The sequence below is a fragment of the Actinokineospora guangxiensis genome (assembly GCF_042657845.1).
Taxonomy (GTDB): domain Bacteria; phylum Actinomycetota; class Actinomycetes; order Mycobacteriales; family Pseudonocardiaceae; genus Actinokineospora; species Actinokineospora guangxiensis.
In genome coordinates this window covers 114,414-226,704 of the sequence record NZ_JBHSKF010000002.1, presented here as the reverse complement: position 1 = coordinate 226,704, position 112,291 = coordinate 114,414, and the positions used below count along the sequence as shown (strand labels likewise).

At 72.6% G+C, this 112,291-nt stretch carries 110 protein-coding genes (2 of these 110 only partly in view); 59 read left to right on the top strand and 51 right to left on the bottom strand.

The features are described from left to right. Together araB and ACFPM7_RS04895 are read right to left on the bottom strand one after the other, a co-directional pair. Positions 1-55, bottom strand: the beginning of a protein-coding gene (gene araB / locus ACFPM7_RS04900; protein WP_378244261.1) for a ribulokinase. Its footprint begins 1,622 nt before the window's first position; the window shows 55 of its 1,677 coding nt (coding positions 1-55); its start codon is at positions 53-55; its stop codon lies off the left edge, out of view. A 173-nt stretch (positions 56-228) separates the two neighbouring features. Next, positions 229-1,224, bottom strand: a complete 996-nt coding sequence (locus ACFPM7_RS04895) for a LacI family DNA-binding transcriptional regulator (RefSeq protein WP_378244259.1) — start codon at positions 1,222-1,224, stop codon at positions 229-231. A gap of 363 nt (positions 1,225-1,587) precedes the next feature. On the opposite strand from ACFPM7_RS04895, the gene ACFPM7_RS04890 reads away from it, so the two are divergent. The 7 genes from ACFPM7_RS04890 (at position 1,588) to ACFPM7_RS04860 (ending at position 10,484) form a co-directional block, all read left to right on the top strand. Continuing rightward, positions 1,588-2,577 carry an ABC transporter substrate-binding protein gene (locus ACFPM7_RS04890; protein ID WP_378244257.1) on the top strand — a complete coding sequence of 330 codons (990 nt, stop codon included), beginning with the start codon at positions 1,588-1,590 and terminating at the stop codon, positions 2,575-2,577. Positions 2,578-2,646: 69 nt separating this feature from the next. Further along, positions 2,647-4,218 carry a sugar ABC transporter ATP-binding protein gene (locus ACFPM7_RS04885; RefSeq protein ID WP_378244255.1) on the top strand — a complete coding sequence of 524 codons (1,572 nt, stop codon included), beginning with the start codon at positions 2,647-2,649 and terminating at the stop codon, positions 4,216-4,218. 38 nt (positions 4,219-4,256) lie between these two features. After that, positions 4,257-5,273 (top strand): ABC transporter permease, encoded by a 1,017-nt coding sequence (locus ACFPM7_RS04880; protein ID WP_378245013.1) that lies wholly within the window; start codon positions 4,257-4,259, stop codon positions 5,271-5,273. Then, a complete protein-coding gene (yjfF, locus tag ACFPM7_RS04875; protein ID WP_465251831.1) occupies positions 5,270-6,256 on the top strand; it encodes a galactofuranose ABC transporter, permease protein YjfF in 987 nt (328 codons plus the stop codon). Before ACFPM7_RS04880 ends, yjfF begins: the two co-directional genes overlap by 4 nt. Before the next feature lie 206 nt (positions 6,257-6,462). Further along, positions 6,463-7,878: a cellulase family glycosylhydrolase gene (locus tag ACFPM7_RS04870; protein WP_378244253.1), complete on the top strand. Its 1,416-nt coding sequence runs from the start codon at positions 6,463-6,465 to the stop codon at positions 7,876-7,878. Between the two features lie 57 nt (positions 7,879-7,935). Beyond that, complete coding sequence (locus tag ACFPM7_RS04865) at positions 7,936-8,985, top strand: LacI family DNA-binding transcriptional regulator (RefSeq protein ID WP_378244251.1); 1,050 nt, start codon at positions 7,936-7,938, stop codon at positions 8,983-8,985. A gap of 62 nt (positions 8,986-9,047) precedes the next feature. After that, the gene (locus ACFPM7_RS04860) at positions 9,048-10,484 is read left to right on the top strand and encodes a glycoside hydrolase family 43 protein (RefSeq protein ID WP_378244249.1); all 1,437 of its coding nucleotides are present in this window, start codon (positions 9,048-9,050) and stop codon (positions 10,482-10,484) included. Between the two features lie 54 nt (positions 10,485-10,538). Here ACFPM7_RS04860 and ACFPM7_RS04855 read toward each other — a convergent pair whose 3' ends face one another. From ACFPM7_RS04855 to ACFPM7_RS04840, 4 genes are all read right to left on the bottom strand, one after another. Continuing rightward, the gene (locus ACFPM7_RS04855) at positions 10,539-11,357 is read right to left on the bottom strand and encodes an SAM-dependent methyltransferase (RefSeq protein ID WP_378244247.1); all 819 of its coding nucleotides are present in this window, start codon (positions 11,355-11,357) and stop codon (positions 10,539-10,541) included. 111 nt (positions 11,358-11,468) lie between these two features. Next, positions 11,469-12,872, bottom strand: coding sequence for a pyridoxal phosphate-dependent decarboxylase family protein (locus ACFPM7_RS04850; RefSeq protein WP_378245009.1), 1,404 nt, complete (start codon positions 12,870-12,872; stop codon positions 11,469-11,471). Positions 12,873-12,877: 5 nt separating this feature from the next. Continuing rightward, complete coding sequence (locus tag ACFPM7_RS04845) at positions 12,878-14,176, bottom strand: MFS transporter (protein ID WP_378244245.1); 1,299 nt, start codon at positions 14,174-14,176, stop codon at positions 12,878-12,880. A 79-nt stretch (positions 14,177-14,255) separates the two neighbouring features. Continuing rightward, entirely contained in the window at positions 14,256-18,323 is a 4,068-nt protein-coding gene (locus tag ACFPM7_RS04840; protein WP_378244243.1) for a SpoIIE family protein phosphatase, read from the bottom strand. Between the two features lie 129 nt (positions 18,324-18,452). Between ACFPM7_RS04840 and ACFPM7_RS04835 the strand changes: the two genes are divergently transcribed. Continuing rightward, positions 18,453-18,812 (top strand): STAS domain-containing protein, encoded by a 360-nt coding sequence (locus tag ACFPM7_RS04835; RefSeq protein ID WP_378244241.1) that lies wholly within the window; start codon positions 18,453-18,455, stop codon positions 18,810-18,812. A 22-nt stretch (positions 18,813-18,834) separates the two neighbouring features. Here ACFPM7_RS04835 and ssuE read toward each other — a convergent pair whose 3' ends face one another. The 3 genes from ssuE to sfnG are packed head-to-tail and all read right to left on the bottom strand — an operon-like array spanning position 18,835 to position 21,728. Then, a complete protein-coding gene (gene ssuE / locus ACFPM7_RS04830) occupies positions 18,835-19,383 on the bottom strand; it encodes an NADPH-dependent FMN reductase (protein ID WP_378244238.1) in 549 nt (182 codons plus the stop codon). A gap of 19 nt (positions 19,384-19,402) precedes the next feature. Continuing rightward, entirely contained in the window at positions 19,403-20,617 is a 1,215-nt protein-coding gene (locus tag ACFPM7_RS04825) for an acyl-CoA dehydrogenase family protein (protein WP_378244236.1), read from the bottom strand. Position 20,618: 1 nt separating this feature from the next. Then, positions 20,619-21,728, bottom strand: a complete 1,110-nt coding sequence (gene sfnG / locus ACFPM7_RS04820; RefSeq protein WP_378244234.1) for a dimethylsulfone monooxygenase SfnG — start codon at positions 21,726-21,728, stop codon at positions 20,619-20,621. A gap of 247 nt (positions 21,729-21,975) precedes the next feature. Here sfnG and ACFPM7_RS04815 point away from each other — a divergent pair, with 247 nt between their 5' ends. Both ACFPM7_RS04815 and ACFPM7_RS04810 read left to right on the top strand, forming a co-directional pair. Further along, positions 21,976-22,467: a DinB family protein gene (locus ACFPM7_RS04815; RefSeq protein WP_378244232.1), complete on the top strand. Its 492-nt coding sequence runs from the start codon at positions 21,976-21,978 to the stop codon at positions 22,465-22,467. Beyond that, complete coding sequence (locus ACFPM7_RS04810) at positions 22,464-23,027, top strand: mycothiol transferase (RefSeq protein WP_378244230.1); 564 nt, start codon at positions 22,464-22,466, stop codon at positions 23,025-23,027. The genes ACFPM7_RS04815 and ACFPM7_RS04810 overlap by 4 nt, the downstream gene beginning before the upstream one ends. A gap of 3 nt (positions 23,028-23,030) precedes the next feature. Here the strand turns inward: ACFPM7_RS04810 and ACFPM7_RS04805 are convergent, their stop codons facing one another. From ACFPM7_RS04805 to ACFPM7_RS04785, 5 genes are all read right to left on the bottom strand, one after another. Further along, a complete protein-coding gene (locus ACFPM7_RS04805) occupies positions 23,031-24,494 on the bottom strand; it encodes an alpha/beta hydrolase (RefSeq protein WP_378244228.1) in 1,464 nt (487 codons plus the stop codon). A 145-nt stretch (positions 24,495-24,639) separates the two neighbouring features. Next, complete coding sequence (locus ACFPM7_RS04800) at positions 24,640-26,127, bottom strand: ricin-type beta-trefoil lectin domain protein (RefSeq protein WP_378244226.1); 1,488 nt, start codon at positions 26,125-26,127, stop codon at positions 24,640-24,642. A gap of 154 nt (positions 26,128-26,281) precedes the next feature. Then, positions 26,282-26,827 (bottom strand): carboxymuconolactone decarboxylase family protein, encoded by a 546-nt coding sequence (locus ACFPM7_RS04795; protein WP_378244224.1) that lies wholly within the window; start codon positions 26,825-26,827, stop codon positions 26,282-26,284. 94 nt (positions 26,828-26,921) lie between these two features. Continuing rightward, positions 26,922-27,953 (bottom strand): pyridoxal-phosphate dependent enzyme, encoded by a 1,032-nt coding sequence (locus ACFPM7_RS04790; protein ID WP_378244222.1) that lies wholly within the window; start codon positions 27,951-27,953, stop codon positions 26,922-26,924. Between the two features lie 26 nt (positions 27,954-27,979). Continuing rightward, positions 27,980-28,798, bottom strand: coding sequence for a Rossmann-like domain-containing protein (locus ACFPM7_RS04785; RefSeq protein WP_378244220.1), 819 nt, complete (start codon positions 28,796-28,798; stop codon positions 27,980-27,982). A gap of 144 nt (positions 28,799-28,942) precedes the next feature. Here ACFPM7_RS04785 and ACFPM7_RS04780 point away from each other — a divergent pair, with 144 nt between their 5' ends. The 4 genes from ACFPM7_RS04780 to ACFPM7_RS04765 are packed head-to-tail and all read left to right on the top strand — an operon-like array spanning position 28,943 to position 32,994. Continuing rightward, a complete protein-coding gene (locus ACFPM7_RS04780) occupies positions 28,943-30,172 on the top strand; it encodes an MFS transporter (protein ID WP_378244218.1) in 1,230 nt (409 codons plus the stop codon). 16 nt (positions 30,173-30,188) lie between these two features. Continuing rightward, positions 30,189-31,160, top strand: coding sequence for an ABC transporter substrate-binding protein (locus ACFPM7_RS04775; protein ID WP_378244216.1), 972 nt, complete (start codon positions 30,189-30,191; stop codon positions 31,158-31,160). Continuing rightward, on the top strand, positions 31,157-32,215 hold the full coding sequence (locus ACFPM7_RS04770; protein ID WP_378244214.1) for a FecCD family ABC transporter permease: 1,059 nt from the start codon (positions 31,157-31,159) through the stop codon (positions 32,213-32,215). Before ACFPM7_RS04775 ends, ACFPM7_RS04770 begins: the two co-directional genes overlap by 4 nt. Before the next feature lie 14 nt (positions 32,216-32,229). Further along, complete coding sequence (locus ACFPM7_RS04765; protein ID WP_378244212.1) at positions 32,230-32,994, top strand: ABC transporter ATP-binding protein; 765 nt, start codon at positions 32,230-32,232, stop codon at positions 32,992-32,994. Here the strand turns inward: ACFPM7_RS04765 and ACFPM7_RS04760 are convergent. From ACFPM7_RS04760 to ACFPM7_RS04745, 4 genes are all read right to left on the bottom strand, one after another. After that, positions 32,981-33,286, bottom strand: a complete 306-nt coding sequence (locus tag ACFPM7_RS04760; RefSeq protein WP_378245007.1) for an STAS domain-containing protein — start codon at positions 33,284-33,286, stop codon at positions 32,981-32,983. The two genes, ACFPM7_RS04765 and ACFPM7_RS04760, sit on opposite strands and share 14 nt — an antisense overlap. A gap of 91 nt (positions 33,287-33,377) precedes the next feature. Then, on the bottom strand, positions 33,378-33,701 hold the full coding sequence (locus ACFPM7_RS04755; RefSeq protein WP_378244210.1) for an STAS domain-containing protein: 324 nt from the start codon (positions 33,699-33,701) through the stop codon (positions 33,378-33,380). After that, the gene (locus ACFPM7_RS04750; protein ID WP_378244208.1) at positions 33,698-34,738 is read right to left on the bottom strand and encodes a cobalamin B12-binding domain-containing protein; all 1,041 of its coding nucleotides are present in this window, start codon (positions 34,736-34,738) and stop codon (positions 33,698-33,700) included. Before ACFPM7_RS04750 ends, ACFPM7_RS04755 begins: the two co-directional genes overlap by 4 nt. After that, entirely contained in the window at positions 34,735-36,336 is a 1,602-nt protein-coding gene (locus tag ACFPM7_RS04745) for a PP2C family protein-serine/threonine phosphatase (RefSeq protein ID WP_378244206.1), read from the bottom strand. The genes ACFPM7_RS04750 and ACFPM7_RS04745 overlap by 4 nt, the downstream gene beginning before the upstream one ends. Before the next feature lie 140 nt (positions 36,337-36,476). Between ACFPM7_RS04745 and ACFPM7_RS04740 the strand changes: the two genes are divergently transcribed. Further along, complete coding sequence (locus ACFPM7_RS04740; RefSeq protein WP_378244204.1) at positions 36,477-36,929, top strand: hypothetical protein; 453 nt, start codon at positions 36,477-36,479, stop codon at positions 36,927-36,929. Here the strand turns inward: ACFPM7_RS04740 and ACFPM7_RS04735 are convergent. Continuing rightward, positions 36,918-37,952 (bottom strand): DUF2330 domain-containing protein, encoded by a 1,035-nt coding sequence (locus ACFPM7_RS04735; RefSeq protein WP_378244202.1) that lies wholly within the window; start codon positions 37,950-37,952, stop codon positions 36,918-36,920. The two genes, ACFPM7_RS04740 and ACFPM7_RS04735, sit on opposite strands and share 12 nt — an antisense overlap. Before the next feature lie 116 nt (positions 37,953-38,068). Here ACFPM7_RS04735 and pstS point away from each other — a divergent pair, with 116 nt between their 5' ends. After that, positions 38,069-39,196, top strand: coding sequence for a phosphate ABC transporter substrate-binding protein PstS (gene pstS, locus ACFPM7_RS04730; protein WP_378244200.1), 1,128 nt, complete (start codon positions 38,069-38,071; stop codon positions 39,194-39,196). A gap of 4 nt (positions 39,197-39,200) precedes the next feature. Here pstS and ACFPM7_RS04725 read toward each other — a convergent pair whose 3' ends face one another. Continuing rightward, positions 39,201-40,148 (bottom strand): helix-turn-helix transcriptional regulator, encoded by a 948-nt coding sequence (locus ACFPM7_RS04725; RefSeq protein WP_378244198.1) that lies wholly within the window; start codon positions 40,146-40,148, stop codon positions 39,201-39,203. 60 nt (positions 40,149-40,208) lie between these two features. On the opposite strand from ACFPM7_RS04725, the gene ACFPM7_RS04720 reads away from it, so the two are divergent. Then, entirely contained in the window at positions 40,209-41,405 is a 1,197-nt protein-coding gene (locus tag ACFPM7_RS04720; protein WP_378244196.1) for an epoxide hydrolase family protein, read from the top strand. 51 nt (positions 41,406-41,456) lie between these two features. On the opposite strand, the gene ACFPM7_RS04715 is transcribed toward ACFPM7_RS04720, so the two are convergent. Both ACFPM7_RS04715 and ACFPM7_RS04710 read right to left on the bottom strand, forming a co-directional pair. Continuing rightward, complete coding sequence (locus ACFPM7_RS04715; protein ID WP_378244194.1) at positions 41,457-42,260, bottom strand: SDR family NAD(P)-dependent oxidoreductase; 804 nt, start codon at positions 42,258-42,260, stop codon at positions 41,457-41,459. 140 nt (positions 42,261-42,400) lie between these two features. Continuing rightward, complete coding sequence (locus ACFPM7_RS04710; protein ID WP_378244192.1) at positions 42,401-42,724, bottom strand: glycoside hydrolase family 95-like protein; 324 nt, start codon at positions 42,722-42,724, stop codon at positions 42,401-42,403. A gap of 129 nt (positions 42,725-42,853) precedes the next feature. On the opposite strand from ACFPM7_RS04710, the gene ACFPM7_RS04705 reads away from it, so the two are divergent. Continuing rightward, positions 42,854-43,543 (top strand): FadR/GntR family transcriptional regulator, encoded by a 690-nt coding sequence (locus ACFPM7_RS04705; protein WP_378244190.1) that lies wholly within the window; start codon positions 42,854-42,856, stop codon positions 43,541-43,543. Positions 43,544-43,613: 70 nt separating this feature from the next. On the opposite strand, the gene ACFPM7_RS04700 is transcribed toward ACFPM7_RS04705, so the two are convergent. The 8 genes from ACFPM7_RS04700 to ACFPM7_RS04665 all read right to left on the bottom strand — a co-directional run bounded on the left by ACFPM7_RS04700 (position 43,614) and on the right by ACFPM7_RS04665 (position 49,183). Continuing rightward, on the bottom strand, positions 43,614-44,957 hold the full coding sequence (locus tag ACFPM7_RS04700) for a DUF2867 domain-containing protein (RefSeq protein WP_378244188.1): 1,344 nt from the start codon (positions 44,955-44,957) through the stop codon (positions 43,614-43,616). A gap of 42 nt (positions 44,958-44,999) precedes the next feature. Further along, positions 45,000-45,554, bottom strand: a complete 555-nt coding sequence (locus ACFPM7_RS04695) for a carboxymuconolactone decarboxylase family protein (protein ID WP_378244186.1) — start codon at positions 45,552-45,554, stop codon at positions 45,000-45,002. Positions 45,555-45,574: 20 nt separating this feature from the next. Next, complete coding sequence (locus tag ACFPM7_RS04690) at positions 45,575-46,012, bottom strand: DUF6187 family protein (RefSeq protein WP_378244184.1); 438 nt, start codon at positions 46,010-46,012, stop codon at positions 45,575-45,577. Further along, on the bottom strand, positions 46,009-47,265 hold the full coding sequence (locus tag ACFPM7_RS04685) for an NAD(P)-binding protein (protein ID WP_378244182.1): 1,257 nt from the start codon (positions 47,263-47,265) through the stop codon (positions 46,009-46,011). The genes ACFPM7_RS04690 and ACFPM7_RS04685 overlap by 4 nt, the downstream gene beginning before the upstream one ends. 77 nt (positions 47,266-47,342) lie before the next feature. After that, entirely contained in the window at positions 47,343-47,891 is a 549-nt protein-coding gene (locus ACFPM7_RS04680) for a DUF6423 family protein (RefSeq protein WP_378244180.1), read from the bottom strand. 133 nt (positions 47,892-48,024) lie between these two features. Further along, positions 48,025-48,324 (bottom strand): DUF6235 family protein, encoded by a 300-nt coding sequence (locus ACFPM7_RS04675; protein ID WP_378244178.1) that lies wholly within the window; start codon positions 48,322-48,324, stop codon positions 48,025-48,027. Further along, complete coding sequence (locus tag ACFPM7_RS04670) at positions 48,308-48,637, bottom strand: hypothetical protein (RefSeq protein ID WP_378244176.1); 330 nt, start codon at positions 48,635-48,637, stop codon at positions 48,308-48,310. Before ACFPM7_RS04670 ends, ACFPM7_RS04675 begins: the two co-directional genes overlap by 17 nt. Before the next feature lie 129 nt (positions 48,638-48,766). Then, positions 48,767-49,183: a hypothetical protein gene (locus ACFPM7_RS04665; protein WP_378244174.1), complete on the bottom strand. Its 417-nt coding sequence runs from the start codon at positions 49,181-49,183 to the stop codon at positions 48,767-48,769. A gap of 87 nt (positions 49,184-49,270) precedes the next feature. On the opposite strand from ACFPM7_RS04665, the gene ACFPM7_RS04660 reads away from it, so the two are divergent. From ACFPM7_RS04660 to prmC, 5 genes are all read left to right on the top strand, one after another. Then, positions 49,271-49,651: a hypothetical protein gene (locus ACFPM7_RS04660; protein ID WP_378244172.1), complete on the top strand. Its 381-nt coding sequence runs from the start codon at positions 49,271-49,273 to the stop codon at positions 49,649-49,651. A 247-nt stretch (positions 49,652-49,898) separates the two neighbouring features. Continuing rightward, positions 49,899-50,630: an HAD family hydrolase gene (locus ACFPM7_RS04655; protein WP_378244170.1), complete on the top strand. Its 732-nt coding sequence runs from the start codon at positions 49,899-49,901 to the stop codon at positions 50,628-50,630. Further along, positions 50,627-53,110 carry a glycoside hydrolase family 65 protein gene (locus tag ACFPM7_RS04650; protein WP_378244168.1) on the top strand — a complete coding sequence of 828 codons (2,484 nt, stop codon included), beginning with the start codon at positions 50,627-50,629 and terminating at the stop codon, positions 53,108-53,110. Before ACFPM7_RS04655 ends, ACFPM7_RS04650 begins: the two co-directional genes overlap by 4 nt. Then, complete coding sequence (prfA, locus tag ACFPM7_RS04645) at positions 53,011-54,063, top strand: peptide chain release factor 1 (RefSeq protein WP_378245005.1); 1,053 nt, start codon at positions 53,011-53,013, stop codon at positions 54,061-54,063. Before ACFPM7_RS04650 ends, prfA begins: the two co-directional genes overlap by 100 nt. A gap of 145 nt (positions 54,064-54,208) precedes the next feature. After that, entirely contained in the window at positions 54,209-55,075 is an 867-nt protein-coding gene (prmC, locus tag ACFPM7_RS04640) for a peptide chain release factor N(5)-glutamine methyltransferase (protein ID WP_378244166.1), read from the top strand. 3 nt (positions 55,076-55,078) lie between these two features. On the opposite strand, the gene ACFPM7_RS04635 is transcribed toward prmC, so the two are convergent. Then, positions 55,079-55,624, bottom strand: coding sequence for a TetR/AcrR family transcriptional regulator (locus tag ACFPM7_RS04635; protein WP_378244164.1), 546 nt, complete (start codon positions 55,622-55,624; stop codon positions 55,079-55,081). Positions 55,625-55,770: 146 nt separating this feature from the next. Next, on the bottom strand, positions 55,771-56,394 hold the full coding sequence (locus tag ACFPM7_RS04630) for a superantigen-like protein SSL4 (protein ID WP_378244162.1): 624 nt from the start codon (positions 56,392-56,394) through the stop codon (positions 55,771-55,773). A gap of 143 nt (positions 56,395-56,537) precedes the next feature. Between ACFPM7_RS04630 and ACFPM7_RS04625 the strand changes: the two genes are divergently transcribed. The 14 genes from ACFPM7_RS04625 to murA all read left to right on the top strand — a co-directional run bounded on the left by ACFPM7_RS04625 (position 56,538) and on the right by murA (position 69,389). Next, positions 56,538-57,335 (top strand): hypothetical protein, encoded by a 798-nt coding sequence (locus ACFPM7_RS04625; RefSeq protein ID WP_378244160.1) that lies wholly within the window; start codon positions 56,538-56,540, stop codon positions 57,333-57,335. A 131-nt stretch (positions 57,336-57,466) separates the two neighbouring features. Continuing rightward, entirely contained in the window at positions 57,467-58,117 is a 651-nt protein-coding gene (locus ACFPM7_RS04620) for an L-threonylcarbamoyladenylate synthase (RefSeq protein ID WP_378244158.1), read from the top strand. 18 nt (positions 58,118-58,135) lie between these two features. Then, complete coding sequence (locus ACFPM7_RS04615; protein WP_378244155.1) at positions 58,136-59,290, top strand: glycosyltransferase family 4 protein; 1,155 nt, start codon at positions 58,136-58,138, stop codon at positions 59,288-59,290. A 17-nt stretch (positions 59,291-59,307) separates the two neighbouring features. Then, complete coding sequence (locus ACFPM7_RS04610) at positions 59,308-59,763, top strand: hypothetical protein (RefSeq protein WP_378244154.1); 456 nt, start codon at positions 59,308-59,310, stop codon at positions 59,761-59,763. Positions 59,764-59,974: 211 nt separating this feature from the next. Then, positions 59,975-60,757 carry a F0F1 ATP synthase subunit A gene (gene atpB / locus ACFPM7_RS04605; protein WP_378244152.1) on the top strand — a complete coding sequence of 261 codons (783 nt, stop codon included), beginning with the start codon at positions 59,975-59,977 and terminating at the stop codon, positions 60,755-60,757. A gap of 85 nt (positions 60,758-60,842) precedes the next feature. Continuing rightward, positions 60,843-61,088 (top strand): ATP synthase subunit c family protein, encoded by a 246-nt coding sequence (locus tag ACFPM7_RS04600; protein ID WP_378244150.1) that lies wholly within the window; start codon positions 60,843-60,845, stop codon positions 61,086-61,088. A 49-nt stretch (positions 61,089-61,137) separates the two neighbouring features. Then, positions 61,138-61,683, top strand: a complete 546-nt coding sequence (locus tag ACFPM7_RS04595) for a F0F1 ATP synthase subunit B (protein WP_378245003.1) — start codon at positions 61,138-61,140, stop codon at positions 61,681-61,683. A gap of 15 nt (positions 61,684-61,698) precedes the next feature. Next, entirely contained in the window at positions 61,699-62,514 is an 816-nt protein-coding gene (locus ACFPM7_RS04590) for a F0F1 ATP synthase subunit delta (RefSeq protein WP_378244148.1), read from the top strand. Positions 62,515-62,556: 42 nt separating this feature from the next. Continuing rightward, positions 62,557-64,203 carry a F0F1 ATP synthase subunit alpha gene (gene atpA, locus ACFPM7_RS04585; protein WP_378244146.1) on the top strand — a complete coding sequence of 549 codons (1,647 nt, stop codon included), beginning with the start codon at positions 62,557-62,559 and terminating at the stop codon, positions 64,201-64,203. 6 nt (positions 64,204-64,209) lie between these two features. Next, on the top strand, positions 64,210-65,160 hold the full coding sequence (locus ACFPM7_RS04580) for a F0F1 ATP synthase subunit gamma (protein WP_378244144.1): 951 nt from the start codon (positions 64,210-64,212) through the stop codon (positions 65,158-65,160). A 3-nt stretch (positions 65,161-65,163) separates the two neighbouring features. Then, entirely contained in the window at positions 65,164-66,600 is a 1,437-nt protein-coding gene (atpD, locus tag ACFPM7_RS04575; RefSeq protein WP_378244142.1) for a F0F1 ATP synthase subunit beta, read from the top strand. Positions 66,601-67,235: 635 nt separating this feature from the next. After that, positions 67,236-67,598, top strand: a complete 363-nt coding sequence (locus tag ACFPM7_RS04570; protein WP_378244140.1) for a F0F1 ATP synthase subunit epsilon — start codon at positions 67,236-67,238, stop codon at positions 67,596-67,598. A 31-nt stretch (positions 67,599-67,629) separates the two neighbouring features. Next, a complete protein-coding gene (locus tag ACFPM7_RS04565; RefSeq protein WP_378244138.1) occupies positions 67,630-68,061 on the top strand; it encodes a DUF2550 domain-containing protein in 432 nt (143 codons plus the stop codon). A 56-nt stretch (positions 68,062-68,117) separates the two neighbouring features. Continuing rightward, positions 68,118-69,389: a UDP-N-acetylglucosamine 1-carboxyvinyltransferase gene (gene murA, locus ACFPM7_RS04560; protein WP_378244136.1), complete on the top strand. Its 1,272-nt coding sequence runs from the start codon at positions 68,118-68,120 to the stop codon at positions 69,387-69,389. Here murA and ACFPM7_RS04555 read toward each other — a convergent pair. Both ACFPM7_RS04555 and ACFPM7_RS04550 read right to left on the bottom strand, forming a co-directional pair. Beyond that, entirely contained in the window at positions 69,386-70,030 is a 645-nt protein-coding gene (locus tag ACFPM7_RS04555; protein WP_378244134.1) for a response regulator, read from the bottom strand. The genes murA and ACFPM7_RS04555 overlap by 4 nt on opposite strands. Positions 70,031-70,257: 227 nt before the next feature. Then, positions 70,258-71,532 carry a sensor histidine kinase gene (locus ACFPM7_RS04550; RefSeq protein WP_378244132.1) on the bottom strand — a complete coding sequence of 425 codons (1,275 nt, stop codon included), beginning with the start codon at positions 71,530-71,532 and terminating at the stop codon, positions 70,258-70,260. Positions 71,533-71,661: 129 nt separating this feature from the next. On the opposite strand from ACFPM7_RS04550, the gene ACFPM7_RS04545 reads away from it, so the two are divergent. Next, positions 71,662-72,486, top strand: a complete 825-nt coding sequence (locus ACFPM7_RS04545; RefSeq protein ID WP_378244130.1) for a hypothetical protein — start codon at positions 71,662-71,664, stop codon at positions 72,484-72,486. Positions 72,487-72,544: 58 nt separating this feature from the next. After that, complete coding sequence (locus tag ACFPM7_RS04540) at positions 72,545-74,032, top strand: chitinase (RefSeq protein WP_378244128.1); 1,488 nt, start codon at positions 72,545-72,547, stop codon at positions 74,030-74,032. 53 nt (positions 74,033-74,085) lie between these two features. Here ACFPM7_RS04540 and ACFPM7_RS04535 read toward each other — a convergent pair whose 3' ends face one another. Beyond that, positions 74,086-74,853: an enoyl-CoA hydratase-related protein gene (locus ACFPM7_RS04535; RefSeq protein ID WP_378244126.1), complete on the bottom strand. Its 768-nt coding sequence runs from the start codon at positions 74,851-74,853 to the stop codon at positions 74,086-74,088. A 76-nt stretch (positions 74,854-74,929) separates the two neighbouring features. Here ACFPM7_RS04535 and ACFPM7_RS04530 point away from each other — a divergent pair, with 76 nt between their 5' ends. From ACFPM7_RS04530 to ACFPM7_RS04520, 3 genes are read left to right on the top strand one after another with little or no spacing between them, the layout of a single operon-like run. Further along, positions 74,930-75,772 (top strand): hypothetical protein, encoded by an 843-nt coding sequence (locus tag ACFPM7_RS04530; RefSeq protein WP_378244124.1) that lies wholly within the window; start codon positions 74,930-74,932, stop codon positions 75,770-75,772. Positions 75,773-75,794: 22 nt separating this feature from the next. Further along, positions 75,795-76,370 carry a cob(I)yrinic acid a,c-diamide adenosyltransferase gene (locus ACFPM7_RS04525; protein ID WP_378244122.1) on the top strand — a complete coding sequence of 192 codons (576 nt, stop codon included), beginning with the start codon at positions 75,795-75,797 and terminating at the stop codon, positions 76,368-76,370. Then, positions 76,370-76,492, top strand: a complete 123-nt coding sequence (locus ACFPM7_RS04520) for a hypothetical protein (RefSeq protein ID WP_378244120.1) — start codon at positions 76,370-76,372, stop codon at positions 76,490-76,492. The genes ACFPM7_RS04525 and ACFPM7_RS04520 overlap by 1 nt, the downstream gene beginning before the upstream one ends. On the opposite strand, the gene ACFPM7_RS04515 is transcribed toward ACFPM7_RS04520, so the two are convergent. The 6 genes from ACFPM7_RS04515 to ACFPM7_RS04490 all read right to left on the bottom strand — a co-directional run bounded on the left by ACFPM7_RS04515 (position 76,479) and on the right by ACFPM7_RS04490 (position 82,899). Then, positions 76,479-77,675 carry a lipase family protein gene (locus ACFPM7_RS04515; protein ID WP_378244118.1) on the bottom strand — a complete coding sequence of 399 codons (1,197 nt, stop codon included), beginning with the start codon at positions 77,673-77,675 and terminating at the stop codon, positions 76,479-76,481. The two genes, ACFPM7_RS04520 and ACFPM7_RS04515, sit on opposite strands and share 14 nt — an antisense overlap. Positions 77,676-77,793: 118 nt before the next feature. Continuing rightward, entirely contained in the window at positions 77,794-78,558 is a 765-nt protein-coding gene (gene ehuA, locus ACFPM7_RS04510) for an ectoine/hydroxyectoine ABC transporter ATP-binding protein EhuA (protein WP_378244116.1), read from the bottom strand. A 4-nt stretch (positions 78,559-78,562) separates the two neighbouring features. Then, positions 78,563-79,213 carry an ectoine/hydroxyectoine ABC transporter permease subunit EhuD gene (gene ehuD / locus ACFPM7_RS04505; protein ID WP_378244114.1) on the bottom strand — a complete coding sequence of 217 codons (651 nt, stop codon included), beginning with the start codon at positions 79,211-79,213 and terminating at the stop codon, positions 78,563-78,565. Next, on the bottom strand, positions 79,210-79,893 hold the full coding sequence (gene ehuC / locus ACFPM7_RS04500; protein ID WP_378244112.1) for an ectoine/hydroxyectoine ABC transporter permease subunit EhuC: 684 nt from the start codon (positions 79,891-79,893) through the stop codon (positions 79,210-79,212). Before ehuC ends, ehuD begins: the two co-directional genes overlap by 4 nt. Before the next feature lie 4 nt (positions 79,894-79,897). Continuing rightward, entirely contained in the window at positions 79,898-80,779 is an 882-nt protein-coding gene (ehuB, locus tag ACFPM7_RS04495) for an ectoine/hydroxyectoine ABC transporter substrate-binding protein EhuB (RefSeq protein ID WP_378244110.1), read from the bottom strand. 95 nt (positions 80,780-80,874) lie between these two features. After that, positions 80,875-82,899 (bottom strand): protein meaA, encoded by a 2,025-nt coding sequence (locus ACFPM7_RS04490; RefSeq protein ID WP_378244108.1) that lies wholly within the window; start codon positions 82,897-82,899, stop codon positions 80,875-80,877. A gap of 157 nt (positions 82,900-83,056) precedes the next feature. Here ACFPM7_RS04490 and ACFPM7_RS04485 point away from each other — a divergent pair, with 157 nt between their 5' ends. Then, positions 83,057-83,350 (top strand): hypothetical protein, encoded by a 294-nt coding sequence (locus ACFPM7_RS04485; protein ID WP_378244107.1) that lies wholly within the window; start codon positions 83,057-83,059, stop codon positions 83,348-83,350. A gap of 1,045 nt (positions 83,351-84,395) precedes the next feature. On the opposite strand, the gene ggt is transcribed toward ACFPM7_RS04485, so the two are convergent. Continuing rightward, positions 84,396-86,180 carry a gamma-glutamyltransferase gene (ggt, locus tag ACFPM7_RS04480; protein ID WP_378244105.1) on the bottom strand — a complete coding sequence of 595 codons (1,785 nt, stop codon included), beginning with the start codon at positions 86,178-86,180 and terminating at the stop codon, positions 84,396-84,398. A gap of 158 nt (positions 86,181-86,338) precedes the next feature. On the opposite strand from ggt, the gene ACFPM7_RS04475 reads away from it, so the two are divergent. From ACFPM7_RS04475 to ACFPM7_RS04455, 5 genes are read left to right on the top strand one after another with little or no spacing between them, the layout of a single operon-like run. Then, positions 86,339-89,923, top strand: coding sequence for a DUF4132 domain-containing protein (locus ACFPM7_RS04475; protein WP_378244103.1), 3,585 nt, complete (start codon positions 86,339-86,341; stop codon positions 89,921-89,923). Next, the gene (locus tag ACFPM7_RS04470; protein WP_378244101.1) at positions 89,920-90,993 is read left to right on the top strand and encodes an ATP-binding protein; all 1,074 of its coding nucleotides are present in this window, start codon (positions 89,920-89,922) and stop codon (positions 90,991-90,993) included. Before ACFPM7_RS04475 ends, ACFPM7_RS04470 begins: the two co-directional genes overlap by 4 nt. Then, positions 90,990-93,224: a DUF5682 family protein gene (locus tag ACFPM7_RS04465; protein ID WP_378244099.1), complete on the top strand. Its 2,235-nt coding sequence runs from the start codon at positions 90,990-90,992 to the stop codon at positions 93,222-93,224. The genes ACFPM7_RS04470 and ACFPM7_RS04465 overlap by 4 nt, the downstream gene beginning before the upstream one ends. Continuing rightward, the gene (locus ACFPM7_RS04460) at positions 93,221-94,327 is read left to right on the top strand and encodes a VWA domain-containing protein (RefSeq protein ID WP_378244097.1); all 1,107 of its coding nucleotides are present in this window, start codon (positions 93,221-93,223) and stop codon (positions 94,325-94,327) included. The genes ACFPM7_RS04465 and ACFPM7_RS04460 overlap by 4 nt, the downstream gene beginning before the upstream one ends. Continuing rightward, positions 94,324-96,159 (top strand): hypothetical protein, encoded by a 1,836-nt coding sequence (locus ACFPM7_RS04455; RefSeq protein WP_378244096.1) that lies wholly within the window; start codon positions 94,324-94,326, stop codon positions 96,157-96,159. The genes ACFPM7_RS04460 and ACFPM7_RS04455 overlap by 4 nt, the downstream gene beginning before the upstream one ends. On the opposite strand, the gene ACFPM7_RS04450 is transcribed toward ACFPM7_RS04455, so the two are convergent. After that, the gene (locus tag ACFPM7_RS04450) at positions 96,160-96,663 is read right to left on the bottom strand and encodes an NUDIX domain-containing protein (RefSeq protein ID WP_378245001.1); all 504 of its coding nucleotides are present in this window, start codon (positions 96,661-96,663) and stop codon (positions 96,160-96,162) included. A gap of 80 nt (positions 96,664-96,743) precedes the next feature. Here ACFPM7_RS04450 and nucS point away from each other — a divergent pair, with 80 nt between their 5' ends. The 6 genes from nucS (at position 96,744) to dhaM (ending at position 101,901) form a co-directional block, all read left to right on the top strand. Then, positions 96,744-97,403 carry an endonuclease NucS gene (nucS, locus tag ACFPM7_RS04445; protein ID WP_378244094.1) on the top strand — a complete coding sequence of 220 codons (660 nt, stop codon included), beginning with the start codon at positions 96,744-96,746 and terminating at the stop codon, positions 97,401-97,403. A 171-nt stretch (positions 97,404-97,574) separates the two neighbouring features. Next, a complete protein-coding gene (locus ACFPM7_RS04440) occupies positions 97,575-99,266 on the top strand; it encodes a sodium:solute symporter family protein (protein ID WP_378244093.1) in 1,692 nt (563 codons plus the stop codon). Positions 99,267-99,276: 10 nt separating this feature from the next. Further along, on the top strand, positions 99,277-99,549 hold the full coding sequence (locus ACFPM7_RS04435; RefSeq protein WP_378244092.1) for a hypothetical protein: 273 nt from the start codon (positions 99,277-99,279) through the stop codon (positions 99,547-99,549). A 77-nt stretch (positions 99,550-99,626) separates the two neighbouring features. Beyond that, positions 99,627-100,628 (top strand): dihydroxyacetone kinase subunit DhaK, encoded by a 1,002-nt coding sequence (gene dhaK, locus ACFPM7_RS04430; RefSeq protein WP_378244090.1) that lies wholly within the window; start codon positions 99,627-99,629, stop codon positions 100,626-100,628. Further along, positions 100,628-101,230 (top strand): dihydroxyacetone kinase subunit DhaL, encoded by a 603-nt coding sequence (dhaL, locus tag ACFPM7_RS04425; RefSeq protein WP_378244088.1) that lies wholly within the window; start codon positions 100,628-100,630, stop codon positions 101,228-101,230. Before dhaK ends, dhaL begins: the two co-directional genes overlap by 1 nt. After that, complete coding sequence (gene dhaM, locus ACFPM7_RS04420) at positions 101,227-101,901, top strand: dihydroxyacetone kinase phosphoryl donor subunit DhaM (protein ID WP_378244086.1); 675 nt, start codon at positions 101,227-101,229, stop codon at positions 101,899-101,901. Before dhaL ends, dhaM begins: the two co-directional genes overlap by 4 nt. Position 101,902: 1 nt before the next feature. Here the strand turns inward: dhaM and ACFPM7_RS04415 are convergent, their stop codons facing one another. The 3 genes from ACFPM7_RS04415 to ACFPM7_RS04405 form a co-directional block, all read right to left on the bottom strand. Then, a complete protein-coding gene (locus ACFPM7_RS04415) occupies positions 101,903-102,460 on the bottom strand; it encodes a DUF1062 domain-containing protein (RefSeq protein WP_378244084.1) in 558 nt (185 codons plus the stop codon). Between the two features lie 175 nt (positions 102,461-102,635). Then, complete coding sequence (locus tag ACFPM7_RS04410) at positions 102,636-104,414, bottom strand: 3-hydroxyacyl-CoA dehydrogenase family protein (protein ID WP_378244082.1); 1,779 nt, start codon at positions 104,412-104,414, stop codon at positions 102,636-102,638. A 718-nt stretch (positions 104,415-105,132) separates the two neighbouring features. Then, positions 105,133-105,339: an FmdB family zinc ribbon protein gene (locus ACFPM7_RS04405; RefSeq protein ID WP_378244080.1), complete on the bottom strand. Its 207-nt coding sequence runs from the start codon at positions 105,337-105,339 to the stop codon at positions 105,133-105,135. A 35-nt stretch (positions 105,340-105,374) separates the two neighbouring features. On the opposite strand from ACFPM7_RS04405, the gene ACFPM7_RS04400 reads away from it, so the two are divergent. The 4 genes from ACFPM7_RS04400 to ACFPM7_RS04385 are packed head-to-tail and all read left to right on the top strand — an operon-like array spanning position 105,375 to position 107,849. After that, positions 105,375-105,653 carry a hypothetical protein gene (locus ACFPM7_RS04400; RefSeq protein ID WP_378244078.1) on the top strand — a complete coding sequence of 93 codons (279 nt, stop codon included), beginning with the start codon at positions 105,375-105,377 and terminating at the stop codon, positions 105,651-105,653. Positions 105,654-105,671: 18 nt separating this feature from the next. Continuing rightward, on the top strand, positions 105,672-106,355 hold the full coding sequence (locus ACFPM7_RS04395; protein ID WP_378244076.1) for a hypothetical protein: 684 nt from the start codon (positions 105,672-105,674) through the stop codon (positions 106,353-106,355). A gap of 37 nt (positions 106,356-106,392) precedes the next feature. After that, positions 106,393-107,079: an alpha/beta fold hydrolase gene (locus ACFPM7_RS04390; RefSeq protein WP_378244074.1), complete on the top strand. Its 687-nt coding sequence runs from the start codon at positions 106,393-106,395 to the stop codon at positions 107,077-107,079. Then, positions 107,076-107,849, top strand: coding sequence for a class I SAM-dependent methyltransferase (locus ACFPM7_RS04385; RefSeq protein ID WP_378244072.1), 774 nt, complete (start codon positions 107,076-107,078; stop codon positions 107,847-107,849). Before ACFPM7_RS04390 ends, ACFPM7_RS04385 begins: the two co-directional genes overlap by 4 nt. Here ACFPM7_RS04385 and ACFPM7_RS04380 read toward each other — a convergent pair. Both ACFPM7_RS04380 and ACFPM7_RS04375 read right to left on the bottom strand, forming a co-directional pair. Next, entirely contained in the window at positions 107,846-108,841 is a 996-nt protein-coding gene (locus ACFPM7_RS04380) for an adenylate/guanylate cyclase domain-containing protein (RefSeq protein ID WP_378244070.1), read from the bottom strand. The genes ACFPM7_RS04385 and ACFPM7_RS04380 overlap by 4 nt on opposite strands. Beyond that, positions 108,838-109,290 (bottom strand): universal stress protein, encoded by a 453-nt coding sequence (locus ACFPM7_RS04375; protein ID WP_378244068.1) that lies wholly within the window; start codon positions 109,288-109,290, stop codon positions 108,838-108,840. The genes ACFPM7_RS04380 and ACFPM7_RS04375 overlap by 4 nt, the downstream gene beginning before the upstream one ends. A gap of 86 nt (positions 109,291-109,376) precedes the next feature. Between ACFPM7_RS04375 and ACFPM7_RS04370 the strand changes: the two genes are divergently transcribed. Further along, a complete protein-coding gene (locus tag ACFPM7_RS04370) occupies positions 109,377-109,814 on the top strand; it encodes a nucleoside deaminase (protein WP_378244066.1) in 438 nt (145 codons plus the stop codon). A 119-nt stretch (positions 109,815-109,933) separates the two neighbouring features. Here the strand turns inward: ACFPM7_RS04370 and ACFPM7_RS04365 are convergent, their stop codons facing one another. The 3 genes in view from ACFPM7_RS04365 to ccrA are tightly spaced (at most 40 nt apart) and all read right to left on the bottom strand, a layout consistent with a single transcriptional unit that may run on beyond the window. Beyond that, positions 109,934-110,452, bottom strand: a complete 519-nt coding sequence (locus ACFPM7_RS04365; RefSeq protein WP_378244064.1) for an NADAR family protein — start codon at positions 110,450-110,452, stop codon at positions 109,934-109,936. 40 nt (positions 110,453-110,492) lie between these two features. Beyond that, positions 110,493-111,647, bottom strand: a complete 1,155-nt coding sequence (locus ACFPM7_RS04360; RefSeq protein ID WP_378244062.1) for a chromosome segregation protein — start codon at positions 111,645-111,647, stop codon at positions 110,493-110,495. A 38-nt stretch (positions 111,648-111,685) separates the two neighbouring features. Next, positions 111,686-112,291, bottom strand: partial view of a crotonyl-CoA carboxylase/reductase gene (gene ccrA / locus ACFPM7_RS04355; RefSeq protein WP_378244999.1) — the end only. 702 nt of this gene lie beyond the right edge of the window; only the last 606 of its 1,308 coding nucleotides appear in the window; its start codon lies beyond the right edge, outside the window; it ends in the stop codon at positions 111,686-111,688.

The following is a 112,291-nucleotide window of genomic DNA, read 5'->3' as shown; positions in this document are numbered from 1 at the left end:
CGGACAGGGTGCCGAAATCGACGCCGACCACGAGGGCGTCGGGTTCATGGGGCATGGCGGCCACCTTCACGAGGCGCGGACGGGCACGACGCCCTGAGTGTTATCGCTAACATTCGGCACGTCAAGAGGCGGTCACCGCAGCGGGGGAACTGCCGGTGAGCGCGTACACCGGCCGCCGCGGACATGCCGACAACCCGGCCGTCGCCGGCCGGGTGCGAGCGGAGTGGGTCAGGCGCGCGGCGGGGCGACGCTCGCGCGCTCGACCAGGGTCGGGCTGATGGTGCGCCGCAGGACCTCGCCACCGGGGTGCCCGCCGTCGGAGATCTGGGCCAGCAGCAGCGCCAGGGTCTCGGTGGCGACGGCGTCGAAGTCGGGGCGGACCGTCGTCAGCGGCGGGATGAAGTAGGCGGCCTCGGGCACGTCGTCAAAGCCGACGACGCTGACCTCGCCGGGCACGGACCTGCCGCGCTCGCTCATCGCCCGCAGGATGCCGAGGGCCAGGTGGTCGTTGGCGGCGAACACGGCGGTGACCTCGGGCATGCGGGCCAGCATCTGCCCGGCCTGGTACCCGGCCGCCGCGCTCCAGTCCGCGGCGGCCAGCGGCGGGATCTCCGCGCCCGCCTCGGTCAGGGCCGTGCGCCAGCCGCGCACGCGGCCCGCGGCGTCGAACCAGTCGGCGGGCCCGGACACGTGCCAGACCGTGCTGTGACCGGCGTCGAGCAGGTGTTTCGTGGCCGCGTAGGCGCCGGCCTCCTGGTCGACGGTCACCAGCGGCGCGCCGCGCTCGGGGTCGCCGTCGACGATGACCAGCGGCACACCCGCGGGCACGTCGGCGAGGGCGTCGTTGGCCGACGCGGTGGGCGCTATCGCCACGATCCCGGCCACCCGCTGGTCGCGGTGGTGCTCGACAGCCGCGGAGATGGAGCTCCGGTCCAGTTCCCGCACCCGCCGCACGCTGACGGCGAACCCGGCCGCGGCGGCGGCCAGCTCGAAGGCGGCCAGCAGCGAGGCCGGGCCGTAGAGGGTGGAGTTCTGGGCGACGACGCCGATGAGCTGGGACCTGCCGGTGACCAGCGCCCGCGCGGCGCGGTTGGGCCGGTAGCCGAGTTCCTCGACGGCGGCGCGGACCCGCAGGCGGGTCTGCTCGCGCACGCTGGGATGGCCGTTGAGCACCCGGGAGACGGTCTGGTGGGACACCCCCGCCAGGCGTGCGACGTCCGTCATGGCCGGATCGCGCACCGTCCGCCCGCCCCCTGCTGATCCCGCCACCGGGCCACCTCGATTCCGCTTGCGACCGATGTCGTTGTTAACGATAACACCGGGCCGGCGGCGATGCGGGGAATCCCAACTGGAGTGTCGCACAGGCGCACCAGCCGCGCACTATTCGGACCGCGAGCTGCGACGATATCGCCCGCACCCAGAGTGAGCGCTAACCTAGCCAGTCCACCCCAGGCTGTCAACGATGCGGATTCGTGGTTTACAAAGGGTTGACGGGGCCGATGTGAGCGTTCACTCTAGCTCCCAGTGACAGCGGTCACGCGCCCTGCCGCACCGCCGGGCGACCCGGTTGACCACGGAGGAAGAGCAGTGTCGAAAAAGATCACGGCAGCCCTCGGCGCCGTCCTGCTGGCCGCGCTGGCGGCCTGCGGCGGGGGCGGCGGAGGCGGCTCGGCCAACCCCGGCGGCGGCGCGGGCGGCCAGGACGACGGCAAGCTCGTCATGGGCTTCGCCCAGGTCGGCGCCGAGAGCGGGTGGCGCACGGCGAACACCAAGTCCGTCCAGGAGTCAGCGACGGCCGCGGGCGTGGAGCTGAAGTTCTCCGACGCGCAGCAGAAGCAGGAGAACCAGCTCAAGGCGATCCGGTCCTTCATCCAGCAGAAGGTGGACGTCATCGCGTTCAGCCCGGTCGTGGAGACCGGGTGGGACGCGGTGCTGCTGGAGGCCAAGCGCGCCAACATCCCGGTCATCCTGACCGACCGCGCCGTGGACTCCGAGGACGACACCCTCTACGAGACGTTCCTCGGCTCGGACTTCGTGGAGGAGGGCAAGAAGGCCGGGCAGTGGTTGGTGGACAACACCCAAGGCGCGGTGAACGTGGTGGAGCTGCAGGGCACCACGGGCGCGGCCCCGGCCATCGACCGCAAGGAGGGCTTCGAGTCCGTCATCGCCGCGCGCCCGGACATCAAGATCGTCGCCACGCAGAGCGGTGACTTCACCCGCGCGGGCGGCAAGCAGGTGATGGAGGCGTTCCTGAAGTCCAACCCGGACATCGACGTCGTCTACGCGCACAACGACGACATGGGCCTCGGCGCCATCGAGGCGATCAAGGCGGCGGGCAAGAAGCCGGGCACCGACATCAAGATCATCACCGTGGACGCCGTCAAAGACGGCATGACCGCACTGGCCAACGGCGAGATCAACTTCATCGTCGAGTGCAACCCGCTGCTCGGCCCGCAGCTGATGGAGCTGGCCAAGAAGGTCGTCGCGGGCGAGGAGGTCCCCAAGCGCGTGGTGACCGAGGAGACCACCTTCACCCAGGAGCAGGCCAAGGCGGCCCTGCCCGAGCGCAAGTACTGACACGAGCAGCGGTCCCGCCCCCGGCCCTGGTCCGCGGGGGGCGGGACCGCCACCACACGAAAGCTGGCCATGACCGACACAGCTCCGCAGAGCCCGGCCCCGGTGGTCGACATGCGCGGCACCAGCGTCGAGTTCCCCGGCGTCAAGGCGCTCACCGACGTGGACTTCCGGCTGTTCCCCGGCGAGGTGCACGCCCTGATGGGCGAGAACGGCGCGGGCAAGTCCACCCTCATCAAAGCGCTGACCGGCGTGCACACCCCCGCGGCGGGCGAGATCCACCTGAACGGCTCCCCCGTGGCGTTCACCGGGCCGGGCCAGGCCCAGGACGCCGGGATCAGCACCGTGTACCAGGAAGTCAACCTCTGCGGGAACCTCTCGGTCGCCGAGAACATCCTGCTCGGCCGCGAGCCGCGCCGCTTCGGCCGCGCGGGCTGGATCGACGGCAGGCGCACCCGTGCCCGCGCCGCCGAGCTGCTCGCCCGCATCGGGCTGTCCATCGATCCCGGCTCGACCCTGGCCAGCCACCCGATCGCCGTGCAGCAGCTGGTGGCGATCACCCGCGCGCTCGCCGTGGACGCGCGGGTGCTGGTGCTCGACGAGCCGACGTCCAGCCTGGACACCGACGAGGTGGCCGAGCTGTTCCGCATCATGCGCGTGCTGCGCGAGGAGGGCGTGGCGATCCTCTTCGTCTCGCACTTCCTCGACCAGGTCTACGAGATCTCCGACCGGATGACAGTGCTGCGCAACGGCGCGCTGGTCGGCGAGTACCGCACCGGTGAGCTGAGCCGCATTGATCTGGTCTCGGCGATGCTCGGCCGCGCCGCGGGCACGCTGGCCGAGGTCGAGCGCCGCGTCGAGCGGCACGTGCCGGGCACCGAGGCCGTGGTGCGCGCCGACGGCCTCGGCCGCAAGGGCGCCATCGAGCCCTTCGACATCGAGGTCCGCGCGGGCGAGGTGGTCGGCCTGGCCGGGCTGCTCGGCTCCGGCCGCACCGAGATGGCCCGCCTGCTCTACGGCGCCGACCGGCCGGACACCGGGACGCTGTCGGTCGACGGCGCGCAGGTCCGCGTCCGCGGCCCGCGCTCGCTGATCGCCAGGGGCGTGGTGTTCTCCTCGGAGGACCGCAAGGCCGAAGGCCTCGTCGCCGACCTGACCATCCGCGACAACATCGTCCTGGCCATGCAGGCCGCGCGCGGCTGGGCCAGGCCGCTGCCGCGCCGGACGGTGGACGCGCTGGTGGCCGAGTACGTCGAGAAGCTCGACATCCGCCCGGCCAACCCCGACGCGGTGGTCGGCACGCTCTCCGGCGGCAACCAGCAGAAGGTGCTGCTGGCGCGCTGGCTGGCGACCAAGCCGCGGCTGCTGATCCTGGACGAGCCCACCCGCGGCATCGATGTCGGGGCCAAGGCGCAGATCCAGAAGGTCGTGGCCGACCTGGCCGCCGACGGCATGGCGGTGCTGTTCATCTCAGCGGAGCTGGAGGAGGTGGTCCGGGTGTCCGACCGCGTCGTGGTGCTCCGCGACCGACGCAAGGTGGCCGAGCTGACCGGCGGGGACATCTCCGTCGACCGGGTCATGTCGATGATCGCCGGGCATGGTGTGGACCCGGTCGACCCGCTGCCCGAGGCGGTGGACGCGTGAGCGACAGGGTGGCCACCACGGGGCAGGTCGCGCGGCCGGTGCCGAGCCGCGCGGGGGTGAGCAGGCTGGTGTGGCCGCTGGCCGCGCTCGTCGCGCTGATCGCGCTCAACGCCGTGTTCACGCCGTCGTTCCTGACCCTGCGCATCCAGGACGGGCACCTCTTCGGCAGCCTCGTCGACATCCTGCGCAACGGCGCGCCGACACTGCTGATCGCGCTCGGCATGACGCTGGTGATCGCGACCCGCGGGATCGACCTGTCGGTCGGCGCGGTGGCCGCGATCGCCGCGGCGGTGACCTGCGTGCACATCGCGGGCGGCGGCAGCGCGATCGTCGGCATGGTGCTGGCGCTGGCGCTGTGCGTGCTCCTGGGGCTGTGGAACGGGTTCCTGGTGACCGTGCTCGGCATCCAGCCGATCATCGCCACCCTGGTGCTGATGACGGCAGGCCGCGGGCTGGCCATGCTCATCACCGAGGGCCAGATCATCACCGTGAACAACGACCTGTTCAGCCAGATCGGCGCGGGCTTCCTCGTGCTGCCGATCGCGATCCTGATCAGCCTCGCCGCGCTCGTCGGGGTGGCGCTGCTGACCCGCCGCACCGCGCTGGGCATGCTGATCGAGGCGGTCGGGGTCAACCCGGAGGCCAGCAGGCTCGCGGGTGTGCGGTCGCGGACGATCGTGTGGACGGTCTACGTCTTCGTCGCGCTGTGCGCGGGCGTGGCGGGGCTGATGCTCGCCTCGAACGTCAACTCCGCCGACGCCAACAACCTCGGCCTGTGGATCGAGATGGACGCGATCCTGGCGGTCGTCATCGGCGGCACGTCGCTGGCGGGCGGGCGCTACTCGCTGCTCGGGACCCTGCTGGGCGCGCTGGTGATCCAGACGCTCACCACCACCGTCTACACCATCGGCGTGCCGACGAACGTCACGCTGGTGTTCAAGGCGGTCGTGGTCATCGCCGTCTGCCTGCTCCAGTCCCCGCGCGCGGCGGGCCTGCTGCGCGGGCGCGCTTCCCGACCATCCACTCCGGACAGCGCCGAGGTGAGCGCCCCGTGACCACTCTGACGTCACCTTCCCGGACTTCCCGCGTCCCGCAGCGGTTCCTGCCCGTCATCGCGACGTTCGTCGTGTTCATCGCGACGTTCGGGACCGGGTCGATCCGCTACGAGGGCTTCGCCTCGGGGCAGGTCGTGGCGAACCTGTTCATCGACAACGCGCACCTGATCGTGCTCGCGGTCGGCATGACCTTCGTGATCCTGACCGGCGGCATCGACCTGTCGGTCGGCTCGGTGGTGGCGCTGTCCTCGATGATCGCCGCCGCCGGGCTGCAGGCCGGGTGGCCGGCGTGGCTGGCCGTGCTGGCCTCGCTGGCGGCGGGCAGCGCGCTGGGCCTGTTGATGGGCCTGGTGATCCACCACTTCCAGGTGCAGCCGTTCATCGTGACGCTGGCGGGCATGTTCCTGGCCCGCGGCCTGTGCTTCCTGATCAGTGTGGAGTCGGTGTCCATCAAGGACAAGACCTTCCGCGCCGCGGCCACCGGGTCCTTCGAGCTGCCGGGCGATGTGGTCGTCACCTACTCGGTGGTCATCGCACTGCTGGTGGTCGCCGTGGGGGCCTACGTGCTGCACCTGACCCGCTTCGGGCGCACGGTGTACGCCGTCGGCGGCAGCGAGTCCTCGGCGCGGCTGATGGGCCTGGCGACCGGCAGGGCGAAGGTCGGCGTGTACGTGATCAGCGGCTTCTGCTCGGGCCTCGGCGGGCTGCTGTTCAGCCTGTACATGCTCTCCGGGTACGGGCTGCACGGCGTGGGCATGGAGCTGGACGTCATCGCGGCGGTGGTGATCGGCGGGACGCTGCTGGCGGGCGGTGTCGGCTACGTCGTCGGCTCGCTGGCCGGTGTGCTGGTGCTCGGCACGGTGCAGACCCTGATCTCCTTCGACGGCACCCTCACGTCGTGGTGGACCAAGATCGTCATCGGTGTGCTGCTGCTGGCGTTCATCGTGCTCCAGCGGCTGATCGTGCGCCGCCGGGAGCAGTGACCGCGTAAGCACCCCGACCGACCAGGGCGAATCCGGTTCCGGGTTCGCCCTGGCGGCGTTCAGGGCGCGACTACGCAAAGCGATCACCGCTCAACTCTGTGCTTCCCGAAAGTCGCGGGGTGGTGTTACGGTCCTCGACCACGGACACCCAGGCGCATGCTTGGGAGCGCTCCTGGTCCGTTTGTCCCGCGTCAAGGAGGAGACCAGTGAAGCGCTCCACCGCGCTCCTAGCGGCCTGCGCGGCCGCACTCGGATCGGCGGGCCTGGTGGCCCTGCCCCAGGCCGCGGCGGCCCCCGGCTGCCGCGTCGACTACACCATCACCAGCCAGTGGCAGGGCGGGTTCCAGGGAGACATCCGGATCACCAACCTCGGTGACGCCCTGTCCGGCTGGACCCTGGCGTTCAGCTTCCCCTCGGGCCAGCGGGTGACCCAGGGCTGGAACGCGACCTGGACCCAGTCGGGCGCCGGGGTCAGCGTCGCGTCGCTGGAGTGGAACCGGCAGCTCGGCGCGGGCGCGAGCACCAGCGCCGGGTTCACCGGGTCGTGGTCGGGGTCCAACCCCGTGCCGACGTCCTTCAGCCTCAACGGGACCACGTGCACCGGCTCGGTCCAGCCGCCCACCACGACCACAACAGCGACCACCACAACGACCACCACAACGACCACTTCCCCACCGCAGAACGGCACCCCCGTGCAGATCAACGGGCAGCTGCGGGTGTGCGGGGTCAACCTGTGCAACCAGCACAACCGCCCCATCCAGCTGCGCGGCATGAGCACCCACGGCATCCAGTGGTTCGCCCGCTGCTACACCAACAACTCGCTGGACGCGCTGGCCAACGACTGGAAGTCCGACCTGTTCCGCATCGCGATGTACGTGCAGGAGCAAGGGTATGAGACCAATCCGACGGCGTTCACCAACCAGGTCAACAACCTCGTCGACATGGCCGAGTCCCGCGGCATGTACGCCATGATCGACTTCCACATCCTCACCCCGGGCGACCCGAACTACAACCTGGAGCGGGCCAAGACCTTCTTCCGCGCCGTCGCCACCCGCAACGCGGCCAAGACGAACGTGATCTACGAGATCGCCAACGAGCCGAACGGCGTCAGCTGGGCCTCGATCAAGAGCTACGCCGAGCAGGTCATCCCGGTCATCCGGGCGGCCGACCCCGACGCCGTCGTCATCGTCGGCACGCGCGCGTGGTCGTCGCTGGGCGTCTCCGAGGGCTCCACCGAGTCCGAGGTCGTCAACAACCCGGTGAACGCGCAGAACATCATGTACGCGTTCCACTTCTACGCCGCCACGCACAAGGACAGCTACCGCACTGTCCTGGCCCGCGCCGCGACCCGCCTGCCGCTGTTCGTCACCGAGTTCGGCACGGTGACCGCGACCGGCGGCGGCGCGTTCGACCGGGAGAGCACGGTGGCGTGGCTGAACCTGCTCGACCAGCACAAGATCGGCTACGCGAACTGGACCTACTCCGAGGCCAACGAGAGCAGTGCCACCTTCCGCCCCGGCACCTGCGGCGGCTCGGACTACTCCAGCTCCGGCGTCCTCACCGATTCCGGGGCTCTGCTGAAGTCCCGCATCAGCACCGCGGACAACTTCCCGACCAGCTGACCCGGTGGCGCCGGGGGTCCGCGCGGACCCCCGGCGTCCCGCGCCGGGAGGAAAGCCATGGGGCGCAAGCCCACCATGTACGACGTCGCGGAGCGCGCGGGCGTCTCGATCGCGACGGTGTCCTTCGCCTTCGCCCAGCCGGGCCGGGTGCGCCCGTCGACCCGCGAGGCCGTGCTCGCCGCCGCTGCCGCGCTGGGCTACGTGCCCAACGCGAACGCGCGCGGGCTGGCCAGGGGCCGCACCGGGGCCATCGGCCTGTACGCCTTCGACTACCTGCTCGACCTGACCGAGCCCGCCGATGTCCTCACCCCGAACGACGCGCGGCTGTTCCCGCAGTACGCCGACGAGGTCCAGCGCGGCGTGGAGCTGGAGTGCCGGGTCCGGGGACTGGCGCTGATGCTCGGCGCGGGCACGCCGCAGACCGCACTTCCCGGCGACCTCGGCGTCCCCCGCGTGGTCGACATCGCCGGCCGCGTCGACGGGCTCATCGCGTTCGCGGGCGCGGCCCCGTCCGACGCGCTGACCAGGATCGCCGGGCGCATCCCGGTGGTCGAGCTGGGTGGGATGAGCACGGCCGAGGGCACCAGGACGGTGGTCGTGGACAACACCACCGGAATGCGCGGACTCGTCGAGCACCTGCTGCACGTCCACCGGCACAGGGAGTTCCGCTACATCGGCGATTCCCGGACCGCCGAGTTCGACGCGCGCTACGCCGCGTACGCCGCGACGCTGGCAGGCGCGGGCGTCGCCGCGCTCCCGCCCGCGCACAGCGCGCCGGGCGCGGAGGAGACCACCCGCGCCGCGGTCGGCGACCTGCTGGCCGCCGACGCGCTCCCGCACGTGATCGTCTGCTCGACCGACCAGGAGGCGCTGGTCGCCCTGGACGCGTTGCGCGACAACGGCGTCGCGGTGCCGGGGCGCGTGGCGGTGACCGGGTTCGACGGGATCGTCGCGGCGGGCCTGAGCACACCGGGGCTGACGACGGTCCAGCAGCCGATGCAGGCCGTCGGCCGAACCGCGGTGCGCCTGCTGACCGGGGAGATCACCGAGCAGTCCGCGCCCCTGCCGACGGCGCTGGTGCTCCGCCAGAGCTGCGGCTGTGCTTGACGGCAGTCGATCTAAGCGCTTAAGTAGCCGATTGGGAGCGCTCCCTAACGATCGGAGGACAGGTGGGCAACCCGGTCATCGCGGGCTTCTTCCCGGACCCGACGGTGTGCGCCGCGGACGACGGCTACTACCTGGCGTGCTCGTCCTTCGAGTACTTCCCCGGCGTGCCGGTCTTCCACAGCACCGATCTGACCACCTGGCGCCAGATCGGCAACGCCCTCGACCGGCCCAGCCAGCTCACCCCCGGGGGCGCGGCGGACAACCAGGGCGTCTACGCGCCGACGCTGCGCCACCACGACGGCCGCTTCTGGCTCGTCACCACCAACGTCTCCGAGGCGGCGCGCGGACACCTGCTGGTGACCGCCGACGACCCGGCGGGCCCGTGGTCAGACCCGTTGCACATCACCGGTTCCAGCGGCATCGATCCCGACATCGCCTGGGACGCCACCGGTTCCTGCTACCTGACCTGGAGCGACGCGGGCATCCGCCAGGCGTGCATCGATCCCGTCGCGGGCAGGCTGCTGGAGGAACCGCGTCCACTGTGGAGCGGAACCGGGCTGGCGTATCCGGAGGCCCCGCACCTGCACCACCACGACGGGTGGTGGTACCTGGTCATCGCCGAGGGCGGCACCGAGCGCGGCCACTGCGTCGCCGCCGCCCGCTCGCGCTCGATCACCGGCCCGTTCACCGGCGCGCCGGGCAACCCGCTGCTGACCCGGCGCGGCACCACGCACCCGGTGCAGAACACCGGGCACGCCGATCTCGTCCGCACCCCGGACGGCGAGTGGGCCGCGGTCTACCTCGGCGTGCGCCCGCGCGGGACGACCCCGAAGTTCCACGTCAACGGGCGCGAGGTGTTCTTGGCGGGCCTGGACTGGGTCGACGGGTGGCCGGTCTTCGACACCGAGCGCCACGCCGTGCCCGCCGCCGACCACTCCTTCACCGACACCTTCGACGGCGACCGGCTCGACCCGATGTGGATCTCGCCGAACAGCGCCCCCGACCGGATCGCGAAGCCCGGCCCCGGCGGCCTGGGCGTGGACCCCGCACCCGCGCGCGACCGCGAGCCCGGCATCCTCGCCGTGCGCGCCCGCGACCTGGCCTGGACGGTGAGCGCCAGGGTCCGCCCCGGCGGCGGCCGCGCCCGGCTGCTGGTGCGCGTGGACGACACCCACTGGTGCGGCGTGGAACTCGGCGACGGCCTGGCGGTGGCACTGGCCGAGATCGGCCCGCTCGGCACCACGCTGGCGACCCTGCCGGTGCGCCCGTCCGAGGCCGTCGAACTCGTGGTGCGCGCCCGCGCGGCGCCCGCCCACCGGGGACCGGACGAGCTGTGGCTGGGCATCCGGACATCGGTGGGCGAGCACGAGATGGCGGTGCTGGACGGGCGCTACCTGTCGACGGAGGTGGCGGGCGGGTTCACCGGCCGGGTCATCGGCGTGCAGGCCCGCCAGGCGCCCTTCGTCCTGGAGCGCTTCACCTACCGCACCGACGGGTGAATACGCCGACGGCGGCCGGCCCACCTGGGGGTGTCGGGCCGCGTCGCGGCGATCTCAGGGCTTGCGGCCGACCGCGGCCACGATGCAGTGGCCCACCGACGGCAGCGGCTTCTGCCGGGGGCCGTTCGGCCACCAGTCGTCGGCCGTCACCAGGCCCGGCTCGACGAGGTCGAGGCCCTCGATCATCTCCTCGATCTCGGCCCGCTTGCGGAAGTATCCGCGGTGGATGGTCTCCATGGTGATGGTCTGGATGCGCATGGCGGTCTCGGTGTGCTCGTTCTCCGGGTCGATGAAGTGGCTGAACGCCACGTAGGACCCGGACGGGATGGCATCGATGTAGCGGCGCATGATCTCGGCGGGAGCCAGCGGGCTCTCGTCGGGGTTGTGGTGGTGCAGGGTCGCGACCATCATCAGCACGAGCGGACGGGTCAGGTCCAGGTGGGTGCGGACGTCCTCGTTCTCCAGCACGTTCTCGGGCTCGAAGATGTCGGCGTCGATGAAGCGGGTGTTCTCGTTCTCCTCCAGCAGCGCCCTGCCGTGGGCGAGCACCACCGGGTCGTTGTCCACGTAGACGACCCGGGCGTCGGGGGTCACCCGCTGGGCGATCTGGTGGGTGTTCTCCGCGGTCGGCAGCCCGGAGCCGCAGTCGAGGAACTGGTCCATGTCGGCGTCGCGGGCCAGGAAGCGGACCGCGCGGACGAGGAACTCCCGGTTGCTGGTCGCGATGAACGGCAGCTCCGGCACCACGGAGGTGATCTGCTCCAGCAGCTGGCGGTCGACCTCGTAGTTGTCCTTGCCGCCCAGCGCTGCGTTGTAGGCGCGGGCGACGCTGGGACGGGTGGTGTCGATCAACGAGGAACGAGGGGGCTCCATTAGCACCTCACCGGGGAGAGTGGACGCGAGCAGTGCTGACACACCGTATCTGATCTGTCCCGGCGAGTGACCCCCAGGTAGGGCGACTGCCGGTCGCTCCCTCCTAAACGATCACTCGCTGGGGGTGTACAGCACGCCCAGGAACTCCACTAGCAGGCGTTCCCTCAACCGTGGGCGGGCGGCGGCGAGCAGCGTGTTCACCGCCGCCATCCGGTCCGGGAGGACCTGGTCGCCCGAGCCCATGCCCGCCGCGGCGAGCAGCCCGGCGAACTGCTCGCCGGTGAGCCCGTCCGGGTCGAGGGCGGCGACGAAGGCGACCACGTCCGGGCCGACGTCGGGCGGACCGGCGGCGCGGGCGGCGTCGACGGCGTCGCGCAGGTCGGCGAGGAACGCGTCCTCGTGCCCGTCGTTGGCCGCGGTGACGGTGATGTGCAGGTTCGCCGGGGACGGTCCCGAGGCGAACTGCGGCTGCACGTACCAGCCGCGCGCCTTCATCTCGTCGGCCACGACGAACACGTCGACGTCCAAGCCGGCGAAAGCGGCCAATGTGGACTCCGGCTCGCCGAGCACGCGCAGGCCGGGTGTCGCCGCGATGCCGTCCACGATGCGGCGGGTGCTCGCCAGCGCCCTGGCGGCGAGGTCGCGGTAGCCGTCGGGCCCGATGTGGCGCAGCACGGCCCAAGCGGCCGCCAGCGGACCGCCGGAGCGGGTGGACTGCATCGTGGAGTTGAGCATCGTGTACCCGGGCCAGGCGGCGCTGGCGAAGTACTGCGCCCGGCGCAGCTCGGCCGAGGCGTGCAGCAGCACCGATGTCCCTTTCGGACAATAGGCGTACTTGTGCAGGTCGACCGACAGCGAGGTCACGCCCGGCACGGAGAGGTCGAAGGGCGCCACCTCGGCGTGCGGCAGCACCCAGCCGCCGATGCAGGCGTCGACGTGGCAGCGCACCCCGGCGGCACGGGCCGCGGCGGCGATCTCGGCGACCGGGTCGATCACCCCGTGGGCGTAGGAGGGCGCGCTGGCCACGACCAGGACCGTGCTCCCGGTGATCGCCGCGGCCATCGCGGCGGGGTCGGCGCGGAAGGTCGTGGCCTCGACCGGCACGACCACGGCGCGCACGCCGAAGTAGTGCGCCGCCTTGTGGAAGGCGGCGTGCGCGGTCTCCGGCAGCACGATCTCCGGCTCGGCGACCTCGGGGCGGGCGTCGCGGGCGGCCTGCACGGCCAGCAGGCACGACTCGGTGCCCCCGGAGGTGACGGCGCCGACGGTCCCCGGCCCGCCGCCCAGCAGCCGTGCCGCGGCGGCGACGACGTCGTTCTCCAGCCGCAGCAGGCTCGGGAACGCGGTCGGGTCCAGCCCGTTGACCGACGAGGCGAGCGCGTGCGCCGAGGCCGCCAGCGCGTCCAGGCCGGGCAGGGCGCTGTCGTAGACGTAGGCCAGGGTGCGGCCCCCGTGGGTGGGCAGGTCGCCGCCGCGCAGCGCGGCGAGCTCGGCCAGGACGTCGTCGGCGGCCATACCGGTCACGTGCTCGTCTCCCGGGGAAGCAGGGGCAGGGCGATGACGGCCAGCACGGCCGGAAGCGCGGTGAACCCGATCAGCGCGGCGGTCACCGCGCCCGGCGGCTGCTCGGCGCCGCCGCTGCTGGCCACGTACCCGCCGACGGCGAGCACGAGTCCGTAGACGCCAGGGCCGAGCGCGAGGCCGAGGGTCTCCCCCGCCGTCCACACCCCGGCGAACAGGCCCGCCCGAGCGGTGCCGCTGGCCTTCTCCTCGGCGCTGATCACGTCGGGCAGCATGGCCAGCGGGAACACCTGCATCCCGGCGTAGCCGACGCCGACGACGGCCATCAGCGCGAACACCCCGACCGTCGGCAGCGACCGCGACGCCGCGAGACCGGCGGCCGCCGCCCCGAACAGCAGCGAGGCCACCAGCAGCCCGAACCGCTTGCCCCGGCGCGCCCCGACCCGCTGCCACAGCGGCATGACGACCAGCGCGGGCCCGACGAAGCCGACGAACAGCGCCGTCTGCGCGCCCGGGTCGGCGAGCACCAGCCTGGCGAAGTAGTCCACCCCGGCGAGCATCGTGCCCAGCCCGACGGCCTGGACGACGAAGACCGCCAGCAGCAGCCGGAACACCCGGCTGCCCCGCACCACGCGCAGCAGCTCGCGGGGCGTGGCCTCGGCGGTCGGCCGGATCGCGGCGGGCACCCGCCGCATGCCCGCGACGGTGACCAGCGTGCCCACGAGCATCAGCGCGCCGACGGCCACCCCCACCACCCAGTACCCGCCGACGGCGTCGCGCAGCGCGGGCGCGCCCGCGCCGGACACCAGGATCGCCAGCGCCAGGAACGCCATCCGCCAGGCCATGAGCCGGGTGCGCTCGTCGTAGTCGTCGGTGATCTCGGCGGCCATCGCCACGTAGGGCACCTGGAAGAACGCGAACGCGGTCGCACAGCCCAGGAACACCACGGCCACGTAGGCGATCGCCCAGCCGCCGGTCAACGGACCCGCGAACAACGCGGCGAACAGGGCGGCCAGGGCGATCCCGCCGCCGGTGAGGAACGGCAGGCGGGTGCCCGCCCGGTCGCTGATGCGCCCGGCGACGGGGTTGAAGAGCACGTCCCACGCCTTGGGCGCCAGGACCAGCAGCCCGGCCACCGCGGCGGGCACGGCGAGCGAGTCGGTCAGGTAGGGCAGCATCAGCAGGCCGGGCACGGTGCCGAAGGCGCCGGTCACGAAGGAGCCGCTGGCGTAGGCGGCCCGCACCCGGCTGCCCGAGCGCCCGGCCCGCGCCGGGGATGCCTGATCAGGTGGCTGCATAGACCGCGAATCCTGGCACGCCGAGAGCCTGGCGCACAGGACCATTCCTGACTTGTTGCCTGCTGCCCGCTGGTTTCCGTCAGTCCGTGCGCACGCGCATCTCGACGGTGGTGCCGTGCGGGCTGGGGCTGATCACGACGTCGTCCATGACCGCGCGCATCAGGTCGATGCCGCGGCCGCGGTGCGGGGTGGCGTCGCGGGGCTTCCACGCGCCGCTGTCGCGCACCAGCAGGCGCAGGCCGGTGACTGTCGCCTCGGCGTGCAGGGTGACCTGGTTGTCGGGGGCGAGCAGGTAGCCGTGCTCGATCGCGTTCGTGCACGCCTCGCCGACGGCGACCAGCACGTTCTGGGCGAGGTCGGCGTCGATGTCGCAGCGGGCGAGCCACTCGCGCAGCGCGGCGCGGGCCGGGGCGAGGCGCTCGGGGACGGCGGGGAAGCCCAGGCTCAGCGGCGCGGGATCGCGGTAGAGCAGCAGGGCGACGTCGTCGTCGTAGCCGACGTCGGGGGCCAGGGCCGTCATCACGTCGTCGGCCAGGTCGCCGATGGGGGTGCCCCGCCCGGCGTGCAGGGCCGCGATGGCGCGGTCGATGCCGTCGGTGAGCGGGGCGCGGCGGCGCTCGATGAGGCCGTCGGTGTACAGCAGCAGCGTCGACCTGGGCGGGATGGCGCAGGTCGCCTCGGGCCTGGGGTGGCCGGGGCGCACCGCCAGCGGCGTGGCCCGACCGCCGTCGAGCTGGTCGACCGAGCCGTCGCGGTGGGTCAGGATGCCGGGCGGGTGGCCCGCGCTGGAGTAGACCAGGGTCCGCTCGGCGAGGTCGAGGACGCCGCAGAACACCGTCGTGCACATCGCGCCGGGCAGCACGGCGGCGAAGCGGTCGAGCGCCATCAGGGTCTGGGCGGGGCTGGAGTCCTGCAGCAGCAGCGCGCGGCAGGCGCTGCGCAGCTGGCCCATGACCGCGGCGGCGGGCAGCCCGCGGCCGACGCAGTCGCCGACGACGATGCCGATCCGGCCGTCGGCCAGCTCGACGGTGTCGTACCAATCGCCGCCCACCTCCAGCGGTCGGGCGGCCGGCTCGTAGCGCACGACCAGCCCGGAGAGCTGGTGGGCCGGGCCGAGCATCGCCCGCTGCAGCTCCAGCGCCGTGGTGCGCTGCTGGTCGATCTGGTGCGCGCGGTGCAGGCCCTGGCCGAGGTGCCCGCCCAGCAGCGCGAGCAGGGTCCGGTCCTCGGTGGACAGCGGGCGCCGCTCGTGGAGGTCGATGAGGATGGCGAGCAGCCCGTCGGGGTGCTTGAGCGCGATCCCCGCGCCCACGCCGGGGAACGCCGCGGGCACCAGCGGCGGGGAGGTCCGCAGCGCGGCGGCGGCGTGGCGCTGCTCGGGGCGCAGCTCCGCCCAGCGCCGGTGCGGCTCGGTGCTCAGGACGGTGGGATCGTCGGCGTCGGTCCACACCGCGGCGACGACCTCGGCGGAGCGCCAGAGCCCGCGCAGTTCGCCGAGCGCCCCGCGCAGCGCGTCGTCCATCGTGTCCGCCGACCCCAGTCGCACGCTCATCGCCGCCACCGCGGCGTCGGTCTGCACGGCGTAGTGCTCGGCGGTGATGTCGCGGAAGGTGCCGACGAGCACCTTGCGGTGGGTGCCGGGGTCCTCGACCGGGTTGAGGGTCACCTCGATCCAGAGCCGCTGCCCCTCGCGGTGCACCACCGGGATGCGGTAGGTGCCCGACCCGCCGCCCATGACCTCGGCGAAGGCGGCGTCGGCCAGCCGGTGCGCCTCGGGGTCGACGCGCTCGTCCGGCAGCCAGGGGTGGCGCCACGAGTAGGGCAGGCCGTCGGGGCCGTAGCCGATGAGATCGGTGAACGCGGTGTTGATCTCAATGACCGCGCCCTCCTCGTCGGCGACGAAGAAGGCCTCCCGCAGCGAGTCGATCAGGGTGTCGCGCCAGCGTTCGTGCCGCTCGCGCAACCCGCTCAGCGCGATCGCCGAGCGGACCCTGGCCAGCAGTTCGGCGGCGGTGAACGGTTTGACGAGGTAGTCGTCGGCGCCCGCCTCAAGGCCGTCGATGGCCGCCTCCTGCCCGGCGCGCGCCGACAGCAGCACGATCGGCGTGCGCGCGGTGCGCTGGTCCTCGCGCAGCGCGCCGACCAGTGCCAACCCGTCCATACCGGGCATCATCACGTCGCTGATGAGCAGGTCGGGCGGGGTGGCACGGGCGGCGGCGAGCGCGGCCAGGCCGTCCTCGACCGCGGTGACCCGGTAGGCGGGCGAGAGCAGACGGACCAGGTAGTCGCGCATGTCGGCGTTGTCGTCGGCGACGAGGACCGAGGCCGACTCCGCCGACCCCCAGGGCCCCGTGGCGGTGTCCTCGCCGTCGGGCAGCCAGCGCAGCGCCTCCTGGATGAACGGGTCGGCGCCCGCGATGCCCGCCCCGGGCTGGGGGTGCGGGGACACCCGCTCGGGATCGAGGTGGCGGACGCCGAACGGGACCCGCACGGCGAACTCGGTGCCCTCGCCGGGCGCGCTGCGCGCGGTGATGGTCCCGCCGTGCAGGTCGATCAGCTCGCGGACCAGGGCGAGGCCGATGCCGCTGCCCTCGTTGGAGCGGGCGCGCGCGGCCTGGATGCGGTGGAAGCGCTCGAACAGCCGGGGCATCTCCTCGGCGGCGATCCCGATGCCGGTGTCGCCGACCAGCAGCTCCGCCTGGCCGCCCTCGGCGCGCAGGCGTACCGACACCGTGCCCTCGAAGGTGTGCTTGAGGGCGTTGCTCAGCAGGTTGAGCACGACCTTCTCCCACATGCCCCGGTCGACGTGCACCGGGTGGGGCAGCGGCGGGCAGTCGACCTCGAAGGCGACCCCAGCCTTGTCGAAAGCCGACCGGAACACCCCGGCCAGCTCGGTGGTGAACGCGGCGAGGTCGACCGGCTCGAACTGGGCGACCACGCGCCCTGCCTCGATGCGCGAGAAGTCCAGCAGGGTGTTGACCAGCTTGCCCAGCCGCAGCGCGTTGCGGTGCAGCACCTCCAGCTCCTCGCTCGGCGGCTCGCCGAGGCGTTGCCGCTCGGCGCGCAGCTCGTCGACCGGGCCGAGCATGAGCGTCAGCGGCGTGCGGAACTCATGGCTGACGTTGGAGAAGAACGCGGTCTTGGCCCGGTCCAGCTCGGTCAGCTGCTCGTTGCGGCGCTGCTCGGCGCGGAAGCTGACCGCGGCGTTGACCAGGGCGGCGACCTGGTGCACGACCAGGCCGAGGAACGCCAGGTACTCCTCGTCCAGCGGCCTGCCCGCCGACACCGCGAACACGACGGCGCCCACCTGCTTGCCCGCGGTGTCGCCGGGGATGGGGAACACCGCCGCCTGCGCGGGCGGCACCTGCCAGCCGCCCGACGGCAGCGCCCCGACGCGCGCGACGACGTCGTCGATGACCACGGGGGCCTCGCCCGCCAGGGCCTCCTCCAGCGGCCATCCCCGGCCGGTCTCCCCCGCCGGAGTTGTCGCGGCGAGCACCAGCCCGTCGCTGTCAGCCTCGCGCAGGTGGACCTCGACGTAGGGCAGGTCGGCCCGCGCGGCGTCCAGCGCGCGGGCCACCAGCTCGCCCGCCTCCCGCACGTCCCGCGCCCGACCCGCCAGCGCGCCCAGCTCCCTGAGCACCGCGAGCCTGCGCTCCCCGATGACGCGGTCGGTGGTGTCGCGCACGGCGGTGAACACCCCGCGCACCGCGCCCTCGTCGTCGTGCAGCGGGCTGTAGGAGTAGGTCCAGTAGGTCTCTTCGAGGTAGCCGTGGCGGTCCAGCGGCAGCAGCTGGTCCTCCGACCAGGTGGCCTCCCCGGTCTCCAGCACCGAGGTCAGCATCGGCCCGACGATGTGCCAGATCTCGGCCCAGATGCGCTCCCCGACCTCGAAGAGCGCGGGGTGCTTGGCGCCCATCAGCGGCATGTAGGCGTCGTTGTACAGGAAGCGCAGGTCGGAGTCCCACCACACGATCATCGGAAACCGCGAGGTCAGGCAGATGCGCACCGCCGCGCGCAGGCCCGCGGGCCAGTCCTGCGGCGGACCGAGCGTGGTCTCGGCCCACGGGTGGGCGCGCATGCGTGCGGCCATCTCGCTGCCGCCGGGGAACACCAGCTCAGCCGGTCCCGCTCTGTCTGCCGCCATCGTGTCCGCCCTCCGGCTCGTCCCGGCGGTCACAATCTCACCACCGCCGTGCCGCACCCGGCGACGCAGGACCGCTGGCAGGCGTCCCGCGGGCCGGATACGGTCGGGAAAGTCCCCAGGGAGGTCGAGGTGCAAACAGGTCCGCAGCTGGAGATCTCGGTGGAGCGCCGAGGTGCGGCCGCGGTGGTCGGCGTGCGCGGCGAGATCGACATGGCGACCTCGGCGCAGCTGCGCGAGGCGCTGTCCGCCGCGCTGGCGGGCACGCCGGACACGGTCGCGGTGAACCTGTCCGAGGTCGCGTTCATCAGCTCCAGCGGGCTGCGGGAGCTGATCGTCTCCCGCGACCAGGCCTCCGACCAGGGTGTGCGGTTCATCCTGTCGAATACCCCGCAGGCCGTCCGCCGGGTCTTGGACCTGACCGAGACGACGCGGCTGTTCGTCCTGGCGTCCTCGGTCGAGAGCGCGCTGAACGGGCCTGACCAGCACTAGGCCAGGCCCGTTCTCGCCACGCTCACCCGGTGAGCGGTCCCGCACGGGCGTGCAGCGCGGCGGAGAACCCCGCGACGACCTCGCGCAGCGGGCGCTCGGCCTCCTCGGCCAGCACGACCGCCCCGCCCTCGGTGCGGATGTGCCGGTCGAGCACGAACCAGCCGGGCACGACGTGGTGGGCGCCGAGGGCGGAGAGCACCGGCCGCAGGGCGTAGTCCACCGCCAGCACGTGGGCCTGGGTGCCGCCGGTCAGCACCGGCAGCACCGTCTTGCCTGCCAACGCGTACTGCGGCAGCAGGTCCAGCAGGGTCTTGAGCACGCCGCTGTAGGCCGCCTTGTACACCGGCGAGGCGACGAGCACGCCGTCGGCGGAGGTGATGGCGGCGAGCAGGTCGGCGATCGCGGGGTGGCGGGCGTCGGCCGACAGCAGCGCGTCGGCGGGCAGGTCCCTGGCCCGCGCGGAGCGCACGCTGTGCCCGTCGGCGCGCAGCAGGTCGGCGGCGTGGTCGGTGAGGGCGGCGGTGCGCGAGGTTGCCGACGGGCTCCCGGACAGCGCGACGATCGTCGGCATCGGCGGTTCCTCCCGGCGCTCAGGTGTACCAGGTCGGCTCGGGGATCTGCCCGAGCAGCGCGTACCGGCCGACCTCGGCGCGCTTGTGGGCGACGGGGTCGTGCAGGCTGTGGGTGCGGATGTTGCGCCAGTGGACGTCGAGGCCGACCGACGCGGCGCTGGCGCGGGCGCCGGTCACCTCGTAGACGCGGCTGCCGACCTCGAGGCCGGTGTCGATGGCGCGCTGCTTGGCCGCGGCGACGAGCACGGCCGCCTCGCCGCGCTCGCGCTCGGTGACGGTGTCGGCGTGGGCGTTGATCGCCTCGATGGCAGCCGCCGCGCGCTCGGCGAGGGCTTCGGCGGCCCACAGCTTGGACTGCAGGTCGCCGTAGGCGTCGAGGATGTAGAACTCCTCGGTCGCGGCGTCCTTGAGGTCGCCGCCGTAGGGCCAGGGCCGGGTGCGCTCGCGGGTATAGGTGGCGGCGGTGCTCAGCGCGCCCCTGGCGATGCCCAGGTAGAAGTTGGTGAACACCAGCTGGATGAGCGGCACGTTGAGGGTGCTGTAGACGCGCGGCTGGAACTCGCGGTCGACGTAGCCCGCCGCCTGCGCCCAGGGCACCCGCACGTCGCGGATCTCGACGCTGCCGCTCTCGGTGAGGCGCTGGCCGAGGTTGTCCCAGTCGTCGTTGAAGACGATGCCGGGCTGGGCGGAGGCCACGATGGCGAAGATGTGCTTGTCGGTGCCCGCCAGGACGCCTTCGAGCACGGTGGCGTCGGAGACCCTGCTGCCGGTGGAGAAGGACTTGCGTCCGTTGTAGACCAGCTCGTCGCCGTCCTCGGTGATGATGAGGTCGTTGTCACGCGGGTTGACCGCGCCGCCGAAGAACCAGCGCTCGCGGGTGGCCTGCTCCTCGACGGCGGCGATCTGCTCGGGGGTGGCGACGAGCCGGGCGGCCCAGAACCACAGGTAGTGGTAGCCGATGAGCTGTCCGATGGACCCGTCGCCGACGGCGATCTCGCGGATGACGCGGTAGGCGGTGGTCCAGTTCTGGCCGCCGCCGCCGTGTTCCGCAGGCCCCAGGAGGGTGACGAGGCCGGAGTCCTTGAGCAGCTGGACCTCCGCGCGCGGGGTGGCCCCGGCGCGGTCGCGGGCCACGGCGTCGGTGGCCAGGATCGCGGCGACCTCGCGGGCGCGGCCGAGCCACGCCTGCTCGTCGGTGGGGGTCGCGGTCCACGCGGGCTGGGTGGTGGTCACGTCAGGCTCCGATCGGTTCTGCGGTGGCGGCGGACTTGTCGGCGTCGGCTTCGAGCGCGCGGATGACGGGCAGCACGTGCTCGCCGAAGTAGGCGACTTCCTCGTGGTAGTGCAGGAACCCGAGCAGCAGGAGGGTGACGCCGCGGCGCTTGTACTCGATGGCGCGGCGGGCGATCTGCTCCGGCGTGCCGATCAGGCGCGAGCGGAACCCGTCGTTGTACTGGACGAGGTCGTCGAAGGACGAGTCGGCCCACATGCCCCGCTTGTCCCCGGTGGAGCCGCCTGCCTGCTGGACGGCGTCGCGGAAGCCGTGCACGGCGTCGACGTCGGCTTTGGCGACGATCTCGCGCAGCGTGTCGCGGGCCTCGGCCTCGGTGTCGCGGGCGATGAGGAAACCGTTGAGGCCGAAGCGGACTGTGCGGCCGTGGCGCTCGGCCGCGGCGGAGACCTCGGCGACCTGCTCGCTGACGCCGTCGAAGTCCTTGCCGTTGCTGAAGTACCAGTCCGACACCCGGCCGGCCATGGCGCGCGCCGCGGTGGAGTTGCCGCCCTGGAACACCTCGGGGCGCACGGGGGGCTTGGGCTTGAGGTCGTAGCCGCGCAGCCGGTAGAAGTCGCCCGCGAACTCGGCGGGCTCCTCGGTCCAGCTGGCGCGCAGGACGCGGATGAACTCCTCGGCGCGGCGGTAGCGCTCGTCGTGCTCCAGCCAGGGTTCACCCAGTGCGGTGAACTCGCCTTTGAACCATCCGCTGACGACGTTGACCGCGGCGCGGCCACCGGAGAGGTCGTCGGCGGTGGCGATGAGCTTGGCGAGCACGGCCGGGTGCCACAGGCCGGGGTGGACGGCGGCGATGACCTTCAGCCGCTGCGTGGCCAGCAGCAGCGCGAGGCTGAAGCTGGTGGACTCGTGCTGGTAGGCCGCGCCGTAGCTGGCCATGTAGCGGACTTGGGTGAGGGCGTAGTCGAATCCGTTGTTCTCGGCCAGGACGGCCAGTTCGCGGTTGTAGTCGTAGGACCAGTCGGTGCGCTGCTCGATCTTGCTCACGACCAGGCCGCCGCTGACGTTCGGGACCCAGTAGGCGAACTTCAGCGGCTCGTGGGTGTCGGGCACGGGTTGCTCCGGGGTTGGGGGGTGTTCCAGCCGTGGGTGCGGCGGTGGGCCTGGCGGGTGTCGGTGTGCGTCCCAGACCCGCCAGGCCGTCATCGCGGACCGTCACGCGGGTGGCGGGAAACCTTCCGGTTCCCGTGCCGGGCGCCGCGTGGAGGCCATGTGCCGATCGTGACAGTCGGCCGACCTTGTGGAAAGGTCTTCCATATTGCGGGATCTGGCGTCCGCCGGGGTCCGGCATGATGGGTCCATGTGGAGCCAGGACGTCTTCTCCGAACCCCTTCGCGCCCAGCTGGAGGCGTTCATCGATGAGCACCGCGACTACCTGAACGGCTGCCTGCAGGGGATCACCGAAGAGGAGGCCCGCCGTTCGCTGGTGCCGTCGCGGACCACGCTGCTCGGACTGGTCAAGCACGGGGTGTTCGTCGAGGAGGTGTGGTTCAACCAGGCCGTGACCTGCCTGCCGAGGGAGGAGATCGGCATCCCGGAGACCCCGGGAGAGACGTTCATCCTCACCGACGAGGACACGGTCGAGTCGATCCGCGCCCGCCACGCCGCCGCCTGCGAGCGGTCCCGGGCGCGGGTGGCCGAGCTGGGCATGGACGACCTGCTGCGCGGCAACCGGCGCGGCCCGCTGCCGCTGCGCTGGGTGTACCTGCACGTGCTGCGCGAGCTGGCCCAGCACTGCGGGCACGCCGACATCCTGCGCGAGCAGATCATCTCGGCGAGGATGCCCGGGTGAGCGAAACCCCGTGGGAGCCGCCGCTGGCGGGCTCGGAACTGGAACACCTGCTCGGCGCGCTCAACCGGCTGCGCACGACCTTCCGCTGGAAGGCCGACGGCCTCGGCGCCGCGGCCCTGTCCGCGCGGGTCGGCGCGTCCGCGCTGACCATCGGCGGCCTGCTGAAGCACCTGGCCTGGGTGGAGGACTTCACCTTCACCCGCAAGCTGACCGGCGGGTCCCCCGGTGAGCCGTGGGCGTCGGCGGACTGGTCCACCGACTACCCCTTCACCTCGGCCCAGCACGACTCCCCGGATGAGCTGTACGCCCTGTGGGACGCGGCCGTGGCCCGCTCGACCACCCGCCTGGACGCCGCGCTCTCCGACGGGGGCCTCGACCAGCTGGTGCACATCAGCGGCGAGGACGGCCGCCATGCCAGCCTGCGCAGGCTGGTGTGCGACCTCGTGGAGGAGTACGGCCGCCACACCGGCCACCTCGACCTGCTGCGCGAGTCCGCCGACGGGCTCGTCGGCGAGGACCCGCCGCCGGGCTGGGTGCCCACCAGCCCGGCGCGGTCCTGACCGCTACCAGCCCGTCCCCGGGACCGGCGCGGGGCTCGCGGCCGATTCGGCAGGGGCCGTGTCGGCAGGGGTCGGCTCAACAGCGGAGCAGCGGGAGTGGGTGGGCAGCCTGCCGTCGAGGAAGTAGCGGTGCGTCGCGTCGAGGGTGCAGCCGCTTCGGTCGTACACGCGGTGGCCCCAGCCCTCGTAGGTGAGCAGGAACGAGCGGTCCAGCTGCCGGTCGACGCTCTCGGCCCACTCCAGCGGGGTCGCCGGGTCGAAGCGGGAGTTCATCAGCAGGACGACGGGGCCGCCGTCGACGTCGGTGCGGTGCTGGGGGTTGCCGGTGTCCGCGGGCCAGTCGGCGCACAGCGAGACCGCCACCCACGCGAAGTGCCCGCCGACGGTGGGCGCTTCCCGCCGCATGTCGCGCCAGGCCCGCTCCCAGTCGCGCTGGGAGCCGATGGCGAAGTCGTGGTCGCCGCAGAACGCGGCGATGGGCATGTCGGTGGCCTCGGCGGCGGTCTGGGCGGGGGTCGGGGCGGGGGTCGGGGCGGGGGCGCGGGTGAGGGCGTCGAGGAAGTCGGCCAGGCCCGGCCAGTCCGGTCCGTAGAGGCGGCCGATGGCGGTCTGGACGAACATCAGGACGTCCAGCCGCTCGCCCGGCTCGTCGGGCCATCGCAGCTCACCGCGCACCGCGCGCTGGTAGAGGGCGGTGTAGACCTCGCCGACGTCCTGGCCGTGCAGAGCGCAGGACGACTCCCGCGCGCACCAGCGGACGAACTCGGCGAAGGAGTCCTCGCCCGCGCGGGCTTCGGTGGCCAGGAACCGCCGGGTCGGCAGGCTGTGGTCGAAGACGCTGTCCAGCAGCAGGGCGCGGACCCGGTGCGGGAACCGCTCGGCGTACATCTGGCCGGTGAGCGTGCCGTAGGAGATGCCGTAGACGCTCAGCCGCCGCTCCCCCAGCGCGGCGCGCAGCGCGTCGATGTCGCGGGCGACGCTGACGGCGTCGACGTGGTCGATCAGCGGGCCGGTGAGCGCGCGGCAGGCCTCACCGAGACGGCGGCTGTAGGCCTTGAGCTCGGCGTGGCGACCGCCCGTCTCGGGGACGAGGTCCGGCATCTGGCTGAGCACGTCGCTGGGGCAGCGCACCGGGTGGCTGCGGTTGGTGCCGCGCGGGTCGATGCTGACGATGTCGAAGCGCTCGGCCAGTTCCGGGGTGAGCACTCCCCCGCCGACGAGCGCGCCGACGCCGGAGCCGCCCGGCCCGCCCGGTAGGTGGAGCAGCACCCCTTCGCGCTGCCCGGTGGCCTTCGCGCGCGCGACGGCGATCTCGATGGAGCCGCGCTGGGGCCGGTCCCAGTCGATCGGCACCGCCAGCGACGCGCACTCCACGGCCGCGTTCTCCGGACAGGGCGCCCACCGCAACTCCGCGCCCGCGCTCGCCGTGCCCGTCACCCCCACTCCGGCGGTCAGTGCGGCGACCACACCCACGATTGCACGACGCATCGGCTTCCCCCTCTGTCGGCCTGTCCTCCCACCAATACCGATCGGGCCGGGAAAGCGCGGGCCAAGGCGGACCACGGTCGGGTGATGGCGGCCGCGCCCGTGGGGACGCGGCCGCCGCCGTCAGCTACCCCCTGCGCCACTTCTGGTTCGCGCCGCCGAGGCATTCCCACTGCTGCAAAGGAGTTCCGGTGCCGCCCCAGGAGGTGACGTCGACGCACTTGTTGGCCTGCGGGTTGACCAGGTCGCCCGCCCCGCTGAGCACGAACTGCTGCGCCGGGTTGCCCGAGCACCGCGCCAGCTGGATCGCCGCGCCGTTGTCCCGCGAGCCCCAGGCGACGTCCATGCACAGGCCGAGCGCGCGGACGGTGCCGTCACCGGGGAAGGTCCACCGCTGCGCGTTGGTCCCGTTGCAGTCCCACAGCTGAAGGCGCTGCCCTTCGACGCCGTTGCTGTTGGGCACATCGATGCACTTGTTCTGCCAGCCGATGATCTGGCTTGTGCCGCCACCGCCGCCCGTTGTGGTCAGTTGCAGCCCGTAGGCGCCGAGGATCTCGTTGAGGGGCTGGAAAAGCGTGGTGCCGCCGGTGGAGCAGTTGCCCGACCCACCGGAGGTGACCCCCTGGGCCTGGTTGCCCGCCAGCCACGCGCCGCCGGAGTCCCCGCCCTGCGCGCAGGCGTTGGTGGAGGTCAGCCCGTACACCAGTTGCCCGGAGTAGTTCACGGTGACGTTCTTGGCCTGGATCGTCCCGCACCGCCACCCGGTCGTGCGCCCCGAGCGGCACACCGACGCCCCGACCCCGGCCTCCTGCGACCCGGCGACGGCGACACTGCCGCCGGAGTAGTTGTTCACATAGGGCGTCGGCGTCCAGTTGCCGTTCGTCCGCACCCACCCGTAGTCGTTGCCGGGGAAGGAGGAGCCCGCGAACGACCCTTGGCTGACGTTGTTGTAGCCCAGCGTCGGACTGCCGGTGCCGCCGCAGTGGCCCGCGGTGACGAATCCGCCGTTGTTGACCGAGAACCCGACGGAGCAGAGGGTGTTGCCGTTGATGACGTACTGGTCGCCGCCCCGGATGTCGTAGAGCGGCTTGGGCGCCTGACCGACCTCGACCTCCGCGCGCACGCCCGCCTTCCGCGCGAACGCCTGGGCGTCGGCGGTGGTCTTGGCCTCGACCACGACGGCGTTGGACGCGGGGTCGACGTACCAGGAGTAGACCTCGGCCCCCGCCTTGACCGAGTCCAGGCGCGCCTTGTCCTTGGCCAGCGCCTTCTCCGACCGCGCGACCCGCACCGGCTCGGCGCCCGCGGCCAGCACGGCGTCGGCGGAGGCCTGGTCGAGCACGCCGACCTTGAGTCCGCCGTCGTACCACGCCCCGCCGAAGCGCTCGCCGAGCCGCAGCCTGAGCGCGCCTTCGACGGGGCGGGTGGCGAGTTCGTCGGCCTGGTGGACGGCGGCCTCGGCGGGCGACCAGCCGAGGTCGCGCTGGAGGGCGACGTGCAGGGAGTCGGGGGCGGTGGTCGGGGCGGGGGCGGCCTGGGAGAGGCCGGGGACGAAGGTGAGGGCCAGGGCGGAGGTGGCCAGGGCGGTCAGGGGCACAGCGGGACGCGTTCTCACAACAGCTCCTTACGCAGGGAGGAGAGTGGTGAGAGCTCTCGACTGGAGAATCACAGTTGGTCTGGACCTATGTCAAGAGAGCGGTCTCATGCAGGGTGGAAACTTTCCGCCTGGGGTGCGTGGCGACTTCGCGCCACGCACCCGCCCGGTGGGCTCAGCGGAGGTAGCCGTGCTCGGCTATCTGGGTGGCGGCGTGGGCGAAGCGGACGGGGTCGTCCACGAAGAGGGTGCCCAGGCCGTCGACGTAGCGGTTGAACATGCAGAACGCGGCGGCGATGAGGACCGTGTCGTGGATCTCCAGGTCGGTGGCGCCCTCGGTGCGGGCGGCCTCGACCAGCGCGGGGGTGACCTCGCGGCCGGAGCGCTGGACGGCGCCCGCGATGTGCAGGAGGGCGCGGAGCTTGGGGGTGATGGCGGCGGTCTCGATGTCGGTGCGGACTTCCTTGACCAGCGCCATGCCCTCCGCCAGCTGGGCGGCGGCGAAGGCCGAGTGGGAGGTGCAGCAGAAGTCGCAGTCGTTGCGGCCGGAGACGTAGGCGGCGATGAGTTCGCGCTCGCCCCGGGACAGGGGGTGGGGTTCGGAGCGGAGCAGGACCTCGGCCAGCTCGTTGAGGGGTTTGGCGGTTTCCGGGCGGTACATCATCGGGCCGTTGATGCCGGGGTGCTGCGTCTCGTCGACACCGAGGTCGATGTGGGCCATCTGGCGCTCCAATCTGTCGCACAACAACCTCGTGCACGACGGCGATGGGGCACAAGGTGCGGCGCGAAACTTTCCGGTCAGAGCGGACTGGAGGTCAGGAGGCGGCGCGAGCGGGGTGGGCCGCGGCCCGAGGTGGGGCGGGGGCCCGGTTCCAGGGCATGCGGGACCAGGGCTGGGCCATGTCGGCAGGGCTGGTGACAGGGTGGGGGGCCAGCGAGTCGGGGGACGGGGCCTCGGGGTGGCGGGTGTAGGCGGCCTCGACGTAGCGGTGGCCGGTGTCGGGTGCGATGAAGACGACGCGGCGGGTGGGGTCCTCGCGGCGCTCCCAGCGGGCGGCGAGGTAGGCCGCGCCCGAGGAGAGGCCCGCGAAGACGGCGTGCTCGCGCAGCAGGGCGACGGCGCCGGACATGGCCGCGGGGAAGCCGAACCAGTGCATGACGTCGTAGAGCCGGTGGTCGACGTTGGCGAACGGGATCGAGCTGCCGATGCCCGCGATGATGATCTCCGGGTCGTGCACGTGGTCGCTGGCGAAGGTCACGCTGTCGAAGGGCTGCACCCCCACCAGCCGCACCGACGGGTCGTGCTCGCGCAGGTAGGTCGCCAGGGCCCCGGTCGACGCGCCGGTGCCGACGCCCCCGACCACGGTGAGCCCGGACGCGCCGAGCTCGCGCCGCAGGAGGTCGGCGACGACCCGGTACCCGAGGTAGTGGATGTCGTCGTGGTACTGCCGCATCCAGTAGTGGCGCGGATTGTCGCGCAGGATCTCGTGAACACGGGCGACGCGGCGGTTCTGGTCGAGCTTGAGGTTGGGCGTGGGCGGCATCGGCTCCACGGTGGCGCCGAGGATGCTGAGCTGAGCGGTCAGCGTCCTGTCCACAGTGGTGGATGCCACGATGTGGCAGCGCAGCCCGTGCCGGTGGCAGGCCAGGGCGAGGGCGTGGGCGTAGATCCCGCTGGAGCTGTCGACAAGGGTGTCCCCCTCGGTGACGGTCCCGCGGTCGAGCAGGTGACGGACGGCGGCCATGGCCGAGACCACCTTCATGGTCTCGAACCGCAGGCAGGCGATGCCGTCACCGGTGCGGACCAGGGCGGGTCGGCTGAGCGCGTCGGCGATGTGGTCGTCCACGGCGGTGGTGGTCTCCAAGTCGGGGGTCAGGCGCGGTAGCGGTAGATGGCGGTCTCGTCGGCGCTGAACTGCGAGAACGGGAAGGGCTCCGCCGACAGGGCGGTGACCCCGCCGCCGAGGAACGCGCGGGCGATCGCCGCCCCGGTCTGGGCGTAGACGACGAGCGGGAGCCGGCGCGCGCGGCAGGTCCGCAGGATCTCGTCGAAGGTGCCGTTGCCGACGGTCATTCCCGTCGCAACGACGGCGTCGGCGACCGCGAGCACCTCCCGCATGTCCGAGGTCACCGGATCACCCCACTGGGTGGTGCGCATCGACAGGTCACAAGGCAGGCAGTGCGCGCCGCGGTCGCGGATCGCGGCGACCAGCGGGTTGACCACCCCGATGAGGGCGACCTTCGCCCCGGGCGCCGGGTCGAGCAGGCCCGCCACCGCGGCGTCGCGGGCGCGCGCTCTGGCCTCCGGGGTGCCCGCGGGCAGGGTGAGGCGCTCGGCGCCGCTGTCGCGGTGCGGGGCGGCGTGGGCGAGGTAGGCGTCGAGCGCGGCGACGCGCAGCGCCCGGTGCGGGGAGCCGAGCAGGTCAGCGACGGTTCCGCCGGAGGCGTCCGCGCACACCGCGGCGTCGATCTCACCCTCGGCGAAGGCGCACGCGCCGAAGGCCCCGCCGACGCGGGCGAGCACGTACTGGTTGCGGTAGGTGGTGGTCCCGCCCGCGAGCCGGGTGCCGTGGTGGACCCAGAAGACGCTGGTGACCGCCACCCCGGCGGGGTCTGGACCACGCGCCCCGGCCAGGACGTCGGCGACCAGGTCCGCGACGGCGTCCGCCGCTCCGACTGCCGAGCGTTGCACCGCTCTCCTTCCGCCCGCCGGCTTCGCTGACGCGCCAACGGGTTCGTCTCGTCCGATGTGGAGCCCAAGGGGTACCCGTCCGGGTGTCACCCCGTCGGGTACTCTACCGATAATGATTTCCATTTCAAGTCTGGAGGGGTGCCCGTGACCGCCACCCCGACCGACCGGCCCCGGTCGGTCCTGCGCGACCGCGCGTTCCTGCGGCTCTGGACCGGGTCGACCGCGTCCGGGATGGCGACCTGGGCGATGCCGTTCGTCCTGGGGCTCGCGGTGCTGGAGCGCTCGATCAGCGGCGTGGACCTCGGCATCGTCCTGGCCACCCGCACCGCGGGCTTCCTGGCCGCGGTCCCGGTGGCGGGCGTGCTGGCCGACCGGTTCTCCCGCCGCGGGGTCGTGCTGTGGTCGGGGCTGACCGCCGCGGCGGCCTCACCGGTGATCGCCCTGGGGGTGGGGTGGTCGGTGTGGCTGATGGCCGCCGCCGCCGCCGTGGTCGGAGCGGGCCAGGGGGCGTGCAGGCCCGCGTTCCAGGCACTGACGGCCGAGATCGTCGACGAGGACCGGCGCCAGCAGGCCAACGCCGCGCTCACGCTGGCGGTGCGGGTCACGACGCTGCTCGCCCCCGGCCTGACGGCGCTGCTGGCGGTCGTGGTGACCACCCAGGCGCTGCTGGTGGGGATGGGAGCGCTGTGGCTGACCGCCGCGCTGCTCCCGCCCGCGGGAGGGCGCGCACGCCCGGACGGGCCCGCCACCGGCCCGGTGCGCCGGGCCGGATTCGTCGCCGAGTTCGCCGAGGGCGTGCGCGAGGCGCGCGGACACCCGTGGTTCCTGGCCGGGCTCGGCGCCCTCACCGCGGTGATCGCCACCGGCTACTCGGCCACCGGCGTCGTCCTCCCCTTGGTCAGCCGCGACCGCTACGACACCGAGGCCGTGCTCGCCGCGGCGATGACGGCCTACACCCTCGGCGCGCTCGCGGGCGCGGTGCTGATGTCGCGCTGGCGGCCGACGGCGTCGGGCTGGGCGGCGCTGGCGGGCCTGGCCTGCTACGGGTTCGCCCCGCTCGCGCTGCTGCTGCCGGCGCCCGCGGCGCTGGTCGTCGCCGCCTACGCGGTGGCGGGCGTGGGCATCGAACTGTTCAACGTCCCCTGGTTCACCGCGACACAGCGCGAGGTCGCCCCCGACAAGCTCGCCCGCGTGTCCTCATTGGACTTCCTGTTCTCCTACGGCCTGGCCCCGGTCGGCCTCGCGCTCATCGCACCGGCCATCGCCGCGTTCGGCGCGGCCCCGGTGCTGCTGGTGTGCGCCGGGGTGTGCTTCGCCGCCCCCGCCGTCGCCGCGCTCGTCCCGTCCTCCCGCGCGTTCTCCACGCGCGGCTGACCGAAAGGCATCCCCGATGTCCCCCACCCGCAAGGCCGCGGCGCTCGCCGCCGCCGCGCTGCTCGCCGCATCGTGCGGCACCGGCCCCACCGCCGCCCCGGCCGCAGCCGGCTACCCGATGACCGTGGAGAACTGCGGCAGGCAGGTCACCGTCGAGCGGGCGCCCAGCAAGGTCTACGTCATCGGCGGCGAGGCGGGCACGATCGTGCACGCCGCGGGCGGCGCGGACCGCGTCGCCACGTTCACCCCGCTGAAGGGCGAACCGCTCGGCGCGGCGGAGAACGCCTTCACCAAGGCCGAGACGTCCATCCTGCCGCACTCCAAGGACATCTCCCGCGAGGTCATCATCGGCGCCGCGCCCGACCTCGTCATCACCTACGGCCTCAACGAGTTCGGCCCCGACGAGCTGGCCGCCGCGGGCATCCCGACGCTGATCATCAGCGGCTACTGCGGCGGATTCGGCGCGGGCCAGTCCGAGGTCGGCGACCCCATCGAGGAGCTGTTCACCGACGTGGAGACCGTGGGCCGCGTGCTGGGCACCGAGGACGCCGCCAAGGCCGCCGCCGACGACCTGCGCGCCCGCGTCGCCGCCGTCCGCGAGAACTCCACCCCACGGGAGGGCACCACGGCGGCGCTGTTCGTCGCGGGTCCCGACACCGGCCTCGGCGCCTACGGCAGGCGCAGCATGATCCATCAGCAGATGGCCGCGCTCGGCCTCGCCAACACCTTCGAGAGCGCCGACGAGCGCTACTTCGAGCCCTCCACCGAGTCGCTCATCGCCGCCGCCCCCGAGCGGATCATCGCGCTGCACCAGCTGGGCAACACCACCGACCAGACCGCGCGCGAGGCCATCACCGGCCGCCCCGACCTCAAGGGCGTCCCCGCCGTCGCCGACGAGAACATCCTCGTCCTGGACTTCTTCTACTCCGGGCACGGCACCCTCGCCGTGGACGGCTTGGAGGACCTGGCCGCCCAACTGGGCCGATGACCACCGTCGCCACCGCCGAGCGCCTCGACCGCGGCAGGCGCGCCGCGCTGTGGGCGGGCGGATTGGCCGCCCTGCTCGCGCTCAGCGCGCCGGTCGCGATCGGGCTCGGCCCGGTGCCGGTGGCGCCGGGCACGGTGGCGCGCGTCATCGCCGCGCACCTGACGGGCGGGGTCGAGGTGACGTGGACGGCCTCGGAGGACTCCATCGTGTGGCTGGTACGCGCGCCGCGCGTGCTGCTGGCCGCGGTGGTCGGCGCGGCGCTGGCGGTGTCCGGGGTGGCCCTGCAGGCACTGGTGCGCAACGTGCTCGCGGAGCCGTACCTGCTCGGCGTCTCCTCGGGGGCCTCCACCGGCGCGGCGGTCACCATCCTCTTCGGAGCGTCGGCGGGGGTGGGGGCCAGTTCGCTGACCGGCAGCGCGTTCGCGGGCGCGCTGGCCGCGACGGCGATCGTGTTCGCCTTGGCCGGGATCGGCGGGCGCATCACCTCGGTGCGGCTGCTGCTGTCCGGGGTGGCTGTCGGCTACGTGCTCACCGCGGTCACCAGCTTCCTCATCTTCGCCTCCGACACCCCCGAGGGCGCCCGCGCCGTGCTGTTCTGGCTGCTGGGGTCGCTGGCCAGGGCCGACTGGTCCGCCGTCGGCGTGGCCGGCGGGCTGTTGGCCGCGGCGCTGGCCGTGCTGCTGCTGTGGGCGCGCAGGCTCGACGCGCTCGTGCTCGGCGACGACACCGCGCACGCCCTCGGCAGCCCGCCCGCGCGCCTGCGCGCCCAGGCGCTGGCGGTGGTGGCGCTGTGCGTGGGCGCGGCGGTCGCGGTCTCCGGCGGGATCGGCTTCGTCGGCCTGGTCGTGCCGCACGTGGCGCGGCTGTGCGCTGGCGGCGTGCACCGCAGGCTGCTGCCGGTGGCGGCGCTGCTCGGCGCGGTGTTCCTGATCTGGGCGGATGTGGTGGCCCGCACGGCGTTCGCGCCGAGGGAACTGCCCATCGGCATCATCACCGCGGTGCTGGGCGCGCCGTTCCTGCTGTTCCTCGTGCGCCGCGTGCGCTCGGCGAGCTGACCCCGGAGGCCATCGTGCTGCACGCCAGCGACATCACTTTCGCCTACGGCGGCGCGCCCGTGCTGGCCGGCGTCGACCTGCGGGCCGGGTCGGGCGGTGTGGTCGGGCTCATCGGCCCCAACGGCAGCGGCAAGTCCACGCTGCTGCGCGTGCTGTACGCGGCGCTGCGCCCGCACGGCGGCACCGTCCTCATCGACGGCGACCCGCTGGCCGCGCTCCCCGGCCGCGATCTGGCGCGCCGGGTCGCCGTCGTCGCCCAGGAGCACCCGCCGGAGCTGCCCGTCACCGTCGCCGACATGGTGCTGCTGGGCCGCGCACCGCACCGCGGCGCCCTGCGCGGCTACACCGACGGCGACCACGCCGCGGCGGCGGCGGCGCTGCGCCGGGTCGGGATGCGCGCGCACGCCGACCGCGACTGCGCCACCCTCTCCGGCGGGGAGAAGCAGCGCGTCCTCATCGCCCGCGCCCTGGCCCAGGACACCGCGCACCTGCTGCTGGACGAGCCGACCAACCACCTGGACATCCGCTACCAGCACGAGGTGCTGCGCCTGGTGCGCGAGATCGGCGTCACCACCGTCGTCGTCCTGCACGACCTCAACCTCGCCGCCCGCTACTGCGACCACCTCGTCCTCCTCGACGCGGGCCGGGTCGCCGCCGCGGGCCCCACCGCCGCTGTCCTGACCCCGGGCGTCCTCGAACCGGTCTACCGGGTCAGGGTGCGCACGGTGGACGACGGCGACTGCGTGCAGCTGATCTTCCAGGCGGTCAGCGGCGGGTGAAGACACCCGCCGTGCCGGTGATGTCCAGCAGGCGGTCCACCGCGCGGCTGGAGCCCGCGATCACGAACTCGACCCCGGCCGCCACCGCGGCCTTGCGCAGCTCCAGCAGCAGGCTCAGGCCGGCCGAACCGCAGAAGGTCACCCCGGACAGGTCCAGCTCCACCGGGCCCGGCCCGCTCACGGCGGGACGCAGCGCCGACTCCGCGTCAGCGACGGTGGCCGTGTCCAGCTCACCGGAGACAGTGGCGCAGACACCGGTCTCCGAGCGCACCACCGAGACGTCCACTCCCATTCGGCTCACCAGATTCTCCCGCTTCGTCCACCCGACCGGTACCGCGAGCGCACTGCCGTACCCGCCGACACGCGCACGATACCGCCGCCGCTCAGTCGACCTCGGGCTCGGTCAGGTGCTCGAACGTCCCGGTCAGCTGAAGCACCCTGTCCAGGTGCTGGGCCCGGTTCTCCAGGCGCAGCGCGACGCCCTGGGCCGCGCAGGCGCGGTGCAGGTTCAGGATGGCGGCCAGGCCGGAGGAATCGCACCAGGTGATGCCGCCGCAGTCCAGGCGCAGGGCGCGCAGGCCCGGCCGCCCCAGGTGCGCGGTGGCCTCGTCAACCAGCTCGTCGGCCGTGGTGTAGTCGAGTTCTCCCTTGAGGGTGAGGTGAACCGCCTCGTCCGCGACGGTAGTGGAGATGTCGAACGTCCTCACGTGGTTTCTTCCTGCAGACATCGGATCGAGGCCGCGAGCATGCGCGCCGCGCGGGGGAAGTCGGTGAGCTGCGCGCGCAGGGCGCTCAGGGCGGTGAGCAGCACGGCGGTGGGGATGGCGCGCGCGGTGAGGATCTCGGCGTGCCAGCGCACGTGCTCGGTGAACAGGGTGTCGTCGTCAACGTAGAGCGCCGTGGCCAGGAAGTCGACGGTGCGGGCGACGTCCTCGGCGGCGTGCTGGCGCTGGCGGGCGGTGTAGCCCGCGACCTCGGGGACCTCGCCCAGGGTGGTCCTGACCAGCTGGGCGGCGGTGCGCGAGACCAGCGTGTACTCCTGGTCGACCAGGTGCGGCAGGTCTTCGACGGCCGAGTGCGTGGGGGTGGCGCTGGGACTGGCGAGCCCGCCGACGAGCAGCTCGGCGGCGGTGCGCGCGTCGGGTGCCCAGGCGTCGGCGCCCAGCAGCCGCGCGTAGCGGCCGTCGAAGCCGAAGGCCGCCCCGCCCGCGATGACCGGCATGCCGGTGGCCTGGCAGGCGGTGATGGTGGCGTGCGCGGTGGGCAGGCGGGTCGGGATGGACGAGGACAGCGCGAGCGCGTCCGGGCCGCGCTGGTGCAGGTGGGCGACCAGGTGCGGGGTCGGCACCTGCGCGCCGAGGAAGTCCACGTGCCAGCCGCGCAGCCGCAGCACCTCCGCCAGCAGCCGGGCGGGCAGCGCGTGCCACTCGCCGTCGACGCAGGCCACCGCCACGCGGCCGAGATGGGGCTCGCGGCGGGCGGCCGGGTGGTGGGCCAGCGCGGCGATCACCCGGTCGTTGATGGCGGTCGCGGTGTGCTCCTGGGCGACGCTGATGCTGTTGGTCGCCCATTCGGCGCCGACGCGCGCCTGCACGGGGGCGACGATGTCCAGCAGCGCGCTCTCCGGATCGAGCCCCGCGTCCACGGCGGCCAGCACGGTGGCGGTCGCGAAGAACTCGTCCCCGCCCGCGACCGCGCTCCAGAGCCGCTCGCGTTCGCGGTCCAGCTCGGTGGTGACGGTCACGCCTGCGCCCCGCCGCCCCGCGGCGCGGTGATGGCCACCAGCGCGAGGTCGTCGTGCTCGCCGCGCCCGATCCACTCGCTGACCAGCATCTGCACCCGCTCGACCACGGCCTCGGCGGGCATGCCCGCGCACTGGGCGAGCGCGGCGCGCAGCCGCTCGTCGCCGAAGAGCTCGTCGCCGAAGGGGCCGCCGCGGGCCTCGGTCAGGCCGTCGGTGAACAGCAGGCAGGACTCGCCGGGGGCGAGGTGGGTCTCGGTGGTGGTGGAGGTGATGTCCGGCAGCGCGCCGATCAGCGTGCCGCGGGTGGCGGCCTCCTCGACGGTCCCGTCGGCGCGCACGAGCAGCGGCGGGGGATGCCCGGCGCTGGTCAGGCGCAGCCGCACCCGCTCGCCCGTGCGGGAGACCGAGGCGAGCACGAGGGTGGCGAAGCGGGTCGTGGTGGCGTCGAGGAGCGTGTCGTTGAGCAGGCGGAGCACGTGCTGGTGATCGGCTGACAGCGAGGTCAGCGCGTGCAGGGTGTTGCGGATCTTGCCGGTGAGCACGGCGGCCCCGAGGCCCTTGCCGCACACGTCCCCCAGCACGACCAGCGCCTCACGCTCGGCACCCGGGGCGCCCGGGATGCCCGCACCGCCGACGTCACGGTGCACGTCGTAGAAGTCGCCGCCGACGAGTTCGCTGCGCGCGGCGGCGCGGTAGCCGCCCGCGAACTCCACGCCGTCGCCGTGCTCCAGCTGCGGCGGCAACAGCGCGTTCATGAGGGTGGCGGTGATGTCGGCCTGCTCGGCGTAGAGCCGGGCGGCCGAGAGCGCGGCGCCCGCGCGGGCGGCGAACAACCGCGCGAACACCTCCTCGGTGTCGCTGAAGGCGCGGTGGTCGGTGCGGCGCAGCAGCACCAGGGCGCCCGCGGGCACGCCCTGGCCGGGCAGCGGGGTGATGACGACCGAGCCGACCGGGCCGCCGAATCCCTCGGTCAGCCACCCGGGCACCGACGCCGGGTCGATCCAGCGCGACGGGACCGGCGGGAAGCCCTGCAGCGCCTCGGCGAGACCGGGCACTTCGGCGGGGTCTGCGGTCACCTGGCTGGTCCTGATCCCGCCGTCGCGGCCCCGGGAGACGACGGGCAGCCTGCGCCCGGAGCTGGGCCCGATGACCACGGCGGCGTCGGCGAGGTGCCGCGCGGCCAGCTCGACGGTGGCGCGCATGCAGCGGTCGATGTTGAGCGAGGACAGCAGCACGTTGGAGGCCTCGGCGAGGAAGGCGGTGCGCTCGCGCTCCACGGCGAGGTCGGCGGCCACGGCGGCGCGGGCGCTGTCGTCGAAGAGCCACCAGACGGTCTCGCCGCCGTCGCTGGGCCGCGCCTCGGCGGCGAACAGGCGTCCGTCGACCCGCCCGGTGCAGGTGTGCTCCCCCGCGGTGTGCGCGTCGAGCAGCCAGGGGATGGGCGGGGTCGAGCCGGGCCGGACGTCGGGAACGGCCTCCGAGGCCGCGGAGTTACGCGCTGTCACCACGCCGACAGCGTCCATGACCAGCACGGGGTAGGGCGCGGCGAGCCACAGCTCGCTGCTCCCCGTGACTGTCTGGCCCTTGACTTCGCGCATCATCCGTCCGACGTCGTCCGCCACCTTTCGCGGTGTTCCCAATGGGGGTCTGTTGCCCCTTGACAATAATTCCGATCACTTCCCGGTGCAAACAGCCCTCACGGCGCGTCACCCGCCGGTCCGTGGGGTATACGCCGCCCATGGTGCATACCCCCGAACCCGTCGATCCACGTCTCGCCGACGGCGGGCCCGACTACGACGAGGCCACGGTGGCCGCCGTCGGCAAGCTCACCGAGGCGTGGGAGACGGTGCAGGTCGCCCGCGGGCACCTGTACGCCTTTCACCAGCTCACCGGGAAGGCGGACTTCGAGCTGGAGGACGCCGTCGAAGGGCTCGCCGCCGCCGGGCACACCGCGTTCGCCGAGCGGCTGCGCCGCGAGCTGCTGGGCCGCAACGTGCTGCCGGGCCGCTGGACGTTCCAGGTGGTCGAGGACTACGACGAGACCTTCTACGACTTCTTCGCCGAGTGCGAGGCCCAGGGCCGCGAGCTGACCGGCGGCCACCGCCACCTGCACGAAGCCGGGCTCAAGCGGGCGCGGCGCAGCCGGGGCGAACCCGGCCACGAAGCCGTTCCCGCCGACTCACCGCCGTGAGCGCCTGCGCAGCACGACGACGCCCGCGGCGACCACCAGCACCGCCGCCGCGGCACCGGCGATGAGCGGCAGCGTCACCGAGTCGGCCCGCACGTACCTGGTCACCACCACGGTGGCCCGGTAGGGGTCGTTGGTGGGGGCCTTGTCGATGCGGATGTCCTCCATGATCTTCTCCGGCTGGAATTCGCCGTCGAAGCGGGTCAGGAAGCGCGGCCCGCTCAGTGCCTCGCCCAGCACCGGGTAGGCCGGGTCGGCCGAGACCGGCCCGGCGAAGGTGAGGTCGGCGGGGTCGCCCTGCGGGGTGGGGTTGGTGATGTCGACGCGGTGGTCGGCGAGCACGTAGAGCCGCACGGGCTGGACGAAGTCGGCCGAGGCGGCCAGGCGCATCGGGTAGACGGGCACGTCGGTGTCGAAGGACAGGCGCATCGGCGGGACGCCGTCGGCGAAGGAGCCGGAGGTCGGCGCGAGCCTGACAGCGACGATCAGCCACTCCTCGCGCAGGTAGGGGTCCAGCGCGTCGCCCAAGTCGGCGGGGAGGGTGAAGCCGTTGTCCGCCAGCCACTCGGCGACCGCGGTCGGGGAGGTCCCGGCGAGCTGGGCCACGTCGTAGGGGCCGACTTCGACGCGGTCGACCACGGTCGCACCGTCGTTGCCCGCCCCCGGCGCGCCGCCGCCCGTCCCGTCGCCGTCGACCTCCACCTCGCGGACCTCGACGTTCGGCCTGGTCAGCCGGTCCAGCTCGGCGAACACGGCGCCGTCCGCCAGCTCGAACTCCGCGCGCGAGGGCACCGGCATCAGGAACGCCGCCTGGTCGGCCTGCCCGCTGGCCTGCACCGCCAGGGTGATCGACTCGCGGCGGCCGGACAGCTCGATGAGCGCGGTCTCCTGCTGGGCGGCGAGTTTGTCGTTGGCCACCAGCGCCCCGCAGGCGCACGCCCCCGACACCCCGGGTCCGACCGCGGCCACGCCCGCCGCCACGACCCCCACCAGCGCGACCCGCGCCGCCACCCGTCCGATTCGCATGCCGGTGGGACGCCCGCGCCCCCGGCCGCGTTCCCGGCCGCGAGGAGGCGGCGGCTGTTCAACTAGGGTTCACGGCGTCGTGGTTGACGGTTGGAGTTCTGCGGGAGGACTGGTTCGTGACCACCAAGCGGTATGCCACCGCGCTCGCCCTGGTGACCGCGGGCTCGCTGGTCCTTTCCGGCTGCGGCAGCGACGACAATTCCGTGCGCTGGACGCTGGACGGCGCTGACGTCGCGCCGATCCCGACGGCCTCGGTGCCGGTGGACTGCGGCGGCACGCAGGCGCTGAGCGCGGAGGGCTCCACGGCGCAGAAGGGCGCGATGGACGTCTTCGTCGCCGCCTACACCCAGCAGTGCCCCGGCCAGCAGCTGTCCTACACCGCCAGCGGCTCGGGCGCGGGCGTCAAGCAGTTCATCTCCGGGATCGTGGACTTCGGCGGCAGCGACTCCCCGCTCAAGGACAGCGAGGCGCGCGACGCGGTGGACCGCTGCGACGGCGCGCCCGCCTGGAACCTGCCGATGGTGTTCGGGCCGGTGGCCGTGGTCTACCGCCTCGACGGAGTCGGTGAGCTGGTGCTCTCCGGCGAGCTGCTGGCCCGGATCTTCAGCGGCGCCATCACCCGCTGGAACGACCCGGCCATCGCCGCGCTCAACGCGGGCGCGGCGCTGCCGGAGCTGCCGATCACCGTGGTCTACCGGGCCGACGAGTCCGGTACGACCGACAACTTCCAGAAGTACCTGGGGGCCGCGTCGGGGGGCGTGTGGGACCGGGGCGCGGGCAAGACCTTTCTCGGCGGGGTCGGCCAGGGCGGGCAGGGCTCTCCCGGCGTGGCCGACGCCGTGGCGCTGGGCCAGGGCGCGATCGGCTACGTCGAGTGGTCCTTCGCCCAGGACAAGGGCCTGGGCATGGCGCTGATCGACAGCGGCTCGGGGCCGGTGGAGCTGAGCCCGGAGTCCGCGCGCACCGCGATCGGCGCCGCGGAGATCAAGGGCCAGGGCAACGACCTGGTCATCGACCTGGAGGCCCTCTACGCCTCCGACGCGCCGGGCGCCTACCCGCTGGTGCTGGTCACCTACGAGATCGTCTGCTCGAAGGGCTACGACCCGCAGACCGCCCAAGCGGTGAAGGCGTTCCTGACCACCGCGGCGACGGCGGGCCAGGCGGGCATGACCGGCTCGGGCTACGTGCCGCTGCCGGAGTCCTTCCAGCAGCGGCTGCTGACCGCGATCGCCGCGATCGCCTGAACGCTCAGGCGTCGGCGTAGCGCCGCGCCAGCACGCGCAGCAGTGGCCGCAGCTCCGGCGGCGACTCGACGGTGAAGTCCATGCCGAGCATGCCGATGTAGGCGGCCACGGTCTCCAGCGAGTCCGCGCCGGTGACCAGCACCGACGTGCCCGCGTCGACGGCTTCCACGACGCCGACGGCCGGGTTGATCCTGGCCAGCACGTCCTCGGCGGGGGCGTCCACGCGCAGCCGGGCGTGCACGTTCCAGCCGCTGCTGGCGGCCCGGCGCATCAGGAACGCGGTGTAGTCCCCGCCCGCCAGCGGGGTGGGGGCGAAGCGGCGGTGGGTGCGCATGCGGGGGGTGACGCGGTCGGCGCGGTGCACGTCCCACTCGCCGGTGGCCGGGTCGCGGGCGACCAGGTACCAGCGGCGCTGCCAGGACAGCAGCCGATAGGGCTCGACCAGCCTGGGCAGCTCCTCACCGGCGTAGTCGAAGCGGAACTGCTCGGTGTGGTGGATGGCGGTGGCGACCGCGCGCAGCACGTCGGGGTCGACCTCGGGGTCGGGGGCGTCGGTGCCAGTGTTCTCCGGGGCGTGCTCGACGGCGGCGGCCAGCGCCTCCACCGCCGGCCGCAGCCGCGCGGGCAGCACCTGTTCCAGCTTGGCCAGTGCCCGGTCGCTGACCTCCTCCAGCCCGGCCACGGCGCGCCCGGCGCGCAGACCGATGGCCACGGCGACGGCTTCGGCGTCGTCGAGCAGCAGCGGCGGCAGCTTGCCGCCGCTGCCGAGCCGGTAGCCGCCGGTGGCGCCGCGGTCGGCCTCGACCGGGTAGTCCAGGTTGCGCAGCCGGTCGATGTCGGCGCGGATGGTGCGGGTGGTGACGCCGAGGCGCTCGGCCAGCTCGGTCCCGCTCCAGCTGGGACGCGACTGCAGCAGCGACAGCAGTGCCAGCAGGCGCGCCGGAGTGTCCATCGTGAAGTCCCTCCCCCATTAGGAACTGAGCGTTCCTATACGGACCTTAGCGTTCAAGCCATGACGAACCGGGACATGACCGCCACCCTGACCGCCGCTCAGGACACCACCTTCACCGCCATCACCACCGCCATCGGCAACGACGAGGAGAACCGGGACATGACCGCCGAGATCCGCCCCTTCCGCGTCGAGATCGCCCAGTCCGAGCTGGACGACCTGGCCGACCGCCTGGCCCGCACCCGGCTGCCGCAGCCCGCCCCCGGCGACACCTGGGAGCACGGCACCCCGAACCACTACCTGCGCGAGGCGGTCGAGGCGTGGCGGGCCTTCGACTGGCGGGCCGCCGAGCAGCGGATCAACGCCGTCCCGCACTTCGTCACCGACGTCGACGGCCAGCCGTTCCACTTCATCCACGTCCGCTCGCAGAACCCCGAGGCGACCCCGCTGCTGCTGCTGCACACCTACCCGGGCTCCTCGGTGGACTACCTGGACATGATCGACAGCTTGGTGCAGGACTTCCACCTGGTGATCCCGGACGCCCCCGGCTTCGGCTTCTCCACCCCGGTCACCGAGGCGGGCTGGGACACCGCCCGCACCGCCCGCGCCTACGACGCCCTCATGCGCCGCCTGGGCTACGACAGCTACGGCGCCCACGGCTCCGACCAGGGCGCGATGATCGCCCGTGAACTCGGTGTCCAGGCTCCCGAGGGTTTCCTGGGCCTGCACGTGATGCAGCTGTTCTCCTTCCCCTCCGGCGACCCGGCGGAGTTCGAGCGCCTGGAGCCGCAGGACTACGCCGCTCTGGAGCACATGCAGTGGTTCCAGAAGGTGGGCGGCTACAACACGATGAACGCCAGCCGCCCGCAGACCGTCGCCGCCGGGCTCAGCGACTCGCCGGTGGGGCTGCTCGCCTACAGCGAGCTGTTCCACTCCTTCGGCAACGGCACCTCGCTGGTGCCGCTGGAGAAGGTGCTGCTGGAGGTCAGCGTGGCCTGGTTCGCCAACGCGGCGGCGGGCATGTCGCGCTCCTACTACGAGAACGCTGCCTCGGCCCCGCAGGACACCCCGGTCAACGCCTCTCCGACCGGTGTCGCGGTCTTCGCCGACGACTTCCAGTCGGTGCGCGTGTTCGCCGAGCGCGACAACTCCGCGATCGTGCACTGGACGCGGCACCCGCGCGGCGGGCACTTCGCCAGCCTGGAGGTGCCGCAGGAGCTGGCCGCCGACATCCGGGCCTTCTTCGCGGGCCTGCGCTAGGCCGCCGGTCCGGGCAAGGCCGCCGCGTTCTCGCGGCGGCCTGCCCGCATGTCACTCGTAGGCGGTCCAGGGGTCGGCGCGCACACGCTCGTCGACGGCTTCGGCGTCCTGGCCGATGACGACCCGCCAGTAGCCCGCGCGCAGGGCGTCAACCACCGCGGCGGCGGCGTCGGCGGCGCTGACCGGCTCGTAGTCGGAGAACAGGCCGCCGAGGGCCGTGCGCCAGGACCGCGGCGGGGCGGGCATGGCGGTGCGCACGTGCCCCGGCAGGACGAGGACGGCCGACAGGTGCGGCGCGTTGGCCCGGAAGTCCTCGATCAGCGCTTCGGTGAAGCCGCGGATGGTGAACTTGGCCGCCGAGTAGGCGGTGTGCGGGGCGCCCGCGCCGAGACTGGCCCACAGGGCGTTGACGGAGGCGGTGTTGACCACCGCGCCCTTGTCCGCTGCCAGCAGCATCGGCAGGAACGCCCGGGTGCAGTGGTAGACGCCGTGCCAGGCCACCGAGAAGGTGTGCTCCCACTCGTCCTGGTCACCGGCGACGAAGGACCCGCCGCCGACGACGCCCGCGTTGTTGAACAGCAGGTGCACGGCCTCGCCGTGCAGGTCGGCGACCTCGGCGGCCAGGCGGGCGACGGCCTCGCCGTCGGAGACGTCTAGGTGGTGGGCGCTGACGCGCACGCTCGGGTTGGCCGTGCGGGCCGCGGCGACCGCCGCGGCCAAGCGCTCGGCGTCGATGTCACAGACGGCGACGTGCGCGCCGAGCCCGGCGAGCCGCAGCACCAGCTCCCGCCCGATCCCCGACGCCCCGCCGGTCACCACCGCGACCCGGCCGTCGAACCCGTCGAACCCCGCCACCGCGCCTCCTTCTCGTCGAAGGGGACCAGGCCGGTCCCGCGCCACGCTATCGCCGTTCCGCTGAGGAAGATCACAGCTTGGCGCACACACTGCCTCTCCGAGCGTGCGCGGATTGCCCGTTTGTCGCCTGATTCGCCCGATCAGAGCACCGCCACGCTCCCACCCGGGGTGATCGTCACCGTCCGTGCCCACCCGTCCGCGCGCACTGTGCCGGTGGTGCCGCCGGTGCTGTGCGGGGTCGCCGCGGTGACGTGCCCGGCGCACGAGTCCAGGTCGGCGGTGAACCCGCCGCGCACCCGGAGGCCGCGCGCGGACCCGCTGGGCCAGGCGGCGGGCAGCGCGGGCAGCGCGGGCAGCAGCCCACCGAGCCCGGAACGGGAGCGCACAAGCATCTCCAGCACCGCCGTCGCCGCGCCGAGGTTGGCGTCGATCTGGAAGGTGGAGTCGTCACCGAGGGAGTACATGCACGAGCGCGCCGAGGTGGCCGTTGCCGATCGGCGGGCCCTCCTCAGTGATCCGGTCCTCGCGACCGGGTGAGCCGTAGCGCAGCACGTCTATCCTCCCGGACATCAGATGTCCTCGAGAGGAGCTGGATGCCGGTCACCGACGAAGCGATCGAGAAGATCAAGGCGATGATCGTCAGCGGCGAGCTGGGACCGGGCGCGCGGCTGCCCAGGGAAGCCGACCTCGCCGTGCGCCTGGGCCTGTCGCGCAGTTCGCTGCGCGAGGCGGTCAAGGCACTCTCGCTCATCCGGGTGCTCGACGTCCGCCAGGGCGACGGCACCTACGTGACCAGCCTTCAGCCCGGCCTGCTGCTCGACGCGCTTAGCTTCGTCGTGGACTTCCACCAGGACGCCTCGGTGCCGCACTTCCTGCAGGTGCGCCGCATCCTCGAACCCGAGGCTACCGCCATGGCGGCCACGGCGATGACCGACGCCGAGATCGCGGAGCTGCGCGCGGTGCTCGACGGCCTCCCCGCCGACGCGGACGTGGCCGAGCTGGTGGCCAACGACCTGGAGTTCCACCGCAAGATCGCGGCGGGCGCGGGCAACCCGGTGCTGTGCTCGCTGCTGGAAGGCCTGTCCGGCCCGACCGCACGGGCCCGCGTCTGGCGCGGACTGGCCCAAGAGGGCGCGGTGGAGCGCACCCGCGAGCAGCACGCGGCGATCCTGGAGGCCATCGAGACCCGCAGCCCGGACCTGGCCCGCTCGTGGGCGATGGTGCACGTGGCGGGCGTGGAGGCCTGGCTGCGCACCACGCTGGGGTCCGCTCACAGCCGGTAGAACCGCCGCGCCGCCGCGCCCCGGTGACCAGTAACCGAGAGTTGGGCCGAAGAGATCGGATGACCGCCGGTCAGTGGACCAGTGATCGCGCCGCTCGGGCGATACCGCGCGCCATCACCCCGAAGACGATGTCGTGCGCGGGCTTCTGCACATGCCAGTACAGGCTGCCGCGCACACCCCTCGGCACGAACACCACCGTCTGCTCCAACTCGCTCTCCCCCGGCACCCGCCCCGGCAGCGCCGAGAGCCGCAACCACGCCGTTCCCGGCATCCGCATGTCCGTGACCAGCGTCAGCGACCGGTCCTCGACCGAGACCACCGTCCAGGAATCCAACGCGTCCCCCGCCGACAGCGTCGCGGGCCTGCCCCGGTGCAGGCCCACCCCGCCTGCCAGGTGGTCCAGCGCGCCGCGCGCGGTGAACACCCCGGGAATGCCGTACCAGCCGCGCTCACCGCCGATGTCGGCGATCGTGCGCCACAGCGCCGCCTGGTCGGCCGCCACCGGCTCCCGGTTGACGGTGCTGAGCACGCCCGGCTCCCGCGGCGACGGCATCGCGGGCGGCTCGGCCACCCCCAGCGCCTCGCGCAGCGCCCGGTCCAGCGGCGTCCCGCCGCCCGGCGGCGGGGCCAGCACCGACTCCGGAACCAGGTCGTGCTTGAGCGACTCCATCAGCGCCGTCACCAGCGGCGCGGGCAGCGGCGAGAGCGCCGCGGCCGCCGCCGCGGGCACCGCCGCCACCGGCACCGGCACCCGCCACGGCAGACCCGCGATCCTGGCGCAGCGCTGCACCAACTCCAAGTAGGTCACCGTGTCCGGGCCCGCGATGTCCACCGCGCCCGCCACCGGCTCCGTCGCCGCCGCCCGCACCAGGTGGAACAGCACGTCCCGCACCGCGATCGGCCTGCTGCGGTGTGACATCCACGCCGGGCGCAGCACCACCGGCGCCACCAGCGCCGCCCGCGCCAACAGCTCGAAACTGGCCGACCCGGCCCCCACCACCATCGCCGCCCGCAGCACCAGCGCGGGCACCTCCCCGGCCAGGAGGATGTCCCCGACCTCCGTGCGCGAGGCCAGGTGCGCCGACAGGGGGCGGTCGGCGGGCGCGGGTCCACCCAGGTACACGATCTGCCGCACCCCGGCCTCGGCCGCCGCCGCGGCCACCGCCCGCGCTATCGCCGCGTCCACCGCCGCGTAGTCCTCGACATCCATCGAGTGCACCAGGTGGAAGACCACGTCCACATCGGACATCGCCGCCGCCAGGGCGGCCGGATCGCGCACGTCGCCGCGGATGGCATCGGGCCCCGGCGGCAGCGACCGCGACATCGTGCGCACCGAGTGCCCCGCCGCCGCCAGCGCGGGGGCCAGCAGCGCGCCGATGTAGCCTCGGGCTCCGAGCACCAGACAGCGACTCATCCCCCCACTATGTCAGCGCCCCCCGACCCCCGCGAACCCGTTCTAGTCGGACAGCAGCTTCGCCAGGCCGTCATAGCCCACGTCGTGCAGGCGCTTGCCCGAGAGCGCGAAGTACTCCGCGTCCGCGGTGATGCCGTGCCCCTCCACCATCCGGTTCATGAAGTTGAACAGCGCGCACACCATCACCGCGTCGTGCAGCGCCTTCTCGTCCCAGCCCGCGTCGAACACCGCCGCCGCGTCGGCCGCGCGCACCAGCGCCGGGGTCCTGGTCAGCTTCCCCACATAGGCCAGCACCGGCTTGAGCTTGTCGTCCACCGGCGAGGAGTCCAGGTCCGCCAGCGCCGCCGCCAGCAGCCCCTCCGCCACGCCGAACGCCTGCGCCACCTCGGTGTGCACGCCGTGGCAGTACGCGCACGCGTTCACCCCCGACACGTACGCCGCGATCAGTTCCCGCTCGCCCAGCGTGAACGGCGACGGACCCCGCATCACGGTCTCGTGGTAGGCCAGCAGCGGGAACGACGACTCCGGGTAGCGCTGGAACACGTCCACCAAGCGCGCGTCATCGGGCAAGGACGGGAAATGGGGCACAGCGGACATCCTCTCCAAGCGGGGACTGATCACACGAGAGCGTCGACCTCGGACCTGCGCATCCAGCACGCCGTCAGGTACACCCTGGCCGCCGTGCCCACCGGGCCCAGCGCCTCGTGCCCCAGCGCCCCGAACGCCCGGTTCCACGCCTGCCGCACCGACGCCGACCGGCTCGGCGACGGGCAGGCCCGCTGCAACGCCGGGCGCATCCGCAGCCAGAACTGCGCACCAGCGGCCACCAGCGCCGCGGTGTCCGGCCCCGGCCTGCCGTGCCGAACCCGGTCCACCGCCACCGCGATCCGCCCGGCGTCCTCGGCCAGCGCCGCCATGCCCAGCCCCGCCAGCAGCCGGTCGGCGTCCAGCCCCAGCAGGATGACCCCCACCTCGGTCTCCGGCGGATCGTCCACCGCGGGCATCTCGAAGCGCAGGTCCACCCGCTCGGCCGAGCGCACCTCCGGCCCGCTCACCGGGCACCCGCCAGCGCGGGCGCGCCCAGCCCGGCCGCCACCGCGCCGACCACCCGCGCCGCGGCCACCCGGTGCCCATCGATGTTGCGCGCCGCGGGCCCCAGCGCCATGCACGCCGCCGCCCCCACCGCGAACACCCTCGGCGCCCGCGCGTACGACAGCGTCCTGGGGTCCAGGTCCGGCCAGCCGTCCACCGCGCCCACCACCGCCTCCGGCAGCAGCCCGGCCCCGATCGACGGCGTGGTCCCCAGCGCCAGCACCACCTGGTCGCCGGTCACCACCGACCCGCCAGCCAACCGCACCTTCCCGTGGTCGACCGACTCCACCAGCGCCCCCCGGTGCACCACCAGCCTGCCCTCGGCCTCCGCGGCCCGCAGCAGCGGCCGGAACTCGAACATCACCGACGCCCGGCGGTGCCTGCCCATCAGCTCCAGCCGCGACTCCCACGACGTGTCGGTGAACCGCGCCCGGCCCTCCGGCCGGAAGAACGAGGCGTTGACATCGGCGCACTGGTAGCGCTCCTCGGCCGAGCGCAGCACCCAGTGCGTCTCGCGCCCCTCGGCGACCGCCTCGGCCAGCAGATGCGCCGCGCTCAACCCCGCCCCCACCACCACCAGCGACCCGTCCGCGGGCACCGGCTCGTCCCAGTGGCCGCCGTACCAGCCCGCGGGCGCCGCGCGCCGCTCCTCGCCCTGGCACAGCACCACATACCGAGCCGACACCTCACCGACGTCCGTGCGCACCAGCACACCGTCGTCGCCCGGCACCAGCTCCTCGACCCGCGCCCGCCACGAGCGCCCCGCCACGTCGTGCGCGTCGGCCACGTGCCCGCAGAACGCCTCGAACACGTCCAGCGGCACCACCGACCGGTGCCCGGCCTGCGCCATGCGCACCTCGCGCCGCTCCACCTCGGTCAGCAGCCCCCAGTGCAGGCGCGCGAAGTCCAGCAACTCGCAGTCGCGGTAGCCCTCCACCCCGGGGTGGTGCTCGTACGGGGAGCGCAGCACCCGCTGCTTGAGCAGGTCCACCCGGTCGAAGAACCGCCCGCACGAGCGGTCCGCGGCGTCCAGCACGGCGACGTCGTCGACTCCGACGTGCCACAGCGCCGAAGCGACCGCCAGCCCCGCGGGCCCGGCCCCCACCACCGCCACCGACACCCGCGGCGGCAGCGCGTCCACCCGGTGAGCGGGCAGCGGCACCCGGCCCGGCCACGGCCGCGACCTCGGCGAGTCCAGCAGGTGCGGCTCTGGCATGAAGACTGAAGGCACGTTCACCCCTGCCGACGGAAGCGACGGCGGCGGGGAGCACCCCCGCCGCCCGGCCAGAACCGCTAGCCGATCACCGTGACCGGGACGATCAACTCCACCATCGGCCGCTGCGCGATCCCGTCGGCCACCACCCGCTCCAGGTTCGCCGCCGTCTGCTCAGGGGTCTCGCCGTCACCGGCGACGTAGCGGGCATGGGCGTAGGCGGGCTTGCGGCTGCTGGCCTCGATGTCGAAGGCCATCAGCACCGCCTCACCGGGACGCACCTCACCGTCGAAGAAGGTCAGCCTGCTCAGGTCCGGCGTCAGGAACGTCCTGGTGAACTGCCGCGACAGGATCAGCGTCTCCTGGCTGTCGACGAAGTGCGTGTCGTCGTCGGTGCTCACCTGCATCGCCAGCCACGTCTGGTCGGTCAGGTTCGTCTCGGACTTGATCACCTGCCACCGGCCCGGCTCCGGCAGGTTGATCGACATCGACACGTCGTGCCCGGTCACGTCCACCGCACCCGAGATCATCAGCACCCTGCGGCGCACATCGGCCACAGCGGCCATCTGGATGTCACGCGCCCGGACCCGACCGGACACATCCAGCCCCGGGACCTCCAAAGACGACACAGGTACCTCCCCTAGAGAACGCCCGATACAGGCATAACGAGCACCGTCGCCAGGCTTGCACAGCGCCGGCGGCTTGCTCAACGGCACAATCGACGGTTGGGCCGATCAGCCCAACCCCCGCCAGCCGAACGCCTCAGGCGGCGTCGCTGCCTCGGAACGACCCGTCCGCGGGAGCCCCGATGTAGAGCACACCGAAGGTCCCCGGTCTCGGGAAGTTCACTTTCACCACCAGGTCCTCGCGGACCAGCACGAAGAACTCGCCGACCTCCTGCACGTCGTCGAGCACCTTGTACGTGCGGAAGACCGTGCCGTCCGCCACGGCGAACAGCATCTTGTAGAGGGCGTTCTTCTCCGTCTGGTTCGCCGCGGCAGCCCACTGCTCCAAGCGGGCCATGCCCAGCGACAGTCGCAGCCGGTTACGTTCCCGGGTCACGGTCGTGCGCCTCCAGCCTCGCGATCACGTCCCCGACATCGAGGTCCGCTTCGCAGTGTGGCCGAGAGGCGTTCGCCTCGGCGTATCCCGGCGTGCGCACCATGCGCGCCGTCAGCGACAAGCTCTCCAGGAAGTGCCGCACCACCGTCGTGTCCCCCGTGCGCTGCTGGTTGGCCAGCGCCAGCGCCAAGCGCCGCATCGCGATCCGGCGACCCCGCGCGGGCAGCGCCGCCAGCGCCACCGTGATCACGTCCGCCGCCCGGTCGTCGGTCTTGAGCCGCCGCACGGCCGAACCGCCAGCCATCGCAGTCATGTCGCACTCCCCTCGCCGCGGGATGGGCGAGTTCCAGTGTGCGACCACGGCGACAGCCGGGCCAGTGCCGCGCGCACCGCCACCGCGGTAGCGCGTCACCAGCCCGGCTGTGACGCCGTCACGAATCCGCTATGGACGGACGTCGCGCACCCGAGGAGTTGCCTTCGGCTGCGTCGCCGTGCGATCCGGATCGCCGTAGTGCGCCTTCGTCTTGTTCTCCGCGTCCAACCTGTCCCGCAACCGGGTGAGCACCTTGATCGCCACCCCGTGCGCGATCGCCAGGATGATCAGCACGATCCCCAGCCGCACCACCACAGCCTGCACCGCAGTGTCCCCACCGACGTCGATCGTGGAGATCAGCGCCAGCACTCCCAGCACCGCCAAGGTGAACAGCGTCGTCACCAGGCGCGCCATCGACTTGGACGAGGCGGTGTCGGCATAGGAGTCGGCGAGGTAGCGCAACCCGCTGCGGTAGATGATCACCGCGTCGGCCGCGACGAGCACCACTCCGAGCAGAAGGAATGCCACATAGGCGCTGTCGTTCACGAGCCGCTCCCCTCCAGAAGCATGCAACACGATGATCACTGGTGGGGTACCCGATTCGTCCCGGCGCGAAACGGGTACCGCCACCGTATGAGCACCGACCGCAGTCAGGCCGAGAGCCTGGACGAGGAGACCATCGGCCTCGACCCGCTGGAGGAGGGCGCCGACCCCACCGAGCGCTGGGCCGAGGCCACCCGCCACGGCACCACCCCCAGCGAAGCCCGCGAGGGCGAGCCCCTCGACAGCCGCCTCGCCCAGGAAGAACCCGACGTCGTCCCCGTGCCGGACGCCGAGCGCCCCGTCGCGGAAGTTCCCTCCGACATCGACCGCTACGAGGGCGCCACCGAGGAGGTCCCGCCCGCCGACCGCACCGGCCTGCCGCCGGACGCGGCCGCCGCGCGCGGCCAGACCGCCGACGAAGCGGGCGGCTCCGTCGCCGAATCACTCCGCGAAGACCACCCGAACCAGTGACAGAAGACGACCGCCGACCGGACGGGCTGGGGGGATTGCCATCCGGTCGGCGGTCCGCGTCACCGGCGCGCCGACGAGTGCGCGTCCGGGCGGGCTGAGGGGGGTGGCCCACCCGGGAAACACCCGCCGACCCTGATCTCAGGCGGCGACACCTCACTCAACGTGCCGTCCGCCCCCGAAGTTCCTCACGCAGAGTGTCATCGCTCACGCCCTGCCGCCGCGACCCACCGAAGGTAGTTTCCAGCACATGATCGGACTCCCCGACGCCGTCACCGCCTGCCTGTTCGACCTCGACGGCGTGCTCACCAGCACCGCCGTGCAGCACGAGTCCGCGTGGCGCGAGACCTTCGACGCCTTCCTCGCCACCCGCGCCGACGGCGATCGAGGCCCCTTCACCCACGAGGACTACCTCGACACCGTCGACGGCCGCCCCCGCGCCGACGGTGTCCGCGCGTTCCTCGCCTCCCGCGGCATCAGCCTCCCCGAGGGCACTCCCGACGACCCGCCGGAGGCCCCCACCGTCCACGGCGTCGGCAACCGCAAGAACGACCTCCTCCTCACCACGATCGCCGAGCAGGGCGTCGAGCCCTACGCGGGCTCCGTCGCCTACCTCAAGGCCGCCCACGACGCGGGCCTGGCCATCGGCGTCGTCACCTCCAGCGCCAACGGCGCCGCCGTCCTGCGGGCCGCCCACCTGGACCAGTACGTCCAGGTCCGCGTCGACGGCCTCACCATCGCCCGCGACGGCCTCGCGGGCAAACCCGCCCCCGACTCCTTCCTCGCCGGGGCCAAGGCCCTCGGCGTCGCCCCCGAGCACACCGCGGTCTTCGAGGACGCCCTCTCCGGCGTCGCCGCCGCCAAGGCGGGCGGCTTCGGCCACGTCGTCGGCGTCGACCGCAGCGGCCAGGCCGACGCCCTGCGCGCCCACGGCGCCGACACCGTCGTCGCCGACCTCGCCGACCTGCTGGCCACCTCATGACCGCCGGCTTCCACTGCGCCCCCTGGGCCCTGTCCTGGCGCGGCCTCTCCATCGACGACCTGCACCGCACCGAATCCCTCTTCGCCCTCGGCAACGGCCACATCGGCCTGCGCGGCAGCCTGGACGAGGGTGAGCCCACCGGCCTGCCCGGCACCTACCTCAACGGCTTCTACGAGGAGCACGACCTCCCCTACGCCGAAGCGGGCTACGGCTACCCCGAAGCGGGCCAGACGGTCGTCAACGTCACCGACGGCAAGATCATCCGACTGCTCGTGGACGACGAGCCCGTCGACATGCGCTACGGCAAGGCCACCAACCACCACCGCACCCTCGACTTCCGCACCGGCCTGCTCACCCGCGAAACCGAGTGGGAGTCCCCCACCGGCGCCCGCGTCCGCCTGCGCACCGAACGCCTCGTCTCCTTCACCCAGCGCGCCGTGGCCGCCATCCGCTTCCACGTCGAGCCCGTCGACCGGCCCCTGCAGCTCGTCGCCCAGTCCGACCTGCTCGCCAACGAGCCCATCGTCACCGAGACCGACGACCCCCGCATCGCCGCCGCCCTCCAGGACCCCCTGGTCGCGGAGTTCCAGCGCGGCGACGGCACCCGCGCGGTCCTCGTCCACTCCACCCGCAAGTCCGGCCTGCGCATGGCCGCCGGCATGGACCACGAGATCGACGCCCCGGACAACCTCCGCCGCGAACTCACCGTCGAGGACGACCTCGCCCGCCTCACCGCCGCCGTCGACGTCGAGCCCGGCCAGTCCCTCACCATCACCAAGTACCTCGGCTACGGCTGGTCGGCCCAGCGCTCCGCCCCCGCCCTGCGCGCCCAGGTGGAAGCCGCGCTCGCGGGCGCCCTGCAGACCGGCTGGGACGGCCTCGTCCGCGAACAGCGCGAGTTCCTCGACGACTTCTGGGCCGTCGCCGACGTCGAGGTCGACGGCGACCCCGAACTCCAGCAGGCCCTGCGCTTCGCCCTCTTCCACATCGTGCAGGCGGGCGTCCGCGGCGAGAACCGCGCCATCCCCGGCAAGGGCCTCACCGGCCCCGGCTACGACGGCCACTCCTTCTGGGACACCGAGACCTTCGTCCTGCCCGTCCTCACCTACACCATCCCCGACGCCGCCCGCGACGCGCTGCGCTGGCGCTACAACACCCTCGACCGCGCCCGCGAGCGCGCCCGCGTCCTCGGCAAGAAGGGCGCCGCCTTCCCCTGGCGCTCCATCAACGGCGCGGAGTGCTCCGCCTACTGGCCCGCGGGCACCGCCGCCTTCCACGTCTCCGCCGACATCGCCGACGCCGTCGCCCGCTACACCGCCGCCACCGGCGACACCGACTTCGACGCCCGAGAAGGCACCGAGATCCTCGTCCAGACCGCCCGCCTGTGGATGTCACTGGGCCACTACGACCCCCACGACGGCTTCCGCATCGACGGCGTCACCGGCCCCGACGAGTACACCGCGATCGTGGACAACAACGTCTACACCAACGTCATGGCCCAGAAGAACCTCACCGAGGCCATCGCCGCCTGCGAACGCAACCCCAAGACCGCCGACCGCCTGGAGGTCGACCCCGAGGAGATCACCGCCTGGCGCACCGCCGCCGACCGCATGTGCGTCCCCTACGACGACCTCCTCGGCGTCCACCCCCAGTCCGAGAACTTCACCTCCCACGCGGAATGGGACTTCGAGGGCACCCCCGAGGACAAGTACCCCCTCCTGCTGAACTACCCGTACTTCGACCTCTACCGCAAACAGGTCGTCAAGCAGGCCGACCTCGTCCTGGCCCTGCACCTGCGCGGCGACCTCTTCACCCTGGAGCAGAAGGCCGCCGACTTCGCCTACTACGACGCCCGCACCGTCCGCGACTCGTCCCTGTCGGCAGGCACCCAGTCAGTCATCGCCGCCGAGTGCGGCCACCTGGACCTGGCCTACGACTACCTGGTCGAAGCCGCCATGACCGACCTGCGCGACCTGCACGACAACGTCGGACACGGCATCCACATGGCCTCCCTCGCAGGCGCCTGGACAGCCGTCGTCGCAGGCCTAGGCGGCATGCGAGACCACGGCGGCACCCTCACCTTCGCCCCCCGCCTCCCCCCGGCCCTCTCGAAGATCACCTTCCGCATGCGCTGGCGCACCAGCTGCCTCCGCATCGACATCACCCCCACCCAAGCCACCTACCACCTCCTGAGCGGCCCCCCACTAACCACCACCCACCACAGCACCCCCGTAGACCTGACCGACTCCCCCATCACCCTCGACATCCCCCCGCCCCCCACCTTCCCCCCCCCCCCCCCCCGGGGGCGGACGCCGTCGCCGTGTTCTGGCCAGGTCGGACGGGGAGGTAAGCGGTGGACGCGTCACAGCTCGCTGAGCGGGTGCGGGAGTACGAGGAACTGGAAGCCGCCCTCGCCGACCCCGGAATCCACGCCGACCAGGACCGGGTCCGCAAGCTGGGCCGCCGCTACGCCGAGCTGACCCCCGTCATCCGCACGATGCGCGAGCTGGACACCGCCCGCTCCGACCTGGAGGCCGCCCGCGAACTGGCCAAGGAGGACGAGGCGTTCGCCGCCGAGGCCGACGAGCTGACCGCGCGCATCCCCCGGCTGGAGGCCAAGCTCACCGAGCTGCTGCTGCCGCGCGACCCGCACGACGGCGCCGACGTGGTGCTGGAGGTCAAGTCCGGCGAGGGCGGCGCGGAGTCCGCGCTGTTCGCGGGCGACCTGCTGCGCATGTACCTGCGCTACGCCGAGCGCCACGGCTGGAAGTCCGAGGTCCTGGACTCCACCGACTCCGACCTCGGCGGCATCAAGGACGCCACCGTGGTCATCAAGAGCACCGGCTCCGATCCCGACGGCGTGTGGGCGCGGCTGAAGTGGGAGGGCGGCGTGCACCGCGTGCAGCGCGTCCCCGTCACCGAGTCGCAGGGCCGCATCCACACCTCCGCGGCGGGCGTGCTGGTCTACCCGGAGGCCGAGGAGGCCGCCGAGCTGGGCGAGATCCCGGACAAGGAGCTGCGCGTCGACGTCTACCGCTCCTCGGGCAAGGGCGGGCAGAGCGTCAACACCACCGACTCGGCCGTGCGCATCACGCACCTGCCGACCGGCATCGTCGTCTCCTGCCAGAACGAGCGCTCGCAGCTGCAGAACAAGGCCCGCGCCATGCAGGTCCTGCGCGCCCGCCTGCTCGCCCTGGCCGAGGAGGAGGCCGCCGCGCGCGCCAGCGACGCCCGCCGCAGCCAGATCCGGACCGTGGATCGCTCCGAGCGGGTCCGCACCTACAACTTCCCGGAGAACCGCATCTCCGACCACCGCGTCGGCTACAAGGCCCACAACCTCGACGCCGTCCTGGAGGGCGAACTCGACGGGGTCCTCGACGCGCTGATCTCCGCCGACCGCGCCGAGCGCCTGGCCGCCGAGCAGACGGCCTGACCGACAGCGCTTCCCCTTCGCCTGCGGTCGTCATCGACCGCGTTTACCCGATCGTGGAGACCGCCGCCGCCCGCCGGTATGTCGACACCGGACACAAGGTCGGCAATGTCGTGATCACCGTGGCCGCCGTGCGAAGCTGATCGCCATGAACCGCCAGCCCCTGCGCCTCGCCGTCATCGACGCCGAACGCATCCTCAGCGCCGCGGGCATCGACTCGGCCAGGGTCGACGCCGAGCTGCTGGCCGCCCACGTCTTGGGCGTCGAGCGCGGGAAGCTGCCGATGGTGCCGCTGGTCGACCGCGAGGTCGTCGACGCCATCGGCAGGCTCGTCGCCCGCCGCGCCAAGCGCGAGCCGCTGCAGCACCTGACCGGCACGGCCGTGATGGGCGCCGTCGACCTGGCGGTGGGCCCTGGCGTGTTCATCCCGCGTCCGGAGACGGAGCTGCTGCTCGAATGGGGCCTGACGGCGACGGCGGACACCAGGTCGCCGCTGGTGGTCGACCTCTGCACCGGCTCGGGGGCCCTCGCCCTCGCCTACGCCAACGCCCGCCCGGACGCCACCGTCCACGCTGTCGAGCGCGACCCGGTCGCCCTGTCCTGGGCCCGCCGCAATGCCGACACCCGGGCCCGCGCGGGCGACACCCCGATCCGGCTGCTGGCCGCCGACGTCACCGCCGCGACCGTCCTGTCCGAACTGGACGGCCGGGTGGATCTGGTGCTGTGCAACCCGCCCTACGTGCCCGAGTACACCGATGTGCCCCCCGAGGTGCGTGACCACGACCCGCACCAAGCGGTGTTCTCCGGCGTCGACGGGCTGGGCGTCATCCGCTCGGTGGTCTCCCTGACCGCGCGGCTGCTGACCGCCGGGGGAGCGGTGGCCATCGAGCACGACGACACCCACGGCGCGGCCGTCCCCGCGCTGCTGACGGCTCGCACGGTGTTCACCGAGGTGACGGCCCACCCGGACCTGGCGGGCCGGCCGCGCTTCGCCACGGCCCTGCGCAAGCGCTGAGCACTACCCCGCGCACGCGGGTTCCTCGTCGATGACGTGCTGCAGGAGCGCCCGCAGTTCGGCGGGCGAGGGGCGGGGCACGGCGAAGTCGGCGCCGATGACCAGCAGGCTCAGGGTCCGCGCGCGGCGGTCGGCGTCGTCGGGGGTGAGCCCGGCTTCCATCAGCAGGGTGCGGGCGTAGGCGGTGCGGGCGGCGTCGACCTGGTCGAGGGCGGTCCTGGCCTGGGGGTCGCGCTGGGCCCAGACCCGGATGGTCACCTCGGGCTCCGGGCTGCCGGTGGCCTCGACAACGTCCAGCAGGCGCACGAGCTTCTCGCGGGCGCTGAGGTCGGTGTAGTTCTCGGCCAGGTCGATGAAGCGGGTGGTCCACTCCGCCTCGAACTGGGCGAGCAGGGCGGCCTTGTAGGCGCTCATGCCCTTGAAGTGGTGGTAGAACGAGCCCTTGGTCAGGCCGAGGCCGGTGCACAGCTCCTCGATGGTGAGGGCGTGTTCCCCGCGCTGGACGAGAACTGCCATGCCCTCGGTCAGCCAGTCCTGCTTGCTCGCCATGACGACAACATACCTTGAGGTATGGCGCGCACGGCCGAGCGTGTTACGCTGCCCGTGCCATACCGTATGGTATGGCCCCAACGGGTGGACGAGAAGCCGCGTTGGTGCCCTGCCTGGGGGTGGGTGCCAGCGCGACTTCCGTCGCCCTAGGGAGTGGTGTTGGCCACCATCGTCTTGTAGATGGCCTCGGTCTCCGGCCAGCGCTGCTCGGCGGAGGCCGCGTAGATGAAGTACTCGATCCCGTCGATGCGCCAGTACAGCGACTTCGCCCGCCGCCGCCCGTCGTCGGTGTCGTGGGCGAACTCCCACTCCACCGCAGCCAGACCCCGGTAGGTCACGGCGTCGAGCCGGATCGACTCGTACCCCGGCTTCGTCGCGGCGAAGGTCTTCGCGTAGTCCACATGGGACTGGTTCAGCGAGACCGGCGGGTGCTCGGCCCCGCCGTAGCGCACGAACCGCTGCGAATCGTCCGGATCGGTCGCCTGCACCGCGCCGGGACCGGTGGAGCGGGTGATCTTCCAGCCCTTCGGCACCGTCGTGACCAGACCGCCCGGACCCGCTACCCGTTGGTAACCCTCGGGGATCGGCATCGCCACCATCGAAGGGCTCGGCGGGGTGATGCTGGGCCGTTCCGTCGGCGCGTCCGGGGTGGAGCGTGCGCCGGAAGGAGGTGGCGTGCCCGGGGTGTAGATGTAGGTCGTCGGCGGGGCCGTGCCCGCTTCCGGCGCGGGAGGGGCGGACAGCAGGGTCGCACCCAGCACCGTGCTCACGGCCACGTAGGCCGTGACGAGAACGGACGCCAGCCTGCCTGAGCTGAGCTGGAACCCTGTTCGCGGCGATCGGTTGCTCGTCGGACTCCCCTTGCATGCATGCGGCGGCCTACTGAGAGTAGCGTGCGTGTCCGGGTGATCCAATGCTGCGGACTTGGCAGGACGTGACGGAGAAGTGGCGGCTGGCCGCCGAACCCGGTCTCGACGACGCGGGCGGCCACGCCGCCCACGCGCGCGCCGCGCTGCTCGCGGGCGACGTCGGCGAGGCCGAGCGCGAGTTCCAGCGCGCCGCCGAGCTGCGCGTGCACGCGCACGACGAGGTCGGCCTCGGCGACGTGCTGCTGGCGCGCGGGCGCTGGAAGGCGGCCCTGCGCCGCTACCAGCGCGCCGCCAGGGTGGCGCCGCAGGACCCGCTGGCGGTGCTCGGGCGGTCGCAGGCGCTGGTCGTCGGGGGCGAGGCGAAGACCGCGGCGGGGGAGCTGGAGGAGCGCTTCGCCGGGACCGCCGACCCCGTCCTGCGCTACTACCTGGCCAGCACCTGGTGCTCGGTCGCCGACCAGGCCCGCACCCGCACCGGTGAGGACGTGCTGGTGTTCACCAGCGCCGAGCAGGTGGCGGTGTGCGAGCGGGCGGCCAGGCGCATCATCGACCTGAACGTGGCCGACGCCGAGCTGCGCCGCGGCGCCCAGCGGCTGATGGCCGAGGTGGCCTCGGCCCGGCGCTGGCGCTGGGAGCCCGAGGGCATCGCGGTCAGCCTGGCCGTGCTGGCCGCCTCGCTCGGGTTCCTGCTGGTCGCGATGGGCGGACTGGCGGGCAACGTCGGGCTGGTGGCCGTCGGCGTGCTGGCGGGCGGCGCGCTGCTGGCACTGATCGTGCTGCGCTTCCGCAGGCAGAACTGGCGGGTGCTGGCCGACCAACGGGCCAGAACGCGCCGGGGATAGGGTCTCGGCGTGAGTGAGGCAGTGATGCTCGGCACCCGGGTGCTCGGCACCCGTCACGCGGCGTCCCCAGCCGCGATTCCCCCAGCCGCGATCCCCCCGGCCACGATCCCCACAGCAATCAAGGTGGCACCGTGAGCATGGTGTTCGACTGCGCCGTCGCCGACCAGCGTGCCGACGGCCTCGCCGCCGCCGCGGGCGCCACCCGCGCCGGGCAGCTCGTCGTCCTGCCCACCGACACCGTGTACGGCATCGGCTGCGACGCCTTCAACGCCGAGTCCGTGGTGGCCCTGCTGGCCGCCAAGGGCCGTGGCCCGGACATGCCCGTCGGCGTGCTCGTCGGGTCCTGGGCGACCCTGGACGGCCTGGTGATGACCGTCCCGCCGCAGGCCCGCGCGCTGGTCGAGGCGTTCTGGCCGGGCGATCTGTCCATCGTGCTGCCGCACGCGCCGTCGCTGGCCTGGGACCTCGGGCGCACCGGCGGCACCGTGATGCTGCGGATGCCGCTGCACCCGGTGGCCCTGGAGCTGCTGCGCGAGGTCGGCCCGATGGCCGTCTCCAGCGCCAACCGCACCGGCAACCCGACCCCCGTCGACGCCGCGGGCGCGCGCGAGCAGCTCGGCGACTCGGTCACCGTCTACCTGGAGGCCGGGCCGTGCGGCGACCCGGTGCCGTCCTCGATCGTGGACCTGACCGGCGACGAGCCGGTCCTGCTGCGCGAGGGCGCGGTCTCCTCGGCGGCGATCGCCGAGGCGCTGGGCGGCCCGATCCGCGTCGGGCGATGAGCACCGGGACTCGCTGACATGCCGCCGAGCGGATACGCCGCGGCCGGACTCCCCGTGCGGGAGTACCTGCTGGTCGCCCTGATCAGCGCCGTGATCACCTTCCTGTCCACCGGCGTGGTCCGGGTCTTCGCCATCCGGATCGGGGCCGTCGCCTACCCGCGCTCGCGGGACGTGCACGTCGTGCCGATCCCGCGCATGGGCGGGCTGGCCATGTACCTGGGCATCTGCGGCGGCATGCTGCTGGCCGAGGCGCTGCCGCTGCTGCGGCGCTCCTTCGTGTTCAGCCTGGACCCGGTCGCGGTGCTCGTCGGCGGCGGCCTGATCGTCCTGCTCGGCATGCTGGACGACCGCTTCGAACTGGACTCGCTGACCAAGCTGGCCGGCCAGACCACCAGCGCGGGCATCCTCGTGCTGTTCGGCATCTCCTGGTACGTGTTCTGGGTGCCGTGGGGCGGCGGTGCGGGCGGCGAGGGCTCGGTGCTGGTGCTGGACCAGAACCAGGGCGGGATGCTGACGATCCTGCTCGCCGTCACCCTGGTCAACGCCATGAACTTCGTGGACGGCCTGGACGGCCTCGCCGCGGGCATCGGCATGATCGCCGCGGCGGCGACGCTGGTGTTCACCCTGCACCTGCTCGGGGAGTCCGGCGGCGATGTCAACAACTACCCGCCCGCCCTGATCGCCGCGACGCTGGCGGGCGCGTGCCTGGGCTTCCTGCCGCACAACTTCCAACCGGCGCGGATCTTCATGGGTGACACCGGCTCCATGCTGATCGGCCTCATGCTCGCCGCGGCCAGCACCTCGGCCTCCGGCCGGGCGAACCCGTCGCTGTGGGGCGCCACCGAGACCGTCGCCGTGCTGAGCCCGCTGCTCATCGTCGCCGCCGTCCTCTTCGTCCCCATCCTCGACCTGCTGATGGCGATCGTGCGCCGCACCCGGCGCGGGGAGAGCCCGTTCGCCCCGGACAAGATGCACCTGCACCACCGGCTGATCGCTTTCGGACACTCCCAGCGCCGCGCGGTGCTGCTCATCTACCTGTGGGTGGGCGTCATCGCCTTCGGCGCGGTCGCCCTCACGATGTTCGACGCGCTCAGCGTTGTGCTCGGCGTGCTCGGCGCGGTGGTCATCGCCGCGGCGGTGTCGTTCCTGCCGTCGGTGCGCGGACCGAAGTGAATTACACTTCGACGACGATGAGCGAGAACAGCGATCGGAATCCCCACACAGAGGCGTTGCTCACACTGGCGGGCGCGATGTTCCGCTACGCCATCTGGCCTTCGCTGGCCGTCGGCGCGCTCGGCGTGCTGGTCTTCGGCCTGATCAACGGGGGAGCGGGCGCGTTCGGCGCCGGTGTCGGCGCCGCGCTGGCGATCGCGTCCTCGCTGCTGACCCTGTTCCTGATGCGCAAATCCGCGAACGCGGGCCCGCACATGGCGATGGCCGCCTCGCTCGGGGGCTTCGTGCTGAAGCTGCTGGCGCTGCTGCTCATCATGGCCGCGCTCAAGGGCGTCGACGCCCTGCACCCGGAATCGCTCGGCATCACGATGATCGCCGTGGTCGTCGTCGCGGCGGGCGCCGAGGCGTTCGCGTTCCGGCGCACCAAGCTGCCGACCATCATTCCCGCAGGTGAGACCCGGTCTGACGGGTAAGCAGTACGCCCGTCCCACCTTCGATTGACCCCTGATAGGGTGCCGCTGAGAGCGGCGGCGCGGCCGTGGCTCCGGGTGTGCCCGTCGGGTCTCCGGAAGCACTGGCAGCCGCCTGAAGACAGGCTGAACTCGTCAGGTAACTTACGTCCTGATCGTGACGATTCCCCCGGCGGAGCTGACGCCGGCCGGGAGAACCGGAAGGAGCCCACAGTTGGGCAGGCTGGTGTTGGCGCAGGGCGAGGAGTTCCACCCGCCCGGTGTCCGGGACTTTTTCCTCCCTCCCATCTTCGGCGAGGTCACGAAGCCGATGGTGTTGGTGGTGCTCAGCGTCATCATCATCGCGAGCTTCTTCCTGTTGGCCACCCGCAAGATGTCGATCGTTCCCAGCAAGTTCCAGTTCGCCGCTGAGTCGGTCTACGACTTCGGGCGCAACAACATCGCTCGGGAGCAGATCGGTTCCAAAGATTTCAAGCCCTTTGTGCCGCTGATTCTCACGCTGTTCACCTTCATCATGGTGAACAACATCTTCGGCATCATCCCGGTGATCCAGTTCCCGACGATGTCGCACATCGCGTTCCCGCTGGCGCTGTCGGTGCTCGTGGTCTACCCGGTGTACCACTTCGTCGGCTTCCGGCGGCACGGCTTCAAGGGCTACCTGAAGAACCAGCTGTTCCCGCCGGGCGCGCCCAAGGCGGTCTACCTGCTGCTGACCCCGATCGAGTTCTTCCAGAAGTTCTTCATGAACCCGATCACCCTGGCGATCCGAGTCTTCGGCGCCATGTTCGCGGGTCACCTCATCCTGCTGGTGTTCACCCTCGGCGGGGAGTTCCTGCTTCTGCACGCCTCGGTGCCGCTGAAGCCGGTCTCCATCATCTCCTGGGCCTTCGCCATCGCGATGACGTTCCTGGAGGCGTTCATCCAGGTGCTCCAGGCATACATCTTCGCGCTGCTGTCCGCCGGCTACATCGGCATGGCACTGGCGTCGGACCACTGAGCAAGGCCGTCTGAGGACCACCTCGGACCCACGAACCCCCCGATCCGCGGGTGCCCGCGGACCGAGTTGGAAAGGGAAACATCAAGTGAGCAGCGCAGTTGTTCTCGCCCAGGCCGCCGAAGGCGTCACCAACTCCGGCCTCGCGGCCATCGGCTACGGCCTCGGCGCGATCGGCCCGGGCATCGGCGTCGGCCTGATCTGGGCCGCGGTCATCAACGGCACCGCCCGTCAGCCGGAGGCCCAGAGCAAGCTCATGGGCATCGCGTGGACGACCTTCGTCCTCGTCGAGGTGCTCGCCCTGATCGGCCTGGTCGTCTTCTTCATCGCCTGATCCAGACCGCGTCGGTGTAGAGGGAGACATCATGAACCTGACGTCAGCGCTGATCTTCGCGCAGGAATCCGAGCCGCCGGAGCTGAACCCGGTTCTGCCCCACCTGTCCGAGATCATCCTCGGGCTGGTCGCGTTCGGCCTGCTGCTGTTCGTCATCTCCAAGTTCGTGGCGCCGCGCTTCGAGAAGCTCTACGCCGAGCGGACCGAGAAGATCGAGGGCGGCATCCGCAAGGCGGAGGAGGCCCAGGCGGAGGCCGCCGCGGCCCTGGAGCAGTACCAGGCGCAGCTGGCCGAGGCCCGTGCCGAGTCCGCGCGCATCCGCGACGACGCCCGCGCCGAGGCCGAGCAGATCAAGGAAGAGCTGCGGGTCCAGGCGCAGGAAGAGGCCGCGCGGATCGTCGCGCAGGGTGAGGCCAGGCTGTCGGCGCAGCGCGCGCAGATCGTCGCCGAGCTGCGGGCCGACCTCGGTCGCCAGGCAGTGGAGCTGGCCAGCCGGATCGTCGGCGAGTCCCTTGAGGACGAGGCGCGTCGCCGGGGCACCGTCGACCGCTTCCTGTCCGAGTTGGACTCCGTCTCCGCTCCCGCGACGAAGTAAGAGGGGCATTTCGGGATGGCACTGCACGCTGCGAGCCGGGAAGCCCTGGCCGCCGTCGAGCTGAAGCTGCTCGACACCCTTGAGGGCGCCGCGACCGACGACCTCGGCGAGCAGCTGTTCGCGGTCGTCGGACTGCTGGACTCCGAGATCGGCCTGCGTCGCGCGCTGGCCGACCACTCCACCGAGCCCGCGAGCCGGGAGCGGCTGGTCCGCGACCTGCTCGGCGGCAAGATCGGCGCGGGCGCGCTGGAGGTCGTCGCGGCGGCGGTCACCGCCCGCTGGTCGAGCCCGCGGGAGCTGGTCGACGGTCTGGAGTCGCTGGGCACCACGGCCCTGCTGGTGCGCGCCGAGCGCGCGGGCAGGCTGGACTCGGTGGAGGACGAGCTGTTCCGGCTCGGCCGCATCATCGCCGACCAGAACCGGCTGGAGCAGGTGCTCGCCGACCGCACCGCGGACAAGGCGGGGAAGCTGGAGCTGGTCCGGGGCCTGATCCAGGCCAAGACCGACCCCACCACGGTGGCGCTGGTCGAGAACCTGGTCGGCCAGCCGCGCGGGCGCGGCGTCGTGCCGGGCCTCGAGGCGCTGGCGGCCGAGGCGGCCAAGCGCCGCGAGCGCTCGGTCGCGCACGTCATCTCCGCGGCGCCGCTCACCGCGGCCCAGCAGGAGCAGCTGTCGGTGTCGCTTCAGCGGATCTACGCCCGGCCCATCGCGCTGCACCTGGAGATCGACCCCGACCTGCGCGGCGGCATCGTCATCCGCGTCGGCGACGAGGTCATCGACGGCAGCGTCGCGGGCAGGCTCGACGCACTGCGGCGCCGTTTCGCCGCCTAAGACCTTTCCACTGAAGATACGAAGCGAGAGCAGGAATCCCCAATGGCGGAGCTGACGATCTCGTCGGACGAGATCCGCAATGCGATCGAAAACTACGTCTCCAGCTACTCCCCGGATGTCAACCGGGAAGAGGTCGGCTCCGTGGCCGACACCGGCGACGGCATCGCCCACGTGGAGGGCCTGCCCTCGGCCATGGCCAACGAGCTGCTGGAGTTCCCCGGTGGCGTGCTCGGCGTCGCGCTGAACCTCGACGCGCGCGTGATCGGCGCCGCCATCCTCGGTGACTACGACAAGATCGAGGAGGGCCAGGAGGTCAAGCGCACCGGCCGGGTCCTCTCGGTCCCGGTCGGCGACGGCTTCCTCGGCCGCGTGGTGGACCCGCTGGGCACCCCCATCGACGGCCTCGGCGACATCGAGTCCGAGGGCCTGCGCGCCCTGGAGCTGCAGGCGCCCACCGTGGTGCAGCGCCAGCCCGTCGGCGAGCCGATGCAGACCGGCATCAAGGCCATCGACTCGATGACCCCGATCGGCCGCGGCCAGCGCCAGCTGATCATCGGCGACCGCAAGACCGGCAAGACCGCGGTCTGCGTCGACACGATCATCAACCAGAAGAAGGCGTGGGCCACCGGCGACCCGAAGCAGCAGGTCCGCTGCATCTACGTCGCGGTCGGCCAGAAGGGCTCCACCATCGCCGGCGTCAAGGCCGCGCTGGAGGAGGCGGGCGCGCTGGAGTACACCACCATCGTCGCCGCCCCCGCGTCGGACTCCGCGGGCTTCAAGTGGCTGGCGCCCTACACCGGCTCCGCCATCGGCCAGCACTGGATGTACCAGGGCAAGCACGTCCTGATCATCTTCGACGACCTGACCAAGCAGGCCGAGGCCTACCGCGCGATCTCGCTGCTGCTGCGCCGCCCGCCGGGCCGTGAGGCCTACCCCGGCGACGTCTTCTACTTGCACTCGCGCCTGCTGGAGCGTTGCGCGAAGCTCTCCGACTCCGAGGGCGCGGGCTCGATGACCGGTCTGCCGATCATCGAGACGAAGGCCAACGACATCTCGGCCTACATCCCGACGAACGTCATCTCCATCACCGACGGCCAGTGCTTCCTGGAGTCGGACCTGTTCAACGCCGGTCAGCGCCCGGCGGTCAACGTCGGCACCTCCGTCTCCCGAGTCGGTGGCGCCGCGCAGACCAAGGCGATGAAGAGCATCTCCGGCACGCTGCGCCTGGAGCTGGCCCAGTACCGCGAGCTGGAGGCGTTCGCCGCCTTCGCCTCGGACCTGGACGCCACCTCCAAGGCCCAGCTCGCCCGCGGCACCCGGATGATGGAGCTGCTCAAGCAGGGCCAGTACCAGCCGATGGCCGTCGAGGAGCAGGTCGTGTCGATCTTCATCGGCACCAAGGGCTACCTGGACTCGGTCCCGGTCGCCGACGTGCGCCGCTTCGAGACCGAGGTGCTGGAGAACCTGCGGCACCGCAACGCGGGCATCCTCGAGGAGATCCGCACCACCGGCAAGCTCAGCGACGACAACACCGAGCGTCTGGTGTCGGCCATCGAGGAGTTCAAGAAGGGCTTCCGCGCGGGCGACGGCTCCTCGGTCGTGGTGAACGAGGAAGAGGCCGAGGCCATGGACGCGGGCGCGGTCGGCCAGGAGACCGTCAAGGTCGCCAAGACCGCGCCGAAGAAGTGACGCGCTATGGCCCAACTCCGTGAGATCCGCGCGCGGATCAAGTCCGCGCAGTCGTTCAAGAAGATCTTCAAGGCGCAGGAGCTGATCGCCACCTCGCGGATCAGCAAGGCGCAGGCGAGGGTCGCGCAGTCCAAGCCGTACTCCGACGAGATCACCAACGTGCTCAGCGCGCTCGCGGGCGGTGTGGCCAATGTGGACACGCCACTGCTGACCGAGCGCGAGCAGCCCAAGCGGGCGGGCGTCATCGTGGTCACCAGTGACCGCGGCCTGTGCGGCGGCTACAACGCCAACGTGCTGCGCGCCGCCGAGGAGCTGCAGTCGCTGCTGCGCGAGCAGGGCAAGACCCCGGTGGTCTACGTGATCGGGCGCAAGGGCCTGAACTTCTACAAGTTCCGGCAGCGCAAGGTCGCCGAGTCGTGGACGGGCTTCTCCGAGAAGCCCGCCTACGCCGACGCGGCGGCGACGGGCGAGACCGTGGTCAAGGCGTTTCTCTCGGGCGCCGACGATGACGGTGACAACCCGGGCGCCGACGGTGTGCTCGGTGTCGACGAGCTGCACATCGTCTACACCGAGTTCGTCTCGATGCTGACGCAGAAGCCGCAGGCCAAGCGGATCGCGCCGATGGTCCTGGAGTACTCGACCGAGGAGGAGGCGGCCTCGGCGAGCAAGGAGCTGAAGTCGGCGTACTCGTTCGAGCCGGGCCCGGAGCGGCTGCTGGAAGACCTGCTGCCGAAGTACATCAACACCCGCATCTACGCCGCCCTGCTGGAGTCAGCGGCGTCGGAGTCCGCGGCTCGGCGCACGGCGATGAAGGCGGCGACGGACAACGCCGACGAGCTGGTGCGCAGCTTCACCCGCGTGGCCAACCAGGTTCGCCAGGCGCAGATCACCCAGGAGATCAGCGAGATCGTCGGCGGTGTGGAGGCTCTCGCCGCAGCCGCAGGAAGTGATGACTAAGCCATGACTGCCATTCAGGAAACCAAGAACGCCGTCGGGCGCGTCGTCCGGGTCATCGGTCCGGTCGTCGACGTCGAGTTCCCGCGCGACTCCGTGCCGGACCTCTTCAACGCCCTCAAGGCCGAGGTCACCTTCGAGGCGCTGCGCAAGACGCTGACCCTGGAGGTCGCCCAGCACCTGGGTGACAACCTGGTCCGCACCATCTGCATGCAGCCGCAGGACGGCCTCGTGCGCGGCACCCCGGTGCACGACACCGGCGAGGCCATCTCGGTGCCCGTCGGCGACGCGGTCAAGGGCCACGTGTTCAACGCCCTCGGCGACTGCCTGGACAAGCCCGGCCACGCCGCGGACGCCGAGCGCTGGGCCATCCACCGCAAGCCCCCGGCCTTCGACCAGCTCGAGGGCAAGACCAAGATGCTGGAGACCGGCGTCAAGGTCCTGGACCTGCTCACCCCGTACGTCGAGGGCGGCAAGATCGGCCTGTTCGGCGGCGCGGGCGTCGGCAAGACGGTGCTCATCCAGGAGATGATCACCCGTATCGCCCGCAACTTCGGTGGTACGTCCGTCTTCGCCGGGGTCGGCGAGCGCACCCGTGAGGGCACCGACCTCTTCCTGGAGATGGAGGAGATGGGCGTTCTCCCGGACACCGCGCTGGTGTTCGGCCAGATGGACGAGCCCCCGGGCACGCGTATGCGGGTCGCGCTGTCCGCGCTGACCATGGCGGAGTACTTCCGCGATGTGCAGAACCAGGACGTGCTGCTGTTCATCGACAACATCTTCCGCTTCACCCAGGCCGGTTCCGAGGTGTCGACCCTGCTGGGCCGCATGCCCTCGGCCGTCGGCTACCAGCCGACCCTGGCTGACGAGATGGGCGAGCTGCAGGAGCGCATCACCTCGACCCGAGGCCGCTCGATCACCTCGATGCAGGCGATCTACGTCCCCGCGGACGACTACACCGACCCGGCCCCGGCGACCACTTTCGCCCACCTGGACGCGACGACGGAGCTTTCCCGTCCGATCTCCCAGAAGGGCATCTACCCGGCGGTCGACCCGCTGACCTCGTCCTCCCGCATCCTCGACCCGGCTATCGTCGGCGACGAGCACTACCGGGTGGCCCAGGAGGTCAAGCGCATCCTGCAGAAGTACAAGGAGCTGCAGGACATCATCGCGATCCTCGGCATGGACGAGCTGTCCGAAGAGGACAAGGTGACGGTCAACCGGGCGCGGCGCATCGAGCGCTTCCTGTCGCAGAACTTCTTCGTCGCGCAGAAGTTCACCGGCGAGGAGGGCTCCTTCGTCAAGGTCTCCGACACCATCGAGGCCTTCGACAAGGTCGCCAAGGGCGACTACGACCACGTTCCCGAGCAGGCCTTCCTCTCCATCGGTGGCCTGGACGACCTGGAGCGCAAGTACCAGCAGCTGACGGGCAAGAAGAAGTAGTCTTCCCGCAGTCACGAGGAGCCGGTGTCCAGTGGACACCGGCTCCTCGGCGTCTCCCGGTCGGGCGGCGAGCGGCGGTCGCCGTCGGGCTCGGTCACCGGAGCGGGCGCGCTCACGGCGGGACTGTGGTGAGCGTCACTCCACAGTTGTCGATGCGGCGCCGGACGATCGCCGCCCGTGCGCGGCGGCGTCGTCCGCGCGATCTCGTCACGCACGGCGACCACCTCGTCGGAGGCTTGACCGTCCAGTGCCGCGTGGTCGCGCTCCGCCGATGGGGACTCCGCCACCCGCCTGCCCGGCCCGCGTCAGCGGCTGGCCGCCGAGGTGTCCTCCGGGGCGCGCACAGGGCCACGCAGTCGCCTGTGGTGCGATGTCTGCCCAGGTGGACGTGCTCCAGGCTGACGTGCGGCAGATCGTCGGCTGGGTCCCGATCGCCGCAGCGGAGCCGGAACGCGGTGGGCGGGAAGGGGGGCGATCGGCGCACGGCGACGGCGGTGGAATCGCGCTCCGGGCCGATGCTCCGCACCACCGGTCGGCGGCATCGTTCATCGTGGTGAGTGACACCCGGGTGGGCTCGGGAGCTTGTCGCCGGGCCGACTAGACTCCGGGACAACCGCGAGCCGAAGGAGAGACGCGTGGCTGAGATGTCCGTCCAGCTGGTCGCCGTGGAACGACGCCTGTGGTCGGGCAGCGCCACGTTCGTCGTCGCCCAGACCACCGAAGGCGAGATCGGCCTGATGGCCGGGCACGAGCCGGTGCTGGGCGCCCTGGTCGACGGCATTGTCAAGATCACCACCACCGACGGCGAGGTCATCACCGCCGCGGTGCACGGCGGCTTCCTGTCTGTCAACGCGAACAACGTCAGCATCCTGGCCGAGTCCGCCGAACTCTCCGGCGAGATCGACGTCGCCGCCGCGCGGCGCGATCTGCAGGCCGAGGACGCCGACGAGCGCGCCCGGGCAGCCGCCCGACTCCGCGCCGCGGACTCCGCAGCCTGATGAGACGCTGACGAGCGGGGGGAGCGGCCGGGTGGACATCAGCGACGTGGTGGTCATCGCCCTGGCCGCCGTCCTGCTCGTCCTGCTCCTGCTCGTCCTGCGCCGCGTGCGGCTGCTGCGCCGGGGCGGCGTCCACGTCTCCATCCGCGACCGCGTGGACGACTCCGGCAAGGGCTGGCATCTCGGCGTGGGCCGCTACCGGGGCGACGAGTTCGCCTGGTTCCGCGCCTTCAGCCTGCGCACCGGGCCCAACATGGTGATCCACCGCGACACCCTGGAGATCGCCACCCGGCGCGACCCCAAGCGCGCCGAGATCCCCCTCGTCCCGCAGGGCGCGCGCGTGCTGCTGGTGACGGCGGGCGACACCGAGTACGAGATCGCGATGGGCCCCGACGCCCTCACCGGCTTCCTCTCCTGGCTGGAGAGCGCGCCCCCCGGCCGCCGCCTGCCCTGGGCGTCCTGACCCTAGGCGAACCCCCGCCGGCATCGCACCTTGAGCGGTCAAGCATGATGCACGGCGTGACAGAGCATTTCCAGGTCCACGGCGGTGCCCGGCTCGTCGGGTCCGTCGATGTGGTGGGCGCCAAGAACAGCGTGTTGAAGCTGATGGCGGCGGCCCTGCTCGCCGAGGGCACCACGACCATCACCAACTGCCCGGAGATCCTGGACGTCCCGCTGATGGCCGACGTGCTGCGCAGCCTCGGCTGCACCGTCGACGTCGAGGGCGACACCGCCGTCATCACCACCCCGGCCGAGCTGAACCACCGCGCCGACTCCGCGTCGATGGGCAAGCTGCGGGCCAGCGTGTGCGTGCTGGGCCCGCTGGTCGGCCGCTGCAAGCGCGCTGTCGTCGCCCTTCCCGGCGGCGACGCGATCGGCTCGCGGCCGCTGGACATGCACCAGAACGGCCTGCGCCAGCTCGGCGCCCGCACCGAGATCGAGCACGGCTGCGTCGTCGCCGAGGCCGAGGGCCTGCACGGCGCGCAGATCTGGCTGGACTTCCCGAGCGTCGGCGCCACCGAGAACATCCTCATGGCCGCCGTCCTTGCCGACGGCACCACCGTCATCGACAACGCCGCCCGCGAGCCGGAGATCGTCGACCTCTGCCTGATGCTGCGGCAGATGGGCGCGCAGATCGAGGGCGCGGGCACCTCCACCCTGACCGTGCACGGCGTCGAGTCCCTGCGCCCGACCACCCACCGCGTCGTCGGCGACCGCATCGTCGGCGCCACCTGGGCCTTCGCCGCGGTGATGACCCGCGGCGACATCACCGTCAACGGCGTCGACCCGCACCACCTGGACCTGGTCCTGGAGAAGCTGCGCACCGCGGGCGCCGAGGTCACCCTGCTGGACGACGGCTTCCGCGTCGTGCAGCACGAGCGGCCGGTGTCGGTCGACTTCGTGACCCTGCCCTACCCGGGCTTCGCGACCGACCTGCAGCCCTTCGCCATCGCCCTCAGCGCCGTCTCCGATGGCACGTCGATGATCACGGAGAACCTGTTCGAGGCACGGTTCCGCTTCGTGGAGGAGATGGTGCGCCTCGGGGCCGACGCGCGCACCGACGGCCACCACGCCGTCGTCCGGGGTGTGCCCGAGCTGTCCAGTGCGCCGGTGTGGGCCTCGGACATCCGCGCGGGCGTGGGACTTGTGCTCGCCGGTCTGTGCGCGGACGGGGTCACCGAGGTGTGGGACGTCTTCCACATCGACCGGGGTTATCCCCGCTTCGTGGAGAACATGCAGCGGCTGGGCGCGGACGTGCGCCGGGTGGAGAAGGACCCCGAGCGCGGCTAGCCGAGCCCGACTTCCTGGGCCAGCACCGCCGCCTGTACCCGGGAGCGCAGGTCGAGCTTGGCCAGCACGCGGGAGACGTGCGTCTTGACGGTCGCCTCGCCGATGCCGAGCCTGCGCCCGATCTGCTGGTTGGACAGCCCTTCACCCAGACAGCCGAGCACATCGCGCTCGCGCTCGGTGAGCTGCGCCAACCCCGGCGGCGGCTCGGCCCGCGCCGGCGTCGACTCAGCGAACGCGCTGATCAACCGCCGGGTGACACTCGGCTCGATGACCCCGTCGCCCGCGGCGACCAGCCGCACCGACTCGATCAGCCGCGCCGAGTCCACCGACTTGAGCAGGAAGCCCGCCGCACCCGCGCGCAGGGCGCCGTAGACGTACTCGTCCATGTCGAAGGTGGTCAGCACCAGCACCGGGCACGTGCCGTCGGCCGTGAGCTGCTTGGTCGCCTCGATGCCGTCGACCTCGGGCATGCGCACGTCCATCAGCACCAGATCGGGCCGCAGCGCCCGGGCCTTGCGCACCGCCGCCGCGCCATCGCCCGCCTCGGCGACGACCTCGATGCCGTCGGCGCCGTCGAGGATGAGACACAGCCCGGCACGAATCGCGGCGTGGTCATCGGCGACGAGGACGCGGATGGTCATGCGTGCTCCAGTGAGTCGGTGCGCGGAGGCGCTGCTGTGTGCGGTCGTGCCGGTGCGGGGCCTGGTTGGGGCCCGCCGCGACTGAAGGCTGTCGTCAGAGGCTGGGCGCTGGGTTTGCTTGACGTCGGGACGGCTGGGTGGCCGGATCGCGGTGTGGCGGTGTGGCGGTGTGGCAGGAATCTGGCCAGGGCACGGGTGTGGCGAGCGGATAGGTGCGGCGGGGTGGGTCATGGCTCGGTGAGGGGGAGGTCGGCTCGGACGTGCCAGCGGCCGGAGTGCGGGCCTGCGGCTAGGTGGCCGCCTATGGCGGTGGCGCGTTCGGTCATGGTGAGGAGGCCGGTGCCGGTGCGGGGAGGGGTGGGGCCGACGGAAGGGGTGGGGGAGGTCGGGAGGGACGGCGAAGGAGAGGGGGTGCGGGAGGGCGAGAAGGAAGGGGAAGAGGGGGAGGGGATGTCGTTGACTACTTGGACCAGTAGGTGCGGGCCTGTTTGGCGGACGGTCACTTCGGCGTGGTTGCCGCCGTGCTTGATGGCGTTGGTCAGGGCTTCCTGGACGATTCGGTAGGCCGAGAGGTCGACGGCGGCGGGGAGGGGGGTGGGCAGGTCGGTGGTGGTGTGGACGTCCAGGCCGGCGGCGCGGGCGGAGACGACGAGGGTTTCCAGGTCGCGGAGGCGGGCGGGGGCGGTTCGGGCGTCGGGGGTGGGGGAGCGGAGGAAGCCGATCATGGCGCGCATCTCGGTGAGGGCGGCGACGCTGTTCTCTCGGACCGAGGTGAGGACGGTGCGGGTGGTTTCGGGGTCGCCGGGGGTGCGGGAGAGCAGGGCTTCGGACTGGATGGCGACGGCGGAGATGTGGCCTGCGATGACGTCGTGCAGGTCGCGGGCCATGGCGGCGCGGGCTGCGTGGACGGCGGCGTCGCGGTCCAGCTCGGCGATGCGGGCTTGGCTGTCGGCGCGGGCGCGTTCCAGGTCGGCGATGTGGGAGAGCTGGTCGGCGCGGGCGCGTTCGGCGTCGGCGGCTTCGCGCTGGCGGCGGACGTTGGTGGCCCACCACACCGGCAGCAGTGGCAGCGGGGCGGTGGCGAGGAAGAACAGCGTGGACTCGCGCATGTCCTTGCCGATGGTCAGCCCGATGGCGGCGGCGACCGCGACGAAGCCGAACGCCCCGTACAGCAGCACCCGGCTGGCCCGCCGCGACCCATACAGGACCGACGCGTAGACCAGGTCGCCCGCGGCCAGCAGCGCGGGCAGGCTCAGGCCCATCGCGGCGTCGAGGGCCACCAGCGGCTGGGCCGCGAGCAGCGCGGCCACGGGGGCGCGTTCACGCAGGAGCTGCAAGGCGCAGATGGCGCCGAGCACCAGCAGGCGCACCGCGTCGGGAGCGGTGAAGAACGCGTTGACGACGACGAGCGGGAAGTCCACGGAGAACAGCAGGCTGCCGAAGCCGAAGGTGACGACGGCGTGCCACGCCGGCGTCTGCCATGGTCGGGTTGTCTGTTCCACGGGTTCATCCCAACACAGCGGCGCAGGTCGCGGCGTCATTCTTTCGGCGGAGGTCCACCGAAGGGATTAGGCCGAAGTAGCCAGGTCGCCGGACGCGCCGGCTGCCCTCACAGCAGCAGGCTGGGCAGCGTGGAATGGATTTCCGAGAACCCCATGGTGGCGCTGATCGCCGCGTGCGAGGTGGCCTTCTGGGTCGTCGCGGCGGCGGGCCTGTTCGCCCGGTACGTGCTGCGGTGGCGGCGGGTGGGCATGGCGCTGCTCATCGCCACGCCGGTCGTCGACGTCGTGCTGCTCGTCGCGACGGTGATCGACCTGCGCGGCGGCGGGGAGGCAGGCATCCCGCACGCGCTGGCCGCGTTCTACCTGGGCTTCAGCGTCGTGTTCGGCCACAGCGTCATCCGCTGGGCCGACGTCCGCGTCGCGCACCGCTTCGCGGGCGGTCCGCCGCCGCGCAAGCTGCCCAAGCGCGGCCCCGAGCGGCGCGCGCACGAGTGGGGCGAGTGGGGCAAGTGCCTCGCCGCGTGCGGGATCACCGCCGCGGTCGTGCTGCTGCTGTCCTACGTGGTCGGCACGCCGGAGCGGACCCAAGTGCTGATCGACAGCCTGCCGCGGCTGGGGGTCATCTCCGGCCTGTGGTTCGTCTTTGGTCCTCTGTGGACAAACTTCGACCGGGAGGGGTCACGGCGTGAGGGAAGCGATCGGCATCATCCTGTGCGTCCAGGCGATCGGGGGAGGGATCTCGGCGGCGCTGGAGGGGTCGAGGAGCTGGTTCGCGGTGCGCTACGTGGTGCCCGAGCCGGTGCAGATCCCGGCGTGCGGGGCACTCCTCGTGGTCGCGCTCGCTGTGCTGTGGTCCAGTCGGGAGCGCGCGGGCCGGTAGTGGTCACGGGGCGTTGCCTCGCTGGTCAAGCTATATGCGCGCGCGGCGGCGCGGGGAGCCGTGGCAGGGGTTGACATCCGGAATGGTCTAGTCCATTTTGGGGTCACCCTGCATGCCCTCGGGAGGCAAGCCATGAAGTCCCAAGCCAAGCGCGCCCTCGCCGCGGGGCTCGCCGCCGTCGCGGTGAGCGCCGGGCTGGCCCTGAGCGCCACCGGTCCGGCCGCCGCCGCCAACCTCGTGGTCAACCCCGGATTCGAGGCGGGCAACACCTCCGGCTGGACCTGCACCGGCTCCGCCTCGGCGACCACCTCCGACAAGCGCTCCGGCACCTACGCGGTGTCCGCGACCCCGGCCGGGCAGGACAACGCCCGGTGCTCCCAGACGGTCACGGTCCAGCCCGGCCAGCGCTACACCCTCTCCGCGTGGGTGAAGGGCGCCTACACCTACCTCGGCGCGACCGGGACCGGCACCGCCGACGCCAGCACCTGGACCGCCTCGACGGCCTGGACCCAGCTGTCGACCTCCTTCACCGCGGGCGCGTCCACCCGCTCGGTGACGATCTACGTGCACGGCTGGTACGGCCAGCCCGCCTACCTCGCCGACGACATCAGCCTCGACGGCCCCGGCACCCCGCCGACCACCACGACCCCCGGCAACCCCACGACCACGACCCCCACTACTACTCCCCCCACGACCACCACCACGACGCGTCCCCCGAACCCGACGGACCTGCCCAAGCACGTCCTCACCGGCTACTGGCACAACTTCGACAACGGCTCGCGCTTGCTCAGGCTCGCCGACGTGCCGACCACCTACGACATCATCGCCGTCTCCTTCGCCGACGCCGTGCCGAGCACCCGCGGCGCGGTCGAGTTCAACCTCGACCCGCGCCTGTCCGCGGGCCTGGGCGGCTACACCGACGCCCAGTTCAAGGCCGACGTCCGCACCGCCCAGTCGCGCGGCCAGAAGGTGATCATCTCCGTCGGCGGCGAACTCGGCACGATCTGGGTCGGCGACGGCCCCGCCGCGACGGCGTTCGCCAACTCCGTCATCGCCCTGATCAACGAGTACGGCTTCGACGGCGTGGACATCGACCTGGAGAACGGCATCAACGCCACCTACATGGCGCAGGCGCTGCGGTCGATCCACGCGGGCGGCGGCAAGATCATCACGATGGCCCCGCAGACGATCGACATGCAGTCCACGCAGGGCGGCTACTTCCAGCTCGCGCTGGCGGTCAAGGACATCCTGACGATCGTCAACCTCCAGTACTACAACTCCGGCACCATGCTGGGCTGCGACCAGAAGGTCTACGCCCAGGGCTCGGTCGACTTCCTGACCGCGCTCGCGTGCATCCAGCTGCAGAACGGCCTGCGCCCCGACCAGGTCGGCCTCGGCCTGCCCGCCACCACCCGGGCGGCGGGCGGCGGCTACCAGTCCCCGGCCAACGTCACGCGGGCGCTGGACTGCCTCACCAAGGGCACCAACTGCGGCACCTTCCGCCCGTCGACCACCTACCCGTCCCTGCGCGGGGCGATGACGTGGTCGATCAACTGGGACGCCACCAACGGGTACGCGTTCGCCAACACGGTGGCCGCGCACCTCGACACCCTGCCGTAGGGGCTGTCCCGAGGACGTGCGCGGCGGACCTGAGGGCGTCCGCCGCGCACGTCCTACCCCGGCCAGACCGGGGACCGCTTCTCCAGAAACGCCGCCATCCCCTCCCGCGCGGCGGGCTCCTGCGACGCCTGCGCCATCACCTCCAGCGCGACGGCGTAGGCGTCGGCCTCGGGCCGGTCGAGCTGGGCGTAGAGGGTGCGCTTGCCGAGTGCCTTGCTCGCCCGGCTGCCGCGGGTGGCCCGGCCCAGCAGGTCGGCGACGGCGTCGTCCAGCTCGGCCGCGGGGACGACCCGGTTGACCATGCCCCAGTCCAGGGCGGTGGCCGCGTCGATCGGGTCGCCGGTCAGGGCCAGCTCCATCAGGCGCTTGCGGCCGACCGCGCGGGCCACCGGGACCGCGGGGGTGTGGCAGAACCAGCCCGCCTTGCCGCCCGGCAGCGCGAACCCCGCGGTGTCGGCGGCGACGGCCAGGTCGCAGGAGGCCACCAGCTGGCAGCCCGCGGCCGTGGCCAGCGCGTGCACGCGCGCGATGACGACCTGCGGGGCCCGCTGGATCGCGGTCATCACCTCGGTGCACAGCCGCAGCAGCTCGCGGACGCCGTCGAGGTCGCGCGCGGCGACGTCGGCGAAGTCGTGGCCCGCGGAGAACACCGGCCCGTTGGCCGCCAGGACGATGCCCGTGGCGTCGGTCTCGGCGACCTCGCCGAAGGCGGCCAGCAGCTCGCCGAGGTGTTCGGCGGAGAGCGCGTTGCGCCGGGACGGCCGGTTCATGGTGATCCGCGCGGTGTCGTCGACGCGTTCGACCAGGATGTGCTGGTACATGCCCCCGACGGTAGTCCTCGGGGGAATCGGTCGAAAACGACCGTATCGGAGGGTCGGGCTGCATACCCTGACCGCCATGCGCTGGTTGGTCGTCCCCGTCGCCCTGTTCGTCGCGGCCTGCTCGCAGCCGTCGGTCGGCACCGAGGAGAGCGCTGACGGGCGCGACCCGGCCGCGGTGGTCGCCGCCCTGCGGCCGCTGGACCCGTGCGCGCTGATCGGCGGCGGCGAGCGGCTCGGCCCGCACCGCTGCACCGCCGACGGCGCGTTCACCGGGGACGCGCTGCGCGTGGACATCGGCGTGTGGGACGACCCGGCCACCCCGGTCACCGGCGAGCGCCTGGACCTGGCGGGCTCGCTCGGGCTGCGCAGGAAGTTCGACGACAGCTGCGTGGTCGACCTGCCTGCCGGCGCCGACCTGGTCATCCGGTTCACCTACCAGGGCAGTTCGGCGGGCACCGCCTGCACCGAGGTGACCGAGGCCGCCACGGCGGCCGTCACCGCCCTGGCCGACCCGCCCCGCGTCGCCGCGCCGCACCTGGACGCCTGCACCGCGCTGACCCGCTCCGGGGCCGACCTCGGCGACCTGGCGGTCCGCTTCAGCGAGGTCCAGCACGGGCTGGACCTCTGCCAGGCCCGCGCCGACGTCGAGGGCGGCTGGGAGACCCGCTACAGCGTCCAGCTGCTCGACGGGGACGTCCGGCCGGGCGGCGCCACCGTCGCCGGGGCCGCCGTCGAGGTGCGCGAGACCGGCGACTCGTGCGAGTACACCTGGTCGGTCCAGCCCGGGGTGCTGCTGCGCCTGAGCGCCCCCGACTGCGCCGAGACCGAGACGCTGGCGACCACCCTCGTCCCGATCGCGGCCGACCCCGCCGACGCGGTCGAGCCCCAGCACCCGATCACACTGCCCGCCGCGGGCTGATCCGGTGGGTAGGCTCGGGCCCATGTCGGTTCGTATCACCAGGGTTTACACCAAGGTCGGCGACAAGGGCACCACGGCGCTCGGCGACGGGACGAGGGTCGCCAAGACCTCGCCCCGGCTCGCCGCCTACGCCGATGTGGACGAGGCCAACGCCGCCATCGGCCTGGTGCTGGCCGTCGGGCGGCCCGCCGAGGACGTCGCCGCGGTGCTCAAGGCCGTGCAGAACGACATGTTCGACGTCGGCGCCGATCTCTGCACCCCCATCGCGGAGAACCCGCCGTACGAGCCGCTGCGGATCACCGAGGCCTACGTCGAGCGGCTGGAGGGCTGGATCGACGAGTTCAACGAGCGCCTGCCGAAGCTCACCTCGTTCATCCTGCCCGGCGGCACGGCCGCCGCGGCGTTCCTGCACCAGGCGCGCACGGTCACCCGGCGCGCCGAGCGCGGCGCGTGGGCGCTGGCGGAGGCCGAGCCGGAGACCACGAACACGCTCGCCGCCAAGTACCTCAACCGGCTGTCGGACCTGCTGTTCGTGCTCTGCCGCGTCGCCAACCCCGACGGGGACGTGCTGTGGGCGCCGGGGGCCGGGCGCGGCTGATGGCGGTCCCCGAGCCGATCGCGTGGGCGGTCGGCCAGGTCGCGGTCAACGTCAACTTCTTCTGGACCGGCGATCCCAGCGCCGAGCTGGCCGTGCTGCTGTGCGTCTCTAGCAGGTGCTGAGCGCGGGCAGCCCGGCGAAGCGCGCCTCCAGCCAGGCGAACACCCCGGGATAGGCGGCGACGGCCCCGCCGACGTGCGTCGGCCCGAGGTTGGGGGCGAAGCGGACGGTGGCGCCGCGCGCGCACCAGTCGCGGGCGACCTTCTGGCCGACGGAGTACGGGATCACGTCGTCCAGCGCGCTGTGCGAGACCAGGACGGGGACCCCCGGCTTGACCGTGCCGAGGGTCTGCTCGGCGACGACGGCCTTGAGCTGGGCGTTCTCGTTCAGCAGGTCGGTCAGCGGCTTTCCGTCGGCGGTCAGGGTGGACGAGCGGGTCAGCGCGTACCGGACGACGGCCGGGATCGTGCAGTAGTCCTCCAGCTCGGCGAACATCGCCCGCCCCCGCGCGTTGAGGAACGGGTCCAGGTCGATGCCGTAGCCCGCGGCCAGGCCGACCGCGGCGTAGCCGAGGAACGCCGAGTAGAGGCCGCCGTCGAGGTTCTCGCCGACTTTCTGCAGGTCGGCCGGGATCGCGCCCGCCGCGACGCCCGTCAACTTCAGCTCGGGGGCGTAGGCGGGGGCCAGCTCGGCGGCCGCCGCGGCCGCGCCGCCGCCCTGGGAGTACCCGGCGACGGCGACCGGCCCGCTGTCCGGCAGAGCGGCCTGCGGGAGGCGCTGCGCGGCGCGGATCGAGTCGAGCACCGCGCGGCCGGAGACGACCCGGTTGACGTAGGTGTGCGTGCCGGGCGTGCCGAGGCCCTCGTAGTCGGTGATGGCCACGCCGTAGCCACGCAGCAGCAGGCCCTTGAGGAACGGGCCCTCGTACTCGCCGCCCATCGCTAGCTGGCGGGACGGCGCGCAGTGATCGCCCAGGCCCTGGGTGCCCACCGCGTAGCCGACGATCGGCCGCTGCCCGACGCCGATCCACGGGCCCTTCGGCGTGATCACGGTCCCGGTCACCGCGATCGGCGTGCCGTCGCGGTCGGTGGTCCGGTACATGACCCGGTTGACCGTCGCGTCGACCTTGAGCAGCTTCAGCGGGTCGAGGTAGAAGTCGGCGGGCTCGGACCGCACGACGTCGCCGTCGCGGGCGGGCAGGGAACCCGGCGGGTCGTAGAACGACGCCGCCGAGGCGACCGGGGTGGCGACCAACCCGGCCGCCACGGCCAGTGCCGCGATGACCGCCTTCGTGCGCAGTGCCACTGCTGATCTCCTCGCAACCGCGGGACAGGTGGCTACTCGAAAGTAGCCAGCCCACGGTCGCCCGGCGGGCGGGAGCTGTCAACGCCGTTCACCCGAACTTGTCACCGGGGCGCAGAAATCAGTCCCGGTCGAGCACGGCGTGCAGGAACTCGCGGGTGCGCTCCTCGCGCGGGGCGGTGAACAGCCGCTCGGGCGGGGCGTCCTCGATGACGCGGCCGTGGTCGAACATCAGCACGCGGTCGGAGACCTTGCGGGCGAAGCCCATCTCGTGGGTGACGCAGAGGAAGGTGATGTCGGTGGTCGTGGCGATGTCGCGCAGCAGGTCGAGCACCCCGGCCACCAGCTCGGGGTCCAGCGCGGAGGTGACCTCGTCCAGCAGCAGGACGTCCGGGCGCATGGCCAGGGCGCGGGCGATGGCCACGCGCTGCTGCTGGCCGCCGGACAGCCGCGACGGGTGCTCCCCGGCGCGCTCGCCGAGGCCGACGAGGTCCAGCAGCTCGCGGGCGCGCTCCTCGGCCTCGGCCCTGGACTGGCCGAGCACCCTGATGGGCGCCTCGGTGATGTTGCGCAGCACGCTCATGTTGGGGAAGAGGTTGAACTGCTGGAACACCATGCCGATGCGCCGGCGGGCGGCAGCCAGGTGCTTGTCGTCGGCGGGGACGAGCCGGTCGCCGCGGCGCATGTGTGACAGCGGCTCGCCGCCGACGGAGATGGTGCCCTCGGTGACCCGCTCCAGGGTCATCAGCAGGCGCAGGATCGTCGTCTTGCCCGAGCCGCTCGGCCCGATCAGCGAGACGAACTCGCCCGGGGCGACGGTGAAGCTCAGCTCGTCCAGGACCGTGGTGTCGCCGAAGCGCTTCACCACGTCGGCGAACTCGACCATCGGTTCAGGTGTGTGCGACACGGCGCTCCAGTTTCCGCACCAGCAGCGACGCTGGGTAGCTCATCAGCAGGAACAGCAGACCGGCGATCGTGTACACCTCGACGAACCGGTAGGCCTCGCTGCCCTCGCCCTTCGCGGCGTTGACCAGGTCGAAGACGCCGATCGCCAGCAGCAGCGGCGTCTCCTTGAGCATCGAGACCGTGTAGTTGCCCAGCGCGGGCACCACCCGCGGCAGCGCCTGCGGCAGGATCACCGACGTCCACACGCGACGGCGCGGCAGGCTCAGCGCGGTCGCGGCCTCCCACTGGCCCCTGGGCACCGCGTCGATGCCCGCCCGGTAGACCTCGGCGGCGTAGCAGGCGTAGTGGACGCCGAAGACCACCACGCCGGTCACGAACGGCGACATGCGGATGCCCAGCGCCGACGGGAACAGGAAGAACACCGCGAAGATCTGCACCAGCAGCGGGGTGCTGCGCACGAACTCGATGAACGCCTGCATCAGCACGCCGAGGTAGCGGACCCGCCGCACGAGCGCGAACACCATGCCCAGCGTGTAGGCCAGCAGCGCGCCGAGGACGGTGATCTCCAGCGTGGTCACCAGGCCGCGCAGGATGCCGGGCATCGCCGAGAAGGTGAACTCCCAGTCCCAGTTCACGCCGCCCTCACCTTCATCGGCGTGCGGCCCACCCGGCGCGCCGAGGTGCGCTCCAGCACCCGCATGACGAGCGTGATCATCAGCGCGAGCACCAGGTAGAGGACGAGTTCGACGGCGTAGATGAAGCCGATGTCCGGCCCGAACACCGGCACCAGCGACTGGCCGCGCTGCACGATCTCCTGCACCTGGATGAACGACAGCAGCGCGCTGCCCTTCAACAGCTGGATGAACAGGTTGTTGAACGGCGGCACCATCTCCACCAGCGCCTGCGGCAGCAGCACCCGCCGCATCCGCTGCGCGGGCGAGAGGTTCAGCGCGATCGCGCCCTCGACCTGCGCCTTCGGCACCGACCGCACCGCGCCGCGCACGATCTCCGCGCCGTAGGCGCCGTGGTTGAGGCCGAGCACGACGATGCCGGCGAACAGCGGCACGAGCTGGAAGCCGATCAGGACGGGCAGCGCGTAGAAGAACCAGAACAGCTGCACGACCTCGGAGGTGCCGCGGAAGATCTCCACATAGGTCCGGCTGACCGCGCGCGCGAGCTTCGACCGCGACAGCATCGCCAGGCCCGCGGCCAGCGACAGCGCGATCGTCAGCGCGATGCCGCCGAGGGTGGCGGCGAGGGTGAACGGGAGGCCTTGGAGCAGGACCTCGACTATGCGCGAGTGGTTCTCGGACACGGGATCAGGCGGCCGCGCACAGCTTCTCGGTCGTCAGGTCGGGTCCGGGGATGTTGTCCTGGCCGAAGCCGAACGGCTCGGCGATGCGCAGCCACTCGCCGCTGCCGTGCAGCTTCTCCAGTTCGGCGTTGAAGGCGTCGCGCAGCGCGGTGTCGCCTGAGCGGAACACGAAACCGCCCGCGGACACCACTTCCTGACCGTCCTGTGTGGGCACGAAGCCGGCGGTGACCTCGACGGCGACGTCCGGGTTCTTCTTGACGAGGTCCTTGAGCGAGATGTCGGTCAGCGCGGCGGCGTAGACGCGACCGTCGGCGACGGCGCGCAGCATCGTGTCCTGGGTGTCGAGGGTCTGCACATCGGTGACGCCCGCGTCCTCGGCGTAGCCCTTCTCCACCGCCGCGGACAGCACCGCCAGCGACACGCCCTTCGCCTTCACGTCGGCGAAGCTGGTGACGCCCTCCGGATTTCCCTTGGGCACCAGCAGGGCGGTGAGCGCGGTGTAGTCCGGAATGGAGAATGCGACCTGGCCGCAGCGCTGCGAGGTGATGTTCATGCCTGCGGCGACCATGTCGAACTGGCGGGCGTTGACGCCGGGGATCAGACCGTCGAAGTTGGTCGCGACCGCCTCGACCTCGTTGATCCCCAACGCCTTAAACACCGCGCGCGCCACCTCCGGCGCCTCGCCGGTGACCTTGCCGCTCGCGTCGGTGTAGCCGTAGGGGGCCTCGTTGGCGATGCCGATGCGGATCTTCCCGTTCTGCCGCGCGGTTTCCAGCGCGTTGCCGGGCTCGGCGACCTTGCTGCACGCCGCGACCGGGAGGACAAGCGCTCCTGCCAGGGCTGTTCTCCGGAAGAGATCCCGTCGTGTCCAGCCCCGATTGATCACGTGTCAGCCCCGTTTCGCGCGCGTGCCCAGAGTTCCGTGTGTGAGCACCGAACCTAGGGGGTTGCTCCGTCAGGGGTCAACCCGAATGCCGCGAATCAGGCGCTGACCAGCCCGTTGGCCTCGCGGATCACGACCACGATCTCGGCCATGATCTGCGTCATCTCGTAGTCCTTGGGCGTGAACACGCGGGCGACGCCGGATTCCATCAGCACCTTGGCGTCCTCCGGCGGCACGATCCCGCCCACCACGACCGGGATGTCGCCCGCGCCCGCGGCTTTGAGCCCTTCCACCACCGCGGGAACGGCTTCCAGGTGCGAACCGGACAGGATGGACAGTCCGACGACGTGCACGCCTTCCTGCACGGCGGCGGCGACGATCTGGTCGGCGGTCAGCCGGATGCCTTGGTAGACCACCTCGAAACCGGTGTCGCGGGCGCGCACGGCGATCTGCTCGGCGCCGTTGGAGTGCCCGTCCAGCCCCGGCTTGCCGACGAGCATCCGCAGCCGCTCGCCCAGCTCCTCGCCGGTCGCCTTGACCTGGTCGCGGACCTCGCCGAGCGCGGCCCCGGCCTCGCCGGAGGCGGACACGCCCGCGACACCCGTCGGGGCGCGGTACTCGCCGAAGACCTCCCGCAGCGCGGCCGACCACTCGCCGGTCGTCACGCCCGCGCGGGCGCAGGCCAGGGTGGCGTCCATCAGGTTCACGTCGGACTTGGCGGTGTCGCGCAGGCTGTTCAGCGCGTCGGCGACCGCCGAGGCGTCGCGCTCACCGCGCCACTGCCCGATCGCGGAGACGGCCTCGCGCTCGGCGACGGGGTCGATGGTCTCGATCGCCTTCACCCCGCCCGCCTGCAGCGGGCTCGGCTCGGTGCTCTCGAACCTGTTGACCCCGACGATGACCTCTTCGCCCGCCTCGATGCGGCGGCGGTGGTCGGCCAGGCTGGAGACCATCTGCGTTTTCATGTAGCCGTTCTCCACGGCGACCACGGCCCCGCCCATCGCCTGGACGCGGTCGATCTCGGCCTTGGCTCCGGCGATGATCTCGTCCACTTTGGCCTGGATGACCGGCGAGCCGTCGAAGATGTCCTCGTACTCCAGCAGGTCGGTCTCGTAGGCGAGCACCTGCTGCATGCGCAGCGCCCACTGCTGGTCCCACGGCCGCGGCAGCCCCAGCGCCTCGTTCCAGGCGGGCAGCTGGATGGCGCGGGCGCGGGCCTTGCGCGAGAGCGAGACGGCCAGCATCTCCAGCACGATGCGCTGGACGTTGTTCTCCGGCTGCGCCTCGGTCAGCCCGAGGGAGTTGACCTGGACGCCGTAGCGGAAGCGCCGCTGCTTGGGGTCGGTGATGCCGTAGCGCTCGCGGGTGATCTCGTCCCAGAGATCGGTGAAGGCCCGCATCTTGCACATCTCCTCGACGAAGCGCACCCCGGCGTTGACGAAGAAGGACATGCGCGCCACGACGTCGCCGAAGCGCTCCTGCGGCACCTGCCCGGAGTTCTTCACCGCGTCGAGCACCGCGATCGCGGTGCACATCGAGTAGGCGACCTCCTGCACGGGGGTCGCGCCGACCTCCTGCAGGTGGTAGCTGCAGATGTTGATCGGGTTCCACTTGGGGACGTTGGCCACCGTCCAGGCGACCATGTCGGTGATCAGCCGCAGGCTGGGACCGGGCGGGAAGACGTAGGTCCCGCGCGAGAGGTATTCCTTGATGATGTCGTTCTGGGTGGTCCCCGCGAGCTTGGCGACCACCTCGTGCCAGTCGGTGCCCTCGGCCTCGGCCTGCTCCTGGGCGACGGTGACGTAGAGCGACAGCAGCCACATGGCGGTGGCGTTGATCGTCATCGAGGTGTTGGCCCCGGCGAGCGGGATGCCGTCGAACAGCGTCCGCATGTCGCCGATGTGGCTGACCGGCACCCCCACCTTGCCGACCTCGCCGCGGGCGAGCTCGTGGTCGGGGTCGTAGCCGGTCTGCGTGGGCAGGTCGAAGGCGACGGAGAGCCCGGTCTGGCCCTTGGCCAGGTTGCGTCGGTACAGCTCGTTCGACTTGCGCGCGGACGAGTGCCCCGCGTAGGTCCGCATGACCCAGGGTCGATCCCGGTCGCGGTCAGTGGGGTACGGCACCGGTTAACCTCCGTTCACCTGGGAGGAGCGTACTGGCGGGTAACCGCGGCGTGGCCGTGCCATTGCTCACAGGACCGATCGAGGCGATCCGATCCCAGGACGTGCCCAGGATGGGTTACGGGCGGTCGAGCCGCCAATCAGGGGGCATCATGGACGGGTGGATGTCCCCGGGCCGTACCTGATGGTGGTCTCCCTGCTCGTCATCGGAGTTCTCGGCTTGGTCCTCAAGTGGGCGTTCGCCACCGACCAGAAGCGCGACTACGGCGTCCTCCGCGAGATCGCCCGCGTGCCCAGCCAGCGCGCGGCCGATGTGGTGGTGGCGCGGCTGCGGTATGAGGGAATCCGGGTGACGACGGTGCGGTCGATGGACGGCGAGTCGCTGCGGATCATGGTCTTCCCCGTGGACGAGCACCGGGCGGTCGCGATCCTGCTGGAGGAGACGAGCGATTAGCCCACGGGGTGTTGGGGCAGGGGCCATGACGGTGAACGGGCCGGCTGGGACCTGCACGAGGGCTGGCTGCTGTGGGCGTGGCGATCAGTGGGACGGCGTCGCCTGAGCTGTGCGGACGTGGGCTGTCGGGGGAGCGGGTGACCTGGGGTGGGGCCGAGCTTTGGGAGGCGGCGTGAGTGAGCCGTCGCGGCGGTGGGTGACTGAGCGGGTGGGGGGATGGGTGTGCGTCGAGCGTGGTGTGGGCGGCTGGGAGCTGGTGGGCGGTGTCATGGCGGTGCGGGTGGGGCGTGCGGCGTTGAGCGTGTGGGCCTCGGGTGGGCGAGGTGGAGGGTGGGCGAGGTGGAGGGTGGGCGTTGAGGGAGCGATGCGTGGGCCGGCTGGCGGGGGCTGGAAGGCGTTTGGCCGGGATGTGCCGGGCGGGAAAGTGCGGATGGAGAGGTTGTGAGCCGGAGAAGGTGGAGGCCAGAGAGGCCTGGGCTGGGAGGCCGGGGGGTTGGGTGGACGTGGGGGCAGCGGGGGCGGGGTCGGACGTGTGTGGGCCAGTAGGTGTGGGTGCGGAGCTGGGGTGGGTGTGGGTCGGTATGTGCGGGCTGGCGAGTGCGGTGCGGAGTCGGATGGGTCTGGGGCGGAATGGCCAGGTCGGGTGGTTGACAGGGCGTGAGGCCGGAGCGGAGTGGGGTCGGGAGGGCGTGGGGTCGGGCGGGCGTGCGCTGGTAAGGGCGTAGGTCGGAAGGAGCTGGGGTCGGGAGGGGGCGGGGACAAGGTGTCGCGAAGGGAGGCGTGGGCTGGGCAGCGGGGTGGGCAGGGGTGTTGCCGAGGGGCGCGGCTTGGGTAGCGGAGAGGCGTGGGTGGAAAGGCGGGTTGGGTGGCGGGGGAGGGAAGGGGCGCAGAGGGGCGCGGGGTGGACGGCGAAGCGGGGAGGGGCGTGGGTGGGAAGAGGGCGGGTTGGGTGGCGAAGGTGGGGAGGAAGGCGTGGGGGCGGTCGGGTGTGGCGTGGGGTGGGAGGGCGGTCGCGGCCACCCGGGGGTGGCCGCGACCGGAGGGGTTAGGGGTGGGGGAACACGACGGCGGCGTGGGTGGTGCCTCGGCGGACTGGTTCGCCGACGGCGTGGATCTGGCCGTGTTTGGTGAATTCGAGGGCGGCGGCGGCGCCGATCTCGGTTTGGGGGGTGAAGACGTGGCCGCGGGCGGTGAGGGGGGCCGCGGCGGCGATGAAGGCGGGTTCGGCGACGGTGGTGGGGGAGTTGCGCTGGGATGCTCGGGGGGCGGCCACGGCTTCGGTGAGGGGCATGCCGAAGTCGATGCGGTTCACCAGGATCTGCAGGACCGTGGTGATGATGGTGGAGCCGCCGGGGGAGCCGACGGCCAGGAAGGGCTTGCCGTCGCGCAGGACGATGGTGGGGGTCATGCTGGAGCGGGGGCGCTTGCCCGCGGCCGGGAGGTTGGGGTCGGGGGCGTTGCCCTGGGTGGGGGTGAAGTTGAAGTCGGTGAGCTCGTTGTTCAGCAGGAAGCCGCGGTCGGGGACGACGATGCCGCTGCCGCCCACCATCTCGATGGTGTTGGTGAAGGAGACCACGTTGCCGCGGGCGTCGGAGACCACGAAGTGGGTGGTGTGCACCTCCGGCTCCGGGGTGGCGGCGCCGGGCGGGGGTGGGGTGCAGACGTTCGGGCCGTGGGGGTTGCCGGGGGCCGCCGGGGCCGGGAGGACGCGGATGGGGTCGATCAGGCAGGCGCGGGCGCGGCCGTAGGACTCCTTGAGCAGCTCGCGCTGGGGCACGTCCACGAAGGCCGGGTCGCCGATGTAGCGGTTGCGGTCGGCGTAGGCGAGCTTGCTGGCCTCCAGGTAGTGGTGCAGCGCCGCGTCGCGGGGCATCGAGCCCAGGTTGAAGCGCTCCAGGCTGTTGAGCGCCATGCCGACCGTCATGCCGCCGCTGGAGGACGGTGCCATGCCGTAGACGTCGTAGCCGCGGTAGCTCACGTGCGTGGGCTTGCGGTCGATCGTGCGGTAGTCCTTGAAGTCGCGCGTCGACAGCAGGCCCTTGGGCGGGGTGATGGTGGCGTCGTCGGCCAAGGGCGGGTTCTGCACCGCCGCCGCCGTGTCGCGGGCTATCGGGCCGCCGTAGAAGGAGCGGGTGCCGTGGCGGGCGATCTCGCGGAAGGTGTCGGCCAAATCGGGGTTGCGCATGATCGTGCCGACCTCGGGCACCGCGCCGCCGGGCAGGAACAGCTCCGCGGTCGAGTCGAACTGGCGGAAGCGGGCCTCGTTGGAGGCGATCTGCCCGCGCAGGGTCGGGGTCAGCGGGAAGCCGCGGTCGGCGACCCGGATCGCCGGCTGCAGCAGCTCGTCGAGGTCGAAGCGGCCCCACTTGTCCAGGGCGCGCTCCCAGGTGGCCAGCACGCCGGGCGTGCCGACGGACCGGCCGCTGGTCACCGCCTGGTCGAACGGATACGGCTGGCCCGTCGCCGGGTCGATGAACAGGTTCTGGTCCGCCGCGCGGGGCGCGGTCTCCCGGCCGTCGATGGTGGAGACCTTGCGGGTGCGGGCGTCGTAGTGCACCCAGTACCCGCCGCCGCCGATGCCGGTCATCATCGGGTCGGTCACGTTGAGCACGGCGCCGACGGCCACCGCGGCGTCGGCCGCCGTGCCGCCGCGGCGCAGCACGGCGATGCCCGCCTGGGTCGCCTCCACGGTGTCGGAGACGACCGCGCCGCCCCAGCCCGTGGCGTAGGCGCTCGACGGGGCGGGCGCGGCGGCGGCCGGGGTGGCCGCCAGCACGCCTGTCACCAGTAAGGCCGCTGTGAGAACCGCTGTACGGCGCGGATTTCGCATCGTCTGCCTCTTCCGATCGTCCGGCTTCGGTGACCCCATCCTCTACCCGGGTGCGGGGCTGAGGCCACAGGAACATCACAGCCTGTGGATAACTCGTCGGCTGTCGGTGCCGCCGGTTACCGTTCGCCTCGCAACGAAGTGGGCGGAAGGAGTCCCGGGTGCGGTTGGAGTACGTCGAAGGCGGATCGGCGAAGTTCTGGGAAGGGCAGCAGAACGGCACGTCGGTGACCGTCCGCTGGGGACGCATCGGCACCGCCGGGCAGACCAAGGACAAGGACTTCGCCGACGACGAATCCGCCCGGTCCTTCCTCGACAAGCAGGTCGCCGAGAAGAAGCGCAAGGGCTACAAGGAGACCGGCGCGCCGGAGACCGAGGTTCGTCCACTCGAACCAGTCGCGTCCACCCGTTCGGCCCAATCCGCCCCGACGCCCGCGGCACCCCCGGCCCCCGCCGACGAGGACGCGTTCATCCTCTCCCCGGGCCTGGCCAAGCAGGTCCTGCCCCGCCACGACCGCGGCCCGGCCAAGCGCCGCCCCGACCCGCAGGCCGACGCCGCCTTCGACGACGTCCTCGCCAAGGACAGCTCCACCGTCCGCGCGATCATCAAGCACGCGCGCACCGAGCCCGACCTGCGCGCCGCCGCCGAGCGGTACCTGGCGCGCGACCCCGACCCGCTCGGCGCCGCGGTCGTCGCCGCCGCGATCGGCACCCGGGTCAACTGGCGCAGGACCGACACCATGAGCCACGTCGGCGCGGGCTGGATCGCCCGGCACGGGACCGTCTTCGCCGCCGCGGCGTGCGTGGAGATGGCGGGCGTCGCCTTCAGCCAGAACGGCCGCGAAGGCCTGCACATGCGCCGCAGGCGCGACGACGAGGGCCTGGGCTGGTCGTGGACCGGCGAGCCCGCGGTGCTCAAGGTCCGCTCCGCGCTGGCCTCGGCCGAGGACTACGCCGCGGGTGTGGCCGCCATCGGCGAGCGCCGCGCGACCCAGGCCCAGCGGGTCGTCGCCGCGTTCCTGGCCCCCACCGAGGACGCGTGGGTGGACGAGGCGTGCGCCGAGGCCGCCCAGGGCGGCAACTCGCGCACCAGCGAGCTGTGGATGACGCTCTGCGCGCTGCGCACCCCGGAGCAGTTCGCCCAGCTGGAGCCGCACCTGTCGACCTGGGACCTGGCCCGCCAGCCGCGCGCCCTGCCCACCCTGGTCGCCGCGATCGGCCCGGCCATCGCGCCCGCGCTGGTCGGCCACCTCCAGCAGGCCGACGCCGACTTCACCCGCAAGCTGCTCTCCGTCCTCGGCGACCTGCCCACCGACCAGGCCTTCGACCTGCTGCTCGACCGCCTGGACGAGAAGTACGTCCAGCCCGTGGTGCTCGACGCCATGAAGCGCTACCCGCGTCGCGCCGTGCGCCTGCTGGCCCGCCGCACCACCCCGACCGCCGATGCCCTGCTGCGCGCCCACCTGGTCACCCACCCCGACCTCGCCCACCCCGACAGCGGCGTCGAGCTGGACGCCAGGGAACGGGCCAGGGTCGAGGCCGCCCTCGCCGCCACCGAGCGCCTGCCCGATGCCCCCGCCGACCTGCTCCCCGACGTGCTCGCCACCCCGCCGTGGACCCGGCCGCGCTCGAAGGAGAAGCCGGTCCGCGTCGAGCTGCCCGTCCCGGCGACGAGGGCGATGCGCTGGGCCGATGGCGAGCGCGCGCAGTGGACCGCGCTGGCAGGCCGCTACCGCCACGACCCGCGCGGCGAATCCTGGCCGTCGGTCATCGAGAGGCTGAAGGCCAAGCAAAGCCCGAACCACTACTACGAGCAGCTGCGCATCGTGCTGAGCGCGCCGGAGGAGCTGGCCAGGCCGCTGCTGCCCGGATGGAGCCCCGGCTACCGGTGGGGCTTCGAGGACTGGGGCTGCGCGCTGGTCGGCAAGTTCGAGACCGACGTGCTCGACATGCTGTTGGACGCGGTCTCGCGCGATCCGTCGCCGTCGGGGGTCACCCCGCTCATGCCGATGCTGGACGCGGGCGTCGTCGCGCTCATGGCCGAGTTCCACCTCCGGCGCAAAGGCTTGCGCAGGCACGCCATCGCGTACTTCGCCCGGCACGGCGCCACGGCCGTCCCGCTGCTGGTGCCCGCCGCCCTCGGCGCGGACGCCAAGGCCCGCTCGGCGGCGGAGTCCGCTCTGCGCCTGCTCGCCCGCCAGCTCGGCGACGACGCGGTGCTGGCCGAGGTCGTCCCGCAGGCCCGCGCGGGCATCGGCGCGCTGCTGGCCCGCGACCCGCTGACCGAGCTGCCCGCCCGGCTGCCCAAGGTGGGCGAGTGGGCCGACCCGGCGCTGCTCCCGCAGGTCCGGCTCGCAGGCGGGCAGTACGCGCTGCCGCTGAACCGCACCGCCGACCTGCTCACGATGCTGGCCATCGGCAAGACGGGCGAGCCCTACGCGGGCATGGAGCAGGTCAAGGAGGCGTGCGCACCACAGTCGCTCTCGGCCTTCGCCTGGGGGCTCTTCCAGCGGTGGCAGGCAGCGGGCTACCCGTCCAAGGACAGCTGGGTCATGGCCGCCCTCGGCCTCCTCGGCGACGACGACGTCGTCCGCTCGCTGGCCCCGCTGATCCGCGCCTGGCCGGGGGAGGGCGGGCACGCGCGCGCCGTCGCCGGGCTGGACGTGCTCACCGACATCGGCACCGATGTCGCCCTGCTCAACCTCAACAGCATCGCGCAGAAGGTCAAGTTCGCCGGCCTCAAGCACCACGCGCAGGAGAAGATCGCCCAGCTGGCCGCCGACCTCAACCTCTCCGCCGAGCAGCTGGCCGACCGCCTGGTGCCGGACTTCGGCCTCTCCGCCGACGGCAGCATGGTGCTGGACTACGGCCCGCGCCAGTTCACCGTGGGCTTCGACGAGCAGCTCAAGCCGTTCGTGTCCGACATGGACGGCACACCGCGCAAGGTGCTGCCCAAGCCCTCGGCCAAGGACGACCAAGACCTGGCCCCGGACGCCTACAAGCGCTTCAGCGGCCTGAAGAAGGACGTTAAGGCCGTCGCCGCCGACCAGATCCGCCGCCTGGAGCAGGCGATGGTCACCCTGCGGCGGTGGAGCGCCGAGGAGTTCAGCGAGCTGTTCGTCGCCCACCCGCTGCTGTGGCACGTGGTCCGCAGGCTCGTCTGGGCCGCCTACACCGAAGACGGCGCCGTCGGCTTCCGCGTCGCCGAGGACCGCAGCCTCGCCGACTCCGACGACGAGACCTTCACCCTCCCCGAGGGCGCGGTGATCGGCGTCGCCCACCCGCTGCACCTGGGCGAGTCGCTGGCCGCGTGGGCCGAGGTGTTCGCCGACTACGAGATCCTGCAGCCCTTCCCGCAGCTGGGCAGGCCCATGCACGCGCTGACCGACGACGAGCGCGCCGCCACCGATCTCAAGCGCTTCGAGAACGGCAAGGCCAGCACCGGCCGCGTGCTCACGCTGGTGCGCCGCGGCTGGGAGCGCGGCACCCCGCAGGACGCCGGTGTCGAGCCGTGGATCCTCAAGCCGCTGGCCGACGGCCGCGTGGTCGTGGTCGACCTGGACCCGGGCATCGCCGTCGGCGACGTGATGGCGCTGCCGGACCAGGAGGTGCGCGCCGTCTACATCGACTCCTCCGGCCAGGGCTACTACTGGGGGGCCAACCGCTCCGCGCACACCTTCGCCTCGCTCGACCCGGTGGTCGAGTCCGAGCTGATCGCCGACCTGAACGAGGTGTTCGGCAAGTGACCGCCAAGACGACCGACCAGCAGCGCCCGCCCGCCGAGGTCCGCTTCGCCGACGAGCTGGCCCGGCTGCGCGCCGACGACCCCGCGCCGCGCCCGCCGGGCTGGGCGATGAGCGTCGACGCCGCCCGCCGCTTCATCGTCGGCGACCCGGCGCGCGACGTGCCGCGCAAGTTCGTCGGCGACCCCTCGCTGGTCGACCGCGCGCTGATCACCCTGGCCACCAACCGCGGCCTGCTGCTGGTCGGCGAGCCCGGCACGGCCAAGTCGCTGCTCTCGGAGCTGATCGCGGCGGCGGTCAGCGGAGAGTCGACGCTGACCATCCAGGGCGGCGCGGCCACCACCGAGGACCACATCCGCTACTCGTGGAACTACGCGCTGCTGGTCGCCGAGGGCCCGTCGACCCGCTCGCTGGTGCCCGCGCCGCTGCTGCGCGGCATGGCCGAGGGCAGGCTGGTGCGCTTCGAGGAGATCACCCGCTGCCCGCTGGAGGTGCAGGACACGCTCCTGTCGCCGCTGTCGGACCGGGTCATCGCGATCCCGGAGCTGGAGGGCGAGGACTCGATGGTGTTCGCCCGCGAGGGCTTCAACATCATCGCCACGGCCAACTCCCGCGACCGCGGCGTCAACGAGATGAGCGCCGCGCTCAAGCGCCGGTTCAACTTCGAGACCGTCTTCCCCATCCCGGACCTGGCGACCGAGCTGTCGCTGGTCGAGCGCGAGGCGGCGGCGCTGCTGACCCGCTCCGGGGTGCCGGTGGCGCAGCGCCCTGAAGTGATGGAGGTGCTGGTCACCGCCTTCCGCGACCTGCGCTCGGGCGGCGAGCGGCTGTCCACGGTGATGAGCACCGCCGAGGCGGTGTCGGTGGCGCACGCCGTCGGCCTGCGCGGCTGGTACCTGCGTGGCGAGCCCGGCTCGCCGGAGGACGTCGTGGAGTGCCTGGCCGGGACCGCGGCCAAGGACAACGCCGACGACCTCGCCAAGCTGCGCCGCTACCTGGAGCAGCAGGTCCCGCGGCGCGGCGGCGCGCACTGGGCTGAGCTGCACCGGGCGCGCATGCGGCTGCCCGGATGACGACTGACCGGATGAAAGCGGTCTGGCCCGCGGACGCCGTCTTCGTCGGCGTCCGCCACCACAGCCCGGCGTGCGCGCGGCTGGTCGCGAAGGTCATCGACGAGCTGCGCCCGGCGCACGTGCTGATCGAGGGGCCCGCCGACTTCCCGGTCGCGGACCTGCTGCTCGGCCACGAGCCGCCCGTCGCGATCTTCAGCTATGTGCGCGGCGAGCACATGTCGTGGTCGCCGTTCTGCGACTACTCGCCGGAGTGGATCGCGCTGACCAGGGGCCACGCCGCGGGCGCGCAGGTGCGGTTCATCGACTACCCGGCCTGGCACAAGGCGTTCACCGACACCAACCGCTACGCCGACGCCGAGCGCCGCTACGCCGAGGCGATGGACGTGCTGTGCAGGGCGTTCTCCGTGGACAACGTCGATGTGCTCTGGGACCACATGGTCGAGGCGCACCCCGATGAGCGCTTGGCCGAGCGGCTGGTCACCTACTTCGACCTGGTGCGCGGCGAAGCCGACGCCGGCGAGACCGACACCGCCCGCGAGGCGTACATGGCCCGCTGGGTGCGCGCCGCGCTGCGCACCGGCGAGGGCCCCGTCCTCGTGGTGACCGGCGGCTTCCACCGGCCCGCGCTGGTCGCGCTGTGCGCCGAGGACGACGGCGCGACCGGCTGGCCCGAGGTCCCGCAGGCCGAGGAGGGCGGCAGCTACCTGGTGCCGTACTCCCACCAGCGCCTGGACGCCTTCACCGGCTACCAGTCCGGCATGCCCTCGCCCGGCTACTACCAGCGCCTCTGGGAGTCCGGCGCGGCCGAGGCCGCCCGCGGGCTCGTCGGCGATGTGGTGACCCGGCTGCGCGGGCGCGGCCAGGTCGTCTCCACCGCCGACCTGATCGCCGCGCGCACGATGGCCACCGGGCTGGCCGCCCTGCGCGGGCACCCCGAGCCGGCCCGCACCGACGTGCTCGACGGGCTGGTCAGCGCGCTGGTCTCCGACGGTCTCGACCAGCCGCCGCCGTGGACATCGCGCGGCACGCTCGCCCCGGGCACGCACCCGGTCGTGGTGGAGATGGTCGCCGCGCTCACCGGCGAGCGGGTCGGCGTCCTGCACCCGTCGACGCCCGCGCCGCCGCTGCTGGCCGAGGTCACCGGCCTGCTGGTCCAGCACGGCCTCGACGGCGCGGGCGAGGTCGTCGTCGACCTGGCCGCCGACGCCGAGCGCAGCCGGGTCCTCAACCGGCTGCGGGTGCTGCGCGTGCCGGGGTTCACCCGGGTCGGCGGACCGGTCGGCGGGGGCGACCCGGTGGCGGTGGAGCGGTGGCGGCTGCACCCCTCCGACCTGCGCCTGCCCGCCCTCATCGAGGCCGCCGCGCACGGCGCGACCCTGGCCGACGCGGTCGCCTCGGCGCTCTCCGGCGCGGTCGGGGTCGGCGCGCTGGCCACGACCCTGTTCGACGCGGTGCTGTGCGGCCTGGGCGCGGTCGCCGACCAGCTCGGGGCCGCGCTGGCCGAGCAGGTCGCCGACACCCGCGACCTGGCCGCCGTCGGCTCGGCGCTGGCGACCGCGGTCGGGCTCTGGCGCCACGACCGGCTGCTCGGCGCGGCGGGCGGCCCGCTCGCCGCCGCCGTGATCACCGCCGCGACCCCGCGGGCGCTGTGGCTGGTGGAGGGCGTGCGCGGCGGTCCCGGACCGGCCGAGCCCGCGCGCCTGGCCGCCGTCGCCGCCGTGCGCGACGCGGTGCGGCACGCGCCCTCGGTCGCCGGGGTGCGGGCCGAGGTCGCCATCGGCGTCGCCGCCCGGGTGGCCGCGGCCTCCGACGTGCCGCCCGACCTGCGCGGGGCGGCGCTGGGCCTGGGCCGCGCGCTCGGCGCGGACGTGCACGCCGCGGACGCCGTCCCGCGCGAGGCGGCCACCGTCGGCGACTGGCTGGCGGGGCTGTTCGCCGTGGCGCGCGAGGAGGTCCTGGACGACGAGGTGCTGCTCGCCGCGCTCGACGGGATCGTCGCGGCGATGACCGAGCACGACTTCCTCGTCGCCCTGCCCGCGCTGCGGCAGGCGTTCGAGTTCTTCCCGCCCGCCGAGCGGGAGTCCATCGCGGCCGGGCTGCTGCGCCGCCGCGCGCTCACCGGGTCGGCGCGGTCGCTGCTGCGGCTGCGCGCCGACCCGGTCGCGGTCGCCGAGGGGCGCGCCGTGGAGGAAGCCGTCGACCGGGCACTGGCGAAAGCGGGGCTGCTGTGACATCGGACCTGGAGCGCTGGCGGCTGGTGCTGGGCGTGCCCGCGTCGGGGGTCGCCGACCTCGACGCCGACACCGCGGCCCGGGACTCCGCGCTGTCCTGGCTCTACGGGCGCGACCCCGGGCTGGCCCAGCGCGGGGTGCGCGGCGCGGGCGGCGAGGGCTCGCAGCTGACCACTGTGGACTGGCTGGACGACGTGCACCGGCTCTTCCCGCGCGAGACCGTCGAGCGGCTGGAGCGCGACGCGGTCGAGCGCTACGACATCCACGAGGTCGTCACCGACCCGGACGTGCTCGCCCGCGTCGAGCCCAACCCGGCGCTGCTGCGCGCGGTCCTGCGCACCAAGCACCTGATGAACCCCGAGGTGCTGTCGCTGGCCAGGAAGCTCGTCGCCGAGGTGGTGCGGCAGCTGGTGGAGAAGATGGCGGTGGAGGTCAAGCGCAGCATGACGGGCACCAGGGTGCGCAAGCCGTCGCAGTTCAAGATCGCCCGCGACTTCGATTTCCGCGGCACGGTCAAGGCCAACCTCAAGCACTACCAGCCCGAGTCGCGCAAGGTGCTCATCGAGCACACCCGCTTCCAGTCCCGCACCCGCAAGCACGTCGAGCCGTGGCAGCTGGTGCTGCTGGTCGACCAGTCCGGGTCGATGGCGGGCTCGGTGATCCACTCCGCGGTCACCGCGTCCTGTCTGTGGGGGGTGCCGGGCCTGCGCACGCACCTCATCGCCTTCGACACCGACATCGCCGACCTCACCTCCGACGTCAGCGACCCGGTGGAGCTGCTGATGAAGGTCCAGCTCGGCGGCGGCACCGACATCGCCCGCGCCACCCGCTACGGCGCCGGACTGGTCGAGAGCCCGCGCCGGGCGATCGTGGCGATCGTCTCCGACTTCTACGAGGGCGGCGACGAGCACAACCTCGTCCGCACGGTGAAAGGCCTGGTGGAGCAGGGGACGCACGTGCTGTGCCTGGCCGCGCTGGACGAGGACGCCGTCCCCACCTACGACCGCCAGCTGGCCCAGCGCCTGGCCGACGTCGGCGCGCACGTCGGCGCGATGACCCCGGGGCAGCTCGCGGAGTTCGTCGCCGAGAGGATCGGCCGGTGAGCCGCCCCGACCTGCTCGCCCTGACCCAGGACGCCCTGGCGTCGCTGGCCAACAAGGGCTTGGTGAAGCGCGCCGCCAAGGAGGCCGCCACCGCCGAGGTGTCCTGTGTGGAGGACACCGTCACCGCCGTGTTCGGCGACGGCACGCGCGCGGTGCTCCCGCCGGGCGTCGGCCTGGAGGGCGGCACGTGCACCTGCGGCGCGCCCGGGGTGTGCAGGCACCGCATCGCCGCCGTGCTCGCCTTCCAGGAGACCGGCGCGCCCGCCGAGACCGTGACGTGGTCCCCCGGCTCGGTCTCCGACGACGAGCTGACCGAGCGCTTCGGCGCCCGCGCGCTCAAGGCGGCCCGCCGCGCCCACTCGGCCGGCTACACCGCCCGCGTCCGCCGCGATCCGCTCCTGGCGGAGATGGCCGCCGCGACGGTGCGCTTCCTGGTCCCCGGCGACCTGTCCTACATCGACTGCGACGCGCGCGAGTCCGCCCGCGCCGAGCTGGTGATCCTCGCCGTGTGGGCCTTCCGCGCCGCCGACGAGCAGCACCCCGGCGAAGCCGACACCACCGTCGACATCGGGGCGAGCGCCCCCGCGGGCACCTCCGGCGGTGTCCTCGGTGTCCGCGGTGTCCTCGACGTCGCCGCCGACCTGCTGGTCGGCGGGGTGAGCAGCGCGAACGAGGTGCTGGTCGCCGCCCTGCGCCGCGAGCAGGACGCCATGGAGAAGGCGGGCCTGCGCTGGCCCGCCGCCGCCACCGAGGACCTGGTCGAGCAGCTCACCGCCTACACCGAGCGCTCCGCGGCCCACGACCCGCGCCGCGTCGCCGAGCTGATCACCGAGCTGCACGCCCGCCACCGCGTTCCGCCATCGGCGCGCGCGTTGGGCACCGAGGAGCCCGCGCGGACCCCGCTCAAGCAGGTCCGCCTGGTCGGCCTCGGCGCCCGGCTCGGCCCGGACACCGTCGAGGTCTTCCTCGCCCACCCCGCCAACGCGGGCGTGCTGGTCCTGCGCCACCGCGTCACCCGGGTGGACGACAAGATCAGCTCCCGCCGCGTCGGCGGGGCCCGGCTGGCGGACCTGGCGATGGGCAACGTGGTGAGCGAGGCCGCGGTGCGCAGCGCCAGCCGCGTGGTGCGGTTCTCGGCGGGCACGCTGGCCCGCACCTCGGTGACCCCGCTGGCCGAGGCGTGGCTGGACCTGCCGGAGCCGCTGCTCGTGCGCGACGTCGGTGCGCTGCTGGCCGAGCTGGCCGACCTGCCGCCGCGGCTGGTCCGCGCCCGGATCGAGGCCGAGCACGTGCGCGTCGTCCCGATCGCCTCGGTCGGCGACGTCGACTACCACCCCGGCGCCCAGCGCGTCACCGCCACCGTCCACACCCCGGACGGCGCGAGCGCCACCATCACCCTCACCCACCGCGCCGAGGCCCCCGCCGCCCTGGACTCCCTCGTCCACGCCCTGCGCGACACGCCGCGCTGCGTCAGCGGCCCGGTCCGCCGGGTGCGCGGCGGCCTGGAGATCACCCCGCTCGGGCTGCTCACCGCCTCCGGCCCGGTCGCCCTGGACCTCGCCCCGGCCGACACCGCGACCCTGCACCCCAGCGGCACCGCGCCCGCCGACCCGCTCTCCGACGCCCTGACCCTGCTGGCCGAGTCCGCCCACCGCGGCATCGGCCACCTCCCGCCGACCTACCCCGACCGGGTCCGCGACACCGCCGACGCGCTGGCGGGCATCGGGCTCGCCCGCTGCGCCGAGGCGCTGACGTCCTGGGGAGGCAGTCCCGAGGTCACGCCGTGGGTGGACGCGCACATCCGCCTGAGCACGACGGCCGACCTGCGCTGATCAGCGCTGATTCGTGTGGTGGGCCTCGTGCAGCAGCAGGAGGGCGTAGGCGGCCAGGGACTGCGAGTCCACGATCTCGCCCTTGCGGACCATGGCCTCGAACTCGGCGCGGCCGAACCACGCCGCCCGCATGTCCTGCTCCTCCAGCTCCCGCTGCGCGTCGCCCTCGACGAGGTCGGTCGCCAGGAACACGTTGCCGCGCTGGCTGGTCATCCCCGGCGCGCAGTCGAGGTCACCGAGTCGGGTGATCACGCCCGCGACCAGCCCGGTCTCCTCGCGCAGCTCGCGGGCCGCCAGCTCCCGCGGCGGCAGGTCGGCGCGGTCGGGCGCGGTGCCCTGCGGGAACTCCCAGCGGCGCACCCCGAGCGGGTAGCGGAACTGCTCGACCAGCATCAGCCGGTCGCCGTCGAGGGGGATCACCAGCGCGAAGTCCGGCTTGTCCACCACGCCGTAGATCCCCGCGCTGCCGTCCGCCCGCCGGATCGCGTCCTCCCGGACGCTCATCCAGGCGTTCGCGTACACCTGCTCGCTGCCCACCGACTCCACGTCCGGCATTGTCCACGGCAGGGGCTAACCTGCTCCGCGTGCGTCTAGTGATCGCCCGGTGCCAGGTCGACTACGTCGGCAGGCTCACCGCCCACCTCCCCATGGCCAACCGGCTGCTCCTCGTCAAGGCGGACGGCTCGGTGTCCATCCACTCCGACGACCGCGCCTACAAGCCGCTGAACTGGATGACCCCGCCCTGCTGGCTCATCGAGGACCGCGGCATCTGGACGGTGCAGAACAAGGCGGGCGAGAAGCTGGTGATCACCCTGGAGGAGATCACCCACGACTCCGCCCACGAGCTGGGCCACGAGCCGGGCCTGGTCAAGGACGGCGTCGAGGCCCACCTGCAGGAGCTGCTCGCCCAGCACATCACCACCCTCGGCGAGGGCTGGACCCTCGTCCGCCGCGAGTACCCCACCGCCATCGGCCCGGTCGACATCCTCTGCCGCGACAACGCGGGCGCTGCCGTCGCCGTGGAGATCAAGCGCCGCGGCGAGATCGACGGCGTCGAGCAGCTGACCCGCTACCTGGAACTGCTCAACCGCGACCCGCTGCTCACCCCCGTCCGCGGCATCTTCGCCGCCCAGCAGATCAAGCCCCAGGCCCGCACCCTCGCCGAGGACCGCGGCATCCGCTGCGTCACCCTCGACTACGACACCCTGCGCGGCATCGAGCCCGACGAGTTCCGCCTCTTCTAGGCCACGGCACCCGGCGCCCTCCGCGCCCGATATGCACGATTCCGCTCGACGGCCCGGGAATCGGCCCGTGACCTCGGCATCCAGGGGCGAGCCGCTCGTCGTGCGGGACCGGTTCCGGAAGGCCATAGTGGGGCGCGATCACGGCGATCACTCCGGTCGGGGAGGGTGTCCATGCACGTGCTCGCGCAGGCGGACCTGCGGCTTGATGCCAACTGGGTCGACTACAGCCTGCTCGCGGTCTACTTCGCCGTCGTACTCGGCATCGGGTACCTGGCGCGCAAGTCGGTGTCCAGCAGTCTGGACTTCTTCCTGTCCGGCCGGTCGCTGCCCGCGTGGGTGACCGGTCTGGCGTTCATCTCGGCCAACCTGGGCGCGGTCGAGATCTTCGGCATGACGGCCAACGGCGCCCAGTACGGCATCCCCACGGTCCACTACTACTGGATCGGCGCCATCCCGGCGATGGTGTTCCTCGGCCTGGTGATGATGCCGTTCTACTACGGCTCCAAGGTCCGCAGCGTGCCGGAGTTCCTGCTGCGCCGCTTCGGCAAGTTCGCGCACCTGGTCAACGGCCTGAGCTTCGCCACGGCGCAGGTGCTGATCGCCGGTGTCAACCTGTTCGCGCTGGCCACCGTGGTCAACCTGCTGCTCGGGTGGCCGCTGTGGCTGTCGGTGGTGGTCGCGGCGGCGATCGTGCTGGCCTACACCTCGCTCGGCGGGCTCAGCGCGGCGGTCTACAACGAGGTCATGCAGTTCTTCGTCATCCTGGCGATGCTGCTGCCGCTGACCTTCGTCGGCCTGCACCGCGTCGGCGGCTGGGAGGGGCTGGTCGAGAAGATCAGCGGCCAGGCCGACGCCGCCGAGCAGCTCAACAGCTGGCCCGGCACCAACCTGACCGGCATCGGCGACCCGGTCATGTCCGTTCTGGGCATCGTGTTCGGCCTGGGCTTCGTGCTCAGCTTCGGCTACTGGACGACGAACTTCGCCGAGGTCCAGCGGGCCATGTCGGCCAAGTCGATGTCGGCGGCGCGGCGCACCCCGCTCATCGGCGCCTATCCCAAGACGCTGATCGCGCTGGTCATCATCATCCCCGGCATGATCGCCGCGGTGCTCTCGCCCGAGCTGGCCGAGTACAAGGCCAGCGGCGGCACCGCCGAGAACGGCGTCACCTACAACAACGCGATCCTGCTGCTCATCCGCGACCTGCTGCCCAACGGCATGCTCGGCATCGCGATCACCGGTCTGCTGGCGGCGTTCATGGCGGGCATGGCGGCCAACGTCAGCTCGTTCAACACCGTCTTCACCTACGACATCTGGCAGGCCTACATCCGCAAGGACCGGCCGGACGAGTACTACCTGCGCGTCGGCCGGATGGTGACGATCCTGGGCTGCGTGGCCGCGATCGGCACGGCGTTCATCGCGGCGAGCTTCAACAACATCATGGACTACCTGCAGACCCTGTTCGGCTTCTTCAACGCGCCGCTGTTCGCGACGTTCATCCTGGCGATGTTCTGGAAGCGGATGACGCCGATGGCCGGCGGCGTCGGCCTGCTGGCGGGCACGGGCGCGGCGGTCACCGTCGACGTGCTCAACCGCAACGGGGTGCTGGAGCTGGCGGGCCAGGGGGCGAGCTTCGTCGCCGCCATCACCGCGTTCGTGGTCGACATCGTGGTCAGCGTCGCGGTGTCGCTGGTGACCAAGCCGAAGCCGGACGAGGAGCTGGTCGGCCTGGTCTGGTCGCTGACCCCGCGCGACTCGCTGCGGCACGAGACCACCGGCGACGCGGCGGGCTGGTACCGCAGGCCGGGTGTGCTGGCCGCGGGTGTGCTGGCGCTGACCACCGTCCTGAGCATCATCTTCTGGTGAGGAGGGCCTGATGGCCAAGCGAGCCGGTCTGTTCGACCTGCGGGGCGTCATCGCCCTGCTCTTCGGGGTCTACGGCGTGGTCCTGACGCTGCTGGGTCTCTTCGCGACCACCGAGGAGGACCTGCGCAAGTCCGGCGACATCAACGTCAACCTGTGGATGGGGGTGGCCATGCTCGTCACGGCGGCGCTGTTCGGCCTGTGGCAGCGGCTGCGGCCCCTCGCCGTCCCCGAGGAAACGCCCGACAAGGCCCCCGAAGAGGCCCCCGCCGACACCGACAGGTGATCACCCCGCCGGATCGGGTGCTACCGCCGGGCCGGTCCCGGGTGTAGGAACGAACCGGGACTCAAGGAGGCGACCCGATGAAGAAGATCATCAACGAGCCGGGGACGGTGGTCGCCGAGAGCCTGCGCGGCCTGGCCGTCGCGCACGCCGACCTGCTGCGGGTGGTCGACGACCCGGCCCAGGTGCTGCGGGTCGACGCGCCGGTCGCCGGGAAGGTCGCGGTGGTCTCCGGCGGCGGCTCCGGGCACGAGCCGCTGCACGGCGGCTTCGTCGGGCCGGGGATGCTCGACGCCGCCTGCCCCGGCGCGGTGTTCACCTCGCCCACCCCCGACCAGGTGCACGCCGCGGTGACCGCCGTCCACGGCGGCGCCGGGGTGCTGCTGCTGGTCAAGAACTACACCGGCGACGTGCTCAACTTCGAGACCGCCGCCGAGCTGGCCGCCGCCGACGGCATCGACGTGCGCACCGTCGTCATCGATGACGACGTCGCGGTGCAGGACTCGACGTGGACGGCCGGGCGGCGCGGCGTCGGCGGGACGGTGCTGCTGGAGAAGATCGTCGGCGCGGCCGCGGAGTCCGGGGCCGACCTGGACACCTGCGAGCGGCTGGCCAGGGCGGTCGTGGCGGACGTGCGCTCGATGGGGATGGCGCTGAGCGCCCCGACCGTGCCGCACGTCGGGACCCCGAGCTTCGAGCTGGCCGCCGACGAGATGGAGGTCGGCATCGGCATCCACGGCGAACCCGGCCGCGCCCGCACCCCGCTGCTGCCCGCCGACGCCCTGGTCGCCAGCCTGCTGGACCCGATACTGGCCGACCTGCCCTTCGCCGAGGGCGACGACGTGCTGCTGTTCACCAACTCGATGGGCGGCACCCCGCTGCTGGAGCTGTACCTGGCGCACGGCATCGCCGAGGACGTGCTGGCCGCGCGCGGCATCGAGGTCAAGCGGCGGCTGGTCGGACCGTACGTCACCAGCCTGGAGATGCAGGGCATGAGCCTCACGCTGCTGCGCCTGTCCGAGGAGATGCTGTCCTACTGGGACGCCCCCGTGCACACCGCCGCCCTGCGCTGGGGCCGGTGATGGGCTGCGACACGGCCGCGGTGGCCGCCGCGGTGCGCCGCGCGGCGGCGGCCGTGGCCGAGCACCGCGACGAGCTGGTCGACCTCGACAAGGCCATCGGCGACGGCGACCACGGTGAGAACCTCAAGCGCGGCTTCGGCTTCGTGGTATCCGCATTGGACAGTGCCGACCCCGGGACGCCCGGCGCGGTGCTCAAACTGGTCGCCACGACCCTGATCTCCAAGGTGGGCGGCGCGTCCGGCCCGCTGTACGGGACGGCGTTCCTGCGGGCGGCGACGGCCGCGGGCGACAGCGCGGAACTGGACCTCGCCGTGGTGCTGCAGGCGGCGCTGGGCGGCATCACCGACCGCGGCAAGGCCGTCGCCGGCGACAAGACGATGGTCGACGCCCTCGCCCCCGCCGTCCAGGTTGCGCTGGCCGGCGGCGACCTGACCGCGGTCGCCGACGCCGCCGACCAGGGCGCGGAGTCGACCATCCCGCTGGTCGCGCGCAAGGGCCGGGCATCCTACCTCGGCCAGCGCAGCGCGGGCCACCTCGACCCCGGCGCCCGGTCGACCGCGGTGATCCTGCGCGCCTTCGCCGCCGAGGGCGGCGGCGCGTGAGCCGCGTCGGCTTGGTGCTGGTCTCCCACAGCGCCGAACTGGCCGCGGGCCTGGCCCGCCTGGCCGCCCAGATGGCCCCCGACGTGACGATCGTCCCCGCGGGCGGCGCCGACGGCGACCTGGGCACCGACTTCGACCTGGTCTCCTCGGCGCTGGCCCGTGCCCAGTCGGGCGCGGGCGTGGTCCTCCTGTACGACCTGGGCAGCGCCAAACTGGTGGCCGACATCGCCGTGGAGATGCTGGGCGACCCGGGAACCGCCGCCGTCGTCGACGCCCCGTTCGTCGAGGGCGCCATCGCCGCCGCCGTCGCCGCCCAGTCCGGCGACCCGATGGACGCGGTCCTGTCCGCCGCCGCCTCAGCCCTGGCCGGCCACGGCGACGCCGCCGAAGCGGACCACGGCCACGCGGGCAGCCGGATCGATCTCGTGCTCACCAACGACGTCGGCCTGCACGCCCGCCCGGCGGGTCTCGTCGTCCGCTCCCTGGCCGGCGTGGACGCCCAGGTCACGGTCTCCCACGCGGGCCGCACCGCCGACGCCAGGAGCGTCCTGGCCCTGCTGGGCCTGGGCGCTCACTCCGGCGCGACGATCACCGTGGCCGCCGAGGGCCCGGACGCGGCCGAAGCCCTCACCCGCATCCGAGCCCTCGCCGAATCCCACTTCACGGACTGACTCAGCGCTTCAGGGTGAAGGTGAAGTCGTCGGAGAGCCTGCCGCCCAGGCGGACGGCGGAGACGAGCCTTCCCCGCGCGATGAGGCGCTCGACCTCGCCGCGCGTCAGGCGGCAGCCCTCGGCGATCAGGCTCACCGGGCGCACCGGTATCCGCGCGGCGAAGCGGACGGACACGTCCATCACCTCGACCACGTCACCGTCGAGGTGGTCGGTGCCGCCGGTGTCGAGTCGCCAGGCGTCGGTCCAGTCCAGGGTGACGCGGTTGCGGTGGTGCACGGCTGATCGCTGGAGCAGGTCGGCGACCAGGTCGAAGTCGTTGTCGCGCAGGCGTTCCAGCAGATCCGGGCGGACGGAGCGGACGTGGACGCGCTCCAGCACCGCGAGCTTGGCGGTCTCGCCGCAGCCGGTGCAGAGGACGAGCAGCCACGCGTCGAGGAGCTTGTGGTTGGCGTTGACCCGGAACTTGCCGCTGGCCTGGAAGCGCTCGCACGCGCACACGGCGCAGCGGCGTCGGACCAGCGGGAGTCGGGTGGGCAGGACAGCCCAAGTAGAGAGCATGGGAGTACACCGATTCCAGTGAGGATTCCGCAGCAAGGGAAGCGCGGTGCGCCACTGCGCACCGCGCTGAAGATCAGCGCTTGGGAGAACTCACTGGGTGTACAACGGCACGACCTTCGCCTGGACGACTCTGGCCGCACCGTAGAGGCGCGCGGACGGGCCGCGCCACCGGTTTCTAGCTGTAGTCGCGGAAGCCCTTGCCGGTCTTGCGGCCGAGGCGACCGGCGGTGACCAGGTGCTCCAGCAGCGGCGCGGGGGCGTAGCCGGCCTCGCGGAACTCGTTGTAGAGGGTGCGCTGGATGGCGAGGGAGACGTCCAGGCCGACGACGTCCAGCAGCTCGAACGGGCCCATCGGGAGGCCGCAGCCGACCTTCATCGCGGTGTCGATGTCGTCGGCGTCGGCGTAGTGGGCTTCGAGCATCTTCACCGCGTCGTTGAGGTACGGGAAGAGCAGGGCGTTGACGATGAAGCCCGCGCGGTCACCGCAGTGCACCGGCTGCTTGCCGACCTCCAGGCACAGCGCGCGCGACGTGGCGACGACGTCGGCCGAGGTGGAGATGGTCTCCACGATCTCGACCAGCTTCATGATCGGCGCCGGGTTGAAGAAGTGCAGGCCGATCACGTCGCCGGGGCGCGCGGTGGCGGCGGCGCACTCGATGACCGGCAGCGACGACGTGGTGGTCGCCAGGATCGCGCCCGGCTTGACGACCTCGTCCAGCGCGCCGAAGACGGCCTGCTTCACCGCCAGGTCCTCGGCGACGGCCTCGATGACCAGGTCGCAGCCCGCCAGCTCCTCGAACTCCACGGCGGGGGACACCCGCGCCAGGATCTCGTCGCGGGCGTCCTCGGCCAGCTTGCCCTTGGCGACCTGGCGGTCCAGCGACTTGCGCACCTTGCCCAGCGCGGCCTGCGCCTTGTCGGCGGTGCGGGCCCGCAGCACGACGTCGAACCCCTTGCGCGCGAACACCTCCACGATCCCGGTCGCCATGGTCCCGGTGCCGACGACCCCGACCCGGCGCACCTCGCGCAAGGTGACCCCGCCGTCGCCGCCCGCCGCGGGGGTGTGGGCGTCGGCGACGACGGTGGGGGAGTCGGGGCCGTCGTAGGTGTAGAAGCCGCGGCCGGTCTTGCGGCCGAGCAGGCCCGCGGTGATCATCTGCTTGAGGATCGGCGACGGCGCGTGCAGGCGGTTGCGGGACTGGCCGTACATCGTCTCAAGGATCTCGTAGGCGGTGTCGAGGCCGATCAGGTCCAGCAGCGCCAGCGGGCCCATCGGGTAGCCACAGCCGAAGCGCATCGCGGCGTCGAGGTCCTCGCGGGTGGCGTAGCGCTGCTCGTACATCGACACGGCGTGGTTGAGGTAGCCGAACAGCAGCGCGTTCGCGATGAACCCCGCCCGGTCACCGATGACGACCGGCTCCTTGCCCAACCCCCGCGCGAACTCCACGACATCGGCGACGACGTCCGGCTCGGTGACGACGGTGCGGACGATCTCGGTCAGCTTCTGCACCGGGGCGGGGTTGAAGAAGTGCAGCCCGACAACCTTGCCGGGACGTCCGGTGTGGACACCGATCTCGGTGATCGACAGGGAGGAGGTGTTGGAGGCGAGGACGGCCTCGGGAGCGACGATCTTGTCCAACTCGGCGAAGATCCGGGCCTTGGCGTCCAGGTCCTCGGGGATGGCCTCGATGACGAGGTCGGCCTCGGCCAGGTCGTCGAGGCTGGTGCTGTAGGTGATGCGGCTGAGGATCTCGGCGTGCTCGGCCTCCCCGATCTTCCCCTTGGCCAGCGCCCGAGCCGTCGAATGCGCCACCCGCTCCTTCCCCCGCGCAACCCCCTCCTCATCAAAGTCGACCCCGACCACGCCAAGTCCCCTGCGCGCAAGCACCTCGGCGATACCCGCCCCCATGGTCCCCAGGCCGACGACCCCGATGATGGAGAACTCCCGCGCCACAGCGACCTCCCGATCGACTAGCTACCTACGGGTAACTTCCGCCCGATCCTGCCACGCCCACGCCCCACCGCCAGGTGAACTCCACCACTGGACCGTTACCGAACCCACCCGCCGCCCACCGCCATTCCACCTGTCCCGCCCTCTTTCGCCTGCGCCTCCCGCCCCGGCTTCCCGCCCGCTCTCGCTTCCCTTCCACCTGCCGACCGCGTCCTCCGCTTCCCCTTGCCGCTCCGCCGACAATCCTGTTCATCGCGGACGAACTTCGTCACTCCGGACAATTCCGTTTGTCGGCGGACGGACAGGCTGAATGAGCCCGGACAAAGTGAATCGACACGGAAAAGAAAAGTAGGCGCGGACAAAGAAGATGCGCTCGGCCCGCGCGGTGGAGTCGTGGCTTGGTTGCAGCGGGCTGTCCGCGCCGTGCAGCTGGTGAGGGTGAGCCATGGGCGGACGCCTGGATGTGCGGCTGGCGGGATGGCACAGGTGGGCGGAAGGTCCCGGGACGTGCCGCTGGAGGGGGGTGCGCCTGGGTGAGGACGTCCCGGGGCGTGCGGCCGGCAGGGGAGAGCTTGGGGTGGAAGGTCCCGGGACGTGCCGCCGGTGGGGAAGGAGCCTTGGGGCGGAAAGTCCCGAGGCGTGCCGCCGGCGGAGAAGGAGCCTGGAGCAGAAGGTTCGGGGTGTGCGGCTGTGGCGGGGCTGTGGTTGGGGCGGCGGGTGGTCAGCCGCAGCAGCCACCACCGCAGCAGCCACCGCCGCCACCACCGGCGGGAGCCGCAGCGCTGCCGGAGAGACCCGCCATGGTCAGGAGTTTCACCGTGTCCTCGTGCCCCGTGGGGCAGGCGGCCGGATCGCCCGCGGCGCTCATTGGGCGCTTGACGTCGAAGGTGGTGCCGCATTCGCGGCAGCGGAACTCGTAGGTGGGCACGCGACCATTGTGCAGCACGCTTACGCTCGGGAGCCGTGCCTCGTCGCAATCGTGCCCAGTCGTCGCAGCCTCGTGCGCTCAGCGGGGCCCTCGCTGATCAGCGGCGGGAGTCGGGGGGTGATGGGGAGTGGTTGGTTCGGACGGTTCCGGGTACTCAGGCGGTGAAGACGTATCGGTGCCCCGGGTGCGACCACGAGATCAGGCCGGGAGTCGCGCACCTCGTGGTGTGGTCGGCTGAGGAGGGCGGATCGGTTGCGGATCGGCGGCATTGGCACAGTGGATGTTGGTCGGCGCGCTCGCGTCGCAGGTGGTGATGGACGATCATGAGGACTATGGAATCCCTGCCCTGCCCCAAGGTGTGGCGGCGTCCTGACGGGACCCCGCGTCAGGATTCGGTGCCGCGCGGCGCGGCCTGCACGGTCGTCGTCGGCGGGGAGAGCGGGCTGCTGCTGCCGAGCAGGGGAACCAGTCGGACGGCGGCGTTCGTGCTGGTCGGAGTGGGGGTCGTGCTGGCGGGGCTGTCCGGGTTCCTGGTGACGGGCGATGCCGTCATCGGGGTCGTGGGCGGTGTGGTGCTCGGGTTGCTCGGCGTGCTGCTGATCGCGGCCGGGCTGTTCGCGCTCAAGCACCGGCCGGTGGCGACCGGGCTCGTGCTGACGCCGGAGGGGATCGCGCTGTCGTGGTTGCGGCCCGCGGTCCGGGTTCCGTGGGAGGTGATCACCGAGATCCGGCCGCTGGCGCTGCGGCTGGGGCGCGGGGCGGAGGCGCCCAGCCGCAACTACCTCGGGGTCGTCGCCAGCGGCAGGCCCGATGTCGGCGAGCGCATGCGCAAGATCGCCTCGCGGTTCGGGCCGGATGTCGCCTGCGCGGTGCAGGTCGGCACGATCAACATCGACCAGCTCGTGATCCTGCACACGCTGATGTACTACCGCGACCACCCCGAGGCCCGCGCCGAGCTCGGCGAGGACGCCGCGGTGCTGCGGGTGCGCGAGGGGCGGCTGCGCGACGTCGAATGACGTGCGGCGGCAGGCGAGTGCGGCGCAGAATGACCCGGTGACGGTCGTACTCCTGCACGCGTTCCCCTTCGACTCCCGGATGTGGGACGGCGTCCGCGCCATCCCCGGGCTGATCACCCCCGATCTCCCCGGCTTCGGCCGCGCCCCGCTGCCCGCCGCCGCGCCGGACCTGAACGTCCTCGCCGAGGCGGTGCTCGCCGACCTGGACGCGCGCGGGGTCGGGCGGGCCGTCATCGGGGGCTGCTCGATGGGCGGCTACGTCGCGATGGCGATGCTGCGCAAAGCCCCGGAGCGGTTCAGCGGGCTGCTGTTCATCGACACGAAGGCCACCGCCGACACCCCGGAAGCCGCCGCCAACCGGCTCGCCGTCGCCGAGCGCGCCGAGCGCGAGGGGATCGTCCCGTGGCTGGCCGACTCGATGCTGCCCAACCTGGTCGCCCGCCCGACACCGCGCGCGCGGGAGCTGATGGAGGAGCAGGACCCGGCCGCCGTCGCCTGGGCGCAGCGGGCCATGGCCGCCCGGCCCGCCTCGACCTTCACCGGCGACATCCCGGCGCTGGTGGTGCACGGCGCCGAGGACGGGCTGATGCCGGTCGCCGTCGCCGAGGACCTGGCCGAGGCCGCGGGCGGTTCGCTCACCGTCCTGCCCGGGGTGGGCCACCTGCCGCCGCTGGAGGACCCCGAGGCGCTGCTGGCCGCCGTCCTGCCGTGGGTGCGGCGGTGAACCTCCTCGCCAGGGCGTGGGACGAGGCCGCCGAGGGCTACGAGGCGTACTTCGTCCCGCGCTTCGCGCCCTGGGTGGCGGCCGCGGTCGAGGCGGTCCCGCCGCTGCCGGACGGGCCGGTGCTGGTGCCCTGCTGCGGCACGTTTCCCGAGGCCGCGCCGCTGCTGAGCAGGCTCGGGCGGCGGGAGGTCGTGGGGATCGACCTGTCGCCGGGGATGGTGCGGCTGGCGCGGGCGCGGGTCGCGGGGTTGGCCGGTGTCCGGGTCGAGGTGGGGGACGCGGCGGAGCCTGCGGGCTGGGCGGACAGGTGCGCCGGGGTGGTGTCGGTGTTCGGGCTCCAGCAGCTGCCCGCCCCGGACGAGGCGATCGCGACGTGGGTGCGGGCGCTGGCGCCTGGTGGGTGGCTGTCGGTCGCCTTCTGGCCGGAGGTCAGCGAGGAGGACGGGCCGTTCGCGCTCATGCGGCGGGTGCTGGACGCGATGGGCGGAGCGCGCAGCGACCGGGCATGGGAAGGCAGGCTTGTCGAGGCCATCGCCGGGGCGGGCGGGGAAGTCGTGCGCGATGAGTTCCCGGCCTTCGCGATGGAGCACCGCGGCGCGGCCGAATGCTTCACCGCCTACGCCGACTCCGGGCCGCTGCGGGCGAGCGCGCTCGCGAAGGGGCCGGAGTTCATCGAGCGGGTCAAGGCGGACTTCCTGGCCGCGGCGCCGGAAGGACCGTGGCGGCACACGCCGAGGGCGCGGCTGCTCGTCGCGCGGCGAGCACGCTAGTCAGGCTCAAGGGGAATGGTCGGGTAGTTCGCGGTGGTGCGGCGCAGGACGGCCAGGCGCAGGCGGCTGTAGCCGCGCACCGAGACCGGCCTGCGAGAGCGGATCTCGTACTCCGGCAGGGGTTTCAGCTCGTCGGCCAGGGCCTTGTCGATCAGCGCGGTGTCCGGCCGGGCGATCGAGGTCAGCCGGGCGGCGATGTTGACCACCGACCCGTAGACGTCGCCGAAGCGGCTCAGCACGCGGCCGTAGGCCACGCCCGCGCGCAGGGCGGGCAGCTCCGGGTCGGCGGCGGCGGACTCCAGCAGGCGCAGGGCGATCTCGGCGCCGTCGCGCGGGGTGTCGGCGACGAACAGGACCTCGTCGCCGAGCATCTTGACGATGCGGCCGCCGTTGTCGGCGACGACCTCGGCGGTGACCGCGTCGAAGCGGTCGACCACGCCGACCAGCCCGGCCTCGTCGGTGCGGCGGGTGAACGAGGTGAAGCCGACCATGTCGGCGAAGCCCACCACCGCGGTGCGGTTCTCCTGGATCTCGCCGGGGCGGGCCAGCGCGCGGCCCGCGTGCGCGGACAGGTGGCGGCGCCAGGCGTAGTCCTGCAGGCGCTCCAGCTCTGGCACCAGGGTCTCGATGAGCGAGGCGAAGTGGCGTTCGTCGGCGAGCAGTTCGGGGTTGGCGGCCAGCAGCTCGCGCAGCAGGTCGACCTGCCACTCGGCCAGGCGCGAGAGGTGCTGGCCCAGCATGCGCGCGGTGGCCGTGGCCGCGTCCGGGGCGAGCAGGCCCTGGTACATCAGGTCGTGGGTGGCGCGCAGGGCGTCGGCGTCGGCGTCGGTGAACACCACGGCGTCGTCGCCGACGGTCGCGAAGCCCAGCGACCGCCACAGCGCCGTCGCCCGCTCCTGCGGCACGCCCGCCTTCGCGCAGACCTGCTCGCGGGTGTACTTGCGCTCGCCGCCGAGCAGCAGCGCCTCGACCCGGGCGGCCTGGTCGGTCACGTCGTGTGGACGATCAGCACGTCGACGTCGGACTTGCGGGCGGCCTCGGCGGGCACCGAGCCCAGGATGCGCCCGGCCAGGGTGTTCAGGCCGCGGTTGCCGATGACCAGCAGGTCGGCCGCGCGCTCGTGCACGACCCTGACCAGCGCGGGCACCGGCTCGCCGTCGACCACGATCGTGTCGATCTTCGTCGCCCCGGCCTTCCTGGCCCGCTCGGCGGCGGTGCGCACGGCCTCGTCGGCCGGGTTGGACCCGACGACCTGGTAGGCGACGTCGTCGCCGAGGGCGTCCTGGGCCCTGCGCACGTCGCGCTCGCTGGCCGCGTGGTATGCGCAGGCGATGACCAGCGTGGCCCCGCTGTCCGCGGCGATCCCCGCCGCCCGGTCGACGGCGCGGAACGACGAATCCGACCCGTCCGTGCCGACGACAACGGTCTGGTAGGCGCCCATGGACCCTCCAACGGTTAGCTACTTGTCGGTAAACCTACCCAGCACAACGAGGCGCCCGCCTGCGGGACGCGCCACAATCCAGCGGTATGGACCCCATGCTGGCGATCGCCGTCGAGGAAGCCCGGACCGGACTCGCCGCGGGCGGCATCCCGATCGGCGCCGCGCTCATCGGCCCCGACGGCGAGGTCTGGGGGCGCGGCCACAACCGCCGCGTCCAGGACGGCGACCCCTCCGCGCACGGCGAGACCTCCGCGTTCCGGGCGGCGGGCAGGCGTCGGACCTACCGGGGCGCGACGATGGTCACCACGCTGTCGCCGTGCTGGTACTGCAGCGGCCTGATCCGCCAGTTCGGCATCACGGCGGTGCTGATCGGCGAGTCCCGCACCTTCACCGGCGGCCACGACTGGCTCGCCGAACACGGCGTCGCGGTGACCGTCCTGGACGACCCGGAGTGCGTGGCCCTGATGACGGAGTTCATCGCCGAGCGGCCCGACCTGTGGTTCGAGGACATCGGCGAGGACTAGGCCGAGCGCAAACGTGCTACTCCACGGTCGTGCGACGGCACCTGGTGCCTGCTTGCGCTGCGCCACACCACCCATCGCTCCAGTGTGATCATCAGCCTGGCCTGGCGGCCTGAGTAGTGCTAGGCGAGGTCGGGCGGTTCGGCGAGCAGGGCGTCGCGGGCCTCGGTCAGGGCCTTGCCGAGGAGGTTGAGGCCGCGCCAGGTCGACGGGTCCTGGGCGCGGGGGTCCGAGGCGCTCAGGCCGATCCCCCAGACGCGGTCGTCGGGGCTCGCCTCGACGAGGGTCTTGGGGGCGGTGCTCAGCAGGTAGGCGCGCAGGTCGGGGTGCTGGGAGAACTTGGCCACGCTGCCGGTGAGGACGATCGCGGAGCGGGCCGCCTCCCAGGTGGGGGCGTCGAAGCCGCGGACGCCGCGGCCGAGGGCTTTGGCCTCGCGGGGGTCGGTGGAGGCCAGCAGGCGGGTGGCGGCGTCGGGATCGGCGAAGAGTTCGGCCTTGCGCCACATCATGTAGTGCTCCGCCGAGGCGAAGCGGTGGCCGTCCACCGTGAAGGTGACCGGCCACCACTGGCTCAGGCAGCCCTTGCCGATCGAGCCGTCGCGCTCGGGGCGGTGGCCCCAGAAGAAGAGGTAGTCCGACACCGCCGCAGTCTCGGGGGCGGCGGTGGTCGGCGTCCAGTGATTAGCGCTTGGACTTCACCGGGGCGGACTTGGCGGTCTTCTCGACCTGCTTGGTCTCGGCCTGGGGTGGCCGGGCCATGCGCTGGGTGGCGCCGCCGTCGGGGTCCTTGGGCTCCCACGACTCCCGCGGCGGGCCCGAGGTCTCCGATGCGGGCTTGACCGGGGCCATGGTCCGCGTCGGGGAATTGTCGGCCGGGGCGCCGTCCACCGTCGCCGGGACGCGCTCCTCGGGCAGCGGGTCCAGGGTGGGGGCGGCGTCGGCCAGCTGCACGTGGGCGTCGGCGATCAGTTCGCGGGCGCTGCTGAGCTGCTCGGCGACGCGGGCGCGCAGCTGGCGCAGCGCGGAGACGCGCTGGGCGGCGTGGGAGATGCGGCGGTTGGACTCCTCGGTGGCCTCGCGGACCCGGCGGTGGGCCTCGGAGCTGGCCTCCTCCAGACGGGCCTTCGCCTCGGTGATCGCGTCGTGGCGGCGGCGGTTGGCCTCCTCGGTGGCCTCGCGGACGCGGCGCTCGGCCTCGGACTTGCTCGTCGCCTCCTGCTCGGCGAGGGTGCGCATGGCCTCGGTGCGCCTGCCGGACATGGCGATCTCGAAGTCCTCTTCGACCTGCTCGCGGCGCAGCCGCGCGGCGGTGTCGAGCCGCTCCGCCTCGGCGCGCGCGTCGGCGACGAGCTGCTCGGCCTCCGCGCGCGCCGCGGTCAGCATGTCGCGGTGCTCGGCCTCCATGTCGGAGCGGCGCTTCTCCAGCTCGCCGAGCATGCGCTCGTAGCGCTGGCGCAGCTCGGCGCTGTCGGCCTCGGCCTTGGCCCGGATGTGCCCGGCCTCGGCCTCGGCGCGACCCTTGGTCTCGGCGGATTCCTCCTGGGCCAGGCGCAGCATGCGCTGCAGCCGTTCGCTCAGGCCTTCCAGCGTGGTGGGGGGCAGGGAGAGGCGATCGATCTGCTTGCGCAGATCGTCGATCTCCGAGCGGCTCAGTTCCAGCTGCTTGGCCAGATCACCGGCCTGCGACACCGCCGCGTTGCGATCGGCGTGCATCAGCTGCAGTTCTGCCTCCAGCCGCTCCAGGTGCTCGTTCACCTGCGCGGTGTGGTAGCCGCGCTTGGTGATGTCGAACCCCGGGCCCAGAGGCACCAGCTCGCGTTCCTCGCCCAGACCCATGTCCCACACGCTACCCGGAAGGGTTACCCGGCGAGGAACTACACGCCCCGGAACCGGTTGATCTTGTCGATGTGCCGGGCCCGCATCTCGTGGTCGCGCACGCCCAGACCCTCTTCCGGCGCGAGGCAGAGCACGCCGACCTTGCCCTGGTGGGCGTTGCGGTGGACGTCGAGCGCGGCCTGCCCGGTGTCCTGCAGCGCGTAGGTCTTCGACACCGTGGGGTGAATCATGCCCTTGGCGACGAGGCGGTTGGCTTCCCAGGACTCGCGGTAGTTCGCGAAGTGGGAGCTGATGATGCGCTTGAGGTTCATCCACAGGTACCGGTTGTCGTACTGGTGCATGAAGCCCGAAGTGGACGCGCACGTGACGATCGTCCCACCGCGGCGGGCGACGTAGACCGACGCGCCGAAGGTCTCCCGGCCCGGGTGCTCGAAGACGATGTCCGGGTCCTCGCCGCCGGTCAGCTCGCGGATCTTGGCGCCGAGGCGCTGCCACTCGCGCGGGTCCTGGTTGTCCTCGTCCTTCCAGAACTTGTAGCCCTCGGCGTTGCGGTCGATGATCAGCTCGGCGCCCATGGCACGGCAGATCTCGGCCTTCTCCGGGCTGGACACCACGCAGATCGGGATCGCGCCGCCGTTGAGGGC

Excerpts from the sequence above, each read along its gene's own strand:
- ACFPM7_RS04895 (WP_378244259.1), bottom strand. The coding sequence starts at position 1,224 with ATGACGGACGTCGCACGCCTGGCGGGGGTGTCCCACCAGACCGTCTCC.
- ACFPM7_RS04885 (WP_378244255.1), top strand. The coding sequence starts at position 2,647 with ATGACCGACACAGCTCCGCAGAGCCCGGCCCCGGTGGTCGACATGCGC.
- ACFPM7_RS04865 (WP_378244251.1), top strand. The coding sequence starts at position 7,936 with ATGGGGCGCAAGCCCACCATGTACGACGTCGCGGAGCGCGCGGGCGTC.
- ACFPM7_RS04855 (WP_378244247.1), bottom strand. The coding sequence starts at position 11,357 with ATGGAGCCCCCTCGTTCCTCGTTGATCGACACCACCCGTCCCAGCGTC.
- ACFPM7_RS04850 (WP_378245009.1), bottom strand. The coding sequence starts at position 12,872 with ATGGCCGCCGACGACGTCCTGGCCGAGCTCGCCGCGCTGCGCGGCGGC.
- ACFPM7_RS04845 (WP_378244245.1), bottom strand. The coding sequence starts at position 14,176 with ATGCAGCCACCTGATCAGGCATCCCCGGCGCGGGCCGGGCGCTCGGGC.
- ACFPM7_RS04840 (WP_378244243.1), bottom strand. The coding sequence starts at position 18,323 with ATGGCGGCAGACAGAGCGGGACCGGCTGAGCTGGTGTTCCCCGGCGGC.
- ssuE (WP_378244238.1), bottom strand. The coding sequence starts at position 19,383 with ATGCCGACGATCGTCGCGCTGTCCGGGAGCCCGTCGGCAACCTCGCGC.
- ACFPM7_RS04815 (WP_378244232.1), top strand. The coding sequence starts at position 21,976 with ATGTGGAGCCAGGACGTCTTCTCCGAACCCCTTCGCGCCCAGCTGGAG.
- ACFPM7_RS04795 (WP_378244224.1), bottom strand. The coding sequence starts at position 26,827 with ATGGCCCACATCGACCTCGGTGTCGACGAGACGCAGCACCCCGGCATC.
- ACFPM7_RS04775 (WP_378244216.1), top strand. The coding sequence starts at position 30,189 with ATGTCCCCCACCCGCAAGGCCGCGGCGCTCGCCGCCGCCGCGCTGCTC.
- ACFPM7_RS04770 (WP_378244214.1), top strand. The coding sequence starts at position 31,157 with ATGACCACCGTCGCCACCGCCGAGCGCCTCGACCGCGGCAGGCGCGCC.
- ACFPM7_RS04760 (WP_378245007.1), bottom strand. The coding sequence starts at position 33,286 with ATGGGAGTGGACGTCTCGGTGGTGCGCTCGGAGACCGGTGTCTGCGCC.
- ACFPM7_RS04745 (WP_378244206.1), bottom strand. The coding sequence starts at position 36,336 with ATGCGCGAAGTCAAGGGCCAGACAGTCACGGGGAGCAGCGAGCTGTGG.
- ACFPM7_RS04740 (WP_378244204.1), top strand. The coding sequence starts at position 36,477 with ATGGTGCATACCCCCGAACCCGTCGATCCACGTCTCGCCGACGGCGGG.
- ACFPM7_RS04735 (WP_378244202.1), bottom strand. The coding sequence starts at position 37,952 with ATGCGAATCGGACGGGTGGCGGCGCGGGTCGCGCTGGTGGGGGTCGTG.
- ACFPM7_RS04725 (WP_378244198.1), bottom strand. The coding sequence starts at position 40,148 with ATGGACACTCCGGCGCGCCTGCTGGCACTGCTGTCGCTGCTGCAGTCG.
- ACFPM7_RS04720 (WP_378244196.1), top strand. The coding sequence starts at position 40,209 with ATGACGAACCGGGACATGACCGCCACCCTGACCGCCGCTCAGGACACC.
- ACFPM7_RS04710 (WP_378244192.1), bottom strand. The coding sequence starts at position 42,724 with ATGTACTCCCTCGGTGACGACTCCACCTTCCAGATCGACGCCAACCTC.
- ACFPM7_RS04705 (WP_378244190.1), top strand. The coding sequence starts at position 42,854 with ATGCCGGTCACCGACGAAGCGATCGAGAAGATCAAGGCGATGATCGTC.
- ACFPM7_RS04700 (WP_378244188.1), bottom strand. The coding sequence starts at position 44,957 with ATGAGTCGCTGTCTGGTGCTCGGAGCCCGAGGCTACATCGGCGCGCTG.
- ACFPM7_RS04695 (WP_378244186.1), bottom strand. The coding sequence starts at position 45,554 with ATGTCCGCTGTGCCCCATTTCCCGTCCTTGCCCGATGACGCGCGCTTG.
- ACFPM7_RS04685 (WP_378244182.1), bottom strand. The coding sequence starts at position 47,265 with ATGCCAGAGCCGCACCTGCTGGACTCGCCGAGGTCGCGGCCGTGGCCG.
- ACFPM7_RS04670 (WP_378244176.1), bottom strand. The coding sequence starts at position 48,637 with ATGACTGCGATGGCTGGCGGTTCGGCCGTGCGGCGGCTCAAGACCGAC.
- ACFPM7_RS04660 (WP_378244172.1), top strand. The coding sequence starts at position 49,271 with ATGAGCACCGACCGCAGTCAGGCCGAGAGCCTGGACGAGGAGACCATC.
- ACFPM7_RS04655 (WP_378244170.1), top strand. The coding sequence starts at position 49,899 with ATGATCGGACTCCCCGACGCCGTCACCGCCTGCCTGTTCGACCTCGAC.
- ACFPM7_RS04650 (WP_378244168.1), top strand. The coding sequence starts at position 50,627 with ATGACCGCCGGCTTCCACTGCGCCCCCTGGGCCCTGTCCTGGCGCGGC.
- prmC (WP_378244166.1), top strand. The coding sequence starts at position 54,209 with ATGAACCGCCAGCCCCTGCGCCTCGCCGTCATCGACGCCGAACGCATC.
- ACFPM7_RS04635 (WP_378244164.1), bottom strand. The coding sequence starts at position 55,624 with ATGGCGAGCAAGCAGGACTGGCTGACCGAGGGCATGGCAGTTCTCGTC.
- ACFPM7_RS04625 (WP_378244160.1), top strand. The coding sequence starts at position 56,538 with ATGCTGCGGACTTGGCAGGACGTGACGGAGAAGTGGCGGCTGGCCGCC.
- ACFPM7_RS04615 (WP_378244155.1), top strand. The coding sequence starts at position 58,136 with ATGCCGCCGAGCGGATACGCCGCGGCCGGACTCCCCGTGCGGGAGTAC.
- ACFPM7_RS04610 (WP_378244154.1), top strand. The coding sequence starts at position 59,308 with ATGAGCGAGAACAGCGATCGGAATCCCCACACAGAGGCGTTGCTCACA.
- ACFPM7_RS04590 (WP_378244148.1), top strand. The coding sequence starts at position 61,699 with ATGGCACTGCACGCTGCGAGCCGGGAAGCCCTGGCCGCCGTCGAGCTG.
- atpA (WP_378244146.1), top strand. The coding sequence starts at position 62,557 with ATGGCGGAGCTGACGATCTCGTCGGACGAGATCCGCAATGCGATCGAA.
- ACFPM7_RS04580 (WP_378244144.1), top strand. The coding sequence starts at position 64,210 with ATGGCCCAACTCCGTGAGATCCGCGCGCGGATCAAGTCCGCGCAGTCG.
- atpD (WP_378244142.1), top strand. The coding sequence starts at position 65,164 with ATGACTGCCATTCAGGAAACCAAGAACGCCGTCGGGCGCGTCGTCCGG.
- ACFPM7_RS04555 (WP_378244134.1), bottom strand. The coding sequence starts at position 70,030 with ATGACCATCCGCGTCCTCGTCGCCGATGACCACGCCGCGATTCGTGCC.
- ACFPM7_RS04540 (WP_378244128.1), top strand. The coding sequence starts at position 72,545 with ATGAAGTCCCAAGCCAAGCGCGCCCTCGCCGCGGGGCTCGCCGCCGTC.
- ACFPM7_RS04535 (WP_378244126.1), bottom strand. The coding sequence starts at position 74,853 with ATGTACCAGCACATCCTGGTCGAACGCGTCGACGACACCGCGCGGATC.
- ACFPM7_RS04530 (WP_378244124.1), top strand. The coding sequence starts at position 74,930 with ATGCGCTGGTTGGTCGTCCCCGTCGCCCTGTTCGTCGCGGCCTGCTCG.
- ACFPM7_RS04525 (WP_378244122.1), top strand. The coding sequence starts at position 75,795 with ATGTCGGTTCGTATCACCAGGGTTTACACCAAGGTCGGCGACAAGGGC.
- ACFPM7_RS04520 (WP_378244120.1), top strand. The coding sequence starts at position 76,370 with ATGGCGGTCCCCGAGCCGATCGCGTGGGCGGTCGGCCAGGTCGCGGTC.
- ehuA (WP_378244116.1), bottom strand. The coding sequence starts at position 78,558 with ATGGTCGAGTTCGCCGACGTGGTGAAGCGCTTCGGCGACACCACGGTC.
- ggt (WP_378244105.1), bottom strand. The coding sequence starts at position 86,180 with ATGCGAAATCCGCGCCGTACAGCGGTTCTCACAGCGGCCTTACTGGTG.
- ACFPM7_RS04465 (WP_378244099.1), top strand. The coding sequence starts at position 90,990 with ATGACGACTGACCGGATGAAAGCGGTCTGGCCCGCGGACGCCGTCTTC.
- ACFPM7_RS04450 (WP_378245001.1), bottom strand. The coding sequence starts at position 96,663 with ATGAGCGTCCGGGAGGACGCGATCCGGCGGGCGGACGGCAGCGCGGGG.
- ACFPM7_RS04440 (WP_378244093.1), top strand. The coding sequence starts at position 97,575 with ATGCACGTGCTCGCGCAGGCGGACCTGCGGCTTGATGCCAACTGGGTC.
- ACFPM7_RS04435 (WP_378244092.1), top strand. The coding sequence starts at position 99,277 with ATGGCCAAGCGAGCCGGTCTGTTCGACCTGCGGGGCGTCATCGCCCTG.
- dhaK (WP_378244090.1), top strand. The coding sequence starts at position 99,627 with ATGAAGAAGATCATCAACGAGCCGGGGACGGTGGTCGCCGAGAGCCTG.
- dhaL (WP_378244088.1), top strand. The coding sequence starts at position 100,628 with ATGGGCTGCGACACGGCCGCGGTGGCCGCCGCGGTGCGCCGCGCGGCG.
- ACFPM7_RS04415 (WP_378244084.1), bottom strand. The coding sequence starts at position 102,460 with ATGCTCTCTACTTGGGCTGTCCTGCCCACCCGACTCCCGCTGGTCCGA.
- ACFPM7_RS04395 (WP_378244076.1), top strand. The coding sequence starts at position 105,672 with ATGGAATCCCTGCCCTGCCCCAAGGTGTGGCGGCGTCCTGACGGGACC.
- ACFPM7_RS04375 (WP_378244068.1), bottom strand. The coding sequence starts at position 109,290 with ATGGGCGCCTACCAGACCGTTGTCGTCGGCACGGACGGGTCGGATTCG.
- ACFPM7_RS04370 (WP_378244066.1), top strand. The coding sequence starts at position 109,377 with ATGGACCCCATGCTGGCGATCGCCGTCGAGGAAGCCCGGACCGGACTC.
- ACFPM7_RS04360 (WP_378244062.1), bottom strand. The coding sequence starts at position 111,647 with ATGGGTCTGGGCGAGGAACGCGAGCTGGTGCCTCTGGGCCCGGGGTTC.